Raw genomic sequence first — 115,343 nt, 5'->3', positions numbered from 1 at the left:
TTAGGTGTATGCGCCATTGCTACCGTACTACTGGGCATACTTTTCATGCCTATCCTTAACTTAGCATTGTCGGCTACCTAAGAAGGGCACTTAACAAAGAACCCGGAGAGGTTCCGAATCCCTCCGGGTTCTTTGTTAATTACCTATTTGTCTTACATCATGGTATGCTCCTCGGGATTATCCCAGTACCAAGCCTCAGGATCGTATACAGCTGGGGTGGGATGTATCCAAGGATCAGTAAAACCTCCCTGTCCCCAAGCTTTGAGGTCCTCATGTGTGGGGACATTCATCAAACCATCTTTTACTAGCACAGCTCTTGGGAAGTTGGCAACCGTGCCCTGAACAAATGGGCCATTGTCTACGTGTACCTTAATCATGTCCCAAACCAGCTGAGTTCTTTTCATGAAATCGGGTTCTGTCTTGCTTTGATCAAGCAGCTTCCACAGCTGCTTGATCGCAGGTTCACACTCCTTGTCGAAAGGACCTATTCTTGGCGGAGTCCTCTGCCAGGGGTTAACATTCTTCTGCTGATTCTCCTTAGGTGTACCTCTGAGGTCGTACCATTGTCCATGCAATGGTGCCCACCGAGAGTACTCCATAGGTACGAGCCACTGTGGATATACCAGGTGGTTCGGACCGTCACCTATACCCCAGTCGGCATTAGACATAAGCTTACCGGCTTTCCAGCGATCGTCACGACCGGTAGGCGGTACCGGATTCAAGCGAGCATTGATGCCGATTGCTTTCCAATCTCGGACTAGAAGCTCATCGTTTCTTACAGCTTCACCATCTTGAGGCTGATCCGCACCATAGTCAAGCGTAAGTAGCAGCTTCTTACCATTAGGCATCTCTCTGAACCCATCGCCGTCCTTGTCGACGACGCCTATCTCGTCCAGTAGCTGCTTGGCCTTGTCTGGGTTGTACTCCACGGCGCTGTCTCGCCAGGACTTGTACACCTGCTTGCCCTGATCATTGATCACGTACTCGATAGCCTTCGGGCTGAATGTGCCCGTGGTCAGCTCTCCCTGGTTTAGGTAAAGCAAGGCCTGTACTTGTTTTCTGTTAGCAGCATGCGACAGGGCTTTTCTGAACTTGGGATTACGGATAAGCTCTCGCAAGTCATCCTCTATGAAATCTTGACTAAAGAATATCGCTGCTCCGGATCCCGATCCTGAGTCCCACAACCTAACTCTAAATTTACTTCTTGGCTCTGCCTCTTTGAATATGGATATTTGCGAAAGTGGTACGGGTATGAAGTGCGGAGCCCAATCAGCCTCACCCTGGGTGTACTTTAGTTTCAGTACTTCCTTGTCCTGTATGTATTGTGAGGTCATAGTGTCGATGTAGGGTAGCTGGTTGCCCCATTTGTCCACACACCAGTAGTATGGGTTGCGCTCCCAAACACAGTTCTGTCCCTTCTTATAGGACTTAAGTTTCCATCCTGTGAGGGTGGGACACTCTGGATTGGTCGCAAAGTCCACAGCCTTGCCTTCGGGATAGTTGAAGTCGTTAGCCCAATCCTTCTTGACGTTGGGGTTGTACTTCTTGTGGAACTGCTTGGCATAATGCTTGGGGACTGCCCAGCTGGGTCCTATACCTCTGTTGACCCACATCGCCATTCTGTCTGCAGTCAGGGGCGATGGAGCATCAAAGATCATCTGGAAGGTGTAGTCGTCCACCTTCTTGAACTTGGCCAAAGTCCCCTTGCCAGACCTGGCCTCATCAGGCGGCCCCTCAGCAACCTCCTCATTCAGACACATATCCTCCCACCAGAAGAGGACGTCATCCACGGTGAATGGCTCTCCATCGGACCACTTGATGCCCTCCCTGATGTGGAAGGTCCAGGTGGAAAGATCCTCGTTGGCTTCCCAGGCCTCCACCCAGCCTCCACTGATCGCCAACCCGTCCTTGTGCCACCTCAAAGGCGAGTTGCCGTACATCGACTCCTGAATGAAATGGGACATTCCCCACTCATCCCAATAAAGGTGCCGCAAGTTTCCGCCGTACTTGCCCTCTTTGAGCCAGGGGTGAGGGACCACGTAGGGGTTCTTGGGCAACCTCTCCTGCACAGGTGGCAACTTGCCTGCCTTGACCATCTCAGCCAGCATCGGCGCCTCCTTCAAGGTGGATGGCGCAGCAGGGGGCTTGATGAGCTGTAGACCAGTCGTCCCCTCAGCTTGACCAGTAGCGGGTGTGACCGTGGCACCAGCCGCTGGCGTGGTCATCCCAGGAGATGGACTGGCTGCTGATGGCGATGGACTGGCTGCTGAGGGTGAAGGACTGGCAGCCGATGGGGATGGACTGGCGGCTGATGGGGATGGTGAGGCTCCCGTGGGAGCTGTGGGGGTGGTACCGGTAGTGCCTCCTCCACAGGCCACTAGAATAGCGCTCCCAGCCGCTACCGCCGAGAACCTTAGAAATCTCCTCCTACTTATTCTGTTAGACATTACACACTCCTCCTGCCTTTTTGGGGCCTCCCCGCGTTTTTGAGACCTCTGCAAGATTTATAAATCGATTTCAGAAACGTGTCAATAGTCGACATGAGATAATCTCACAAATTTGATTCTGATAATGTTTACCCGCTGATTGCTTCTAAGCTTGTTAGATAAATTGCCCCGCAGCTATTTGGTCTGGTTGGTTTGATCCACAGTTACACATTATTCAAGGTGTGTTAAGATATGGGATCAGATGACATTTTCTAACCTCGCGTGAAGGAGACACGTTTTGTGAGCACCATATCAATTGATATTCCTCCATCTCCTACCCGGGATCCTGACAAACTGCGCGAGATAGCCCGCAAGATAAGAGCTCTGGTACTCAAAAGTGTTTATCATGCTGGTGCTGGACATATAGGTGGGCCACTATCGGCAGCAGATATACTTGCTACTTTATATTTTGCTGTGCTGAACGTCGATCCCTCAAATCCTGAATGGGAAGATCGTGATAGGTTTATCCTTTCTAAGGGGCATTCAGCTATAGGCTACTATGCAGCTTTAGCCCTGCGTGGTTATTTCCCCGTGGAGGAACTGCAAACTTTTGATGCTATCAACTCCAGGTTACAAGGGCATCCAGATATGACTGTCACTCCGGGAGTAGACATGTCCACTGGTAGCTTGGGACAGGGGCTGTCTGTAGGGTTAGGTATGGCTCTTGGTGCTAAGGTTCTTGGTAAGTCCTTTCATGTATGGGTACTTGTTGGCGATGGGGAAATGCAAGAAGGCCAGATATGGGAAGCTATACAGACCGCACCCAGGTTCCACCTGGATAACTTGGTCGCCATTGTTGATTACAACGGTCTTTCACAGTATGGTTGGACCAGTTCACCCTCTGGGTATAGTGGCACTAGGAGAGAACCTCCAATATTAAATCCTGGCGATAAGGTTCGGGCTTTTGGATGGAATGTCATCGAAATTGATGGTCATGATCCTCAGCAGATATTGCACGCTTGTGATTTGGCCAAGCTTCATAAGGATGAGCCGACATTTATTGTTGCTCATACGGTGAAAGGTAAGGGGGTATCCTTCATGGAAGGGCAATACCCTTGGCATTCTAAACCACTTACATTAGAAGACCTGAACAAAGCATTGCGAGAGCTGGGCGAAGCGGAGGTAGCTGAGTGAAGATCGAAACTTTACGCTTTGGAAAAGCCATGCGGGATGTTTGGGGTGATACCTTATGTGAGATCATGGCCAATGACCAAAAGGTAGTGGTACTGGATGGCGATCTGGCGAATTCTACAAAGGCTGATAAGGTCGCTGAGCGGTTTCCCGATAGGTTCTTTCAGATGGGCATCGCTGAACAAAATATGGCTGGTGCGGCAGCTGGCTTAGCTTCTGTTGGGCTTATCCCATGGCTCAGCTCTTTTGCTGTCTTCCTTACAAAGAGGGACTTAGATCAGGTGCGTATGACGATAGCTCAGACCAAACTGCCAGTAAAACTTGGTGCTGGTTATAGCGGTATACTTACTGGCTTTACTGGCAAAACGCACCAGTCTGTGGAGGATATAGCAATATATCGTGCCATGCCAAACATGACGGTAATAGCTCCAGCAGATGAGGTGGAGTGCAGGCAGGCTATATATGCTGCTACCTATCATCCAGGCCCGGTCTACTTTAGACTCACTAGAGATCCAGGTCCGGTGATTTTCGATGATACTTATAAATTTGAGCTTGGAAAGGGTATAGTCCTTCGTCAAGGCAGGGACGTGGCAATTATATCCACAGGTGTTCAAACTACTCGTGCCTTAGAAGCAGCATATATCCTTGAGTCCCAAGGTATATCTGTTTACCTGCTACATCTGCCGACTATCAAGCCGTTGGATACAGAGGCTATTCTTGCTACTGCCGAAGCCACAAACCGAGTTGTTACGGCTGAAGAACACTCGATACTGGGCGGCCTGGGGGGCGCAGTTGCCGAGGTATTAGGTGAGAAGAGGCCAACCCGGATAGTTCGTGTCGGCCTAAGAGACGTGTTTGGGGAATCAGGGCCCAACGACGCACTCCTGGAAAAATATGGTCTTACGCCGCAACACATAGTTGCTGCTGCTACGGGGCTACTGGAGGGTCGAGATGCCTAAGCTAAGGGTGGCTTTACTAGGTGCTGGTAGGATAGGCAGTTTTCATGCCCGAACTATTGCCTACAGTGTGCCAAATGCACGGTTAGCTTTTATAGCCGATGTAGCTGGCTCACTAGCGGAATCTTTAGCTAAGGAACTCGAGGTTGAACGTTGGAGTGATGACCCATTAGAAGCCATCGAACGTCCTGACATTGATGCTGTAGTGATCGCTACACCCGGTAACACTCATGCAGCACTTATTCAGGCTGCGGCCTCTGCTGGAAAGCATATTTTTTGTGAGAAGCCCATAGCTCTGGAGTTACCAGAGATAGATAATGCTCTTGAAGTGGTTGAAAGGCATGGCGTCAAGCTACAGATAGGTTTCCAGAGGCGTTTCGACTCCGGGTTCCTGAAGGCTCGAGATATGATCCGGAAAGGCGAGATAGGTAAGCTATACATGTTAAGATCCGTGACAAGAGATCCTCAACTACCTGATGAGAATTACATGAAGACCTGTGGTGGTTTGTTCAGGGACACTATGGTACATGACTTCGATATCATTCGATTCTTATCTGGGTTAGAAGTTGAGGAGATCTACGCATCCGGATCGGCTCTCGTGGACCCAATGGTTGAGCGTTACCAAGATGTAGATAATGCAGTTGTGGTCATGAAGCTACAAGGGGGGGTAATCGCTACTATAGAAAACAGTCGGCAGGCAGTATACGGATACGATGTGCGTGCTGAAGTGCTTGGTTCGGAAGGTGCTATAAGGATAGAACATTCTCATGAAACCCCTGTAACTCATTATAGCCGTACGGGGGTATGTGAAGACCACGTTTACTGGTTCATAGAGAGGTTTGCCTCTGCCTATCGAGCAGAAATACTTTCTTTCATCCGGAGCGTGATTGAAGATACCGAACCCGCTGTGACTGGAATAGACGGTAGGAAGGCTACCGTATTAGGCCTAGCTGCTGATCGATCCCTAAGAACAGGTAAACCAGTGAGAGTAGAAACTTTATGAGAGTTTGGAATTTATAGGAGGAAGACTATGAGTGTCAATGCAAAGGGTAGGTTGATCAAGAGGACATCGACTACTCCTTCAGCTGATGGTACAGTACTCGAGGTTACCCAGGAAGAAGCAGGTTGGCAATATGTTAGCTTCAAGGTGTGGAGACTCCATCAGGGGCAATCTATAGAGGATGGTACACGTAATGAGGAAGTAGGTTTGGTTGTATTGAGTGGCAAAGTGACGGTGGAGACCCCATCAGCAACTTGGGAAGATATAGGTGAGCGCAGTAATGTCTTCGATGGTAAGCCTTATGTAGTATACCTTCCTCCTGGAATGCCGTTTGTTATATCGGCAGTAAGTGACTGTGAGATAGCACGTTGTGGCTCAAAAGCCGAGAAGGGTGCATCGCCAAGGTTAGTAACTCCTGAAGAGATATCCGAAGAGATCAGAGGTGAAGGCAATGCTCAACGACTCATCAGACATCTCTATGAGGCAGATCGTCCAGCTCAGCATATATTTCTGGTCGAGGCTATAACACCTAGCGGAAATTGGTCTAGCTATCCACCACATAAACATGATAAGAACGATCCTCCAAATGAGACCTATCTAGAGGAGACTTATTATCACCGCTTCAGGCCAGAGCAGGGGTTTGGCTATCAGAGAGTTTATACAGATGATAGAGATCTGGATGAAGTTCTACTCATACAGGATGGTGACTTGGTAATGGTTCCGAGAGGGTATCATCCTGTCGTGACTGCCCCAGGGTATGATCTCTATTATCTGAACGTTATGGCTGGACCAATTAGGGAGTGGAGATTCAAAGATGATCCAGCGCATGCCTGGGTAGCCTCTTCATGGAAGCCTTATGGGGGATGAAGAGATGACAACCTTTAAACTTACTACAGCACAAGCGATAGTTAGGTTTCTAAGTGCTCAATACACTGAGAGAGATGGTATCGAGCACAAAATGTTTCGTGGGATATTTGGGATATTTGGGCATGGCAACGTGACGGGACTGGGGCAAGCATTGGAGGAAATGGGGCAAGAGCTACCTTACTATAGGCCGCAAAATGAGCAGGCAATGGTGCATACTTCTGCTGCCTATGCCAAGATGAAGAACAGGCTGGAGATGTTTGCCTGTACCTCTTCGGTTGGACCTGGTGCTACTAACATGGTGACTGGAGCTGCTACGGCTACAGTCAATAGGCTACCTGTTCTGCTGCTTCCCGGTGATACCTTTGCCTCAAGACTTCCTCACCCTGTTCTCCAGCAGCTTGAGCATCCTCTAATGAGGGAAACTACGGTCAACGATGCTTTCAGGCCGGTATCGAGATTTTGGGATAGGATCACGAGGCCAGAACAGATACTGGATAGTTTGCCTGAAGCTATGAGGATTCTCACGGATCAGGCAGAAACTGGGGCAGTTACTATTTGTCTTCCTGAAGATGTACAGACGGAAGCTTATGATTATCCGGAGAATTTCTTTGAGAAGCGCGTTCATAGAATTGTACGAACCGTGCCTCCGGAATCACAGATAGTTGCAGCTGCACAGATGATAAGGGACTCTAAGAGACCGTTGATAGTTTCGGGAGGAGGGGCTGTATATTCTGAGGCTTCTGGGGTCCTCGATAAATTCACAAGTACTTTTGGAATTCCTCTTAGTGAGACTCAAGCGGGCAAGGGTATATTGCCTTGGAATCATGAGTGGAATGTGGGCCCTATAGGGTCCAACGGAGGGTTAGCTGCTAATAGGCTTGCACGCGATGCTGACCTAGTAGTATGCGTAGGCACTAGGCTTCAGGACTTTACTACCGCTTCCAAAACTGCTTTTCAGAATCCAGAGGTGCGGTTCATAGGAATCAATGTTGCCCCTATGGACGCACATAAGCTAGGGGCTTTGCCGTTGGTAGGTGATGCCCGTAACACGCTTGAGGCTTTGTATGGGGCTTTGATTGGGTGGGAATTCAGTACTTCAGAAGATTACAGGCATGAGGTGGCTAACCTCAAGAAGATCTGGGACGCTGCCGTGGATGAAGAAAGATCTCGTACCGTAAATGGGAGGCTTACAGAAGCTAATGTTATCAAGATAGTCAACGAGTTCAGCAGACCTCAAGATGTAGTGGTATGTGCTGCTGGTGGACTACCAGGGGATTTGCTTAAGCTCTGGAGAGCTTGCGACCCAAAGGGCTATCATCTTGAGTACGGGTACTCCTGTATGGGTTATGAGATAGCTGGCGGCTTAGGAGTCAAGATGGCAGACCCATCAAGAGAAGTTTATGTAATGGTTGGGGATGGCAGCTACCTTATGCTTCATACGGAGATCGTGACCTCGCTGCAGGAAGGTTACAAACTGACAATAGTCGTGGTGGATAATTCTGGCTTTCAGTGTATACGGGGCCTACAGATGAGCTCAGGATCACCTTCGTTTGGTAACGAGCTAAGATACAGGGATAAAAACACTAACAGGCTTGAAGGCCCATATATGCAGATAGACTTCGCCAAAAATGCTGAAAGCCTCGGGGCAGTAGGTATATTTGCCGATAACGCGGCAGATCTAAGATCTGCTTTGGAGCGCGCCTCTAAGGCAGATAGGACAGTGGTTATACATGTGCCTGTAGATCCTGATGCTAAAGTGTCCTCCTTTGAAAGCTGGTGGGATGTTCCCGTGGCAGAGGTATCTTCAGAGGAATCAGTAATCAGAGCTAGAAAGGAGTATGAATCTGCGAGAGAGAAGCAACGCTTCTACTACTAGCCCTCCAATAGGTGTAGGCATCATCGGCCTGGGCAGGATAGGAGCCTTGCATGCTGATCACCTTATGAACGCTATCCGGGGGGCAAGGTTGGTTAGAGCTGCAGTTGATCCTGCTCATAAGAAGAAGCTTGAGGCTGAGGGTTATCCCATACCTCTTACTGATGACCCTGGTGCTCTGATAAATGATCCTGAAGTGGAGGCGGTAGTTATAGCTTCGCCCTCCACCTTTCATTATGAGCACATAGTCCTAGTCACTGAGGCCCGCAAGCCACTATTTTGTGAGAAACCATTGGCTGATAATGTCCCAGATGCTATGAAGGCAGCTGACAAGATAAGAACATCTGGTATCCCCTTTCAGATTGGTTTTCAACGAAGGTTTGACCCTGGATACAGGAGAGCTCGTCAGCTGATAGAGCAAGGATGTATAGGAGTACCGGAGCTATTTAAGGGCGTAACTTGTGATCGCATTCCGTCAGTGGACTATCTGAAGACCAGCGGAGGCTTATTCTGGGATCTGGGTGTGCATGATTTCGATGCGGCACGTTTCTTGACTGGGTTGGAAATAGAGTCTGTGTATGCTCATGGGGCTGTACTTGTGGATAAGCAACTAGAAGAAATCGATGATGTAGACTACGGACTTGTCATTCTAAGGTTTTCTAGCGGAGCTATGGGGGTTGTACATAATGCTTGGAGGGCTCCATGGGGTTATGAAATTCGCGCTGAAGTTTATGGTTCGAAAGGCAAGGTAGTAACCGAGCTAGATGAGAAGTTTCCTACCCGGTTATACGATCAAAGAGGGATAGTAATAGACAGGCATACACTGTTTACAGAAAGATTCCGCGACGCATATAGAGACGAGATACAAGCTTTTGTTGATGCAATACTAGCTGGAAAGATCCCTTCTCCAGGGGTAGATGATGCTGTTAAAGCTCTTTTGGTAGCTGACGCAGCAACCAGAAGCAGAAAAAGCCGCGATTGGGTTCAAATTCCTTTATGAATCTAGGGGTAAGGGGATGAGCAGTTACGTACTTTTACGTAAGGTAAAACTCCGTACTGAGCAGATACCGGCATGGATGGGAGGTGGAGATGCAGTTAGCCACCTAGAGATTATTCGATATAAGGGGGATGTAGGGTGTTACCTCTTTTACCTAAGCAAGGACGGCCGCCCGCAGGCAGATATTTACTACGACACCGAAGAAGATGCCATGCTTCAAGCATGTAGGGAGTTTGGTATTGAGCCCGATGAATGGGAGATAGTTACACAAGAAGAAATATAACGATAGAGGGTTAGTAAATATGTCTCTTAATGTCAGTGTAGGCACGGCTCCTATAAATTGGAACAACGTTGACGTACCAGGCTACAGGCCTCCCACGCCTTATGAACAGATGCTTGATGAGATGGCACAAGCTGGTTACGAAGGTACAGAGATAGGTCGGGACTTCCCCACAGATCCCAATAAACTGTTAGATGACTTAGCTAGAAGGGGGCTTAGGCCGGCTTCTCAATATTGTCCTACTAACCTCAGAGTCAGGGGCAATCACGCAGCTGACATTGAACTGGTTACTCGCACAGCTAAGTTTCTTAACTCCATTGGAGTTGATGTGGTAGTTGTGGCAGATTCGGGTTCTCCTGAACGTTGGGCCATGGCAGGACACGTACCAGACGATGCTGAGATGGGTGAAGATGAATGGCTATCGATGGCTGAGGGACTACATAAGATTGCAGATGCCTGTGCCCAATTAGGAGTTAGAGTTGCTTTTCATAACCATGCAGGCACGTACGTAGAGACAGAAAGGGAGTTAGACGAGCTAATGAGTTTGACCGATCCTTATAAGATCGGTCTGTGCCTGGATGTGGGGCACCTCCTATATGGTGGTGGTGATGTCCTAGATGTATGTAAGAAGTATGGTGATCGCATCATATACGTGCATCTAAAAGATGTAGATATGGGTGTGCTTGATAAGTGTAAACAAGAAAACTTGGGATTTAGAGAAGCCCTCTATATGGGTATTTTTACTGAATTTGGGAAAGGCGGTCTGGACTTCAGAGGCTTTTTCAACGCCTTGGATGAGCACAATTATTCTGGATGGATCATTGTCGAACAGGATACAACTAAGCTATCGCCGCTTGAGTCCGCAAGACACAATCGTCAGTTTCTTAGGGAAAACTTTGGCATATAGGTCGGATTAGCATTTATTCATAAGAAGGGGTAGGATGATAGTCTACCTTACTCCGCTGGGTACGGTGTGTTATACTGGTGAGTGTATAAAAAACGCACGTTCCCGGATGGCTAGGTCCTGCCAGATGTATATTCTGGTCCCTGGTTGAAGAAGGGAGCGGAGGATTAATAAAAAGGAGGTTGTCATTTGGCAAACGTAATCAATATGAAAGCTTTGTTAGAAGCAGGCGTTCACTTTGGGCATCAGGCAAAGCGATGGAACCCAAAGATGAAGCCTTATATATTCACCGAGCGCAATGGTATCCACATAATCGATCTGGCTCAGACTGTACGTGCGCTCAACGAAGCTTACGACTTTGTTGCCGATACTGTAGCTAATGGTGGCACAGTCCTTTTCGTTGGTACTAAGAAGCAGGCCCAGGATGCCATAGCAGAAGAAGCAACCCGTGCTGGACAGTTCTACGTTAACCAGCGCTGGATGGGCGGTATGCTCACCAACTTTGTTACTATCAAGTCCAGGCTCCGTACTATGGAAGAGCTAGAGCGCAGAAAGCTTGAGGGCGACTTTGACCGCCTACCTAAAAAAGAAGCCCTGAAGCTCGAGAGGGAGCTTGAGAGGCTCAATAAGATGCTGGGCGGTCTAAGAGGCATGGATAGTTTGCCTTCGATTGTTTACGTGGTTGATCCCAGAAAGGAGTACATAGCAGTATCGGAAGCCAATAGATTGGGCATTCCAGTAGTAGCTATGGTGGATACTAACTGCGACCCGGATGTAATAGACTGGGTAATACCAGCGAATGATGATGCCATTAGAGCGGTTAGGTTGATAACCAGCAAAATAGCCGATGCTGCTCTTGAAGGTAGAATGCGTAGAGAGAGCCTAGCTGCTGAAGAGGGTGAAGAGGTCTTTGTCGAAGGGCCAGAGGTGATAGAAGAGCTGCAGACGGTCTTTGAGCCTGAGGAATCTGCACCTACCGCAGCACAGGGTAGTAGCGAGGCAAATGCTGAGAGCTCGGATGAGGAATCCGAGAGCGAGTCAGATCTAGCTACCGTGTAGGTTCAGCTCTAAATATAGGGTACAAGTCGGAGGGTAGGGGCGGTGCTCCGACCCTCTTTTTTGTGTAAAAACAAACATAGTATTTATTAGGAGGAAAGCCAAGGTGACTATATCTAAGGAAGCGATTATAGAACTAAGAGAAAGAACAGGTGCTGGCATAATGGATGCCCGTAGAGCTCTCGAAGAGGCTGGTGGTGATATCGAGCGAGCAGCTGAGATCCTGCGCGAGAAGGGGCTATCAGTAGTAGCAAAGAAGGCCGGCAGAGAGGCCAAGCAGGGACTTATAGAGTCCTATGTACATGCTGGTAGGCTTGGAGCTCTCATAGAGCTCAATTGTGAGACCGACTTCGTGGCGCGCACTGACGATTTCAAGAATCTCGCCAGAGAAATAGCAATGCAGGCTGCAGCTAATGGGGCGGGCTCTGTAGAGGAACTCCTTTCTCAAGCCTACAACCGTGATTCTAGCAAGACTATTCAGGATCTGATTAACGATACTATTGCTCGGGTTGGTGAAAACATAGTTCTTCGTAGAGTTTGCAGGTTTGCACTCGGTGAAGAATAGTTTCCGCTAGAAGGGGGCGCAAAAAGCGCCCCCTTTTGTATATTATCGTATTGGCTCTATTATGTAAGCCTTCTAAGCAGGAATAGGGGGTGATGTCCTGTGGCCAAATACAATCGCGTTCTTCTCAAGTTAAGCGGTGAGGCCTTGATGGGCAAGATGGGGTATGGGATAGATCCTGAAGTAGTGAGAGATATAGCAGGGCAGATAAAGCGCGTGGCATCTCAGGGAGTACAAGTTGCTGTTGTGCTGGGCGGAGGCAATATATGGCGAGGACTAAGCGCAGCATCACACGGTATGGATAGGGCAGTAGCTGACTACATGGGTATGCTTGCTACAGTTCTTAATTCCCTGGCTTTACAAGATGCCCTTGAAAAGATGGATTGTGAAACCAGGGTTATGACTGCCATAGAGATGCCACAAGTTGCTGAGCCATATATTAGAAGGCGTGCGATAAGACACATGGAGAAAGGTCGAGTAGTGATACTCGCAGCTGGCACAGGCAATCCGTACTTCAGTACGGATACTGCTGCTGCACTCCGTGCGCTTGAGCTGCATGCGGAAGTTATTCTGTTTGCTAAAAATAATGTTGATGGTGTTTATTCCTCTGATCCTAATGTCTATCCTGATGCTGTAAAGTATGATGAAATTACCTTTAAGGAGGCCATCCAACTTGGCCTTAAGGTTATAGATGGCCCAGCGCTTGCTCTCTGTCAGGAAAACTCTCTACCTGTGTTGGTATTTGGGATCCAAGAACCAGACAGTATAGTAAGAGTCATATCGGGCGATAAGCTTGGAACTGTAGTAAGCTAAACTACGGTCAAAAATATTGATTGTTGGGAGGAGTTCGAGATGATAGACGACTTGTTGGCAGATGCCGAAAAGCGTATGCGTCATAGCATCGATGTTCTCAAGAAAGATCTAGCTAACATAAGATCAGGTAGAGCAACTCCAGGGCTTGTAGAGCATATAGAGGTCGAGTACTACGGGGTACCAACACCTCTGATTCAACTTGCCAGCATATCTGTGCCTGAGCCAAGAATGATAGCTATTACTCCTTGGGATCCTAATTCTATAGGACCTATTGAAAAAGCTATACAGAAATCCGAGCTTGGGCTTAATCCCTCGAACGATGGCAAGATTATACGCATACTTGTTCCGCCTCTAACAGAGGAACGAAGGCGAAGTTTGGTCAAAATGGTCCGCCAGCGGGTTGAAGAGGATAGGGTAGCTATCAGAAACATTCGTCGTGATGTTATGAACGATATCAAACAGATGCAGCATGAGAAGATGATCAGTGAGGACGAGGCTCGTAGAGCTCAGGAGAAGCTGCAGCAGCTGACCGATAAATATATTAAGGAAGCCGATAGCCTTGGTGAGCAAAAGGAGCAGGAGATACTGACAGTTTGAGTAACGGTATACCCAATCACATTGGTATCATTATGGACGGTAATGGTCGGTGGGCCGTTAGTCACGGTTTGCCGAGGTACGAGGGCCATCGGGCAGGTGTGCGTAACATACGCAATGTGGTAGAGGCATGTGTAGAATTGGGCATCAAGTACCTTACTGTCTATGCGTTCTCCACTGAGAACTGGTCTCGCCCGCCAGAGGAAGTATCAATGCTTCTCTCCATACTGGAGAATGTCCTCAAAACCGAGACGCCTGAGCTTCACAAGAACGGTGTTCAGATACGTCACCTTGGTAGCCTGGATGAACTTCCCGAGCATCTGCAGCACGAGATAAGGAAAGCTCTCGAGCTTACAAAATACAATGACAGACTAGTTCTAAGTGTTGCATATAATTATGGAGGTAGAGCTGAAATTGTTCATGCTGTCAAGAGGATTATATTAGAGGGTGTTCCACCAGACAAGATAGACGAGCACCTATTTAGTCAATATCTTTACACTGCAGGACTACCCGACCCTGATCTTATCATTCGAACGGCAGGAGAGATGAGGCTTTCCAATTTTCTCATTTGGCAAGCAGCCTATGCAGAGTATTGGTCCACACCAGTATTCTGGCCAGACTTCACCAAGGAACATCTGAAGCAGGCGGTTGAAGACTACGGTCGTCGGCAGCGCAAATTTGGGGGACTTCTTGAAGAGGATTAAGCCTTGCCTTCGGGGTTTCTAATCAGGTCTATTAGCAGCATCCTAGTTGTAATTGTTGCAGCAGCGGTTGTCTATAGCCCCAGACCCATATTGATTCTATTACTAATAGCGCTTGCCTTTATTGGGGCGCTTGAGCTGTACAGGATGGTCTCCCCTCTTTATCCAGGCATGTCTCTTGGGTTGTTGCTTCTACTTACGATCTCTCTTGTGATAAGCGGCGCTTTGGCTAACATGACTGGTAAGTTGTCTTGGGTGTTATTTGCATGCTGTGCCAGCGTGTTATCACCTGCGGCGTTTTCTGTGCTACGTCTCAGCCCCAAGGAGGGTATGATTCCTTGGTTATTTACGACAGGCTCCAGCCTGTACGTAGGTTTACCCATGGCTCATATAGAGCTTATTAGGGGGTTGGAGTCAGGGCGTGAATGGCTTATCTTGGCCATAATCTCTACATGGGTTACAGATACTAGTGCTTATATAGCTGGTAGTATGTTTGGAAGAAGGAAGCTAGCGCCCAAAATCAGCCCAGGGAAGACTGTCGAAGGGGCCGTAGCTTCAACAGTTTTCACTATCCTGTTAGTTACAATTCTTGTACCCTTGTTTCGACTGCCTATAAGCCTTACCTGGGGCCCTATAGTAGGGCTAGCGCTTGCCTTTGCCTGTCAGATGGGCGATCTCGCAGAATCGTTCGTAAAGAGAGCTGTTGGGGTGAAAGATTCTGGCAACATAATCCCTGGGCACGGCGGTTTGCTAGATCGTATAGATGGTCTTTTATGGGTCGTATTGATAACTTACTATATAGCCAACTTGGCGCTTACGTGATCTCCTTAGTTGAAAAGCCTTCTATAGCATAGGCAATCTTGCCTTTGCATATTGTGGCTACAAGTTGTAAGTTTTGATTCATCAGCACCAGGTCAGCGTCATACCCAGACTCGATCAGTCCCTTTCTAGATTCGGCTGATGCTGATATTGCCGGGTTTAAAGTAAGCATTCTTACAGCATCAGGTAATTCTACTTCTACTTTTTCTACCATGTTTCTCAATGCTTGATCCATAGTGAGAACGCTTCCGGTTAACCTGCCATCTTCAAGGCGGGCTGCCCCATCTATTACCCTAGCTTTTTGTCCTCCGAAAGTAAATTCCATACTTGGGCATCCAGCGGCAGATAAAGCATCTGTAATTACGATCGTCCTATCAGATCCTAGCGCTTTGACGAGTATTTTAACGACCGCTGGATGAACATGTACGCCATCTGCTATAACCTCTCCCATCACTTGTGGTGACTCAGCAATTGCTCCCAACGTACCTGGCTCTCTATGGTGTAGTGGAGGCATGGCATTGAAGCAATGAGTCGCATGGGTTATCCCCCATCCGATAGCTTCAAGAGCTTGCTCATATGTTGAGTTAGTATGCCCTATACTTACCCTAACGCCGTTATCTATAAGTAAACTTATCATATTACGTGCATTTGGTAGTTCTGGCGCTATGGTGACCAGCCGTAGATGACCTTTGGAAGCTTGAAGTATGGAGTTTGTTTCATCAATGTCGGGTGTCCGAAGCCATGAGGTGTCATGTGCGCCTCGCTTTTCAGGGCTGATATATGGGCCCTCCAAATGAATCCCTAGAGGCTCTGCTCCTTCCTGATATCTTTCTATAGCATTTACTGCGGCTTGTATTTGCGCTATCGGTATACCATTTGGTATACCAACTACTCCAATGAGAAACGAAGTTACCCCAGTTGAGGGTGCCCATTTGCAGTATGAAAGTATTTCTTGTGGGTTGGTAGTATGCAGATCAAACCCTCCGCCTCCATGTGTATGCACGTCGATAAAACCTGGAAAGATATAGAAGTCTGATGCATCGATGACTTTGAAGCCATCTTGAAGATTGTTATCTTGATAGCTGATTAGGCCACCTGAGAGCTTCAAGCCTGGGTTTTGCCTTATCCCGCGAGCATCTACTATATTTCCACCACGAATAAATATCTCCATCTAGACAACCTCAAATCGTTCCTAGAGTTTCATGCTATTATGCTAACATACTTGTTGTTTTTTCATTTTGTATCCTGGTACCCACTTAGTTTATGAGAAGACGAATCACTACAGGATTAGAAAAACTTTTGTCGCAGGGAAGTGAGGCAGTGGAAGGGCGCCCTATTGCTCTTCTGACTAATCATACCGGCGTGGATAGGAATATGCGCCATATCGTTGATTTACTTGCTTCCGATGACCGTTTTGACCTAGTGGCGCTACTTGCACCAGAACATGGTATAAGAGGTGAGGTACAGGCAGGCGAGAAAGTATCCAGCTATGTTGATCCTAGAACTGGGATTCCAGTATATAGTCTTTACGGGGAATCCTACGAACCAGAGGATCAACTCCTAAGAGATATAGATGCAATAGTTGTTGATTTGCAGGACGTAGGTGTGCGCTATGCTACTTATACATCTACGCTGTTGAGGGTAATGACTAAGGCTTCACTCTTCGATGTAGATGTAATAATTCTTGATAGACCTAACCCTCTCTCACCAAAGGGAATTCAAGGTCCCTTACTACAGAAGGAGTACACTTCTTTTGTTGGATTTCATAATGTGCCTGTCTTGCATGGAATGACGTTGGGTGAGGCTGCATGTCTACTGGCCCATGAATTGGGACTAAGAGAACCTATAGTAATAAAGATGGAAGGTTGGGAAAGGAACTTATGGTATGATGATACCGACTTGGTATGGGTACAACCTTCTCCCAATCTACCAACTATGGATTCCTTGCTGTTATATCCCGGTACTTGTCTTATAGAGGGAACTAATATATCTGAAGGCAGGGGTACAACTCGACCCTTCGAATATATAGGAGCACCCTGGATAGATCCTTATGCATTACTGGAGACACTAAAGATATTTGAGTTTCCTGGGGTGCTGTTTCGAGCTACATATTTTACGCCTATGTTCTCAAAACATTCTGGCCGTTCATGTGGAGGCGTACAGGTACATATATTGGATCGATACGCATTGAGGCAGGTGGAATTGGGGGCGTATCTGCTGAGAGCCTTTTATTTGCAGGATGAAGGAAAATTCGAATGGATACAAAACAGTGAAGGTAAGTTCTTTGTGGACCTGCTGATAGGTAGTGACAAGCTGCGTAAAGCTGTTACCTCAAATACTAATAGTGAATTCCTGGATTTGGTAACAGTTTGGAGAGAAGATGCACTATCTTTTATAGATAGGTTTCGGGAAGTACAGCTCTATCAGTAATTTTGTAAGGAAGTGGTTATGATAGAGGATCTTGAACAGGTACTTAAGTCTTTGGAGACTGAGAAGATCAATCCAGCAACTACTAATATAGACAAGATGTCTCCATTAGAGATAGTTCAGGTAATGAATTCTGAGGATGCTAAGGTAATTTTGGCTATTCAGAAAGAACTGCCAAAGATAGCACATGCTATAGAGGAGATAGCTGCAAGACTACGTAAAGGCGGCAGGCTTATATACATGGGAGCTGGTACCTCTGGAAGATTAGGCGTTTTAGATGCTTCAGAGTGCCCGCCTACTTTTAGTACTCCAGAAGGTATGGTGATAGGTTGGGTGGCAGGCGGACCGGAAGCTTTGGTTAAGTCTATAGAAGAGATAGAAGACAGCGCGGAAGCAGGGCGTGCTGATGCTCAAAAGTTGGGTGTAAGTAATATGGATGCACTAGTAGGTATTGCTGCCAGTGGTAGAACGCCATATGTGCTTGGTGCTGTCGCTTATGCGAAGGAAAAGGGAGCGCTGACTATAGGGTTAGCTTGTAATCCTAAGACTCCATTAGAAAGGATAGTGGATATCATGATAGCCCCTGTGGTTGGTCCTGAAGTTATCGTAGGCTCCACCCGACTAAAAGCAGGTACTGCTGAGAAGATGGTGCTCAACATGCTAAGTACAGGTAGCATGATACTTCTTGGGAAAACATACGGTAACTTGATGGTAGATCTCCAACCTAGAAGCTCCAAGCTAAGGAGAAGAGCTGTATCGATACTTCAGGCAGCTACAGGCGTGAGTGAGCAAGAAGCTGAGAACCTCCTCAAAAGATCTAACTACAATCTTAAAGTAGCGATAATAATGGCAAAGACAGGACTCGACTTTGATGATGCTAGAAGAAGGCTTCAGGCGGCTAATGGTGTTGTAAGAAACGTTCTGGAGGAGTTGGGCTTTGAGTGAGGTTTTTGTAGGTGTTGATTCTGGGGGTAGTAAAACTCTTGCTGTTGTAGTCGATGCTGCCGGTAATGAACTAAGTAGAAAATCTGGTGCAGGCGCCAATTATGCTGTTTCAGGTCTGGACTGGGTAGTGCACACTATAACCTCAGTTGTATCAGAAGCTCTGTCATTAGCAGGCGTTACTGATAAGCCCAAGGCTGCATGGCTAGGCGTCGCAGGTACTGATAGACCCGAAGATTACGATGCGCTGTATCCGGCGCTCTCCTCGGTTGCCGATAAAATAAAGATCACCAACGATGGTGATCTAGGTTTGTGCGCCCTTAGGGATAACGTTGGTGTAGCTGTTATAGCTGGCACAGGCGCCATAGCAGTTGGTGTTGATGTGAATGGTAAGAGGGACAGGACTGGTGGTTGGGGACATATCATTGGTGATGAAGGCAGCGGCTACGATATAGGTAGGAGAGGCTTACAGGCTGCAGTTAGGATGGCAGATGGTAGGGGAGTTAACACTTCCTTGCTGGATAAGATACTGCATAAATGGTCTTTACATGATCCCTCAGAGATAATTCCAAAAGTGTATCACAACTACGATAAGGCTTTGGTGGCTTCTGTGGCTGAGATTGTTTTCGAGGCAGCCGCAGAGGGGGATCAAGTATCAAAGCAGATAATAGTTGATTCTATTCATGAGATAGCTTTGCTGGCTCTGCCTCTTGCACGCCGGCTGGAGTTCCCGGACGGCGTGGTACCGTTGGCGCTGTGTGGTGGGCTATTAGTTGGTAACACCAGTTTTCGGGAAGGAGTATTAGATATACTCTCTCAACATTGTAATTTGGGTCAAGTTGAGGTAGTGCAAGAGCCTGCGTTGGCGGCAGCTCTGGCTGCTAGAAATATCTAGTCAGTTAGGCAGCACTGGATTTAGACTGCAGCTTCTTTAGATTTATGAGGGTTTCCTTGAGGGCTGCTCTTTCCTTGTTATAGGTCTCTTGATCTAGCTTTCCTTCTGATAACTGATTGTCAAGAGATGCTAGCTCTGCTAGTAATTTGTTGTATAAAGTCTGCTCCGAGACCTGCTTGCTTTGTCTACTGATGAGAGCTAGTGTTGAGGCCAGCATCAGGATTATTAGTCCCGCTGTAGCTATCCAGATCTGTGGGTTGTTGGGCCTTATAGTCCATATATTTACTGGTAATCCGCTAAACGTGATATCCAGGGTAGTTCTATTTTGAAATGGACCGCCGACAAGCAGATTATATCTACTGCCCCAAAGGGATACAGGATCGCCAGCTCTTAGTTGGGAAGAACTTATGCTTGGGCCGCCCTCTTTCCCTAGCAGCCTGAACTCCTTTGTAGGATAGGGTAAAGTAAGTTGAAAGTTGTAATTGCTCTGATCTACGCTATACGGGATGCTATAAGTAAAAGTTACCTCATTAGGTCCGGGATATATGGGTAAGTTTGTGCCGAATCCTCTATCGGTCTGAATCATCTGATAGTTGGCCAATCTACCCAGACCTGTTAGTTGATCTGCCCCTGATGGTAGCGAAAATCTCAATAGACCCATAGGACCTTTGGGCCCATTGGTGGTAGGTAGAAAAGTCTTATTTGTAGGATTCTGGATCATGAAAGTCTCTAGGACGAAAGCTCTCTGTGTGGTTTTATCTGTATCTAGTAGCACTAAAGAAGCGGATTCAACACGAAGTATAGAATCATCAAATGTAGTCTCATAAACTTTGAGATCATACTTGCGGCTGGGGGTTTTGTCAGTTAGCTGTATGTTTTGAGAGGTATACTCTACATTTTTGTATTTTGCGTAAACTACATAGTTGTAGTTATCACCTATAGGCAGACTATTAAACTCGAAATAGCCATTGGCATCTGTCTTCGTAGATTTGTTGGGCTGTTCTGTTTGTCCGTCAGTCCAATAGAGGTTAACCGAGTACCCACTAAGTGGGCGAGATGTTGTTCCATTTATAAGCCTGCCGCTTATCTTCCCGTTTGCTGCAGCATTTACGTTCGAGCTAATTGCACTACTAACTAGCAGGAACGCAAGGAAGGTTGCGATGACAGCTAATATTCGAAGTCCGTGTATTCTCATTTCCCTGACCAAGAAACCCCTTTGTCGTGGCTGACGTATATGTTGCCAGCGGAGTCTACAGCATACATGACATCGTCCCCAATAGCTAAGGCCCTTAGATCCTTTGATAATCCGATCTTCACCCAGCTTGTACCGTAATCGGTAGACTTGAAGAGCCCCATATCTGTTGCAGCATACAGCGTTCCTTGTATGTTTCCTCCGTTCGGTAGAGTACCCCTTTCACCACTGGATCTATCATAGGCTACGTATCGCACGTTTTTTGTCGGTAATGCTCCGTTTACAGTTCCGTTGGCACTACCCCAGGCTCCTTGTGTCCCAACAAAGACACCTGCGGGACTAGATCCAAAGATTACTAGAGGATCAACGGATGCAATAGTTGCTGAAGAGATTCCTGCTTGTTCAGGACCGGTTGTCTTATCCCAGGTGGTACCATTGTTCGAGCCTATATATAAGTTGCCCTCTGCATCAAATCCATATATCTTTGAGCTTTCACTATCAGTAGTAATAGCTACTAGCTTTGGAGCGCTTGATATTCTACTCCATGAGTCGCCTTGATCTGCTGATGTCCATACCTGGAAGTTGACTACAGCAAATAAACGATTATCGATAGCACCTATGGATGTTACGTTACCTTGTATACCGGAAAGGGATTCCCAAGTCTTGCCACCATCAGTACTCTTCCAGATAGTAGTACCGTCTCCCGCAAACACTAGATCACCAGGACCGTAAGTAGCTATAGTCTGCACATTGTTCGATGGAATGGTACCTACTGCTCTTGCGCTGGCGTTTCTAGCTGTCTGTTGGAGGTAAATGCCTGCGGTCGCCAGAGCAAATAATAAGCAAGCTATAACTATGGATATTAGGGCTTTTCTTTTCCTGTCTAGGGAGGGTAATCTAACCCGCTTTGTAGCATGGGGGTGAGGTTGCAAATCGGGTGTCGTCTCAATTGATGTCGTCCGGAGTTTGGCTCCGCATTTGGAGCAGAACAGATCATCCTTATCTACCTTGGCTGAACACCTTGGACATACCAACTCTTGCACTTCAGTTACGGGTTGATTGGCCTTGATCATTGAAAGGTCATGCTCTATCTGCCTATCGATGTAGGCTAAATCACTCTCTGCGGAATCTGTGCTATATCCTGCCGTAGCGCTAACAAGCTCTCTATATTGAATGCGTAGTTGCCTGTAGTCCTCTTCGCTTAGTTTGCCTAACCTGTAATCAGTTTCTATATCTGCGAGAGCTTCCAATGCCATATCATGAACATTGGAGTCTTCAGGGTTGCCCAAGGAGCCCTGCAGATATGCGTAGGAGGGCTTACGTGTAAATAATGGCTGTAGCACGAAGATTATTACAGCCAGAAATATAACTGACGCAACGAGAGCTATTACCACAGTTCAGAAACCCTTCGATCCTTGATCTCCTGTAGAATCTCAGCGTCCTCTATCTCGGTATCTGATACATGATTTGAGCTCTCTATTATAGAGACAGATTTTCTTCTGACCCACTTATTCATGGCAAAGAATAGGGCTATTCCACAAATGATTATGGCCAATATAGGCCAGGACCAAACAAGGAGTCCAAAACCCTCCTTTGGAGGTGTCAGCAATATTTGCTCGCCATATTGCTGCACAAAGTAAGCTTTTATCTGTTCCGGAGTCTCGCCAGCAAGTAGTTTCTCTTTAATTGTCTCTCTCATATCTGCAGCTAGAGGGGAAGGGGAGTCAGCCACGGACTCGTTTTCGCACACTAAACACTTTAGGTCTTTTGCTATTTGTCTTACCTGATCATCTATGTTAGCAGGCTGTGATTCAGCATATACCTTGGTAGCGATTACAAATGTGGGAGCTAATAGTAGTACCAAAGTTATGATGTTAACCATCAATAGATTCGCTAATCTAAGCCTGGACATTCGCGCCCACCCGATTAACTAATGCCTCTGCAGCTGTACTCCTTTGTCTGACCACGCTTCTCCTTGCCTGTGGCCATGCACATATTAGGGTGCCAATTACAAATAGTACACCACCCCACCATATAAGAGCCACCATGGGATTTATAAATACCCTAATAGTTGCGTTGCCGTTTTGGTCTATATCACTTATTAGCACGTATATATCATCTAGGTTGGGAAATAGAGTCTTGATAGCTATTCCGGTGACAGGCTGGTCTTCCCAATTCTTATAAATCCTTTTCTCAGGGCGTATGTTACCCAAGTACTCTTGCCCATGCCTGAGACTCAGATCTGCATAGATTACCTGGACGCTTGGTCTTTGTATAACGTATAGGCCATTGCTTGTGATGGTATAGCCATCCACGCTCATAGACTGGCCCTTCTGTAGTGTACGCGTGGATTCATATTGATAGAAGCTAGAGGCTGTTATACCTACTGCCAGTAGCAACATAGCTAAGTGGACTATATATCCACCATATCTTCGTCTATTTCTTCTAACTATATTTACCAGAGCGATCGCAAATGGCTCTGAGGTATTCCTGCTTCTAGCAGCTGCGGCCTTATAGAATTCTATGCAGGTGGCTACGAAAACAAACACTATAGCAGAGAAAGATAGTAATGCAGGGAACTTTCGTACGCCCAGTAGGAATAGAAGTGATCCTACTATTATTCCAGATACTGCTGGGAGTGCCAAATTACGTATGAACTTGTGGCCTGAGCTGCGCCGCCATGCTAACAACGTTCCGAAGCCGATTAGGAGTATCAGCAGCAGGAACAAAGGACCATTCACTTGCTTGAAGAATGGTGGACCTACCGATACCTTTGCTCCCCTAACTACCTCTGATATGAGCGGGAATATAGTACCCCAGAAGGTGGCGAAAGTAATTCCAAGTATCAGTAGGTTGTTCATTAGGAAGCTGGCCTCTTTGGACAATAGGGAATCAAACCTTCCCTCCGTCTTCAGCTTGGGCAACCTGAAGAATATCAGCCCCAACGAGAATATAGTAGCTATACCTAGGAATGTGAAGAAGAATGGTCCCAGACTAGAAAGTGCGAAAGCATGTACAGAGGAGATTACACCGCTACGTACAATGAAAGTACCGAATATGGCTAGAAGGAAGGTCAAAACCACGAGTCCCAGATTCCATACCTTGAGCATTCCGCGACGCTCTTGGACCATGGTTGAGTGAATAAATGCTGTCGCGGTTAACCAAGGCATTAGAGCTGCATTTTCCACTGGGTCCCAACCCCAATAGCCTCCCCAACCAAGAACGTGGTAGGCCCACCACGCACCTATAAGCAGTCCTATACCTTGTATTAGCCATCCGACGAGCATCCACCTTCGGATAGCCAGCAACCATTCCTTGCCGAGTCTTCCGGTTAGGAGAGCTGCTATAGCATAGGCAAAGGGTATGGAGAAACTCATATAACCAGTAAGTAGGAATGGAGGATGAAATCTCATCCCAGGGTCCATGAGGAGCGGATTGAGTCCTTGCCCGTCAACTGCTTCGACCGCTAGCCTCTCAAATGGATTGGAGACGAAGCTTAGAAGCAATAAGAAGAATACTTCTATGCCAAGAAGTACCGAACCTACATAAGGAGCTAGTTCTGGATAGTTCTTTCTAGCATGCCAAACTGCGATGGCTGAGAAGATGGTCAGCATCCAGGCCCAGAACAAAAGAGATCCTGCTTGCCCGCCCCAGAAACTTGTGAATAGATAACTGGGACTCATATCTCTACTAGATGTCTGGGCTACGTATGCAATTCTGAAGTCATGAGTAAACAATGCCCAGAACAGGAACCCGCTTGCCAGAGTAACCAGAAAGGCATTTGCGAATACTGCATGCTGAGAGCTTCTAACAAGTAGATTACCCCTCAGCTTATTGTACAACCTGTTTTCGCTGTTAGCCAGCAGCCAGGAACCGTATGCTCCTGTCGCTAAACCATATACAGCTAGTACAAAAGCTATTACTAGTGCCAGGAAAGCTATATCAGAAGGAATCACTGGGCATATCCTTGGGATGGTTTGGACTGGAACTTGGAGGGGCACTTGGCAAGTAGGGTGTGGGCATGGAACACCTGCCCATCATAGGTGCCCTCCACCACCACATCAGCATTGTCCTTGAAGATGTCCGGCACCACACCCTGATACTCCACCCTCATCCTGCCAGAACCATCATAGGCTGTGAAGCTGAGCTTGTCTCCTTGCCTGGAGATGGAGCCAGGCAACACCTTGCCTGACACCCTGACCTGTCCCCCATGATAGGAGGACTGCAGCTCGGAGACCTTCAGGTAGTAGACGGTGTTGGCCGAGAAGTTGGAGACCACCAGGTAGAGGATGGCGGCAGCTGCCACCAGTCCCACAACTAGCAGTCCCAGGTTTCTTCTCCTCGTGGTGTCTACCGCTACAGCTTGTGCCATTCCCTTGGCAGTATACCACATGGAATTCACTCTTCAAATTTCAGCATTCATCCCTATCTCGTCTACTAACTATTTAATGCGGTATCTACATTAGGTTTCAGCTTGATGATAACCATGAAGCTAAAATGTGTCGGCTTAGAGTTAATTGACCCTTTGGAGATAGAAATTTTGCAGTTTACTGGGTGCTCGATATTAGCAGCTGTTATCATAGAACGAGATCTGTTTACTAGTTTGTGTTTGTAGGCACAAAGTGAGACAATAGATTCAGATAAACAGGGAAAGTATTCTTTAATTTTTCCTTATGATATTCTTGCGTATTTATAACCATGCTGTAAGGGGCTATACAAGATATGAGCGTTCTGAGCACCTTATTCGCCAATAGGGCTAATAGTGATGGCACTACCCCAAACTGGTACCAACGCATAACAGCACTCAACGCTTTCGCAGTATGGATGCTTATAGTCCTTGGGGGTATAGTCCGGGTTACCGAGTCTGGCACCGGCTGTGGGGCTTCTTGGCCTAAGTGTAATGGTCGGTGGGTTCCTCCACTCGAGTTTCATCCTATGGTGGAATGGAACCATAGGCTGTTTGCTGTGCTCGTTGGTTTCTTGATGCTTTTCACAGTGCTCTCAACGCTACTATGGTTCCGAAAGCCCCGTAGGTTGTTGGTCTTTGCTCTCCTTGCCGCGGTGTCTTATATAGCACAGGCTATATTGGGTGCTCTGACCGTTATCTTTGAGGTCGGTCATGGATGGGTAGCAGCCCATATGGGCAACTCCATGATACTCATGGGCTCGACTATTCTCTTGGCTTTGTTTGCTAGGATAGGCGCTGTGCCTATCAGCGAGAAGAGTGGATGGTTAAAATGGTTTGCTATTGCAACTCTGATATGGACGTATATAGCTCTCTTCTCTGGGTCGGCTGTTATTGGAGAGGGTGCAGATATAGCTTGTCCTGCATGGCCCCATTGTAGCGATGCTAACATACTTCCCCAAAACTACTTGCAATGGGTGAACTTTGGTCATCGTCTGGCTGTTGGTGTGGCTGACATTTTAATGTTGTTACTTGCTATAGGGGTTTGGAGAAAAAGGCGAGGCGACCGTTTGGTAATGTCGGCCACACATGTACTGGCCATATTTTATGTTTCTCAGGTATTCATAGGAGCGTTCACTATCTGGACTAAGGCTTCGCCAGCAATGAAGGGGTTGCATTTGGCCGTAGCTGCAGCCACTTGGGCAGCACTTGTAGTTCTTGTAACCCTGATTTGGGTAGGGGAGCCTCAGGCGAGCAAGATTAAGAAGGGTTCTAAGGGGTTGTCAAGGCGAGTATTCTCTAGGGTGCCAGAACCTGTGAGAGCTTACTTTGCGTTGATGAAGCCTAGGATAATCCCTCTGCTGCTTGTGCCCACAATAGCTGCGATGCTGATAGCTGCTGTTCAGCATCCACCTCAAGGCTCTCTGCTGGGATTGATGTTCTGGACCGTTCTTGGGGGTATTTTGGCCACAGGTGGAGCACACTCCATCAACAACTTCCTGGACCGGGATATAGATGCCAAGATGAGGCGCACCAGGAACCGCCCTGTGGTTACCGGCAGGGTTAGTCCTGAACGAGCTCTTTGGTTTGGTATTTTTCTTAGCATCCTAGCCCTGGTTGAGATGTGGGTATTTGTGAATCCTGTGGCGGCGGTACTGGCTATACTAGGAAACTTATTCTACGTATTTGTCTACACAGCTTGGCTCAAGAGAACCACTACGCAGAATATAGTTATAGGTGGAGCCGCTGGTGCAGTTCCGCCGTTAGTTGGTTGGGCGGCAGTCACAGGTGACGTTGGTCTGCCGGCCATATTGTTCTTTGCGATTATCTTCTTCTGGACCCCGGCTCATTTCTGGTCATTGGCTCTGGTTCGACAGGAGGACTATAAAGCAGCTGGTATTCCGATGTTGCCCGTGGTAAAAGGACAGGAAGCTACCATGAACGGCATACTGAAGTATGCTGTGCTGCTGCTTCTTAGCACGATCTTACCTTTCCTAACCCATTCCCTCGGTTATATTTACCTTGTTGTGGCTATATCCTTGGGACTGCTACTTGTCATCAGGGCTATTCAGCTCAAGCTGCATCCTGAGATAGCTTTGGCTTGGAGAGTATTCAAGTATTCGAACATCTATCTGGCGATGCTCTATGCTGCCATGGTTATCGATAGGTTGATTGCCCTAAGATAACAATCCTTTCTGGAGGTAGAAGTTGAAACTTCTTTGGGTCTTAAGGATTTGTCTGTATGTACAGCTTCTGCTTGGTATAGTTCGTTTCTTTGGTCCTAGAGTATCAGACTTCGTGCTTAACCAACATATATGGGAGTTACATAGAGGACTGGCTTTTGTTATAGCGATACTTGCCATTATCGCTCTCAGGCCCAAGCCAGGTGTCGAGAACAATGGCATAAGGATTACAGCCAGATTTTTCCCTCTACTACCTCTGCTTTTAGGTTTGGGATTTATGCTGGGTATAGCTTATAGCGAATCCCTGGTAATCCTGCATATGGTGTTGGGCATAATCTCACTGGCCTTGGTAGAAATGGCTGCTGCTCGCGAGAGGAGATCTAGGTTAGCTAGCGCCTAGGATAACATAGATTTGGAGTATAGCTATTGCCTTCCTCGCACAGACCTCGCATAGTTTACATGGTGGGCAACGCTCATATAGATCCTGTCTGGCTTTGGAGGTGGAACGAGGGGTTTCAAGAGATCAAAGCCACTTTCAGGTCTGCTCTGGATAGGCTCAAAGAGTATCCGGATTTCATATTCACAGCTAGCTCTGCTGCTTTCTATGAGTGGATCGAGGGCAACGATCCAGATATGTTTGAGGAGATACAGAAGAGGGTAAAGGAGGGGAGGTGGCACATTTGCGGCGGCTGGTGGGTAGAGCCCGACTGTAACCTGCCATCTGGAGAATCCTTCGTCAGGCAAGGGCTATACGGCCAGAGATATTTCCTATCTAGGTTTGGCATCACTGCTAGCGTAGGCTACAACCCAGATAGCTTCGGGCATAACATTATGCTCCCGCAGATCTTGAGTAAGAGTGAAATGCAGTTTTACGTTTTCATGCGCCCTGGGCCGCATGAAAAGGAATTGCCCTCGAGGCTGTTTTGGTGGAAATCTCCTGATGGTAGTTCAGTGTTGGCTTATAGGATACCTTACCCATACTGTACCGACAGGGGAGATTTGCGAGAGCATTTATTGAATTGCATAGCAGACGAGGATCTTGATATCTCTATGTGCTTTTATGGAGTTGGTAACCATGGTGGAGGGCCTACTCGAAGGAACATAGAGAGCATAATCTCTATGGGATCCGAAGAAGATTTACCTGAGCTTGTATTTAGCTCTCCCAACATGTTCTTTAATGCTGTTTCGGACTTAGCTCAGGAGTCTCCTGTTATCGAGGATGAGCTTCAGCATCATGCCAGTGGTTGTTACTCTGTGCACTCCAGTATCAAGAAATTGAACAGATTGGCGGAGAATAGGCTGATAGTTGCCGAGAAGGTATCTTCTCTCGCCAATCTGTTGCTTCGACATCCTTATCCGGAGGACTTTGATCGGGCCTGGAAAAACGTGTTGTTCAATCAGTTTCACGATATTCTTGCAGGCACAAGCATAGAGCTTGCTTATGAGGATGCCCTCTATACTTACGGTGAGGCTATTAGCATCGCAGATAGAAACCTTAATGCAGCGCTTCAGTCCGTATCATGGAAGGTCAATATAGAGGGTGATACACATAGCCTGGAAGATTCCAAGGCCGTATTTGTTTTCAATCCTCATCCTTGGAAGATTTCAGAGATTGTTGAAGTAGAGTCAAGCCTTAGAAAGGACTTGCAGTACGAATTGGTGGATGCTTCTGGAGGTAGCCATCCTTTTCAATACATTAAACCCGATGCTACTACAATGTCGCATCGTAAGATATGCTTTGTTGCTGATGTCCCGGCCTTTGGGTGGCAGACCTATACACTCAAGCCAAGGTCTTCCAAATCACTTGAGGAAGATACTAATCCGGTAAACTGTATCGCTGATGACCTTCGGATTGAAACACCTAGCTTTGTCATGCAAGTCGACGATTCTTGTGGTGGGATAGCTAGGCTGTTCGATAAAAGACATAATGTTGAGGTCTTCAGGTCAACAGCCGCACTCCCACTGGTTATAGCCGACAACTCTGATACTTGGAGCCATGGAGTCTTCAAGTTTGATGACATATGTGGAAGATTTGAACTAGCCGGAAGCAAGCTGGTTGAACATGGAAGTGTTAAGTCCGTAATTAGGACTGAAAGTCATTATGGGAGTTCCCTATTAGTACAAGAATTTACTCTGTATCCTTGGAGAGATCAGATCGATGTGAATGTTGTGGTAGATTGGCGAGAAAAGCATAAGTTGCTCAAGCTTGCCTTCCCGGTGAATTGGAACGCTGATTATGTGACATATGAGATCCCTTATGGGCATATTACCCGTCCTCTTAATGGAGAGGAGGAACCAGGACAATCATGGGTAGATATATCTGGTGTGTTGGAGTCTGGACAAGAGTATGGTTTGAGCTTGATCAATGACTGTAAGTACAGCTACAGTGCGTTCGATAATGCATTCGCAATCACAGTCCTGAGAAGTCCTGTTTATGCTCACCATGTACCTGCTGAGCTAAATCCTGACGTTTCTTACTCCTACATAGATCAGGGGATGCAGAGATTTAGATACACACTACTACCTCATAGCGGTAGCTGGCGAGATGCCCGCACTCCTCTCGCTGCTGCATTACTCAATCAACCTCCTATCGCCATTTTTGAGTCCTTTCACCCTGGAGTCCTCCCACCCACCTATTCGGCTATGGAAGTTTCGCCGAGTAATGTGATCGTCAGCGTGCTTAAGAGGGCCGAGGATGGATATGGATATATCTTGAGGGCCTATGAGACTAATGGAGAAGTGGTTACTGCCAGAGTAAGACTTTTCATGTTAGATCTAGATATTGAATTACAGTTCGCACCTTATGAGATCAAGACCATTAAGATAGATCCTGAGAGCAAACAGTTTGAAGAGGTTAACTTGCTGGAGTTCGCCGAGGGGAATTCATGATTTTATTTCTTCCTCTGAGCGACTGAGACCTCGGATTCTCTCAACCTTCAGGAATACATTATTGCAAAGTAGATACATAGTGTAAGCTCCTACACTTGGAGTTATTAGTACGCTGAGAGGTAGAAGCCAGGCTAGGTAGACAATGCATGTTGCTATCAAAATGTTGACAAAAGTCATATGTGGATAGCTGAGAGCATAGAGCAAAGAGTTGCGTATGATGTGCAAGGATTTGAGTCTATAAGTCACTGCTACCGGGAAAATGTATACAGATGCCGCTAGATACAACAAGCAAATTATGCTGGTAAATGGTATTAGGAGTAGTTTGATTATTCCTGTCATATGATATATTGCGTATATGTCCAGGAGCAGTATTAATCCTAGTGGGATCCAAAAAGCACCTATAAACAAGCTCTGTAAGAACTCTTTTCTTAGGTGTCTCAGAAAAGGAAAGAAGAAACCATTGTCTTTGCCAGTAATCCAGTCCTTTACCACTCCAAACAAAGCGGTAGTTGCAGGAAAGATAGTGAAAATTGGGGCAGCAACAAATAGCCAAAGCACATTTAGAAACAGGAAGTTAGCTAATACTTCAAGGGCTTTATAGATTCGATTTTCGGTGACGTTCATAGTGTTCATAATCTTACAATAAATAACGATATTTTGCTTGTGTAGGAGGATTTGAATGGATAGCCCTTATGAGACACAGCTTGCTCGCATAGCTCGGAGGCTGGAAGAAATACGATTATGGCGTCATGCTATGGAGTGTCCAGTAAGAGATTGGACATTTATATCGAGCAAGCAGGAATACAGTCTGAAATTGGGGGATTTTTGGCCTGTAGTTGAGACTCCGGTAAGGATGAAAGCTACTGCAGTAGTCCCTGCTGAATGGAAAGGCAAGGCGGTGAACCTAGAACTCTGGCTTGGAGGGGAAGGATTCGTAAGCCTTTCCAATGGGGTAAAGGGTGGACTGGATCCCTTCCATAGGACCTACAAGATAGCAGATGTAGCCGAAGGGGGCGAGTCTATAAATATAAATGCTGAGGTTGTTCCCAAGGGCATGTTCGGCCAGCATGTTAGGGAACCTAGGATTGAGTGGGCACAGCTGATAGTTCCTCAGCAAGAAGTAATTGACCTGGATAGAGACCTCACGATGATTCTTGAGGCTTCGCAGCAGCTTGGAAATCATGAGGTAGTTCCCTACTTAATAGGTGCCGCTGAGGAGGCATTAGCTATTATCTCGCGTGCCTGGCCCTCTAACACCGAGGTTACTGTGAGGCGTTTGCAAGAGGGTTACGAGAATCCCATAGGCAATGGTGTTACTATGGTGCCTCTTACCTATCTACGAGAGGCTATAGATATAAATCCCTTCGATAGAGTTATATGGAACTTCCCTTGGTCTGATAAGCCCGCACCACCTCTACCTTCAGAGGCTGTTGAAGCTATCAATGAAGCTCGGAAGACGCTTAGGTCTCGCTTAGAAGAGATAAAAGAAAAATTTCCACCGCATGGTGCTATTGCCCTCACTGGACATGCGCATATTGACTTGGCATGGTTGTGGCCTTTGGCAGAGACTCATAGAAAGGTTAGGCGTACCTGGTGGTCTGTAGTCAACCTGATGAAGACATACGAAGATTTCACTTTTAACCAATCATCTGCTCAGGCTTATGAGTGGATGGAACACGAGGACCCTGAGCTATTTGGGGAGATTCAGAAGCTCGTCAAGGAAGGGAGATGGGAGCCAGTTGGCGGCTCATGGTGTGAGTCCGATTGCCAAATTACTGGTGGTGAATCCTTCGTCCGGCAGCTGTTTTATGGTCAACGCTACTTCCAGGAGAAGTTTGGAGTAAGGAACGAAGTAGCTTGGCTTCCAGACGTATTTGGGTTCTCAGGGGGGATACCACAGCTACTACGTGGTGCTGGAATCAAGAACTTCTTTACTATCAAGCTTACATGGAATGATACTAATCAATTCCCCTATCACCTGTTCTGGTGGGAGGGGATCGATGGTTCGAAGGTAAAGGCTCATATATTTTACAATCCAGGACAAGGCTATAACGGACATATAGCACCTCTAGATATACTTGGCACTTGGCGCAATTACAAAGCCAAGACTTTACATCCTGAGACGTTGCTGGCATTTGGTTGGGGAGACGGTGGTGGAGGACCTTCGGCGCGCATGCTCGATAACTACCAGCGTCTCAAAGATTTCCCGGCTATGCCAAGGTTGAGGATGGCGCACGTGGAGGATTACTTTGCATCATTGCCAGATGCTCTTCCAAAGTGGTCTGGTGAGCTCTACCTGGAATTCCATAGAGGAGTGTATACGTCTCAGGCTAAGCAGAAAGAACTGAACAGAGCCTCTGAACATAGACTTCTCGAAGCCGAGATGTTTGCTGCCATCGCTAGCCGTTACGGATACACTTATCCGAAGGAACAGTTTGATGCTGCTTGGAAGGACTTATTGCTCTGTCAGTTTCACGACATACTGCCAGGATCTAGCATTCATGAGGTCTATCAAGACTCACACAGAATGTTGGAGAATGTAATATCCACTGCTGAAGCGATAAGGGATGAGGCCCTGGCTTTTATTGCTAATGTAGACTCTAAGGGTAACGAAGCACATAGCGTTCTCATAGCTAATGCCTCTCTCAAGGAAAGACCTCTGACGCTGATAGTAAGAGACTTACCATCTGGAGCTACTCTGGTTGATCAGAATGGCAATACTCTACCATATCAGCAGGTAGATGAAGGTGTCCTAATACATGCACTGAAGAGTAGAATCCCTGCATGTGGATGGCAGGTGTTCCAAACGTCCAGCGAGCTATCTGGCGAACTAGAGGTGGAGGATCAAGTATCCGTAAAACAGGCTGGTGAGAAAATAACTATTGAGAACGAATATTTATTCGTAGAGATAGACGCTGATGGTACTTTATCCAGAGTTTACGATAAAGAAGTAGACAGAGAGGTTCTACAAGGCAAGGGTAACCAAATTTGGGCATATGTTGACAAGCCTCGTATGTGGGACGCCTGGGAGCTTGAAGCTAACTACACTGCAGAGGGTGCACCCATAGATCAAGTCGATAGTATAGAAGTATTAGAGGCAGGCCCACTGAGGGTAGCAGTAAAAGTGGATAGAAGCTGGCGAAGCTCTAAGGTAACTCAAATTTATAGATTGCTCTCATCCTCCCGCAGGCTGGATATAGAGACTCACATCGACTGGCACGAACGTAATGTCATTCTTAAGGCTCATTTCCCACTAATGGTGCATACAAGAACTGCAACCTATGAGACTATGTATGGTGTGCATCAGCGTCCCACACACAGAAATACTTCTTGGGATGCAGCGAAGTTCGAGGTTGTAGCTCATCGTTTTGTGGATCTATCTGAGACTGATTATGGAGTTGCCATACTCAACAACGCTAAGTATGGCTACGGTGTTTTGGATAGTGAAGTTTCTGTGACGCTTCTGAAGAGTGCTGTATACCCGGATGTAATTGCTGACGAGGGTGAGCATAAATTTATCTACAGCCTCTACCCACATATTGGGGATTGGACAGAGGCTAACGTGGTTGAAGAGGCCTTTTGGCTTAACAGTCCATTGGTATCTGTTACCACGTCTGGGCAGGGGTCCAACACTAGTCGTTTCTCACTAATAACTAGTGAGGGTTTGCCTCTAGCAGTTGGTGCTGTAAAGGTATCAGAAGACGGAAGTGGTTTAATAGTCCGGTTGTATGAACATAGAGGTGCAAGGGGAACTGCAATACTAAGTTGCGGATTGTCACCAATCTCGGTTCAAAGGGTCAACCTTCTGGAAGAGCCAGATACAGAATCTGCTCAACCCAAGCTTGAGGATGGGAAGATAGTCCTGAGTGTCAGGCCCTTCGAGGTTATATCTCTTAGGCTGGAGTTCTAGCTCGATATATAGCTACCCCAAGAATGCTACCATTCTTGGGGTAGCTCTTGTTCTGTTTTATTTGGCGAAGCATAAGCGCGAAGTAAGCAGCTACTTGTTATTGTCTGCTTGGATTGTCTCTCTGTCTAGATTGTGGATGGGTAAAGAGAAGCTAAAAGTACTGCCCTTAGAGGGTTCGCTTTCTACCCATATATGGCCACCATGTGCTTCTACTATCAACCTGCTGATGTACAATCCGAGACCTAAGCCTTCATTCCTTCCCCTGTTTGTTCTGTAGTATTTCTGAAAGAGTTTGGGCACATCTTCTGGTTTGATACCTGGCCCTTGGTCCTTCACAGATATTATTAGATTATTAGATGATACTTTTGCTCTGACTATTACATCTGTCTCAGGTGCAGAATATTTCAGGGCGTTTGTCACAAGATTGCCCAGTACTCTCTCGATTCGATCTACATCTACGTCTAACGTACATCCACGCTCTATTACCAGGTGTACGCGGGAGCGGTTTGCAGGCACAGTTACCCTTTCTATCGCATCTGGAAGCCAGCTTTCTAAGTCCACTCTTTGAAGCTTCAGCTTGACAGCGCCTGCCTCCAGACTTGCTCTATCTAGTAGATTCTCTACCATGCGGGTAAGTTGTCTTCCCCCACCTATAATGGCATCTACATTACGCTCTTCTCTTTCAAGTCCCTTTTCCCTGAGTAAGGTCTTGAGTATTTGTGAGTGACCTATAACCACGGACAGTGGGGTCCTAAGGTCATGAGATATCAGGGATAAGTATTCTTCTCTAGCCTGCTCTAGCCTACGGAACTCTGTCATATCCCTAAAAGCTACTATGACTCCTATTATTCGACCATCTAGCGTGATGGGAGAGGATGTGCAGGCAACCTGTATAGTTCCACCGTCTAGAGTACGGAAGGTACAATCATCGTTACGATAGATCTTCCCCTCTAATGGGACATTTACCAGGAGAGAATTGTCATGCCCTTCGACTGATACAAGTTCTACAAAGCTCTTGTTGCGAACTTTATCGAGGGTACACCTGAGCATCTGGCAAGCTGCTGGATTCATAAAGGTGATGTATCCTTCTTTATCCAGTGCACATATGCCCTCTGCCAAGCTTGTAACCATGACGTCGGTCATGGTTCGTTGCTGATCCAGCGCTCGTTGTGTTATCTGTCTTGCTTCTACGTGGTGGGCGAGAGCACGATAGACAGCGATAGCGGGCAGCAACAGCAGAGGCAATGCCCACTTGTTGGAGTAAGCAACTACTACTATCAGTGCTCCTATTGCCAGCTGAGATATATATTCTAAGATTCCAAATCTGGCTCGTTCAGTCCAAATCCTGACTAAGCTCTTGCCTGTTTGGAGAGCAACTACCATTGATACCGCTAGAGTGTTGATTAGGAAGATAGCTATTGCTGCCAGTACTAAAGGTGTCCAAGAGTATAAAGTCCCCAGATCTGGCCTTAGATAGTCCCATCCTAGAACCATCAGCAATAGAGCTCCGCAGCCAGCTTGTAACATTCTTTGCGATGCATTAAAGATGGTCTGGATGAAGGGGCGCCTAGTCATGAGTTGAGCTATAACAGAGCCAGCACCTGCTATTATCATCGCTACATAAGGTTGAAACATAAGAGCGGAGGCGAAGATGACACTGGTATCAAGGGTAGCTCTCGTGCCAGCCGCGAACTCGAGGGGGAAGAGGCAGGCAGCTATCATGAAGACTATAAAGGTTAGTATTAGTATAAATCTCTCATAGCTAATACTATTTGTATGTGTAAGGGAGATTAAAAAAAGACAGCATACTAAAGCTGCAAGAATAAATACATATATCCTTACAGCTCTAGAGCTGTCTTTCATACGTATATTTCCAAGGGTGAACCAGTAATTCTAGCCCTGCTAGGCGCCTTGGTTGTGCTTAATAACGACGGCTGCCGAATGGTTATGGGTATTAACTTTGCCCCATTCCCATCCAGAGCTACCTTGACGGTAAGTCCCCCATTCCCAACCTGTGGCTGCCGCTAGGGCCGCTATTAAAGCCAGAACTACTAATACTTTTCTTATGCGCGTGCTTATCTTCATTTTTTGCCCACCTTGTACCTAATCGCCCTTAGAAAGAGTATAAAACATATTTTACTGAAGTACTAGTACCTGTAGATAGCAATTCTTGTTCCTGCAAGTTTACAAGTCTTTTACAAATGATTGCGATTTGTTACCGCCACTTTAATTCGTTCATTTCTATACTCCTAACACCTGGTGAGCTTAATTCTGGAAGGAGTGTGAATCAAGGTGGGAAAGTACCCATGCCTGGATGAGAACAGGCGATATAGATCCTTTCCTTGTTCAGAGTGTTGGGCAGAGACCTGCATATTTGGGAAGAAGCCAGCCAAGAAGCCCAAGATTACCTTAGCACCTGGTCAGAAGGCGTGTGAGATATGCGGTACACCTTATCAAGCATACGGAAAGAGCAAGTACTGCTCGGATGAGTGCAGGCGTAAAGCTATATCTCAGCAACGTAAGAGAAGACGTACCAAAGTATCTGACATGATTTACTAGCTACGGAGGATGAAGGCTATGGCAATCAAAATAATTAAGAGTAGAACTAGGTTTGAAAGGGTAGCAGCCTTAGAGCAACTCAGTAACGATTGGTGGCAGCTACACAAAGCAGCTCAAGCTAGAAGGTACGATTCAGTTATATGGCATCTGCATAAGATGAAGGTTTTCTCGAAGATGCACAAGATGTCTCTTCCCGAGATGTTAGTGGCAAGTGGCTCGATCAAATAGGGGTTAATTTCGTATAATATGATCTGGGCCGTTCGGGGGTCGTCTAATGGTAGGACAACAGACTTTGGATCTGTGAGTCGGGGTTCGAGTCCCTGCCCCCGAGCCAAGGGCTGAGGTATAGTGCCTCCTCAGCCCTTATTTTATGAACCTTCTTTTCCCAGCTTATTGGGAACTATTGGGTGCCAAAGCAATATCGAGTATGCGTATTAGTCCTATTTGTGGTCTTTTATGACTTCGGGGCTTATTCTTCCCGTACGTACTCTCTGTATTCTTGTGGGGTTAGAAGATTGTCCAACTCACTCTCATCCCTGGGTCTTACTTTGATCATCCATCCTTTGCCATAGGGATCAGTGTTTACCAGAGCGGGATCATCAGCTAGAGCGGAGTTAATTTCCACGACCTCTCCCGATATAGGACTATATAGGTCGCTTGCTGTCTTCACAGAGTCTATGCTCCCAAAAATTTCCCCTTGTTGAACAGTGCTACCCACTGCTGGGAGGTCAACAAAGACAACATCTCCTAACTCCCTTTGGGCATAGTCTGTTATCCCCACCACAGCCAAATCATCTTCCATTCTAAGCCATTCGTGTTCTCTAGTATACTTCAGATCTTCCGGAATCAACTTTCCCCTCCTCTTTTTCTACTGTAGAACGGTAGTTGTACTATCTCAGCTTTTACTGGCTTGTTCCTAATTACTATGTCGATTAGAGTACCTGTTCTTGCAAATAGGCTTGGTACATACCCCATACCTATCGGTTTCTTGAGAGTGGGCGAAAATGTACCACTTGTGACAAAACCTATCTGTCTACCCTGTTTTTGTATAGGCTGTTCTGCTCTAGGTACTCCCATTTCAAGTAGAGTAAATCCTACCAACTTCCTAGCTGGACCCAGCTGTTTCTCTCTCTCAAGCGCTTCTCTGCCTACAAAGTCTCCTTTGTCCAGTTTCACTGCCCAGTCGAGACCTGCCTCATACGGATTGACCTGTTCGCTTAATTCATGTCCGTAGAGCGGCATACCAGCCTCGATGCGTAATGTATCTCTCGAGCCCAATCCTGCAGGTTTTAATCCTGAGTCTTTCCCTGCATCAAGCAGGGATCTCCATACAACTGTAGCTTTATCCCAAGGCAGGAAGATCTCGAATCCATCTTCGCCTGTATATCCTGTGCGGGCTATAAGTGCATCGATGCCTGTTACTTCTCCCTTGGTGATGTGGTAGTACTTCAGATTTCGAAGATCGACTGACGTCAATTTTTGTAGAATCCCCTCGGATTTAGGCCCCTGTATCGCTATAAGAGCGGTCCTATCCGATATATCTTCGAGGTTCACCTTCTCGAAGCCCAGCTTTTGATGAGATAACCACTCTAAATCCTTCTGTGTATTGGCAGCATTGACAACCAATAAGTATTTGTCTTCGTCCAGCCTATATAGTATGGCATCATCTGCTACTGAGCCGTCAGTGTAAGGAATAAGTGTGTACTGAGCTTGTCCAATCTTTAGCTTGGCAGCGTTATTGGTTAGGCAATAATTCAAGAAATGTACAGCATTTTCCCCTGTTATCTCGAACTCACCCATGTGGCTTAGGTCAAAAATCCCTGCATTTGTTCTTACTGCTTGGTGCTCAGTTATTACTCCTTCATACTGTAATGGCATTTCCCATCCAGCGAAGTCGGTCATCTTCGCGCCCAGCTTGAGATGCTCATGGTATAGAGGTGTTTGCCTGGTGTTTTTACTCAACCTAGAAGCCTCCTATTAGTCAAACCGCGGCGTATTCTAGAATCACGAACATAGAAAGTCAACTTATAAGAAAATTTTTACACATAACGTGATAGTATTGCCCCTAAACCCTTTCTAGGTATAAACAAGGTTCACAGGCAAAATGGGCTGACCAAATCCTCAGTATGTGATAGAGTATTTGTCTGTAAGGGACTGCCAGGATGCTTAGCTGGCACAAGCATACGGCCACGGGAACGGAGAGGGGAATGGCAGTAAGAGAACAACGTCACCTTGCTATAGCTGACTCAGACTTCGCATGGCTTCGTTTGGCAATAGTTTTAGTTACTGGTATGGCGTTGTTGGTGGGTATGATTAGGGTTGGCAGCCCTATGGTATGGCTAATTATCGGGATAGCAGCAGTCTATGCTGTTGCCAACAGCTTCCTGGACCTTCATAGAAGATTTAGAAGCATATTCACGTACAGGACTTATGCTTTTCTGGATTTATTACTGATTACCCTGCTTGTCTACTTCACAGGCGGCCAGAATAGTCCTCTATTTCTGCTTTATGGCATACCTCTCTCTATTGCTGTTCTGAGATATGGTGCAGATGCTGGTGCTGCCTACTGCCTGGTGACTACTGCTCTCTATTCTTCGGCTGTCCTCTTCCATGGTCTCAATGGGCCCTTCCATTGGTTGGCTCAGATTGGACTTCTATGGGCCTTGTATTTGGTTATGGCGTACGTCTACTACTCTGACGATACTCGTCAGGATAAAGCACGGCGGAGAGATGAGCTCGGAGCTCTACATAGGGCGGCAGCTGCGCCTATACATACAGGAGATATACCTACCGTCATAGGGAATATACTTAGCGGAGCCTTAAGTGCTACCAATTGCTGTTGGGCTGCAGTATATCTTTACGAAGAAAAGGATGACCGTTTTACTGATTGTTACTCCCTTTCTTGTAGCGATCTCGATAGCGATGTAAAGCATGAAACCCCCTGGGTAGCACCTTCAGATATCCTGTATACGGTAATCTACACTAACTCTCCAAGAAACACTCAGGATTTATTATCAGACAAGCGTTTCCAAAATTCTGTACTGAACAATGGCATCATTAGATCGGCAGTTATAATGCCGATGTTTGCTCCCGGTGCAAAGAGAGTGGGAGTTTTTGTGTTAGGGAGAGAAGAACCTCATAGGGTCTCACAGCATGAACTGCGATTTGCCTCTACATTGGCTGTTCAAGCAGCAGTCAGCATCCATACGGCATTCTTATTTGAAGAGGCGAAGACTATTGAGGCTGCAAAAGAGGCTGATAAGCTTAGATCCCAACTCCTCGGAACTGTAAGTCATGAATTAAGAACTCCCATAGCTGCTATTCAAGGCTTCGCATCTTCTTTGAAATGCGCAGATGAGGTTGAGATACCTAAGGAGATGCAGCAAGACTGGATCAATGAGATAGAACAAAATGCTGAGAGGTTAAGAAGATTAGTTACAGACCTTCTGGATTTATCCAGACTCGAGTCAGGTGCGCTCAGGATGCAGATGGAATGGCAGGATATGAACGATGTGCTTGATGAACTAGCACCTGACCTCCAAATGATAGCTGAAGGTCGTAATCTTGTAGTGCAGGTCTCGGATACGCTTCCGCTTATCAAGTGCGATGCCGAGAGGATAGGGCAAGTCCTGCGCAATTTGGTCGAGAACGCTAGGAAGTTTTCTCCTCCCGGCAGTAACATCGTCGTGGGAGCTGAGAGATATGAGAATGGTATAAGGGTGGGTGTTCTAGACGAGGGAGAGGGTATACCTCCCGAATATCACGACAAGATATTCGAGCGATTCTTCCAGATAGAAGGGGCATCATTCAGACCTCAAAAGGGTACAGGTTTGGGACTTGCTATCTGCAGGAATATAGTAGAGGCGCATGGTGGACGTATATGGGTGGAGAGTAGCCCTGGCAAGGGCTCCATATTCTACTTCACCCTTCCAGTTACTGGGAGTTGACATGGCTAGGATACTTGTGGTTGAAGATGAACCTAGCATACTCAAGCTTATAAGCCAGAACCTAACTCTTCGAGGCTTCGATATAGAGATTGCCACGGATGGTGAAACTGGCCTTACTCGGGCTAGAGAGGGTAAATACGATCTCATACTGTTAGATCTTATGTTGCCAGTAATATCTGGCTGGGAGGTTCTGAGGGAATTAGGAAATCAAGGCATACTCGATCGTGTGCCAGTAATAGTTGTTACCGCTGCAGCACGTGAAGAAGACGAGAAGAGAGCTCGCTCCCTTGGCGCTAGAGACTACTTAGTAAAGCCTTTCTACATAAAGGAGCTTCTGCAGTGCGTTTCAACGGCACTGTCCAGCCATAATCAGGCAGGTAGGAATAAACAGGAGAAGCCGAGCAGGAGGTCATCATGAAGAAGGAAACAATAGTAGTAGTAGATGATGAAAAAAGTATCCTAAAGTATATCTCTCAGCAATTGAAAGCCAAGGGTTATAACGTATATCCAGGTATGAATGGTGAGGAAGCTATTAGTCTCGTAGAGCAGCACGATCCTGATCTGCTGTTACTAGATCTAAAGATGCCTGTGATGAACGGCCTGGAAGTATGTAAGCGCCTAAGGGAATGGTCCAAGGTACCGATCATAGTTATTAGCGCTTACGATGACGTTGAGTACGTTGTGGAGGCCCTAAACTCAGGAGCTGATGATTACGTGCGCAAGCCATTCCATCAGGAGGAGTTGTTCGCTAGGGTAAAGACTCAACTTAGAAGGGCTGAAGAAAGGCCTTCACAGCAGGTACAGTCGGTCTTCAGATGTGGGCCTTTGACTATTAACTTCTCTAGACGGCAAGTCACTCTCAATGATGAGGAGGTCAAGCTCACGCCCACTGAGTACTCTATACTAGAGCAACTTGTTCAGAATGCTGGCAAAGTAATGACTCATCAAATGCTCCTAAACAGAGTTTGGGGACCTGAGTATACCGAAGAAAACGAGTACCTTAGAGTCTACATAGGTAGATTGAGAAGAAAGCTTGACCCAGGTCCTAATGGCCCCAAGTTTATAGTTACCGAGCAAGGAGTTGGCTATAGGTTTGTGGATGCCTGCTCACAATAGCTACCCGGAGGATATTTTCTGTTATTAGAAGTAAATATGAATACGTTGAGGATTGCTCACAAAGCATTTATCTGTGAAGGTGAAGCAATCCTCAACGTCTAATAATCTAGACCAAAAGATTTATCTCTGGATTTTACTTAGTTCCTCCTCCATTGCCTTGGCATCAAGCGATCCCATATGTACGTCTACTACTTTCCCGTCGGGTGTTATAAACACGTGCACAGGTAAGGTATAGATTCCAAGTGCATTCGCTATCTTGCCATCCGAATCCATAGCTACAGGCAGTCCTTGCAAACCTGTTGTTTCTAAGTAAGACCTGATAGTACCTTCTGATTCGCCTACGTTGATAGCTATCAGCTTCCCGCCTTTGGATTCAAACTTCTTCCCCACAATTGCCATGTCAGGCATCTCCGCTCTACATGGCCCACACCAGGATGCCCAGAAGTTCAACCACACGGGCGATCCCCTTAGATCTCTCATGTCTATGTGCTTCCCATCCATCATAGTAATCGTCCAGTTAGGTACTTGGTCACCTACTTTTATAGGTCTAGAGGGTAAACTTACACTGTTTCTTGAGCTGCTGAGAAACATCCATGCTAGCAGAGCAGCTAATATCGAAGCTAATATGATGAGCCCAACTAGTAGTCTTTGGTTGGACTTCTTGCTGTTTCTGATTTCTTCCTCGCTATTGTAAACCGCCATAGCTATGCAGACTCTCAAAAAAATAATTCCCAGTAAACGTCAACCCCGCCAGCAATAAACTAACTAGGATAAACAGGTCTCCTCTACTCTTTAGTTTACCCTGATCCCTCCTAGTATGCAGGTATGCCCCTATGGATAGCCAGGTTGCAAGTGTAGAGGTTTCTTTAGGATCCCAGTTCCAATAGTAACCCCAGGCAACGGATGCCCATATCGAGCCGAAAAGCAGTGTTGCCCCTAATGCTAGGAACGCTATGCCTGCAGTGTTATAGGAGATAGATTCTGTTCTGTCTATTAGTAACGAATACTGGTCTCTCCACAGGAATTTACAGAGATACTTCAGTAGCGTGCTCAATGCTGAGCACAATAGTGTACTATAGGCCACTAGAGCAGATGTCACATGTAGAAGGAGCATAGTGTTATTTTGCAATGCTGGAGGAGCTGGAGTAGGCAAGCTGTTTAAGAAACTTGAATACACGAGGACAATCAGGCTCAGTACCGATAGCGAGGCGTTAAGTAACTTGGGGTACACTTTTAGATACAGGAATAAGTTGACTAACAACAAGCAAAAAGCTAGAGATACAGAGAACTCATACTGGTTAGTAAAGGCAGGTTTACCTGTAATCAGGGATCTCAATGCGAAACATAAAGCCAATAATAGGATTGATGAAAGTGTGAATAGAGAGAATAACTTATAAGATATTGAATGACGTCTGTCAACATAACTAATACTAAGAGTACTGTACCTATAGTTTGTTAACAGCACGTCGGAGATGGCAGCGAAGACGGCGAACAGGTTCAAGATTGTTGCTGCGTAAACAGCATACACTAATTGTTGTCCCAACCAGTACATAGCTGTTTACCACCTAAGGACTTTAGAGCCCGTGAGAAGTCTATAAGCGGCATACAGTCTGCCTTAAGATCACAGAAGCAGTTGTCGTTATTGGCATACAAGTCAAATACTAACTTGCCTTTTCTCCTGATGAACATACCGGCAGAGCCGACTAGTAAAAGTCCCCCGCCTAACCACACCGCTGGTGAGAATGGTTGATAGCTGAATGATAAGCCGACGTATCTATCTTCCCTTAAGAGCATAACCCTCAGCCTGTCTATGGTTTGAGGGGCTGTCCGCGATACTATTTTTGTTCCCATATGGCTAGTGCCAGATTTATACAGATCTACTTTGACGGTACCGGCTGGGATATCTGGATCATAAGTATTCTCCGGTGGTACGCTGACTTTGAGGTCATAATTTTCAACTTGTACTACCCCATAGCTTCTCCCGATGTCATCTTTTGATGTTAGGGGAATGCCACCGTCGAACACTAATCTCCCACTTGTATCATAGACTCTCATTATCGCTGCTTGCCCAAAGGATCTCAGATGCAGACTGATGCCTTCGTAGGCTACGGGGTTATTAACTCTAAGGGGATAGTTGCTAACTACCTTCTTATCTCCTTCGTAGAGGTCTATCCTCGCGATGTAGTCTATAGGGGATGAGATTAGAGGATCCCACGAAGTACTTAGTCCGTTACTTACTACGCTTAGATCCGTCCTAGGTATATCTAACCTTTCCCTATTGGGTACTGGTATATCTGTTATCTGCCATCCGTATATAGAGTTTAGTATCACTCCTAATAAAAGTAATATAAAGCCTAGGTGGGCAATCCAAAGAAGCCAGGTGTTTTTCCAATGCTTAGTTGCATATATAGCCAGGCTGTTGTCCGATACTTGTAGGGTAATGCTGAAGCCCAATGAACTCAGATACGCCCTGATTCTGGAAGCTACGAATAAAGGTTCAGTTGAACCAAAGTCATATGTTTGATGTATGTATCTTCTCCTTGGGGAGGATATTACGTTGGATGGGAATCGTGTAATCAAGTAGGCAAAAACTGATAAAGCTATAGATAGCCAAAGTATTATGAACCACCAGGAGCTAGATACAGTGAATATCGATAGAGAAGATAGGAACGCGGTTATGCTAGCCTGCAGGTCAGTTCTATTTTCTAGCCATTCTAAGGCTTTTACAGGATCTCCTCGTGTTTGTAACGGCACTTGTGGTATAAGCGTTGCAGCCACCAGTACCAAGATTAGTATTGAGATTTCTAGGATTACTAATCTTATAGAGAGTAGAGCCCTCAGGTTGTTGACATAAGCCTTATCTTGTCTGACCTTAGAGGACATAATTACAAGTCCAAGTGAGTCTTTTGGTAATTATAATACTCCTTGCTCGGTTGCTAAGTTTCACGTTATCATACGACATGTCCAAGACTTTGTTTGACTACCATAACCATACTTATCTCTGTGGACACGCCACCGGCACTGCTGAAGAGTACGTAGTTGCGGCTATAAGACTCGGCCTCACAGAGATAGGTATATCTGATCACATCCCAATGTACTGGCTTCCAGTGGATAAGCGTGATCCTACTATTGCTATGTCGGAAGATAAGCTTGAATCCTATGTTGATACAGTCCTGTCGCTCAAGTCTGTATATCCTGAGATAACTATCAGGCTGGGAATAGAGGCCGATTATATCCCTGGATCGGAGGAAAAGCTAGAGAGATTACTTGAGCAGTATCCGTGGGATTACGTTTATGGCTCTGTGCATTTTATAGATGATTGGGGCTTTGATAATCCCGAATATGCTCATAGATACGAAGAATGGGATCTACTGGAGCTTTATGAGAAGTATTTTGAGATTATAGCTAGTGCTGCTAGGTCGCGACTATTTGACATAATAGGGCATATAGACGTGATAAAGAAGTGGGGACATGAACCACTAGAGAGCCCTATAGAGCTCTATAAGCATGTTGCTGACGTAATAGCTGAATCAGGTTTGGCTGTTGAACTCAATACAGCTGGTTATAGAAAGCCTGTTGGGAAGCTGTACCCTTCGGGGGACCTACTTAGGGAGTTAGTATCTAGAGAAGTAGATTTTGTGCTAGGATCCGATTCTCATCAGCCTTCCGAGGTTGGTTATAGGCTAGAGGATGCCCTACATGAGGCTCAGGCTTATGGAGCTATTCGCTTAGTTGGCTTCAGCCAACGACGAAAGTTTTCGATGGGACAAGTTGAGTAAACCTTGGTATGGACTCATACCTCATGCTAAAATATGGATGAGCCCGATTAGCTCAACGGATAGAGCACCTGGCTTCGGACCAGGGGGTTAGGGGTTCGAATCCTCTATCGGGCGCCAAGTATCTTGCCTATCTGCGGTAGGATTTCCACCTGTGTGTCTATCAAGTCCGTACCTGAAAGGGCGAGTCTGGAACAGTTATATAGAACCTCCTGTTAGCAAGAACGATAATTCCCCTAATGAGACTTACATCAGTTTTGATAGAGGAGTTCCTATCTCGCATATGTGGCCCTATTCTCGCTTAGGTTTGTTGCACGACTACAATAAGCCTTAAAGGCACTCGTGAATCATTAATAGCTGGAAAGATCTTACCAACAAATTATCTTCAGCAGATTCCCTTGCAATTCTAATAACGTTGTTTACGGACATACCTTGTCTATGTTCTAAGGGATCTAGAATTACCCACTTATGAAGCCGTAACGGATTGGGGATATACGAACTGATAACGCTGTTTGGCTTTTTACTTGACATTATGTTAGCTGCTATTAAAATCACTTTCTGTCGGCAAGGGGCGCGGGAGCAGAAGCCCAAGGAGGATTAGAGATGGCTACGTATGTAGTGCTCTTAAGGTTTACGGAAGAGGGTAGGAAAAATATCGGTGATGTAAGCGGCCTCGATGCGGCAAAGCAAGCTGCAGAACAGATGGGCTTGCAGTGGAGGCAGTGGTACATGACCCTTGGAAGATATGATGCTGTGGTTGTACTTGAGGCTCCGGATGACGATACATTTATGAAGTTTGCGCTTTCGCAGGCAAAAACTGGCACCACTGTTAGTGAAACCCTCAAGGCTTTTACTGAGGATGATTTCAGGCGGATAGTCGCCTCATTACCTTCCTAAAGCTAGCGTTTACTACCGAATGCCTAGTGGGGACATATCTTTAAGTTGTCCCCACTAGGCATAAATTTCCTGTATCAGGCTACTACTTCTGATGGAATACTGCTTATCTCTGTAAAGCCCGCAAGCTCTGTTGATGGGTTCATCATGTCGACAGCCTCAAGCAGCATAAGCCCAGATTCATTTATACTGTTTTGTCCCACGAATCCAGCAGCTCGGGCCAATTCGAGAGCATCTTCAAATGATTTGCGCGCTAGACCACTAGCCTTTATTGCATGATCTAAGTTTCTCGGAAGCATCCTTACCTTTTTCTCTTTCACATATAAGGTACCGACATGATATAGGGCTTGTAATACTCTTATTATGGTCGGATTAACTGGTTCTCCCAGCCCCTGTGGTCTACCGGATAATGCCACATCCATGTGTTCACCGGCTAGGGTTTCTACGATGTTACCGTCCGGTAGGATGTCAATAAGATGTCTGGCCTCTAATTTCTCCAATGCCCACCGAATTCGCTCTTTAGGTAGGTGGGTGAGCTCGGAGTATAGCTCATCTATCGTCATGCCCTTTGGGGGAATAGTCTGGAATACCTCCATCTCATACTCTGAGAGATAAGGCATGCGTATGGGTTGTTCTGCAAGCTTTGCGTAGAACCAGCCAGAATCAGAAGGCTCACTAGTACCGATAAGTCCTGATTCCTTAGCTTCTTGCCACCATTCCACATTGGGTGAAGAGAAGGTTTTGCGTGTCATAGTTATAGCCTTAACTGCTACCGAACTAATATCTCTCTGATTCTGTGTTTGCTCCTGTAGTACTCTCCTACCCCAATCAGTCAAGCTATATACTGCTTTGTTGTCATGCTCTTCCTCGCGGATGAGGCTAAAAGCTTCCAGCGCATACAGACCCTGTCGTAGATCGAAGTTGTCGTCATACCAAGCTGCCAGGTCCTTAGCCTCCTGAAATCTGCGAGCTATGAGCTGGTATTTTTCAGGCATCTCCTCAAGCTTGCGCCCATACCGCTCTAGGAGATCCTTGTACTGCCTGATCTTACGGTCTATCATCTCGCGCCGAATCCTATCGAATGTGGGTACGTCCTCAGGGTTGGATTTGGTTTTCTCCCATACATGATCTATAGCTTCCATTATCTCTACTTCTTCGGCCTCAAGCGCGAAACTCCACACGTCCTCACGAGGACCATCTTTCCACAGACGGTAGGCCTCGAGCAGCCATTCTCCGGAAAGTAGCAATTCGCCATTGTTACCTACGTAATTGAGGGTTTGAAGTAGAGAAAGCCCTGCAGGTGTGCCCTCGCCATCTACATGCTCGGCCAAAGCTATAAATATGTCCTCGCTAATAACAGTACCTTCGGCAAATCCTCCATCTTGGAGGGCCATTTTGATAGCTTGGCCTAGAGCAGTAAATGCATAAACATCTGAGTTTGGAACAGAATAGGCTATCAGCCTCATTGCTTCTAATAGGTGCTCTTCGTGGCTTCCAGTGGGCAGCAGGCTTGAATGCGCCGGCCCTAGGGGCACATCTCTTACGAAGCCCGCAAGTTTGTCATCTACTTCGATGCGAGGTGTTATTTCCCTATACAGGTTCAGGATTTTTTTACCTGCATTCGAAAGAGCTATATATTCTTTCTTCGTCTCATCGTTCCTCACTCTCTGAGCTAAGCCCCTCTCCATAAGTGCCTCTTGTGCAACTGGCCCTACCCTGCCAGCTTTGTGAGCAGCATCCAACATCGCTATGATCTCGCTACCTAAAAATCTCCAATCCTCGGTCCATTCTTGAGGAGGGGCTAGTCTTCCCTTTTCTAGGATGGTTATGTTTGCTTGCTCGTCATCGGCCTTTTGGTCTTTTCCTTGATAGAGGTCGTGTAGAGTATTTGCCAGCTCGCTGCCTGCATAGGTAAGGGTGATTCTTATAGGAGTCTCATATCTGATAAGCCCCATAGCCTCTAGCTCTTTGACCATCTCCTCCCCTTCAGGGACCTCTGTGAATGACTTACCATTAGACATATCGGTCAATATTTGCTCCAGCAAGAGGGCGTGCCGCTTAAGAATTACCATTGCCTACACCTCCTTGCATTGTCGTGTAGATGTGGGAAGAGCGACCTCTGGCGAATGGGGGATAATAGCCACCTTGATTACAGCAAGTTCTATGCAAAGGCATAGAGGAATCACAGCCAAAGGCTATTAACCCTCCAGCAGCCTGGCTGCAACTACACCTGCTTTCTTTATAGTTTCGGCTTCATCAAGCATAAGTAACTGACCATTCTCTACTACTTTGCTGCCATTAACCCACACATGCTTAACCATGTCCTTGTTAGCGGAATACACCAAGTGATGTACGTAGTCGGAGGCTGTGGTGGCTGGTAGAAATTCTGGCCTGTCTATATCTAATGCGATAACGTCTGCTTTCATGCCGTTAGCTATAACTCCGATATCACTCCTATGGATAGCCATTGCTCCTAACCTAGTTGCCATCCATAGGGCTTGTTCAGCTGATATTACAAGTGGGTTCTGAGATACAGCCTTGGCAATCAGAGGTGCAAACTTTAGCTCTTCCCAGAGGTTCAGGTTGTTGTTAGATGCTGCACTATCCGTCCCCAAACCTACATTGACTCCGGCCGAAAGCATTCTGTTTATGGGTGCTACCCCTACTCCCAACTTGGCGTTACTGATTGGACAATGAGCCACGCCGGCGTGGTGACGTGTATATATATGCTCATCTCCCTCTTCTATCCATACGCTATGTGCTGATATTACCTTGGCCTCAAAGAACCCAGCTTCTTCAAGAGCACCGACAGTAGATCCTAAACCTTTGGAGTTGAAGTTGTCCCGTTCTTCCTTGGTTTCTACTAGGTGTATATGAACTGGCAGATCATTGCGCTTAGCTTCGCTGCTTATCTCCTTGAGGGCTTCGAATGGCAAAGTATATGGAGCGTGTGGACCTAATCCTGTGTGGATCCTGCCTGTGTAGTTCTCCCAACGCCTGCAGAAGTCTATTACTGTGTTAGTTCGCTGATCCCAATGTCCCAAAGCTTTCACTAATCCTGGGACTTCGATTATTCCAGGAGTTATAACTGCTCTGATACCTGTATCTAGTGCTGCACGCACTAAACCTTCTTCAAAGAAGTACATATCTACGTAACAGGTAACTCCTGACTTGAGCATCTCGATGGCTGAGAGTAGAGAACCTACGTACGCATCTTCGTCTGTAAGCTTGGCCTCTAATGGCCAAACCCTTTCCTGAAGGAAAGTTCTTAAGTCGACATCATCGGCCTTGGACCTAAAGAGCGTCATGGAAGAGTGCGTATGAGCGTTTATGAGTCCAGGCATGAGAAGGTACCCTCCTAGGTGTACCTTCTGATCATAATCGCCCTCGTATTTGGGTCCTACAAACGCGATTCTGTCGTCTTCAATAAGGACATCTCCTGGCCTCAAGACATTATGCGACTCGTTGCAGGTAACTACCACTGCTCCAGAAAGCAACGTTTTCATGACGGTTATCTCCAGCTATGAAGGTAGTTGATCTGCTCCTTGGTAAGAGATCCCACTCCCATGCCAAGAGACTTAAGTTTTAGCCTTGCTATTTCTTCGTCCAATTCCTTAGGGAAATCGTGAACTCCAGGCCCCAGTTGATCGTAGTGCAGAGCAACGTGCCTCATTCCTAGTGCCTGTACTGCAAATGTCATGTCAATTATCTCGACTGGGTGTCCGTCTCCAGCGACTAGATTTACCAGGAAACCCTCAGCAAGTAGATGTATGCGTCTACCATCCGGAAGTACATACTCAGTAATGTATCTACGCGCTTCTCTCTTTTCTTTAGCGATGGCTTCCAGTCCTTTCACGTTAATTTCGTCATCCAGGCCCCCTGCATTGGCCAAAATGGCACCATCTTTCATCTGTTCGATATGCTGGGTGTCTATCGCATGCGGGGAACCCGTGGATGTAACAAATATATCTCCATAAGAAGCGCACTTCTCCAAGGGGTGTACCTCAAATCCATCTGCCCAGGCTTCTAGACCCTTCACCGGATCCACCTCTACGACAGTTACTCTCGCGCCTAGGCCTTTAGCCCTGCGTGCAAGCCCTTTACCACACCAGCCGTATCCTATGACTACTACTTCTCTCCCCGCTATGAATAGGTTGGTGGCTGACATTATCGCCGTCCATACGGACTGACCAGTACCGTATCTGTTATCAAAAAAGTGTTTGCACATAGCGTTATTGGCGGCTATTACCGGCAATCTCAGCACCCCTTGCTCCTGCATAGCCAGGAGCCTTGTTACACCTGATGTGGTTTGTTCGGATGCGCCTCTGACTTTTGATAATAGATGTTGGTAGTCTGTATGCAACATGCGAACGAATTCTGCTCTGTCATCTATGAGGACATCTGGCTGAAATTCCAGCACTTTCTCTAGGTATTTTCTAAACTCATCATCTGATACCCCTGATATCGCGTAAACCCTCAAACCTCTAGCGACTAGAGCAGCTGCTACATCATCCTGAACATAGGCTGGCCCTGTACCTGTAACCACTACCTCAGCTCCGGCATCTGCCAGCACTGTTGCTAGAAAACCGGTTTTAGCTTCTAGAGGTACTATGATTCCTATCTTAAGCCCGCCTATGGACTCCTTGTTCAGGTATTTCTCGCGCAGGGCATTCAATACAGGGGAGTGCTGATCAACCCACTGAATTTTTCTTTCACCACTAGGCGCTAGAGATGGGTCTTTGATTATGGATTCATTGGATATCATTATGATGTCCTCCAGGAATTGAGATATTGCTGCTGTTTCTGAGTCAGTCCCTCGAGCTTTATACCAAGGGTCTCTAGTTTGGTTTTGGCTATGTTCTTGTCGATCTCCTCTGGTAGGTTATATACTCCTGGTTGTAACTCATCTCTATGCTTGGCTACGTAATGGGCGGATAGTGCCTGTACTGCAAATGTCAAGTCTATGATCTCTACTGGGTGCCCATCGCCTGCAGCTAGATTCACAAGCTCGCCATCAGCTATTACGTGTATTCTACGCCCATCTTGCAACCTGTACTCCTTGATGTAAGGCCTGGCTTCTTGGACGCTCACACTTATGCTGCTTAGATCTTGAAGATTTATCTCATGCTCATAGTGTCCGGCGTTGGCAATTAGAGCACCATCTTGCATGACTTCAAAGTGCTCCTTGCGTATGGCATCGATGTTGCCTGTAGCTGTTATAAAGAACTCGCCTTCGCGAGCTGCTTCCTGCATGTTCATTACTCGGAAGCCATCAGCTATAGCTTCAAGAGCTTTTACTGGATCTACTTCCACGACAATGACCCTTGCTCCCATGCCATCTGCATAGCGTGCGAGCCCTCTCCCACACCACCCATATCCTATGATCACTACTTTTCTACCTGCCATGAGTAGATTAGTTGAGCTCAGAACCGCTCCTATGGCTGACTGTCCAGTGCCGTACCGGTTATCGAACATATGCTTACACATAGCATCATTGGCTGCAATTGCTGGCCATGGGAGTACTCCATCTTTTTCCATAGCCCTCAGTTTGATTACTCCCGTAGTTGTCTGTTCAGAAGATCCTATGACTTTACTTGCTAAGTGAGGTCTGTGCGTAATGAGCCTGCTTACGAGTTCTGCTCCATCGTCTATTATGATCTCAGGTTCAGTGTCGATAGTATTTAGCAGGTGTTCCTCCCATACCTCTCGAGGGCAATCCTGCTTGGCATAGACCGTAATGCCCCGACTTGCCAGAGCTGCGCATACATCATCTTTTGTTGAGTGAGGGTTAGATCCGGTAACGACTACTTGTGCACCACAGTCGGCTAGTATAGTCGCTAAATAAGCGGTCTTGGCCTCCAGATGTACGCACAATGCCAGGCGTTTGCCCTGGAAAGTCCCATCGTTCAGAATTGTATCCCTCAGGCGGTTAAGCACAGGAGAATGTTGGGCTACCCATTCAATTTTGCGTTCGCCTTCTTTTATCAAGTTGGCATCCGGAGAGATACTCATGCTTGCCTCCAGTATTATTGTTTTGATTGCCGCTATGGACTTAGTGTTCTAGCTCTTGCCCAACCTTTGTATATGCTCATCCAGTGTTCTTAGTCTTTCTTCCGCCGCCATGAGCTTGTCCCGTTCTCTTTGAACGACGTGCTCAGGGGCTCTGGACGTGAACTGCTCGTTTGAGAGCAGGTTGCGAACTCTCTCGATCTCTGCCAAGGTTTTGTCTCGCTCTTGGTTTAGCCTCTTTCGTTCCTCTTCTATGTCTATCAATCCTGTTAGAGGCAGGTAGACTCGAGTATTTCCTATAACTAGTGCTACTACATCTTCTGATGGCATGTCGCCCTCGGCCTCTATCCTAAGCTGAGATTGATCAACCCTTGCCAGCCTGCTGATGATAGGTGCCTGCTCCTGCAGGATATTTGTATCGTTACCTGCGATTATCATGGCGCTCACAAGTCGGTTAGTCGGCACATCTCTTTCAGCGCGAACGTTACGGATTGCTCTGATGATATCTGTCACGAGTTCATATTGCCGTTCTGCCTCGCTATCTGTATCTCCTCCCTCTGGCCAATTGGCTATCATTATGGATTCACCTTTATGTGGCAGGTAGTGCCACAACTCTTCCGTCACAAAGGGCATATATGGGTGAAGTAGTCTAAGTGCTCTTTCGAGGACGTATACTAATGTCTGTCTCGCGGCCCGTTTTGCAGGCTCATTATCTCCAGCAAGTACAACTTTTGTTGACTCTATGTACCAGTCACAGTACTCAGACCAGATGAAGTCGTAGAGTCTCCTCCCCGCTTCATGGAGCTGATAACGCTCCATCATGTTGGTAACGTCTCTTATGGTTCTATGCAAACGGCTGATGATCCACTTGTCAGCAAGTGTTGCATCCTCTGAGCTTGTTGGCAGTGGATCTCCATCAGGTCCCGTCTCTATCTGGCTATCTTCACAAGCTCGAATAACATAGCGGGTAGCATTCCAGATCTTGTTGGCGAAGTTGCGCATAGCCTCCACGCGCTGAATTCCCAGCTTCATGTCCGAACCAGCGGGAGCCGACGTTATGAGAGCAAACCTTAAGGCATCGCTTCCGTACTGCTCTGTGATCTCTGTAGGATCCAGCACATTTCCCTTTGTTTTGCTCATCCTCTGGCCTTTTTCATCTCGTACTGTGCCGTGGAAGTACACATCAAAGAATGGTACCTCGCCCATGAAGTGCAGGCCCATGAAGATCATGCGGTGCACCCACAGGAAGATGATGTCATATCCAGTTTCCATCACTGATGTGGGGTAGAAGTAACGCAGGTCATCTGTATCTTCGGGCCAGCCGAGCGTGCTCATCGGCCACAGAGCGGAGCTAAACCATGTGTCTAGAACATCTGGATCCTGTTCTATATGTGTGCTTCCGCACTTCTCACACCTTTCGAGCATTTCCTGATCAGTTGCCATAGTGTGCCCACAATCATGACAGTACCATATCGGTATCCTGTGTCCCCACCATAGCTGACGCGAGATGCACCAATCGTGCTCGTTCTCGACCCAGTTGATGTAAATCTGCTTGAAGCGATCGGGAATCATGCGCACGATCTCATTACGAACGACTTCGAGCGCAGGTTTGTTGAGTCTGTCCATTCGAAGGAACCATTGTTCGCTGATAATTGGCTCGATTACTGACTCGCATCGATCACACACTGCGACCGAATGGGTATAATCCTCTACTCTTACTAAGTATCCTTCTTCTTCAAGCCTGCGAACTACATTACGTCTGGCTTCCTGTATTGTTTGGCCCGCAAAGGGCCCTGCATTCTCATTAAGGGTCCCATTTAAATTCAGGATGTTGACTGCAGGTAGGTTATGCTTCTGCCCTATCTCGAAGTCGGTGGGATCGTGTGCCGGTGTGACCTTGACTGCGCCGCTGCCAAACTCGGGATCGACTAGCTCGTCCGCTACGATCTGTAGCTTACGTCCAATTATTGGTAATGTGGCCGTTCTGCCAACGATCCCTCTATATCGCTCGTCATCGGGATGAACAGCGACGGCTGTGTCTCCTAGCATGGTCTCAGGACGCGTCGTGGCAACCTCTATAAACTGGTCAGTACCATCTATTGGGTAGCGTAGAGTCCAAAGGTGAGACTTCACCTCTTCGTGATCAACTTCGAGGTCAGAGAGAGCTGTCATACATCGTGGGCACCAGTTGATCATGCGCTTTCCACGATAGATGAGTCCCTCGTCGTAGAGTCTCTTGAAAGCGGTGCGCACTGCTCTTGATGGTTCCGGATCCATTGTAAATTTAAAGCGGGACCAATCGCACGAGGCGCCAAGTATGCGGAGTTGCTCTCTGATCCGGCCTCGGTATCGATTCATCCAGTCCCAAGTGCGCTCCAAAAACTTCTCCCTGCCTAGATCGTGGCGTGTGAGCCCTTCGGCAGCAAGCTCCTTCTCTACTACCCACTGTCCTGCGATACCAGCGTGATCGGCGCCTGGCAACCACAGTGTTGGATATCCCTGCATCCTGCGCCAGCGCGTAAGTATATCCTCAACCGTGACGAAGAGTGCATGTCCCATGTGTAGCTCCCCAGTTACGTTGGGCGGAGGCATTATAATCGTGAAGGGCTTACGTGTGGGGTCTATCTTGGGCGTAAAGTAACCCTGTTTGTCCCACCAATCGTACCAACGTGCTTCCACTGCTCGCGGGTCGTAAGCCTTTGCCATCTCTTTCTCAGAGATCTGCATAATCCTCACCTCCATAGACAGTCCTTAAAACAAAACCGCCCACGCGTCCAGTGGACGGTGGGCGTACCGTGGTACCACCTCTGGTTCGGCATAGGAGCAAGCTCCTACACCCTCATTGCCGCTATAACGGGCTTGCCCGTCTGACCCTACTAACAGTCTAGTTGCTGTGTTCGAACCAGCGGCTCGCGAGCTACGTTCAGCGGATTGCTTTCCCACGACGAGCTCTCAGCCGGTGACTCGTCCTCTCTGTCTGGCGCTTGATCCGCTTACTCCTCTCGGTCAACGCCTTTGAATTTTTCGTGCTTCAATTCTACTTATGTCAGCAATGTATGTCAATGTATGGCTCATCCTGGGTTCTGAGTAGCTGGGTTGGCTTGTAGCCATAGAGCCAGTCGTCCGTTAGTACAATGTCATTTGCCTCTGATACGTGATTCTATCATGTTCCAACTCGGTGAGGGCGCCTGACCACTGGGTGACTTCCACAGGAGTGGCCTGCTGTCCAGGCATGATATTGTCCTGTTTCAGACTTACGTAGCTTTGCATATGTATGTAGATGTAGTTGCTATGTACTACGATTGCCTGAGCGATGCCAGTGTCTTCCTGGATGCGAGCGCCGATGCAGGACCACAGGGAGCAGCACGCGAGCATTGAGCTTCTATCTATCATGGACCCCTAACATGTGCCTGCCGAACGTGGCCTGTATCTGTGCCTGCATAAGCTTAAATTGGCTCCCTATGTTTGAGTCTGGAGACGGTCTGTCTTGATTGCAAGGCAAATTAGACATAACCAAACAGCATAATGATCATCTTCTGCGGGTCTCAGTACAACTACTATTTAGGTAGTTTTCCCCGAGCTTTCGGGTAGGGCCACGCCCAGTGTCGCTTAAAGCCAGAAGCAGTAGAGGGTTATTCTGACTAGGAACTGTTGCCTTTATATTCAGGTTTGTGTAGCTCGCATGCTACCACCTTGCCAGTGTATGAGCGAGCGCTGGTTAGGTTGGGCATCCTTGATCCATATTAAGCCATCACGCTCGATTGTCAGTGCTTGCATGGCTGCACGTAGTCGTTTTTCCAAAGGATTTCCTTGTCCTATAAATAATCTACGTCTAAGCTCTGCGAACGCCTCATCGGGGTTACCAATCGGTTGTGGTGGTTGGGGTGGCAGTTCGAGTATCTCTGGTTTAACTCCTAGTTCTATCAGGACATCTAATAACTCATCACGACATGGCAGTCGTAACCTTGGTTCCCCATAGATATATTCCCAAAATGGTGCTAGGGCGTTCTGTGGGGGATCAGTAAACACCACGACAGCAGCTCGTCTTGCGGCTTTCTGGTCCATCTTTCTCAGAAACGGCTCTATATCCTGCACTCCATAAGTGACGTGTGAAGCCAAGACTACCTCAGCTGGATCAACCTCAGCATTTTCCCAGCTTGTAGGTATGATCCTTATGTTGCGAATTCCACGATGGGAGATTTCAGCCTGGAGTACGGATTGCATAGCCTCAGAAGGTTCAACTGCGATCACCTCGCTAATTCTATACGAAAGCGGTATAGCTATTCTGCCACCGCCAGCTCCTACATCTATTACCTTTCCATATGGCCCAGCTAAGTCTGCTACTAGATCTATGACTAGATCATGCTCATCTTGCTTGGGGCGGAATTGATGTGCCCTGTGTTTCCAAATGTCTGCCGATCCACCCCCGTCTGTGCGCACTCTCTCTGCTTGTAGCCTTTCTTCCTTCACCATCCTGTTGTGTCTCTCAATAGCTGATTCCAAGGTATACCAACCTCCTATTTTTTGAGGTAATAGCTCCAGTTATTTCTCATCAGGGCCAACGGCTATCCCTAAGGGTTCAGTAGGTTTTATGGAGCTTGGCAGGTGGATTTGCCGCCAAGATAGGCCGGTGTCTTCGGACATATACAGTTCCTTGTTGCTTAGTGCATAGAAGGTACCTGCTCTAGATACATCTGCCACCAGCCTCCATACTATCGTGCCTATTATTGGTGGTAGACCCTGTGTAACCTTTTGCCATGGAGAATCTTTCTCACGCCTATATATGAAAGATTCTGCTACCCCTATGTTATGAGCTTTCCATGGAGTGCTCGCACCAGACACCACTACGATGTCGGGGTTACCTGAGTCCACAGCAAGTCCCCATAAGTAGTGGTGTTCTAATCCTTCGTTGGGTCTCTGCCATGTTAGACCGGCGTCCATGCTTTCGTTGTATCCCCTCCCAGGATTAGATACTCCATCTCCTGCTGCCGAGTACAGTTTATGAGGAGCTAACGGATGAGTTGCCAGGGTGTGCGAATCATAGGGTGAATCTGGCAGCCTGTCCTCCCAAGTATGACCTCCGTCTATGGTGCGAACCAGAGCTCCTGCTTCTACTGCAACGAAAACCCTTCCATATACAATTGGATCAGGTTCTATCCATTTGATATGGCTTGTAGATGGTTCGGGAGGAAAGCTCCATGTCGGAGCCGAAGGCAGGTCTCGAAAGCTAGTTAGCTCCACCCAGGATCTGCCGAAGTTTTCTGATTTGAACATGGCACTTGGATCTGTTCCAGCATATATTACTTCCCTCTCTAGAGGACTGACAGCTAGTGCAGAGATATAACGAATTGGTTTCTCTCCGGAGTATACAGATGTAAGGCTACCTATCCATTGCCAGGATCTTCCACCGTCTGAAGTAATCCAAAAACCTGAGCCTTTCACTGCACAGAAGGCTCTTCCCGGGATCAAGGGATCAGAGCAGATAGCTGTTGCTACATCCGGCAGATGGTATTGGCTAGCATGCCATTCTTGAGAACTTTTTCTTAAGAGAGTTATTACTGTATTTCCCGTTGTTAGATAGATCATTAGTCATTCTATGCCACGAATGTAGAGGTTTCTCTAGTCACTATTGAGTATAGTGCCTGATTTGGGAAACACAAAAATATTGAAAGGCGATTTTCTAACATATAAAAGATATGATCGTCAAAATGTTCTGTGACTGGAGGGCACCATGAAAGATATTAGTAACAGTAAAGCTGCGCTAGCACTTAGGATCATATTAGCTGTATTGTTGGGATTGACTTTTTCAAGTCCTGTAGTCGCAGCATCTAACGGTGATGCAAGGGGACAAGACCAATTTGGTCTAAGAGACTATGCAGTACGTCATGTTCTTAGAATAGGCACGGCGGTAGATGTAAATGCATTACAGAATGAGGAGCAGTACAGGCAGGTATTGGCTAGAGAATTCAATAGTGTTACTCCAGAAAATGTCATGAAATGGGACACCATTGAACCCGTACGTGGCCAGCTGAATTTTGAGCCTGCGGATCAACTTGTAGATTTTGCTCGGCGGCATGGGCAGATGGTGAGAGGGCACACACTCGTCTGGCATAGCCAACTGCCCAGCTGGTTGACAAATGGCAACTTTACCAACCAGGAGCTGGAGGAGATACTCCGACAGCACATCTATGATGTTGTAAGGCATTTCAAGGGCAAGGTGTACTCTTGGGACGTAGTGAACGAGCCGCTGAATGAAGATGGCACCCTAAGGGATACCATATGGCTTAGGGCTCTTGGCCCGGACTACATAGCCAAAGCTTTCCGGTGGGCGCACGAGGCTGATCCTCATGCCAAACTCTACATCAACGACTACAACATCGAGTGGATCGGGCCTAAGAGCAATGGGATGTATGAGCTGGTGAAGAGCCTCAAGGAAGCGGGTGTGCCTATCGATGGCGTGGGCTTCCAGGGACATCTCGGCATACAGTACGGATTTCCTGGGGATATTCAACAGAATATGCAGAGATTTGCTGATCTAGGATTGGATGTAGCTCTGTCTGAAGTGGATGTGCGCATGATTCTACCTGTTACCCAAGAGAAACTTACCACGCAGGCTGAGTATTACCGTCGGCTTATGGATGCTTGCCTAAATGTGCGCCGCTGCGTATCTTTCACAGTATGGGGATTCACGGACGCGCATTCATGGGTACCCGGATTCTTCCAGGGACAAGGTGCGGCCACTATATTTGATGAGAATTATCAGCCAAAACCTGCTTACTTTGCTTTGAAGGATGAACTTACTGAACGTTCAGGTCGACCTCAGGGCAAGCACTATAGGACCGAATAATCATAGTTATCTTCTTTGTTCTCTCCCCTAGGTGCAGGTGATCACCTGCACCTAGGGTTTTTTGTTTACGGTTTACGGTTGGAATGGATTAGAGCGGTTGGCTGCAATGCAGTACCAAGATGTAGCTCCAATATGTAGGGATGCGTAGTAACTATAGCCAAATCCTGTCTGGAGACCATCGCTACTAGCTGCTACTATGCCTTTGCCATCGGTGTTCATAGCTTTTTCTTGTGCTAGTCGTATGTATTGGATTAGTAATTCCGATTGCTCCAGATCCCGTGCGGCTCCACGACGATTGAGCGCTAATGCCAAGTGAGCCGTACCTTCGAACCAAACTTTACTAGTATCTGCATTGCTAAAGCTCACGCCGCGAAATATCGAATCCTGAGCTGCTAGGTTTTCTGCTGCCCAGTCTATGGATCGCTGGAGGTGAGGGTCTTGGATAGCTAGATAGCTCCACGTTTGCACATCCTCAGGTATAGGGTAAGTATTAGTGGTGGTACCATCGGTCCCGGTGCCAGTCCAGAAAAAGCCACCTTCCCCATTCCACATGGATATGATGAAGTCATAGGCATGGTCTGCGGCATTCTTCCAGTTGATATTGCCTAACATGTTATATAGTGACCTGAAGAGTGAGTATGCATCTATATTGTGCTCCGTAGATTTCCATGTAAGTACGTTGTTGGCTGCATCAACACCTCCCATGTATCCACCAGCGCCTCTTGTGTCATAGGTGTTCTCTAATATCCATGTTCCAATACTCTCAGCACCTTGGAGAAACCTATGGTGCTTAGTAGTTAAGTACAACCATAAGAAGGCTAACCCAGTCCAGGCCTGATTGCCGGTGGCGCTACCTCCTTGCCCCCAGCGGTAAGCAATGTTAGGTGTACCGTCCTCCAGAAGTAGTTGGGATGGTTCATAAGCATCACGTACCCTGCCATCTGCGGCAGGATCGTTTTCTTGCACATATAGCAGAGAATCACCTAAGACAGTCGCTCGCTTCTTATCTTTGCCTAGTCCTCTTGATAAATAGGCAATTATGGCTAATGCATTGTCATAAGTGAAAGCCGGGTCAAAACCTATACTACCTAGGTATCCTCCTTTATAGCTTTGTATAAGCCTAAGGTGGTCACCACGATCGTAAAGATCCATCATTGAATCAATAAAGCTGTAGGCTTTATTAAGGGAACTCTGCATGCTCCAACTCGCTGAAGCTTTACCCCAGGATGTAAGAGTTAGCGAGGCGGCGGTAGCTACGGACAGTTTAATGAATTGTCTTCTATGCATCATCTATCTCCATTTAGTTGCAGCAATAATAAACAAAGGATGCATAGATGTTAACCTAGCTGACGGATTTCAACAAGGGATGTTGCCTGGGACTGTGGTGTACAACTATACTCTCCATCAACGATGTTAGGAGAATATTGTTGACCGATGAAGCCTTTTACTTTCTTATTGGTCTTGGCCCTCCTTATCAGGGTGGTGCTGAGGCAGCTGATAGCACCGCTAAATCAGGATTTGGCATTCGGGATCTATATAGCGTCCTCTTACTTTATATTGCCAATTATGGTTTTCAGTGCTAGGGATAGATTGGAAAGCTTCTTCTTGCAGTCAGGGGACTTACGTGGAGCCTTGGTCGAGGGCTGCTTACTCTTACTGCTGGCTCTAGCCGAAGGAGTAGGTGAAGCCTACTTACTGCTAGGAGGCGTATCCTTTTTGCCTCTAGAGGCGGTACCAGTTGTGTTATTAAATAGCTTCTTTACAGCTGCACTCATAGAAGAAGTTCTCTTTAGAGGGTTTCTCTTGGGTTATTTATGTGAGATCGGTATTGATAGCAACTGGGCAATAGTACTACAAGCGGCCATTTTTGCTGGCGGACACCTAAGATACCTCTTAGGGGGTAGGTGGTGGATGCTCATAATAGTGCTGACTTGGGGACTTATTTTTGGATGGCAGGTGCTGCGCCACAAAACAATAGCAGGTACTTTGCTGGTACACACATTGAGTAATACCATAACCTTCTTACTTATAGGCGGGACTGTCCACAGCCTGTAATAATCGTTTATCTATGACTTCTAATAGCATCTATATGTTGAGGTATTGGAGCGGAGAGAATCTTATCCGCCACCTCTCTAGCCGGTATCAGAGATCTTATCTCCGCGGCCAAAGATGTATCTGGACAGGAAAGCCCGAGTCTGTTGAACCAGACACCTCTTATACCTACTCTTGTGGCACCGATGATATCCGTTTCCCATACATCTCCCACCATAACAGCCTGGTGTGCTTTGCATCCGGCTACGTCAAGTGCTGCGTGGAATATTTCAGGTTCGGGTTTCGGAACCCCAACTTCTTCCGAAGTCACCATGAAGTCTATGAGATGATTCAGCCCACAGCACAGAAGCTTGTCACGCTGCTCCTGAACGAAGTTGTTCGTTACTATCCCAATCTTGACACTCTGACGTAGATGGGATAGAAGTTCAGAAGCTCCTTCCACCGGAGTTCTCAGATCTAGATAGAGTTGTCGGTATTCTGTTGCGAATTGTTCAGCTTCTTCTCTATCTATTTTGTTTCCGCACCACTCTACGAGTAGTTGGAAACGAATTATACGTGACTCTTCCACGGACATTTTGCCACGAAGCACATCTATCCAAATCTCCTCCAGGAGCTCGGAGTATCTGGCCTCAAGCTCCTGGAGGGTCCTGGTCCGTAGTTCCTTATGCTTTTTCCTTAGCACTTCAAGTGTTCTTAGAGTAGTGCCCCTATGATCAAATAGAGTATCGTCGAGGTCAAACAGCACTACTTTTGTATCTGATCGATTATTGCTCAACCTGCAATATCACTCCTTCATTAGCCCTTAAATTGACTTCTCTGCTAACTTTCTCTCCATGCCTGTCCATGTGCGTTGATAGCACCACTTGGCAGGGTATGTCACCCAGCTCTGTGTATGTCTGTTGTTGATTCCCTAGGTTAAGTAATACAATAAAGCGCTGTTGACCATATGCTCGCTCGTATGCTATCAGATCGCCATTGCGAGGTAGAGATTTGTAACTTCCCACATGTAATGCAGGCTCAGATCTTCTTAGCCCTATAAGTGCTCGATATAGCGATAGGAACGATTTAGGATTGTTTCTCTCTACCTCTACGTTATATTCTTTGTAGTCGTCGGCAATAGGCAACCATGGGGTACCGGTTGTGAAACCCGCATTGGGGCCACTGTCCCATTGCATCGGCGTTCTCTCGGGATCTCGGCCAAGTCCAAGTCCCGGGAATCTCTTTGCTGGAGGGTCTTGAACCATGTCTGGTGGGATAGGAACATCTTTCATTCCTATCTCATCACCATAGTACATGGTGGGAGTGCCTCTAAGTGTAAGAAGCAGCATTGCAGCCACCCTGGCTTGATCTCTGCCAACTCGACTGGCAATTCGATGGTTGTCATGGTTGCCTAGTACCCAGTTAGGCCAAGCGTTTTCTGGTAAAGCTTTCTCATAGGCATCTATTGCGTGGAAGATCTCATCTGCATTCCAAGGAAGGAGAATGAGCTGGAAGTTGAACGGCATGTGGGCACCATCGCCGTGCTCTCCGTAGTATTTCACCAAACGCTCGACTGGCAAGTAAATCTCGCCAATGATGACCCTTTCTGGATACTCATCTGCCACTTGTCTAATCTTTCTTACAATATCGTGTACCTCAGGGCGATCAGTATTGTAGACCGGTAGGTATTTCATCTGAGCTTCGGCCATCTCTATGATCTCCTGAGGAAGCTGAACTCCCTCAGGCAAGTTCTTCAGGTAAGCTCCTGGCTTGTAGTCAGGGTTGATGGGGTTATCCCGAAATTGATCGTCTTTTATGAGATGCCACATCACGTCTACTCGGAAGCCATCTACCCCGCGGTCAAACCAAAACCTCAAAGTATTTAGCATGGCCTCCTGTACTTCTGGATTTCTCCAGTTAAGGTCTGGTTGTTTTGCTAGAAATGCGTGGTAGTAGTATTGCCCTGTGCGCTCGTCATATTCCCATGCACTTCCCCCAAACACACTCTGCCAGTTGTTCGGTGGACCTCCGTCTGGAGCAGGATCTCGCCATATGTACCAATCGCGCTTGGGGTTATCCCTCGAGGACCTTGACTCAATAAACCAGGGATGCTCGTCAGATGTATGATTTGGTACCCAGTCTAGAATAACTTTGAGCCCTTTTGAGTGAGCTTCTTCCAACAACCTGTCGAAATCATCCAGCGTCCCGAATATTGGGTGAATGTCGGTATAATCAGCGACATCATAACCAAAATCTGCCATAGGAGAGGGGTAGATTGGCGATATCCAGATGGCATCCACCCCTAGCCATTCTAGATAGCTTAGTTTGCTAGTTATGCCTGGTAGATCACCTATACCGTCACCATTACTATCCATGAATGACCTGGGATAGATCTGGTAGATAATACCCTTTTGCCACCAAAGATATCTCTTCTCTTCGCTGCTCATTACGGTTCTCCTACCTATCTTTCAGGCTTCAAGATTGAGCCATTTCACTTCTTCTGGGGTAAGCTCGATTTCCAGAGCCTTTAAGGAAGAATGGGTTTCAGATAGTGCCCTTGGTCCTATTAGCGCAAATGTGGGAAAGGGTTGAGATAGTACGTAGGCGAGAGCGATATTTATTGGTTCTACTCCCTTTTCCCTGGCTAATTGGTTCACACGCTCCAGACGACGGAAGTTGTCCTCGCTATACCAGCAACGTACTAATTCAGGATCTGAGAAGTCATCTGGACGAGCCCGGCCTGTAAAGAAACCACGAGCCTGACTCGACCACGAGAACAGTGGCATCTGATTCCGCTCGAACCATGCTCGGGATTCTGGGTCAGATGACGAGATGCATCCTGCCCAGGGTGGCTCTATCATCCTGGCAAGGCTGAAGTTGTTGCTCACTGCTGCAAATCCTGTCAATCCATGCTCTCTCGCGTACTTGTTTGCCTCTTCTACCCTCTGTATAGTCCAGTTTGAACCTCCAAAAGCTCTTATCCTACCTGCTCGAAGGTGCTCGTTAAGTACCTCTACAAATTCGCCTACAGGTATTTCGGGGTTGTCTCGGTGCATAAAGTACAGATCTATATAGTCTGTCTGCAGCCTATCAAGACTTTCCAGCAGCTGTTTTGTTAGGTTTTCCGGATCACAATAAGGAGTATGAGCTCCCTTTCCTACGATAACTACCTGCTCTCTAATGCCCCTGTTCTTCACCCACTGTCCAAGCAGCTTTTCAGATAGACCTCCCATGTATATGTAAGCCGTATCGAAGCAAGTCCCACCTCTTTCAAAGAAATCATCCAGCATAACTGCTAGGTGGGGCATGGTGCGTTGATTGTCCACACCCATTACTAGCCTCGATATAGGCTTATCTATACCTTGAACGTGCCCATATTTCATCTTGTTATCGGGGCGGACCCTCAGGGGGCGTCCGTGGACTGGGAGCGTATTTGCTTCGGGTCTCTCGCTGTCGTAAATCATGCCTATTTGTTCTCTCCACATATCGAGCGTACGCATATTCCCAAGAGAATCTTCCCAGGTCATAGCTGGAGAAGGAGCCTGCCTGTCTTCTATGTGAGAAGCGACCGTATCTGCCTCGATGGCATAAAGCGGGCTACCAGGATCAACTACGATCTCTTCTGGAGTGCTCTGACCCTTCTTATATAGGAATATGCTTGTGGGTTCGCCGTTTGGTCCCGGAATCCATGGCTCAGGTATATGTATCCATCCATCTGAGCCGTAGATTCTGACTCCGTCCTCCTGCTTAACCCGTACTCCCGTGGCGAGCTGAGCTATGATTTCTCCGGGAAACTTCAGCACTGCGGCTGTATACTCGTCAACTCTGGATTCTTCGCCGATATGCCCTACGGCCTTGAGCTCTATTGGGTCCGCAAAATCTTTCCCCAGGGCTACACCGGCTATAAGTCGTGCCATTGATGTGCAGTAGCATCCAACATCTAGGATACCCCCACCGCCAAGATCTTGCCTCAGTAGCCTGCTTCCTGGATTGCTTCCTGCATCGAAGCTGAAAGTAGCCTGTATCGTTCGAACATTGCCAATGGCACCATCTCTGATCATATCAACTACTCGAGCAGTCTGAGGATGGCATCTGTACATAAATGCTTCCATCAGAAAGACATCATGTTCCTTAGCTGCTTCTACTATTGCCATAGCTTCAGCGTGGTTCAATGCAAGAGGCTTCTCACAGAGTATGTGTTTGCCGGCTTCAGCTGCTCTAATAGCCCATTGGGCATGCATAGGGTGTGGTGTGGCTATATAAACTGCTTCTACCTCTGGATCAGCGAGTAGCTCTTCATAGGATGCGTAAGCCTTGGGAATGTTAAACTCTTTGGCAAACCTACTTGCGGATTCTTCTGACCTGCTGCCGACAGCAACAAGCTTACCCGAGACCGAGTCCTGCACGCCCCGTGCGAATATCCCAGCTATACGTCCAGTGCCTAATATTCCCCATCTGAGTATCCTGCTCAAGATCTACCTCCTCTGACTTAGTAAAGGGACCGCAATCGTCGGAACTAAGCAATACTATAACGTATGCTCCAAGTACAAGGTAACTGATATTGGGTTCAGACTTTACAGCTGATGGATTGTGATTTCGAGATTTGCAAAGGAGTCCTAGGAGCTTCTTTTTTGTTTACTTAAAAGGTTGAATCCGGTGTGGTATCTGTTAGTATCTTGTATAAGATGTCTAGGATGATTGTGGATGGATACAACGTCATAAGATGCGATCCCTATTTGAGATCTATAGAGAGAGATGGAGCTGACAAGGCTCGACTACAACTAGTACAGCTACTTGGCAAAGCGTCCAAACTAGCCGCATATCAAATAGTAGTTGTTTTTGATGGTCCTCCATCTAGAGGGTTTAAACCCAATAATAAGGTGAAGGTAATATACTCCGGCCGAGATTCGGCAGATGATTTGATAGTTAACATGGCTAAGTCGGACGATTTAGTGGTCACCAATGACTCTCAGTTACGTGCTCGAACTTTGCAAAGAGGCCCGAAAGTCTGGTCAGTAGAGAAGTTACTAGACACTATTAGACCAAGATCCAGGGGGTCCAGAAAATATTCTCCTCAGTCGGATCCCAAGCCATCTAAAGCCGGGGTATCCAAACTTCGGTCCTTTTCCGTATGTAAACAGTGTATCTTCTTCACCCGCGATGATTGGATCATGTTATGTGTTGAAGACCTAGAAATAGGAACTCCTAAGAATTTTCGAGACCGGTGGTAATCTAAGAACTTGCGTGCTATAATCCCCATGTATCGCTCTAGGAGGGGACATATATGCCAAAGATTACCGCTTCTGAAGCTCGAAGTATTCTTACTCCTCAAAAGGTGGGAGCTCTTAGTGGTAGCTATTCCTATAGTCTGAACCCGTATCGTGGTTGTGCCTTTGGATGCTCTTATTGCTATGCTAAGGAATTTACCCATGACGACCAGCTTGAGGCTTCCTGGGGCAAGTGGGTGAGACCTAAGATAAATGCTCCTGAGCTAGTCTATAAGTCATCCCGAAAATTGGCTTTCGCTTCTGTGTTTATCTCTTCAGCGACTGATCCTTATCAACCAATTGAGAGGCAATATAGGCTGACTAGGTCCTGTCTTGAGGTTATGTTGTCTATGTTCCCAGGCCCTAGCAAGATACATATACACACTAGATCTCCTTTCGTTGTGGACGATATCGAATTGCTGCAAGCCTTTGGAGACAGGCTAGAGGTCTATATGAGCATAACTACTGATAACGACGAATTCAGGAAGATTTTTGAACCTCATGCCCCCTCGATTCATAAAAGACTAGAAGCGTTGCATGCGCTAAGGTCGGCAGGGATAATTACAGGCGCCTCCGTTTCCCCTCTGCTGCCCTGTAACCCATATAACCTGGCCATGTTGCTATCAGGCGTTGCAGAGCGTGTGTACATAGATACTATTCGTTTCCCCAAGGCAAAAGGATATGGCCTAGAGCTCTATAGGCAGCACTATTTTGATCGATTCCTCGATAGCTCGTACTTTAAGTCCGTAGTAGAAGCCTTCGTGGATACATTGGGGGCTGAAAGGGTGCACTGGCGTAGCCGCCTAGAGATAGATAAAGTTCGCTCGTAAGTATATACTTGCCCTCGATGGGAACTGTATACCTTGGGGATAATTTATCTTTTCTCAAGAAGCTGGCTAGCGGATCTGTTACTCTTGTTTATGCGGACCCTCCCTTTCGTACTAATAGGATCAGGGTTGATGAGAACGGAAAATACAATGATGTCTGGCAAGGCATAGACCACTATCTTGAGTGGCTAGCTCCGAGGTTGTGTGAGATACATAGGATCTTGTCTGAGGACGGTACATTTTATCTTCATCTAGATCGACGAAGTGTACACTACGTCCGTTTGTTAATGGACGACATTTTTGGAGCCAATAACTTTCAGAACGAGATTATATGGCACTATACAGGAGGTGGGAGAGGATCTCGCCATTTTCCCCATAAACATGACAATATTCTCGTGTATCACAAAACTAGAAAATATAAGTTCAATGTTGATGCGGTTCGCGAACCATATGCTAAAACCAGTGGATACGCGCGGTCAGGTATACGCGCCCGCTCTGGTAAGTTTTACTCTCCGCATCCGTTAGGAAAGGTCCTAGATGATGTTTGGTTCATCCCTATAGTTAATCCCCTCTCCCCTGAAAGAACTGGTTACCCGAGCCAGAAGCCGGAAGAACTGTTGCGCCGCATAATTGTCGCCTCGAGCGATAAGGGAGATATAGTACTGGACCCATTTTGTGGTTCCGGCACTACCTTAGTGGCTGCTCATAAGCTTGAGAGGCAATGGATAGGGATGGATTCGTCTCCGGAAGCTATTTCTATATGTATAGAAAGGCTGAAAGCTATCGGTGCTTCAGTTCAGTTAGAGACTAAGCCCTTCGAACCTCCATTAGAATATGAAAGAAGGGGGTAGATACTCTACCCCCTTCTGGCTGGTCTTTGGAACCTGATGTTGCTTTCGCCCCTAGGTCGTTGCCGGGGCACTCCTGGCGGACTGATAGTAAATTACCAGGAATATTACCGCCGTTACCAGATGCAATATATGATCCGGCATATTCATGGGAATAAGACCACCAAAATCTACACCTATAATTCCGAGTATGAAGAGGAGTGCATAGATGATTCCTACTACTAATGCATAAGTCCTGGAAGCGGAGAAGTTTCGGTAAACTCCTAGGCCTATCAGTCCTATCACTAGATGTGCGATGCTGTGGTAAAGATTGATTGCGAAGATACCAAGCAGATTACCTGATAGACTTTCAGGACCTAAGGCGTTAGCTGGAGGGTTACCCGTAATAAGGGCAGGAATGAACCCAGCTATGCCTACTATCGTATAGATGATTCCAAAGACCAATGCCAATGTTTGAACGGGAGCCATGATTTCACCTCCTTCCCGTTTTTTTGAGGGTTAAGACCCTCTAATGAAGGAGTAGCACTAATCGTGCCTAATAGCAATATCTTGCTCTAAATTGTTTGCTCCCATGGCCTTGTTAACTATGTATGCTGAAAGTAGGAGAGTAGAGCTTAGAAGGTGTAGTGCATCTTGAGATAGATCTAGAGGTAGATATCCACCTAGAGTCGGTATACGCTGATTTGCTTGTCCAAATATGAACAAAGCTGCGAGAAATAATCCACCATAGAGGCAAAAGTTTTGGGAAGTCTTATAACTCTTCGAGCTGGCTAGGGCTATTGTGCCGATTAGTAGGTGGAGTATCGCTAGATAGAGATTCGTAGCTAGTAATCCGAAAAGGTCTCCTGCAAGTGGCCCTTTTATGCCCCAGGGGCCTTGTTTTATCAGCGGTGGCATTAGTTGGAGAAGAGATAAAGTTATGTACCCTGCCCCTGAAAGCAAGCTAAGGATCCAGCATAAGATCACAGCCTATCTGTACCTCCTCATAAACTCCCTCAATGCCTGTCTATAATACGGATGGTATGGTGCATAGGCAAGGGCCGTACGTAGATCTCTCAAGGCTGCTTGGTTATTCCCGATCGCTTCGTACGCTATAGCACGACCATAGTAAAGCTCAGAAGAAGCAGGTATAGTTTGAAGAGCTTGATTTGCCAGCGATATCGCCTGCTCGTGTAAACCTAGCTCGTTGAGCAGGTAAACGGGCCAGGGCATATACCAGAGTGCTCTTCTTGGCAGTCCTAGTGATAGGGCTTTGTTCCACGCTGCGTACGAGTCTTTGTATCTTTCTGAGTAGTACAGTTCTCTACCAAGGTTCAGCCACACCCAGGGGTCCTGAGGTGCTTGCCTAACGGCTTTTTGAGCCATGTCCAGCTCTGATAATTGGAGTCTCTTTCTAGGCAAATCGTAGCTATTCCTTATCTGTTTTACGATCTTAGCCTTACTGGGTGGATAGATTGCTATATAGATTCTTCCTCTTTGTTTCCATAGGTTCAAGAAATAGTCGTAAGTCCAAATCAGGTCTTTGCCAAGGATGGAGTCTTGTATAACAAAGGTACGACTTGTCCTGTTGTATCCACTAACTACTCGAAAGTGGTTAATATCAGACCCTATCTTAAATGGCTGCAGGACTATCACCGGGATGTTGTTAGAGATAAGAGCCTCTATAGTTCTCAGCGATCCGCTATAACCTACATCTCCCTGGAGACCATACTCGATCTTTGAGAAGTTAACCATCTCCAGGCCAGAAACAGAAACATCATCTCTACGAGGGCGAAGCTTGTTGGCAGTGTATGCCTGGCTTAATCTAATTCCATAGAACCCAAGTACCATATTCGTGGTAACTGGCCCACAATTGTTTTCCCATTGCTTCTGATAGGGAATGCCACTAAGATACCACGAGTTTGGAATCCTTTGCAGGGGAAGTGTATTGAGATCTCTAGTCTTTGGCTTGCTGATATAGCTGTCAGGCATAACTAGTGCTCCACGCACTGTGGCAGGACTCACGACAGCTGTTGTTAGGGCGACTAGTAAGAGTATTGATATTTGAACCAGCTTATGTTGCACAATCTGAGTCATTATCCAAGCCCAAGCAGAAACCTGGGGACAAGTATTGCTGTTATAGACAGCTCTCCAAGGGAGAGCAAGACCGAAATCGAGATCTCAGGAAGTATATCTAATAGGTTTCGCGCTTTATTAAGTCTGTTAAAGATAGCTACTATGAATATCAGATTGATAGTGGTGAATAAAACAATAGTCGCCATAGTTGTTACTAGGGCGAGCGGCAAAGCAAAGAAGTCCAACTTCAGTGCTACTATTAGAAATAGTGGGACTTGCATGCATAATAGACCAGCTAGGCTACGGGTGTTATCCACGAAAGGTTTGTTGCTAGATTCCTTCCAAAGCATCCCATTCAAGACTGGTACTAAGAAGCATCCAGCAGCCGTTCCCATTAGCAGTCCTGTACCAAGCCTAGTGAGCGTTGTGGTCTTATAGGGTGTGGATATGCCTAGATCATGAGCTAAGGAGTTGAAGCCATCTACGGCCATTAGCACTACGAAAGACGCCAGGATTATAGAGATCCTCAAGCTGGGAAAACCGAACAACCTGGTTCTCGAGGAGAGTAAAGACCAGAAGTATACGGTCAAAGTGCCTACATAAATGCCTGTATTACGTGCACATACTACGCTCGGAAATCCTCCAAGCATTATTGAGTGGGAGTTATCTGGATGGTAATCTAGTCCCGAATGTAACCACCTGAGCACGTGAAATATCTTGGCTTGGTCCAGGAAGCTGGATCCCAGCAGGACTACAAGTAATAGTGCTGAAGCTATAGTACCCGCTAACAAGTAGCGGTTGGTCTTGACCAGTGTAATTGAGCTGAACATCTTTCTGGGAGAGTATATCAGGTATTTAGATCTTCCTGTTCATGTAGCTCTTGGCAAATTCTAGTTCTTCAGGAGTGTTCATGTTGAAGAATGACATGAAGTCTGAATCAAATCTTGCTATAGTTTCCTTAGGTATATACTTGACCTTCGCGCGGTCAAACCAACCTATTATCCTGTAGCTTCCAGATTCTATGCTCTGGGCTATCCAGGGTATGCATCTCTTCGAGTAAATCGCGTGCATGGGTTCTGGTTCATCTAGAACGGGTATAAGGACATCGTAGTCCCTGGGCAGGGATATCATGTATTTTAAGAGCTCCGTGTTTAAAAAGGGCATATCACATGCGACTACAAGAGCATAATCGGTGCGTGCCGATTTGAGTCCTGAGTATATACCACCTAGTGAACCTGTATTGGGAAATTCATCAGGAACCTGTGGCAGATTCAGGAATCTATAAGGTTCTAATTGTGAACCTACAAGAATTACTTCAGGGCATACATCTTTGAGTTTATCCGCTACAGTCTGTATAACCGTGGGTCCACTGGGAGTGAGTTCTATTAGGGCCTTATTAAAGCCCATTCTTCTGGATTTACCCCCTACAAGTATAAGGCCAGTGATATCTTTTGGGTTGCTCATAGCTGCTTACATTGATAGTGATTCTACAAAGACTTGAAGCCTCTGCATGGCCACACCGGATGCCCCTGCTTGCTGTAATGCTGCCACAGCCCGGCTTAGGTACTCATGGACTTTTTCTATACCTTCCTGCATGATACCCCTATTTTTGAGCGTTTCCTTTACCCAAAGAGCTTCTTCGTCTGTAATAGACTCGTTCTTGTAGATTTGCCTTAGTCGTTCAGCTTCGTTGCCTTCTAAGACCTCCATCGCTTTGACTATAGGGTAGCTCTTTTTTTTCCGAAATATATCTTCCAGCTCTCTCTTACCCGTGGATTCCGAGGATTCCCATATCCCGGCTATGTCGTCTCTAATTTGATAAGCAAGCCCTAGATTCTCACCGAAGTGCCTATATTGCTCTAGAACGCACTCATCCTTACCTGCTACTAATGCTCCAAGGTAGCATGATAATCCCATGAGAGCACCAGTCTTCCTGCTGATCATAGCAAGGTATTCCTGCAGTGATACCTCTTCCCGCGCCTCGAACATGAGGTCCATATGCTGGCCTTCACACACGCTGAGTGCTGCTTGGTCAAATTTGTCGATAGCAGCAAGGACAGTTTGCGCAGGTACTCCTAGCTCTAACATGGACTGAAGCACCATATGAGATATCACGAACATGCCGTCTCCAGCGTTGAGCGCAAGTGGTACCCCGATCAGCTTCCATAAGGATGGTCTATGGCGTCTACTAGGGCTATGATCTTCGATATCATCATGCACAAGCGTGAAGTTGTGGAGTATCTCGATTGCAGCCGCAGCTGGAATAGCCTTTCTTACTTCTCCACCAGCAGCCATACACGACAGTATACAAAGGCGTGGACGTAACATTTTTCCGCTTTGGCTATCGCCGGGTACCATCTGCTCGTCCACGAGCCCCACTGGGTATTGGATGGCGTTATAAAATTCTCTGGGTTCTCGACCGTTATCAGTTAGAAACTGCCTGATGTAGTTCCTTACATCCTGAAGGTATTTGTCTAGCTGTTCTATATCTTTATCTATCTCATTCATATTGTTTGATGATATCAAAAAACGGTTGCTGGAATTCTATAGAGCGGCTTCGGTAGTTGGCGATATGTCCTCTGATTTACTGCTTCCTGTTTGGAGCATAATAACCGCTAATAGTATTAGTGCTCCTCCTATTGATTGTATCAGGTTGAGTTTTTCCTCCATGAATGTAACGCTGATCAGTATAGCTATAAGTGGTTCAGCAGTGGCAACTATGCTTGCTAATGATCCCGGTATGTAATTTAGTGATGCTATATAGAGCACCATGGCAACTACAGTGGGGCCTACTCCCAAGTATAAGATTAATCCCCATGCTTCCAAGGAAGGGGTAGGTACTCCTGTAGTAATGTAGGAGTAAGCACCTAGTATTAGGGATCCTATACCTATAGGCCATACCACAGAGCTTAGTGGATCGTATTTTCGTAGGGTTATGCGTCCAAATAGGGTGTATCCAGCATAGGTTATTCCTGATAGGATACCTGCGATTATGCCTAAAAGATTAATCCTTAGCTGCGATGTGTCGTAAACCTCAGAGAGCAACGCACATCCCAAAAGAGCAGATATTAATGCCATCATTTGAAGTCTGCTTGGCCTTTCTCTGAATAAAATCCAGCTCAGGATCGTCACCCATGCTGGGGATGTATATAGCAATGTTACAGCTAAGGCTACGCCCAACAGGCTAACTGCCTCCACGTAGGCCAGGTAAAAACCCGCAATGCTTATGGAGCCAAACGCGAGGAATAAAGGCAGATCGCTAATGTCTATAGTAAGTGCCCTCGGTCTAAAAATTGCTAGCACAATCAGCAAGAAGAAGAACCCAGTCAGACAGCGTAGGAACGCCGCCTGAGCAGGCAGTACTTGTTGATTTCTGGTTATTAGCTTGTAGGCAGGGCCTATGGTGGCCCATATAGTCGCTGCTGAAAGAACAAGTAAATAACCAGTTGTGCTTGCTTTGACAGTTCTGTTGCGCATCACATTCGACTTATTGTACAAGGTGTCACGTCTATCATCATAGTTACCGTTTGTACCTCAAACTACGCTAATTAGCACGTAGCTCCTGTGGGAGGTAAATCTATGTCATATAGACGCTCAACTGAGTCGGCGGAACCTATACTAGATGCCTTGCAAATAGCTTCCGAGGCTATCAAACATGCAGAGCCTATACGGGGTGTGCCTAGCGGAGTCGAGGGCCTAGATGACTTATTCTATATAGCTGAATTTGAAAATGGTCGCCCGGTTAGGCGTAACCTAGGGGGGTATCCGCAGGGGGCAGTTGTAAACCTAACAGGTGTGCCGGATACCGGGAAGAGTCTAATGGGGGAGCAGTTTGCAGTCAAGCAGGCTTCATTAGGTAATCCGATCCTATTTGTGACTGTTGAAACCCCAGCACCTTTTGTAAGTCAGAGTCTCGAATTCAGGGCAAACGCCATGGGCCTTCCATGGAAGGAAATGCAGGATTCTATATACCTGCTGGATGCTGCACGCAGATCACAATTACGCGAGGATCTTCCTAGTTTGCTTACCACCATGGCTTATGCCTATAAGCAGCATCGAATCCGCCACACCGTTATCGATTCTGTGACCGGACTTTACGAGGCTCGTGAGATAATGGCTCGCGGGATCGTGAGGGAAGTCTATAACCTGATGAAGCAATGGCACCAGACCGCAATATTGATCACTCAGAAGCGCAGTGCACAGGAAGAAACCTCTGCTGAAGCTGCTGGAGGTTATGCAGTAGGACATATTGTGGACTGTACTATTGTGCTCTCCAAGCATCTCATTGAAAGAGCATACGAGGAGAAGATTTATAAGGCTGCTCTAGGGGAGGTAGTGCGTACTATTAGGATAGATGGTTGCAGGCTATCAGGGCACGATCAATCCACTCACATATTGGAGATAAGTGATCTAGGGCTGGTTAAGGTGGGTCCTCCTTTATCAACAATCTACTCCAGTGATACGAAGTAATTTCCGAGTGCAAGGAGGTGTCAAGATGCCAGGCGAGGTGCAACCAGTCGATGTAGATGTGGATGAGATAGTTCGTAAGGTTTATTTGAAAGCTATAGATGTGGTAGGCGGCCTCCGTAGGCTTGTTGAGTACAGGAACCTAACCTGGGTACCTTCGTTGATAGAGGCTTCTTATATAGTGGTTTTGCATGAACTTTATAACAAAACGGCAGACGAGATCGCTGAGTTTTTGGGTATAAGTAGCTCTACGGTCTACAACGTTCTTCGGGCAGATACTGAGAAAGTATTAGAAAAACTAGAAGAGGAAAGGCAGGAGAAAGACTTAAGAACACATGTGGCTGGTGGCATAGCCAAGCTTGCTTTTCATGAGTTGCTAAAATCTGGTGAGATAGAGAAGTTGTAGGATTGCCAGGATTTATAAGAGCTTAGAGCAGCCAGGGTGTAAGCCCTGGCTGGATTTTGTCTGCTGAGCTAATCTAATCTTGCCAGACTCAATTGGTGTGAATGCAATTGTATTCCACAACTAGTCAGTTTGATGTGTCGGTAGTTATCCCTGCTAGAAATGAATCTAAATATATATGCAGGGCGATTTCCTCCATTGCCAATCAGAAGTGGCCTTTGAACAGGGTAGAGGTAGTTGTTGTTGACAATGGCTCAACCGACGGTACCTCCGAAGTAGCTTCTGCATGTGCTAGCCGCTTTACAGGGCTTAATTTCTCTTTACTTGCTGAAAACCTGCGAGGTAGGGGAAGAGCAAAGAACCTTGGGGCGAAATTCGCTAAAGGCAGAATACTAATATTTATGGATGCTGACTCCTATGCTGCACCCAACCTTGTTAGCACTGTAATGCGCTATGTAGCTAAGGGCTACCCTGCAGGTAGCATTAGAGTAAAAGCCGATTCAGACCATTTTATTGACTGTTTATTCTTCGATATGATGGAATACGGCAAGAAGCATTTTGGTATACGAGCTCAGATGGGTTATTTTGACCAGGAGCTCTTCTGGAGGGTGGGAGGGTTCAACGAATCCTTAGAGATAGCTGAGGATAAGGATCTCTTCGACCGAATAATCAATCTGGGGGTGCCCACTTGCCACATAATGGAGACATGGATAGCAACCTCCCCGAGAAGGTTACATACTCTGCCTCTCCACCTAGCAGTGGTCACTACGTTTCTAAGGTGGGCGTTGGCACACATTGGTTTTGGAAGGCGCTGGGTGTATTAGGTAGTCTGTTTTGGGGTATCCTATGGCGGCTAGTTCGGCTGGGATGGGCCGGCGGGGGTAAGGCAGCCGGAGTCCTATCTGTGTGGCTCTGGTGGGAAAGATTCACTATATGGTGGTGGAAGCTTCGTCCATTATTCCCTGACTCTATACTCTCATATAAAGTCAATACCTATAAGGGAAGACCTTTATCTCTCCCTGATGGTGTCATCGTCATGCCCGGTGACGGGGTAATTGACCTTCATATGAATAATCCAATTTTAAGTCGTAAATTCCAAGAAGGAGCTTCCACATGGGAACTTATCAAAGAGGCACGTAAGGAGCTTCGAGTACTATCATCGCGCATAGCTTCGGGAGCTCTTCCGGACGTTGTAGCTGTTCGTGGTACTACATTACTTGTAGTACCATGCATCAGGCTTGGGTTTACGGCCTTCCCTTTGAGGAATAACTTATGGAATAGGTTCAGGTTCTTTTTCTTTGTAGGACTAAGGGCGATCTATCACCCGCACGGCTGGAAGGCTGCAGAGAGGCTAGTACTGCAGGGTTGGCCGCATGATGTCTGGATGAGTAAAGACCAACTAATTCATCGCTTCCCGCCTATGTGATAGTTTGACCCACAGCTCCCAGTTATTGCTTTTACTTATCAGCAGCCGATTCTATCCCACAGCTGTTATTTGCACAAGGTGTGAATAGCGCCTGCCCATATTTGTCTTTCCCAAAATTGCCAATCATCTTCTGAGTATCAGGACTCAGCAAGAAGTCGACAAATGCTTTTGCTCCCTCAGCATTTACCTTGGGGAATTTATCCGGGTTGACCTGGATCACATGATATATGTTGAGTAGCACTGGGTCACCCTCAAACAATATGGATAGATCGAGTTGGTCTCTGAGGGCTAAGTATGTACCTCTATCGGTAAGGGTGTAACCGCCCTTCTCGGAGGCTATCTGGAGGGTCTGCCCCATGCTGTTACCTGTCTCCTGATACCAGTCTCCTTGAGGGCTGATACCTGCCTGCTTCCAGATTTCCAGCTCCTTCTTGTTGGTGCCGGAGTCATCCCCCCTTGAGAAGAAGAGGGACTTGCTGGTGGCTATTCTCCTGAAAGCTTCCATGACATCTTTCGCTGACTTAATATTTGCAGGGTCGCTTTGAGGCCCTACGATTATAAAGTCGTTATACATCACAAGGTGCCTGTTTGTGCCTGCACCTGTCTTCATGAATTCCAGCTCAGAGGAGGGAGCATGCACCAGCAGGACATCGGCGTTACCTTGCTCTCCCATCTCAAGCGCTTCTCCAGTTCCTACTGCTACTGTTTTTACACGGTAGCCTGTTTGCTTTTCGAATTGAGGTATAAGTACATCAAGTAAGCCCGAGTCCTGAGTGCTGGTAGTGGTTGCGAGAATTAAGTCTCTCTTAGCAGATCCAGGGGGTGAACATCTATAGGCTGACAATAACCACAATACTGCCAAAGCAGCCATACCCAACCTGTATATGTTTCTGGACATATCTTCATCCTCAATGGGGTATAGGTCTTGAGCAAATCGCTAGCAAGTATAACATGATATTTATATTTTGTAATCCTAATTAATAAGCTTACTATCTATAACATGCAAACAATATATAAAATGCTTCTGTCTACTTAGTTGACGTTTTATCGACTTGCTTTGTATATTATTAGCTGCAGGATTCGGTCCACCGCTGGCGCTAGTGCCAGAGGAACTTCCCCACTCCCAGCCCCGGGTCCGGACCTGCGAGGGCAAGGACGCCTGGCGAAACAGCAAGCCAGGGCGGGTCATGGCGAGAGCCGTGACGACCACAACCCCAACAGAAAACTAACCCGCCGATGGGCCCGTCAGGGTCACAGGTAAGGGGTGAAACAGCGGCGGTAAGATCGCCGCAGCGTCGGCAGTAATGTCGGCGGCTAGGGGAGTGTGCGTCCGGGAGCAAGGCAGTAATTGCCGCAGTGGCGAGCCGCCTAGAGCGAGCAGCCACCACGTCGTAAGACGTGAGACAGATGGTGGACTAGAACAGAATGGGGGGTACGGAATCCTGCGAATGCCATGATGGACCACCTAACTGGTGGTCCATCATGTCTTTTAATCAGGCTACTAATCCACTCCTATGTTCCAGGCCTCCTCTAACTCTTGCTTTGAATAGACTTTGAACGCAAGCATAGTCTTTGTTCTCACTACTTCTGGCAGTGAAGCTATATGGTTCGTTACTACCTCGGAGAGCTGATCGTACTCCCTGAGCTTTAGAAGAGCTACAAGATCGTGATCACCTGTAACACTCCAGACCTCCGCTACTCCGTCTATATCTACCAGCTTCTGAGCCGCCTCGTTGATTCGTCCCCTTTCTACATCTATTTCTACAAGCGCTGTAATCACCTGGTCCTCCTGGAATTGTATGTCTTGCTGAGTATAGTACCGTCTATCTTAACTCATCATAACTCTAGTGAGTAACAAGGATATACCCCTGATAGACGGCTAGTGATCTATACTAGTGAATGATCGGCTCTTAGGAGGTTTCTGTAAATTGAATCAGCTAGATCTCAAAAGGATGGTAGCTTATAGAGCAGCTCAACTCGTGCCTGATGGTGCATTAATAGGTTTGGGATCTGGATCCACTGCTGAGTTATTTGTGCAATTCCTGGGAGAGAGGGTAAGAAACGAAGGACTAAGGGTTGTGGGGGTTCCCACTAGCGAGAGGACTGTAGCAGCCGCTAAAGCAGCAGGAGTCGAACTTACTACATTGGAAGAGCATCCTGAGTTAGATATGGCTTTTGATGGCGCAGATGAGGTCGACCCCGATCTCAACCTCGTGAAAGGACTAGGAGGAGCTTTAGCCAGAGAAAAGATAGTGGCTAAGGCTAGCAGAGTTTTCGTGGTACTAGTGGATGAGTCGAAGTTAGTGGATATCTTAGGCTCAAAATCCCCTGTGCCAGTAGAAGTGCTTCAATTTGGTTGGACTAGGACTTCACGAGAGCTCGAGTCTATGGGACTACAGCCGGTTCTGCGCACGAGAGATGGGTTGCCATATGTAACTGACAATGGTAATTATGTTCTTGACCTACACGTTGGCCCTATATCCAATCCCAGCGACCTCGATCTCAAGTTACACCTTGTAACAGGAGTTGTGGAGACGGGACTATTTATAGATATAGCTTCCCTAGTAATGGTAGGCACACAAGATGGTGTGATAGAGATGAGGAGACCTCAAGATTAGTTAGCTGTTTATGGAACTTGTTTCAGAGGATATAGGTCTCATTTACGTATTCTCCATCGTGATTCGAAAATAAATTCTCGGTTTGAGGTCGATAAGTGGACTACGCTTTTGAAAGATGGATCAACTCATCCGCAGGACATCATCCATTAATCGATGGTGTGATGGTGCATATAGTTGCGTGGGGTGAGTACGCATTTATAGTCGTGGTGGCCCTGTGGCTTTTGCAAGGTGTAATTACGGCTGATAGTTTAGAACTTCTTGGCGCTGTAACTGCTTTGTTAGCAGCCGTAGTGGCATTATCTGCCAATCAGGCTATAGCCCATATCTGGTATAGGCCCAGACCCTACGTCGCGCATCCTAATACAGTTCACTTGCTGCTCCATCACAGTCCAGATGCTTCTTTTCCGAGCGATCATGCTGCAGCATCCATGGCAATATCCTTTGTATTGATGAATTTCCACAGGTACTTGGGCATATTGTTGCTGCTGTTTGCGTTGCTTATGTGCTATTCCCGGGTCTACGTGGGAGATCACTATCCGGGTGATATCTTTGCTGGGCTAATTGTAGGCCTAGTTTCCGCTCTTCTGCTACTGTTTTGCTTCCAACGAGTTGCAAGGTATATAAGTGGTAGATTGGAAACTATGCTTATGAAGGCTCGTGCTGCGCTATTTTAGGAGATAAGACGCATCTGTATTGGAGGCGGTGGTGTCTGTCCTTTCTGTTTATAGATCTTCTTTATTTCCTCATAGGCAAGTTTGTCACACCTTTCGTTATCGGTGTTCCCTGCATGCCCTTTTACCCAATAACACTTAACTAGATGTCTAGACATAAGCTCATCTATTCTCTGCCAGAGGTCGGCGTTCTTGACGGAACCTTTTTGTAACCTACCCTTAGCCTTCCACATAGGTAGCCATTCCATCATGCCTTTGCAAAGATACTCGGAATCTGTGTAAAGCTCTACCTCATGGGGTTCATGAAGTGCCTCAAGGGCTTTTATTACTGCTGTCATCTCCATCCTGTTATTGGTGGTGTTTTCCTCACCCCCTGAGATCTCTTGGACCTCTGAGTTGTAGCGTATCACTGCTGCCCAGCCGCCTGGACCAGGATTGGGCTCACACCCACCGTCAGTATGTATGATTACTTTTTTCAACTTACCCCTTCCTAAATGACTCTCTATATTCAGGCGCCTTATATCCTACCATCTGGAGCGGATCTTTTGCCTACTGGCATATCTCCTGCTTACATCCTTGTAACAACAATTTAGGAGGTTGATGGTGGATCTTAGACTGGATGGGAAAGTTTCACTTGTTACAGGCGGAGGGTCTGGTATTGGTGAAGCAGCCGCTGTTCTTATGGCCGATAACGGAGCTAAGGTGGGCGTGCTTGACTTCAGGCAGGATGCTGCAGAAAAGGTATCTAAGCAAATTGTAAACAGAGGGGGAAGTGCTATACCTCTTGTGGCCGATGTATCTAATCCAGAGCAAATGAACAGTGCTATAGGGCAGCTGGTAAACGAGTGGGGGAGACTAGATATAGTGTTTGCTAATGCTGGGATAAATGGTGTGTGGGCTCCTCTAGAGGAATTAGATCCACAAGAATGGGATAGGACTCTGGCTATAAACCTTAAAGGCACTTTTCTTACAGTAAAGTATGCCATTCCGTATCTTAAAGAAAGAGGCGGATCAATAATCATAACTTCTTCTATAAATGGCACAAGAGTCTTCAGCAATACTGGGGCTACCGCTTATTCATGCTCGAAGGGTGCTCAGGTGGTGTTTACTCAGATGGCAGCGCTTGAGCTTGCCCAATATAAGATAAGAGTGAATGCCATATGTCCTGGTGCTATAGAGACCAATATAGATGAGCGCACCGAGAAACGTGATACAGAAGAGGTTGAGGTACCTGTTGAGTTCCCAGAAGGCTCCTTCCCTTTGGAAGGTGGCCCTGGGAGTCCTCAACAGGTGGCTAATCTCGTACTATTTTTGGCATCAGATGCTTCTAGCCATATAACAGGTACTCCTATCTGGATAGAAGGTGCAGAGTCCTTGCTTAGAGGTTAGACCCCACTGAAAGCTGAGAATCCGCCATCTACAGGTACGACTACGCCTGTTACAAAGCTAGAGGCTGGAGAACATAACCAGAGTAATGTCGTTATAAGTTCCTCTGGCCTGCCAAACCTACCTAGAGGAGTCCGGTTTATAATCAGCTTCCCTCGGGGAGTAGGGTTGCCATCGGAGTTAATGAGTACGGAGCGGTTTTGTTCTCCCAGGAAGAAACCTGGAGCTATAGCATTGACTCTTACACCCTCTCCAAATTTGTGAGCTAGCTCCACTGCTAACCACTGCGTGAAATTAGTTACTGCTGCCTTGGCAGCAGAGTATCCCATAGTGCGAGTTATGGCTCGTAGAGCTGCCATAGAAGAGATATTGACTATGCAACCAGATGGTTGCTGTACGTGTTCTCCCCTTACCATGGCTTCTCCGAACACCATGGTTGGTAGTATTGTGCCATAGAAGTTAAGGTCAACTACTCTTCGTGTTGCCTCGATAGGTACATCAAAGATCGAGCCTTGAGGAGGTACGAATGCATCAGGTACATTCCCTCCCGCAGCGTTTACCAGTATATCGATGCGTCCCCATTCTTGGAGTACTCGGTTGCGTATTTCTATTAGCTGATCCTGCCTGAGAACATCAGCAGGCAGCGCCATAGATGTGCCACCTTCTGCTTGTATGGAATCTGCTACTTCCTTGGCTTTGGCTTCCCTCCTGCCTATTATGCCGACTCTAGCCCCGGCTCTAGCTAACCCATGGGCCATGGCACCTCCCAAGACGCCGGTAGAACCCGTCACTAGCGCCACCTTACCTTCAAGATTGAACAACTCGTACAGATAATCCTTGCTTGCAACGGTCACAGCACCACTCCTCCAGAACCCTTACTTGAAGATGGATTATAAAGCCTTAAAGCTTATTAGTCGAGTTGCTTAGGTGTTACACTAAGGCTAAAATGCGCTTGCCGCTCACAAGAAAGGATTCGTTAGTATGCTAAGTGTAGAGGAAGCCGAGAAGAGGATCTTGGATTCCATTCATGTTCTCAACGATGTTGAGGTGTCATTGCTTGATGCCTTGGGACTCACCCTGACTGAGGACATAATTGCTAACTTCGATGTTCCTCCTCATTCTAATTCAGCCATGGATGGCTATGCTGTTAGAGCAGAGGATATTGTTGGAGCTTCAAAGGATAAGCCGGTACGTCTGCAAGTTATATCTAATGTTCCTGCTGGCTATTTGGCAGACCGAGCCGTGCAGCCAGGGACAGCTATTAGAATTATGACTGGTGCTCCTTTGCCAGAAGGAGCAGATACAGTTGTACAGGTGGAACTTACTGAGACTGAAGGGGACAAAGTATTGGTTAAGGCATCCCTGCCAAGGGGTAGGAATGTCAGGTTAGCAGGGGAGGATATAAAGTCTGGGCAGAAAGTCTTGAGTTCTGGAGAGATCATAAGTGCTGCCGATATTGGGGTATTAGCAAGCTTAGGACGAAAGACTGTCCGGTGTATTCGCCGACCTAAAGTAGCGATACTTGCTACTGGTGACGAGGTAGTTGAACCTGGAGAGGTTCTGCCTCCAGGCAAGATATATAACTCCAATAGCTATGCTGTTGCTGCTCAAGTGAAAGAGGCAGGTGGCATACCCGTGCTCCTGGGAATAGCTCGAGACACCAGAGAGAGCTTGGCGAACAAGTTACAGGAGGCGCTTGCGCTGCAGGTAGACTTGATAGTGTCTAGCGGCGGAGTATCTGTGGGTGATTTTGATTTGGTGAAGGATATGTTGACGGCTGAGGGGAGCATGGAGTTTTGGCAAGTAAACATGAAGCCTGGTAAGCCTCTGGCTTTCGGTCATGTTCGTGGAGTGCCTATGCTAGGGCTCCCTGGTAATCCTGTGTCCTCCATGATCTCTTTTGAGCTCTTTGGGAGACCATCAATCAAGAAGATGATGCAGCAGTACCCTGAAGAGCGGACAATGGTAACTGCTTTTATGGAAGAAGGTTACAAGAAGACAGATGACCGTCGTCATTTCGTGAGGGTAAAGCTTCATAGATCAAATGGCAAGTTTTTTGCGCGTTTGACAGGAGAGCAAGGATCAGGCATATTGACCTCGCTGATGCATGCGGATGGTATAGCTATCGTACCGGAAGATAAACCTGCACTGGAGCCAGGTGATGAGGTCAAAGTCATGCTGATTCGCTAACATAGCTTGGAGATTCAACAGTAAATAGGTAGGAGGGTAACAGTTGTCTGAGAATCAGGAGTTTGACATAGCCATAATAGGTGGAGGTCCAGCAGGCTATGTGGCCGGAATATATGCCCAACAGATGGGGGTAAGGGCCGTTGTAATAGAGAAGCAGTATTGGGGAGGCACTTGTCTCAATGTAGGTTGTATCCCAACAAAGGCTATGGTAAGCACCGTTGAAGTGCTTAAGTTGGCGCGCCAGGGAGCTGAGATGGGCCTCAAGGGAGATATCGAGCCCGATTTTGATGCGATAGTTGCCCGGCGTGACAAGGTGGTGAAGCAGCTTGTGTCTGGAGTGCAAGGACTCCTGAGGTCTAATGGAGCTACCCAGATATTTGGAGAAGCCACAATCAAGACTCCTAATGAGATTGAGGTACGTACCCAGGAGGGCACCCAAACAGTTAGAACACGCAACATACTTATAGCTACTGGATCTGTCCCAGCCAAACCTCCGGTAGAAGGGATGGATCTGCCAGGCGTAGTAGACAGTACAGGGTTGCTATCCCTTAAGGAACAGCCACAGGAGCTGGTCATTATAGGCGGAGGTTACATAGGGATAGAGTTTGCAAGCATCTTCGTGAACCTCGGTACCAAAGTAACTGTGATCGAGATGCTTCCACGAATCCTTGCTGGCTATGATGAGGAGCTCACCAAGCGACTGCAACAGCTTCTGCAGCGCGATGGGGTAGAGTTTCACCTAAACGCCCCCGTACAGGCAGTGGAACAGGGCGAAGGCAAGCTTTTGGTCAGATACAGCGAGAACGGACAGGAGAAGGTAGCCGAAGGGGATGTAGTACTTGTGGCTACCGGTAGGATTCCCTATACGGAAGGTCTTGGGCTGGACAACTTGGGTGTTGAGATGAATAAGAGAGCTGTTAAAGTAGATGACAGAATGCAAACCAATATCCCGAATGTATATGCTGCAGGTGACGTGGTAGCCAAGATGCCGCTGGCACATGTGGCTTGGACTGAGGCACAAGTAGCAGTCCGTAATATGCTAGGCAAGAGAACCAAGATGGAGTACTTTGCTGTACCTTCCTGTGTGTTCTCTGTCCCCGAGATGGCTAGCGTAGGGCTTACCGAGCAGGCTGCTTACGAGCAAGGATACGAGATTAAAGTAGGTAGGTTCCCCTTCTCAGCTAATGGAAGGGCTCTAGGTATGGGAGAGTCTCAAGGTCTAGTCAAGATCATATCTGAGGCGGATTCAGGTGAGATACTAGGGGCACATATTTTGGGTCCGCATGCTTCCGACCTCATTGCAGAGCTAACCCTTGCGATGGAGATGGGGGCAACTGCTGAGGATGTCGATCTCACTATTCATGCACATCCCACTCTGCCTGAGGCGATCCAGGAAGCAGCGTTGGCTACCACAGGACGCGCAATACACTACATAGTCAAATGATTTACCGATAATCGGAGGAAACACGTGCCCGGTAGAAATGGTCCCTATCTCAAGCCAGGATGGTTCGTAAAAAACCTGGTCAACCCTTTATTGATGAAGCTAGGATTAGTACCTGTGCTTGTGGTTCGTGGCAGAAAGACGGGTAAGATGCGAAGTGTGCCCGTTAATGTACTTGAGTACCAAGGTCAGAAATATCTTGTCGCACCTAGGGGCAATACCGACTGGGTGCTTAATCTGAGATCCGCGGGAGAAGGCATGATACGCTTCAAAGGAAAGACTGAACACTTTAGAGCTGTAGAGGTCCCAGACCAAGATAAGCCTCCTATTATTCAAGCTTACCTTCAAAAGTGGGGAGCTCAGGTAAAGAAGCAGTTTGAAGTTTTGCCTGAACCAGCTCATCATCCTATTTTCAGAATGGAGAGCTCTACAACGGAAATGGGCTAATAGTAGCTCTAATGAGATAGTTGCTCCTGCCGAGTCGGATATAAAATGCTTTCAGAGAATACTAGTAAGGAGCTGAATTGCTATGAAAGTTGAGCACTTTGAGGCGATCTTGAGAGCTCGGCAGGAGTTTCCATCCGTAACTGCACCAGGCGCTCCCGTGTTTTTCGATAACCCTGGGGGTACGCAGGTACCACATCAGGTCGTGGAGGCTATATCTTACTACTTGACACATAACAATGCCAACTCACATGGAGCCTTTGAGACTAGTAAAAGGACAGATACCTTAGTAGAAGATGCGCGTCAAGCTATGGCAGATTTTCTAGGAGCCGATTCTCCTGATGAGATAGTGTTCGGCCCAAACATGACTACTCTCACCTTTTCTATTAGTCGAGCTTTAGGTAGGATCCTACGACCTGGTGATGAGATCGTGGTTACAACTCTTGATCACGATGCCAATGTTGCGCCCTGGCTATTGTTAGCTGAGGATAAGGGGCTTACTATTCGGACAGTCGATATCAATCCAGAGGATTGCACGCTCAGTGTTGATTCCCTGCATGGAGCTATAAATCCTCGTACCCGTATTATAGCTGTAACCCATGCGTCCAACGCAGTTGGAACGATAGTCGACGTACAAGACATAACTAGGATAGGGCACGAAGTAGGAGCGCTTGTCTTTGTAGACGCTGTCCACTATGCCGCGCACGGACCAATCAATGTAACGGCTATCGGGTGTGATATGCTTGCTTGTTCAGCCTACAAGTTCTTTGGTCCACATGTAGGCGTGCTCTATATTCGGCGAGATCTCTCGGAAATGCTAAGACCGTATAAAGTCAGGCCAGCATATGATAGGCCACCCTATAAGTGGGAAACGGGGACTCCAAGCTACGAACTTTTGGCAGGAATTACCTCTGCTGTGGATCATATAGCCTCTCTAGGTAGCGGGAATACTAGGAGGGAAAGAATCCTATCCGCTATGCACACTATTCAAGAATATGAAGCCTATATAGGTAAGCCATTGTTGGAAGGATTGCTTTCTTTACCAGTGAAAGTCTACGGCATTAGAGATCTGAGTAGATGGCATGAGAGGGTTGCCACATTCGCCTTTAGGTGTGAAAGTATCCATCCCCGGGATATGGCTCAGATGATGGCTGAAAAGGGATTTAATGTATGGGATGGAAACTATTATGCTCTCTCGCTTATGCAGAGGCTGGGACTTGAAGGTAGTGGTGGTGCAGTGCGCGTAGGGTTAGCCCACTATAATACACGTGAAGAGGTTGATCGTTTCCTTAATACCCTAGAGGATATTGTAGTGGGTAGTGGTGTTTAGAAGTGAAGTATAGGATGATTGCCCTTGACCTTGACGGTACCTTGCTGGATTCTCATGGTCGTGTACGTCCCCGTGTAAAGGAGGCTGTTAGGAAGGCGATAGATCTTGGAGTTATAGTGACTATTGCTACTGGCAGGAGATTGCATTTTGCACAGAAGATAGCTGAGGAGATTGGTATAGATGTACCCTTGGTTTTACATGGGGGTACGTTGATTCAGGATTCAGCTACTGGCGAGGTAATTTATGAGGATGTAATGTCCCCAAGCTTGGTGCGAGAGGCTGTAGAACTTGTTGTAAATTATGGTCATCAGCCGGTGTTATTTGTGAGCCCTTCTGCAGGTGGTGGACTACTAGCGGGACCACCAGAGAAGGATAGCGTTCTAGCATCGCAGTATCTAAACAGTCAGCGTAATATAAAAAGGCTGCCTTACGAAGACCTCGCTAACGCTGAGCATGTGCTCAGCGTCTGGGTGATAGAAGATCATGACGTACTTGGACCTCTTTACGAAGCAATGGTCAAGAGGCCCTACTACAAGGTTCTGCTGTGGGAACCTGAGCCTGACAAGCCAGATACCGGCTACTTGCTAGATATACTCAACGTAGGTGCTTCTAAAGCCAAGGCGCTGAGACACTTAGCTGCTAGCTACGGTATCAGCATGGATGAGGTCATGGCTATAGGAGATCAGATAAACGACCTTGAAATGATGGAGGCAGCAGGTCTAGGTGTGGCCATGGGAAATGCCATATCACCTGTAAGAGAGCTGGCTAATGCTGTTGTAAGTTCGAACGATGAAGATGGTGTGGCAGAAGCTATTGAAAGGTTCGTCCTCTCTGAGGAGGCTGTAGGGGATGGGTCGCAGGTTCGAAGGTAGATCTGTGATAGTAACGGGTGGCACGAGCGGTATAGGTCTCCAGATAGCGACCTGTTTCCTGAAAGAAGGTGCAAGCGTTTTGATCACAGGCAGGGATAGAGAAAAGGGCAAGGATGCGGAGACTCGCCTCTCTTCTTTAGGTCCCTGCAGCTTCATATCAGCTGATGCCTCCAGTGCTGATGATGTCGCGTCCGTCATGGAGCAGGTGGTAGCTCTGTATGGTGGCCTCGACGTACTAGTAAACAACGCAGGTGTAGGGCTCGTAGCCCCTATATCTGAGACTAGCGAAGACGATTGGGACCGTATCATGGACGTAAATGTGAAGGGGTACTTCCTGCACGCACGTGCAGCCTTGCCGTTGCTTGCCGAACGGAAGGGGTGTATGGTGCATGTAGCTTCGGATGCTGGCGTAATCGGGGAGAGGATGGCTGGTGCCTACTCCGTGAGCAAGGCCGCCGTGATCATGCTCTCCAGGATGTTCGCGCTGGATGGAGGGCTGCTGGGGGTGCGGTCCAACTGCGTATGCCCTGGAGATACCATTCCCGGAATGAAGCACATGACCTTGCCGGGTGGGGAGATAAGGCCTGCTGATCACTGGCATGAATGGCCTCTACCGCCTATCGGCAGATATGGCACTGCAGAGGATGTAGCCTCCGCCGTAGCATTCCTTGCATCCGATGAAGCAGGATTCTGCAACGGTGCAGTACTCCTTGTGGATGGTGGCATGCGTGCAGGCTTCCCCGATAGATAGTGATAAGCTAAGGTCAGATTTATTTGATCCTGCTTTCAATAAAAGCAGGTGGTATCAGAATAGAATTATGCGCATTGATCTAGCTGACAAAACCTCTTTTCCTACATGAAACTGTTCTTGAAGTTCGAGCCAAACTGCATAGGGCTCATGAATATCTCCTACACAAACATCACATGCGTTGCTATAATTACTTTTGCATGGGCTCGTAGCTCAGCGGTTAGAGCAAGCGGCTCATAACCGCAAGGTCGCAGGTTCGAATCCTGCCGAGCCCACCGGCCGCGAAAGCGGCCTTTTGCTTTTTAAGCTAAACTTTGCATGCGCTAACCTCATGTGTGCCTTTTGTGGGATATACTTTCATCAGGAAGCTATCCTATAAATGGTAAAGTGGAATGTTCCCAAGTATTCGATCCTTTTTGGCATTTAGCTATACGGTCACAGTACTACTTATAGTCTCAGCTCTCAGTGTGGGAATAGAGCACATAGTAGAGCGCACCTTACATGATTCTATCGATGGATCTCTAAAAGAATATTCCCAGCAGGTATCCCAGTACTTGGTTTCAGATACTGATACTGATATAGCTGAACAGATCGAACGTTTGATAGCTGTAATAAACTTGGGCCGGCAGAGCGAGGAGAGCGTCCAACTCAGGTTATATGGTCCTGATGGATTACCCTTAGCTCCCACCATAAGTGATACTAACATCCCCGATGCTAATCCTGGTTTCCTCAAGAGAGTTAAGCGTCCCGTGCTGCAGACGGTGATGCTGGATGATGGTAGTAGGATGAGAGTGCTTACTAGGCCTGTCAAATATGGGACTGAGGTGCTTGGGTATCTCCAGGTGGGTAGGAGTCTTGAACCCGTCGACAGGATACTCGCTAGGTTAAAGACCATACTCATACTTGGTGGGGCGATAGCCTCGGTATCCGCAGGGGTATTGGCATATTTCCTAGCATGGCAGGCACTTAGGCCATTTTCCCGCATCGTCGAGGATACGCGTAAGATCGGTGTCGATGATCTTAGTAAGAGGTTGCCTGCAGATTATGGAGTACTTGAGGTCAATAGACTAGCTCGTACTTTCAACTCCCTGCTAAACAGGCTTGAGAAGGCTTTTGAAAGCCAAAAGAGGTTTGTAGCAGACGCTTCTCATGAGCTTCGCACTCCTTTGACAACCATCAGGGGGAATGCGGAAGTGATGCTTATGGATCCAAACCTACCCCCTGATGTCAGGGAAGGGTTAGAGAACATACGTGGTGAGGTGTCCAGGCTAAGCCGTCTGGTCTCTAATCTGTTGATGCTGGCGAGAGCAGACGCAGGACAGGTAAACCTAACATACAGACCAGTCAATCTGCATGATGTAGTTTTGGATACTCTCAAGCAGATGCACACCTCAATCGATGGTTTATCTGTGAGGCTTGAGCGTGAGGATCAGGTGATGGTATCCGGTGATGCTGACCAGCTCAAACAGGTGATGTTGAATCTATTGGATAATGCATTCAAATATACACCTAAAGGTGGCAGTGTTTATGTGTCGGTATATGCCGAGCCTCCCTGGGCTAAAGTTGAGATCAGGGATACGGGAATAGGTATAGCTCCATCTGAGCTCACTAGAATATTTGAGAGGTTTTACAGGTCTAGCAAAGCCCCCAAAGGGGCAGGTAGTGGCCTGGGGCTCTCTATAGCTCAATGGGTAGTAAGGGCCCACAACGGGCGTATAACCGTCAGCAGTAAGCAAGGTGAGGGAAGTACTTTTACTGTATGGTTACCTCTCTTTGAGGGTGACTCTACATATAATCGCGAAGAAGAAAGACACTCTAGTGCACAGACGCAAAGTTTAGCTCCCAATTTATAACCCTCTTCTAACCTTCAAGTAACTTGTCTGTAACGGGGTAAGTGTATCTTTGCCTTGAGACTTATTTTCTTCCGGCCATGACTAATGGCAAGGGGGGAAGAGAAGTGGATAGAAAGAGGGTCATCCTTATAGGCGATCGTTGGGAGACTCAGATGCTCGCGGCGTGCGCGCTTGAAGGTGCCGGATACGATGCTATCACCTTATTTGACAAGAGGAGAGCTGTTGAGGCCGTAAAAGATATCAAACCCGATCTTGTCCTTCTTGATATGGATCTGCCCAAGCTGAGGTCAGTTCAAATAGTTCGCTCTCTTCGTAGAGATGCAGCTACGCAGAATGTGCCTATAATAGGTATAGTATCCTCTGGGGAGGAACAGGCTGTGGCGGGGAGGTTTAATGGCTTAGCGGATGTCTTCCCACAGCCCTTCGACAAGAGAACTCTTCTACGTAAGGTTCGGAAAGTTCTGAGGGATGGTAGAACTGAGAGAAACGGACGCTGAGGAGCAGGAAAACTCCGATAAGCGCCAACCTCGCTTTACTTATGTTTCTATCATACTGTTGCTGATAGGAGCACTTGTATTCGGTGCCCTTGCAGGCGGCATGGCAGGCTTTGCCCTTTCCAGAAGGGGATATCCCACTACGACCTCAGGTCAGCCCCTCAGTCAGATGAACCCCGCTGATGTTGTAAAATCCTCAGAACCTTATATGGTCACCATTACAACTCCCACCAGTACGGAGCAGGGTAGAGGTCAAAGGACTCTGCTTGGTAATGGTGTAGTTATGAACCTCGATGGTTACATACTTACTACTAGCCAAGTCCTTCAAAGGTATGATCAAGTACAGGTAGTTTTCTATGATGGGCGTTCAGCAAGAGGGGTGTTAGTAGCGGCCCCTGACCAGGACACAGGATTAGCAGTAGTCAAGGTGAGCGTACCCGTTCCCAAAGAACCTGTTTTTGCAGATCCAAACTCGATAGAGACCGGTACCCAAGTTATTGCCCTTGGAATCTCGCGCAATGGGGCTGGGGTTACTGCTGATATGGGTATCATAGGCTCGATAGGATTTCAGAACAATATAGGTGGGGCCCAGATGGCAGATAACCTCATTTGGACGGATGCTAAGGCACCAGAGGTGGCTTTGGGAGGCCCCGTAGTCAATTTGGCTGGGGAAATCATAGGCATAACGGTGGCTGTGGATAACAGGGGATGGTCACTGGTATTACCTGCCAATACAGCACGCAATATCGCGCAGCGGTTACTTAAGACAGGCGCAGGTCCGAGGGCAAGCCTAGGTATATATTACGTCACAGTAACTCCGCAGCTTGCTCAGCTTAGGGGACTGGATCAGTCAGGAGCATTAATCACTGCTGTGTTGCCAGATTCTCCAGCAGATAGAGCTGGCCTAAAGCCTGGCGACTTGATAATCTCGCTCGATGGCAAGGTCGTCAATGAGAAGCAAACGCTCGAGTCTTTGCTGGCGGCTAAGCGTCCAGGTGAGACTGTCCACCTGCAGGTCATTCGCAAAGGCACAGTTAATAGGTATACTGTTCTACTTGCTCGTAAACCCGCGCCTGGCGCTACTCCTACAGTAGTAGCTACTCCCAGTCCCTAAATCTCAGAAAACTCTAGGCCGACGCACCTGAGTAGTGCCGTATGCCCTGATGCCAGAACCATCTCGAGAACCATAGAAGTGCTATAGATAGCAAGATGGCGCCTACTAGTAGCTGCCAAGTAATCTTGCCGGTAAGTGCTTGTGCAGGCACGGTCACAGCAAATGCTACTGGCACCAAAAAGGTGAGTGCTGCTCTCAGAGGTTGAGGATAGATAGTTACTGGCCATCTTCCAGCCTGATACATACTCTCAAAGATCACAAGCAGGTTTTCTACTCTTATAAACCAAAATGCCAGCGTTGCAAGAGAGAGAAGGAAACTATAGACGATCACGCTTCCTGAGAACAATACTATCCCAAAGCTTATAGCTTGGTATGTACCTACGCTGTCGCCTATCTGTACTAAGGCTATGATTATAACTACTATGCCTAATCCTACGTCGAACAGACGCCATATCTCTAATTGTCGAGTGCTGACGTAGACCTGGGAGTCTAAAGGTTTAGTTAGAGCAAAATCTAGAGTACCTTGTCGCACATCCTCCATGAATCTCTCTAAACTAGGTCTTACGATAAGCCCTACAATGCCACCTATAAGTATGTAAACGCCAAGCACCGCTAGGAGCTCCTCTGGCAACCACCCATCGAGGTTATCTGTTTGCCCGAAGACGATCGCCAAACCTCCCAACCCCGTCAAAAGCCCTACTAATGATTGGAATGCTTGAACAAAGAAATTGGCTCTATACTGGAGCTCGCTCATCAATCCTATACGGAAGAATGTGCCAAGCAACCTAGCATATCTCATGTCATGCTCCTACTGCTGAGTACCTACTTATTCCTAGTCTCCAGATGAACCTGAAGGCTATAAGACTTACTAACAACCATAAAGCTTGTATCGCGAAACCTAAGAGGACTTGCGTAGGGTTTAGCCTTCCTAGGACTAGCTCTGTGGGAAATGCTACTGCCCACTTAAAAGGCAGGATATTCGCCAGCATCTCCAATGGACGGGGTAAGAGCGAGAGCGGCGTCATCTGCCCAGAGAGGAATAGGAAAAGTGTGCTATAAATCTGATTGATAGCTGAGGTACGCGTGACCCAGAATCCTACCAATCCTATTGTCCATTCCATGACAAAGCGCATGAGAAACGCCGATATCAAGGACGGAAAGAATACAACTATGTGCCATACATGAGGGTGGAACTCCGCATGGAAAGCCCAGCCTATCAGAAGTGCTGATGGCAAAATCAGAGCAAACGTTATTGCCTTGTATGAGATATTCCATGCAACATCTTCATGTATTGGATGAATAGGGCGTAGGAGCTTGGGAGAAAGTTGTCCGCTACGTATGCGTTCGCCCATCTCCCATATCACCCAGGTGAAAGTTGTCTGTTCAACTATAAGCAGTGCAATAAAGTAGGCAGCAAAGTCACCCGAACTATAACTTCCGACCTGTCCACCTTGAGATTTTGCTACGGTTACCCATACAACGAGAGGTATCAGCACCCAGACCAATGATGAGAATGCCCATATTAGGAGGGATGCTCTGTATTGCAATTGCATAGCTATCACTATCTTCATGTAAGAGTAGTAGATGTCGAATAGCCTCTTCATGCTACCTCCTGCTGGGCGAATACCTGTCCTATGACTTCCTCGATAGGGGGGTCCTCTACGGTTAGATCTAGCACTGGCAAGTTGGCTAGTAGCTGTGATGTGATCCTGGGTGTGTCATCTTTAGATACCCTGAGGACTACCCTCGCACCATCTTGCTCTATAACTCGCCCGAAGTGAGAGAGATCAAAACTACCTTCTCTAAGCTCCACAACAATCGTCTTTTCAGGGGAGAACCTGTGTACTAGACCAAGAAGGTCACCATCATACAGGATAGTGCCGTGATGAATAACTATGACCCTTTTGCATAGAGCCTCTACGTCTGCCATGTAGTGGCTAGTAAGTAATACTGTTGATCCATACCTTTGGTTATACTCTTTGATAAATGCTCTGATTCGCGCCTGCATGGTTACATCCAGGCCTATGGTGGGTTCGTCCAAGAAGAGAATCCTGGGTCTGTGAAGCAGTGCAGCGGCGAACTCACACTTCATGCGTTCTCCGAGGCTAAGATTGCGTACTGGCTTGCGGAGCAAAGGCGCTAATTCCAGTAGTTCGGTAAGCTCATCCAGTGTGTGTCTGTACTGTTTATGAGGGATCTCGTATATAGCCCTATACATCTCAAACGAATCTATTACTGGGATATCCCACCAAAGTTGTGTACGTTGCCCCATAACAAGGGTGATCTGCTGCAGGAATTTTCTTTCTCGACGCCAGGGATGATGTCCTAGCACAAGTGCTTCTCCCGATGTGGGATACAACAGTCCCGAGAGCATCTTGAGGGTAGTAGTCTTTCCGGCTCCATTTGGTCCCAGAAAGCCTACTACCTCTCCCGGAGGCAAGTCAAAGTAGATGCTATCTACTGCTACTACCTCGCGAGTTTTGCGATTGAATAAACTTGCTACTGCTGATACAACGCCAGCTTCACGCTCAGGGACATGATAAACCTTTCTTAAGGCTCTAACCGTGACTATAGAGTCCAAGATTTGCTCTCCTGATGTTGCTTAATCGGTTTCTGATGGCAGGAACAATTATGGATGTTCAAGTATTATCGAAGTCAAGGATGATTTTTATATTGTTATCACTAATCTCTAGGGATATTTGTCGTTGCCTGATAGGTGCTTGCAAGCTGTATTTCTTCCTCCATCTCTACCCCTCGGCGTAGAGTGAGGTTAACAGGGCACCTAGTGGCAATATATCTAAGACGCTCTATCTGATCCTCCGTAAGGTCTCCTGTTACTTCGATTTTCTTGTGAATAACGTCTTTCTCCCCTGGAGACTTGTGGATGCTTAGCTCAACCCTTATATCCTCAAGATCCCATCCTTTTCGTTCTGCGTACATTCGCAGTGTCATCGAGGTACATGCTCCAAGAGCTGCTAGTAGAAGATCGTAGGGTTCAGGAGCTGTCTCATTACCTCCCTCGCTTATCGGAAGGTCTGACATAAAGGCGTGGCTTCCAGCCATGATCTCCTGTTGATATCCCTCACGAGAGTGGACAGTAACGGTTTTCACTACCATCCTCCAAAGCTAACTAGTAACACATGCATTCTACTCCAGGAAGGGGTATCAGGAAAAGCCAGTACTGGGGTATTGCATATGAGTATGGCTAAGCAATCACCTAGGTAATAACAGCTGAAGTGGAGATTTCAGTAGAAAAGCATATTGGAAGCTGTGGACGTACCGTTACCAGGTGGAACTGCTAGTCTTCTACAGTGCAAAATACCGTGAGTGGAGCCGACGGAGGGATTCGAACCCTCGGCCTACTGTTTACGAAACAGTTGCTCTACCGCTGAGCTACGTCGGCAATACTGATTGTTATTATGGGTCATTGCTCATTGGTTAGTCAAATTTTGCTTCAGCGAATATATCGTTTTCGGTTGCTTTCTTCTTCTAATGTCGCTATAGTAGTGGTTGACAACGACAAGGTGGAGAGGACGATGAGCATCAGCAACGTAACTGGTTCGCATAGTATCGGCAGGTTGCTAAGCTCTGTTCGTCTACGAGTGTGGCAACTGTATCCTCTCCGCCAGAAGCATCCCTTCGGCTGACATAGTTTTATCGCCCAATTAGATCAAACGATTAGGCCGTGGCGGAGAGTAAGGGCTCTGCTAGCGGCCTATTTGTTTGCCATTTTTCTGAAGGAGGAACAGCGTGGGTCTAAGTAGTAATTCTTCTCTTTCCACAGCCAACAAGTCATCTTTGATAGGAGTGTTGGACCAGGAGTATGCATTACTAGTAAGAGATGCTTACAAGACATTTGGAGGAAGGTCTTTCTTAGAAAAGTTCAGAGGAACTGCTGAGGTTGAGAAACCTCAACAGGTCGTGGCTGTGGACCATATATCGCTCAGCGTGAAGAGGAACGAAATCTATGGGATACTTGGGGCCAATGGCTCTGGTAAGAGCACTTTAATAAGGCTGATGTCTACCCTTCTGATACCAGATGGTGGGGAGATAAAGGTTTTCGGTTTCGATGTTGTGAAGCAGGAGAAGATGGTCAAAAGGCTTCTAAACAGGGTATCAGTGGAGGCCAGCTTTTTTAAGAAGCTGTCGCCAGTGGAGAACCTAATGTATGCTACTAGGCTCTATGGTGTCCCTCCCTCTAGGGCTAGAAGAGAAATTCCTGAAATTCTAAGCAGGCTAGGCATACCCCCTGATCGATTTTCTCGCCCCCTAGAGCAGATGTCGCGTGGGATGCAGCAGAAGGTGGCGATAGCTAGAGCCTTCCTGACTACTCCGGTGTTGTTACTGCTTGATGAACCAACAACTGGTCTTGATCCCAGATCTAAACTAGATGTGCAGCAACTAGTCAAGCAGCTTAGGGAAGAGCACGATGCCACTATACTCCTGACCACGCATGATATGGCGGAAGCTGACGCGCTCTGTGACAGGATAGCCATCATTGATAAGGGTAAGCTGATAGTTGAAGGGACACCACAGGAGCTGAAGAGTATGGTAGCGACTCCTGCAAATCCTGCACCTACTCTTGAGGATACTTTCATGTTCTTCACCGGTCGCAGCCTTGAAGAAGATGAGCAAGAAATAGAGGATTAATACGCGATTAGGAGTTTCAACAGTATGAGCACTTATAATCCACCCACGCTCCTTCGAGAGCTTCGTGCCAGCTATGCTTTTGTGGAGCGAAACCTTAACCTGGTCAAAAGATACTGGGGATGGGAGCTAGCTTTCTTTGTATATAGCCTTACTAGTTCTCTATCGGTTATTTATATAGGAAAGGCCCAAGGTACGGATGCTAGGCATCTAGTGCTTTATTTGGTCATAGGCACCCTCGTCTGGGCTTATCTGAGATCTGTGTTCGACTCAATAAGTGAAATGATAGCCTGGGAGAGGTGGGAAGGTACTATTGAGTATACCTTTATGGCGCCTATAAGCCGCACCACTCATATGCTGGGTACTGCGTTGTTCAGTGTAGTTTACGGCTTACTACGTACTGCTGTGCTCTTTTTAGCTATTGGCCTTTTTGTGGACTTGGATCTTGCAAGGGCCAACTACGTTGGTGCACTAGTAGTAGGTGTAATAGGTTCTCTGAGCTTTATTGGTGTCGGTATAATGGCTTCTATCTTGCCGCTCCTCTTTACAGAGAGGGGGGCGGAGATGACCTTCATGATAAGCGGCATACTGCTGCTGGTGTCAGGAGTCTACTATCCTATATCAGTCTTACCAGGTTGGATGCAGCCCCTAGCTAAGATATCGCCAGCTACCTACGTGCTAGAGGGTATGAGGCGTACGCTTATGGAGGGGAATGGAGTTGCTCAACTCGGTGATGTGTTAGTCCCACTAGTCATAACAGGTGTGGTAAGCATACCAATTGGTGTATGGATATTCCTGAAAGTTGAGCATTACGCTAAGCGCACGGGTAGACTGAAGAGGAGCGGATAATATCAATCTTGGCTGGGTACCGTCCGAACCTAGTACCAGTACCAGGGTTCGGACGGTATTATTCTTTGTCGATATTTTTGCTCACACTCTCACTTAGTGTTTGAGTGCGTAGGAAAGCTGCGTAAACAGCCTTAGAGAGTACTGTCCTAAGAGCTCCCTTCTCCATCTGGTATATGGCTTCAGCTGAAGTTCCTCCTGGGGATGTCACCATGTTGCGTAGCTCTGCTGGGTGTTTTCTGGTCTCCAGCGCAAACATTACCGACCCGAGCATCGTCTGCTCCACCAGCTCTGTAGCCACTCGTCTTGAAAATCCTAGGTGTACACCTGCATCTATAAGCGCTTCCATCACCATAAATACATAGGTAGGCCCAGTACCACTCAACGCTGTAGCCATATCTACCATCTGTTCGTCCTCGACCCAGATCTCCTTACCGAGTGCCCCAAGCAACTCTTTTACCTGAGCTTTCTGATCATGATGTACTTCATGGGTGGTGGTCCATACTGTCATTCCCTGGCCTATCTGTGCTGGGGTGTTGGGCATTGCTCTGGCTATGGCTGGATGCAGCAGCCCAGTTGCCAAGGCATGAATTGGAGCTCCAGCTATTATGCTCAGTACCAGTTGGTCTGCTCTCAAGTTGCCCCGCAATTCGGGGATTACCCTCTTGAGGATCTGAGGCTTGATGGTTAGTACTACTATATCGCCGGCTTGGGCTGCTTCCAGGTTCATATGATGCACGTTGATTCCGTATCTAGTTTGCAGTTCCTGACGTCTGTCAGCTCTAGGGTGGCTTGCGTGCACCTGCTCTGGCCTGATCAGCTGCCGGTTTAGTACACCAGCTATCATAGCCTCGGCCATGGCTCCTGCGCCTATGAAAGACACGGTAGCTGAGCCTAACGAACTCATAGTTATTGCTCCTGGGTTATAGACTTGCGCGTGTTAGATTACCTATACCAGGGACTTTCTGCCTGATTTCCTCACATACCTCATCTGGCACAGGCTCATCTAATGTGAGCACCAGCATAGTCTCACCTCGTGGGGCAAGTCTGCCGCTCATAGCGGCGCTGATGTTGATGTTGTGATTACCAAGTATAGTACCTATTGCACCGATCACACCTGGTCTATCAATGTGAGGGCAGAACAAGAAGTAGCCACTGGGGATAAAGTCCACGGGGAATTTGTCCAATCTTATTACTCTCTGTTCTTCGCCTATTACCGTACCCTCTAGCACGCCCTCTGCGCTCTGCAACCTCAAGCTGCTGGTATAGCCTTCTGGGGCCATTCCTGTGGCTTCAGTTACTCTCAAGCCTCTCTCCTGGGCCATAATCTCTGCGTTCACAAAGCTGATCCTCTCGCTGCTAATGGGCTCTAGCAACCCTCGCAAAACAGCGCTACGTATCAATCTATGGTCCTGACTTGCCAAGTCGCCGCAGTACACTATCTCTATGCCCGTATGGCTAAAGCCATGCACCTGTGTGTACAGCCTACCGAGTTTGTCTGCTAACTCTATGTAATGACCAAGCTCTCCAGCAAGTAGTTCTGGAGGTAGGGAGGGAGCATTGACTGCCCCTCTTGCCGGCCTGCCATTAAGTACATCAATGACTTGCTCAGCTACCTCGAGTGCAACCTTAACTTGCGCTTCCTTGGTCGATGCTCCCAGGTGCGGAGTTAGTACTGTATGCTCCAAATGTATAATGGGGCTGTCTGGTGGTAGAGGCTCTTTTTCATAAACGTCCAAGGCTGCTCCTGCAATCTTGCCTTCTTTCAGGGCCTCTACGAGTGCCTCTTCATTGACCACGCCCCCTCTTGCTACATTGACTAGCAATGCGTCAGGCTTCATGATGTCAAATTCACTACTGCTGATTAGATTACGCGTGCTTGGAAGTAGTGGTACATGGACAGTTACTATGTCGGAGTTTCTCAATAATTCATCTAGAGAAACCAACCGAGCTCCTAGACTTTCGGCAATGCTTGCTGATACATATGGGTCGTATGCCAATAGGTTCATATTGAAGGACCTTGCTCTCCGAGCCACCTCTGCGCCTACCTTGCCCAGCCCTACTATCCCTAGGGTTTTCCCGGCAAGCTCTACGCCCATGAACTTGCTTCTCTGCCACTCTCCTCGCCTAATTGACGCGTCTGCCTGAGGAATGTTTCTTGCCAAGGATAAAATTAGCGCTATGGCATGCTCAGCAGCGGCTACGGTATTACCTAGAGGTGCATTGACAACGAGTATGCCTCTTTTTGTGGCAGCATCCACATCTATGTTATCGACCCCGATTCCTGCTCTAGCAATCACTTGAAGCCTATCGCCTGCCTCGATGATCCGTGATGTGACCTTAGTTTCACTTCGCACCACGAGCGCATCGTATTGAGGTATGGCCTGTATGAGATCGGGCTCCGACAAACCAGTCTTGACATCTACCTGGGAGTATTTTTGAAGTAATTCGACACCTTCGGGGGCTATGGGATCAGCAACTAGGACCCTAAACTCCAACTTCGCCTCCAAAAAAGTATATTTACAAGCTTATTGTAATAGTTGGTAGGTTACTATATAAAGGCTAGGCATGATTAGGTATCTAGTGTGCTACTATTTATTTTTGCTATCGCTGGTATAATCTCGTAGAGATATGTCTAACCAGCAGGCAAGAATCTTAGTAATCGAGGACGAACATCAAATAGCTGACCTTCTGCGCAGAGGGCTAACGTTTAAGGGTTACCTGGTCGATACTGCAGCTTCAGGCGAAGAGGGGCTGGATAAGGCCAGGGATAATCCTCCCGATCTCGTAATCTTGGACCTAATGCTTCCTGAGATGAGTGGGGAAGAGGTATGCAGGCGGCTGCGAGAAGGACTAGATCCTGATTTGCCTATTATTATTCTTACTGCGAAGGACGCAACTGAAGACAAGATAGCAGGCCTTGATGCTGGTGCAGATGATTACATAACTAAGCCGTTCAATTTTGAGGAGCTTCTGGCGCGGATCAGAGCTTCATTGAGGAGGAGGCAGCCTCAGGAGAAGAGTATCATCAGAGTTGGTGATCTAACTCTCAACCTAGCTTCTAGAGAGGCTATGAGGGGTGAGCGTAAGCTTGATCTTACTACACGTGAGTTTGACTTGTTGGAATTCTTGGCTCGCAACGAGGGGCACGTTGTAAGTAAAGAGGCCATATTCGAACGTGTATGGGGTTATTCCTTTGACATAGACTCTGATGCCGTAAAAGTCTACATAAGCTACCTACGTTCCAAGCTAACGGCTGGCGGCGAGCCCGATATGATACACACCATACGGGGCATAGGATATATGCTAAGGGCTCCCCAGCCCGTTAAGTGAGCCAGTCTGGCTTGTTGCCAGCCCCCATGTTCTCCAGCTCATCCTTGGTAAATCTGAGTAGTACCTGCTGCTCACGAACTTCCTTTATAGCTGTCATAGGAATGTACAGGCTCTTTGAGAGTAGCCCGGCAATCTTTACTTGCATATAACCCCCTCCAGCGGTTTGTAGGGGTTCATTTGCTAGCTTCTCATCGAAGTCGGTGGTAGGTTGTAGACTAGGTTCTATAAGAGATTCTCTAGGGGCCATTCCGGCTCTTATGAAATCGCCCGTTGGGGGACCACTTGCGGGAGTAGGGGGATTGATACCTCTGCCTTCTGGTTGTTCCTCTGAACCTTCAATGATTCTCTCTTTTTCTTCCCATACTTTGGTTATCTCCCCTAATTTGTTTCCAGTAGCATCTATGACATCCATGCCTTCGCTTACTATATGGTTCATGCTCCTCTTCTCCTAAGGATCTTTGTAAAAATAGGATTAGCAATAACGGTGCCGAAAAACTAATACTTATGTGTTTCGTTATCATTATTAGAGGTAACTAAACAGTTTCGGCTACTAGGAGAAGTTTTCTGTATAAGATGAGGGTTATAAAGTTAGCATCTTTAGTAATAGTAATATTGCTTATTGCTACCGTGGTGTTTGGCATATTTGCCTACAATCGAGCGAATGCTTTCAGTATGGCAATTAGCCGCAAAAGCGCCTTGGAGTCAGATATTAACCAACTAGCTCGTAAAGAGGGGCACTTTAATCTATTAGTTATGGGTTATGGCGGTGGTAATCATGATGGAGCTTACTTGACGGATTCCTTGATGATATATAGCGTGCCCTTAAATGGAGGTCCTGCATCTCGTCTTAGCATTCCTAGAGACCTCTGGGTAGAATCACCTTACGGCTCTGGCTACTATCGTAAAATAAATGCCGCCTATGCTTATGCATTTGCGCAGACTCGTAATCACCGCAAAGCGGCTGCGGCTGCCGCAGAGGATATATCTCATGCACTAGGCATTCCCATTCAGGGCTGGATGACGGTCGACTTTAATGGCTTTAGAGATCTAGTAGATGCACTCGGGGGGGTCGATGTAAATGTCCCTAGGTCTTTTACCGCAAAGTATCCAGCTAATGATGATCCGAGAATAAACTATAAATGGATTACTATAAGGTTCAAAAAGGGTGTGCAACATATGGATGGCGAAGAAGCTATACGTTATGCCAGAGCTAGGTATACGAATGACCCCCGAGAGTCTAGTGACTTTGCGCGGGCTGCTAGACAGCAGTTAGTGGTATCTGCGATCAAGCGTAAGCTACTCTCGCCAACTGGCATTATAAGAGGGTTCAAGCTTGCTGATGCTGTGCAGGATGATATAAAGACCAATCTATCGGTCAGGGATCTTGCAAGCATATTTGGTAGAAAAATAGATGATAAGAGATCAGTGGTTTTAGGGCTCGATAATGCCCTCGATCAGGGTATGAGCAGCGATGGACAGTACATCCTGTATCCCAGAAATAACAACTGGAATTATCTGCATAGGTTCGTAAGGAACTCTCTTTACGGCTCTCAGAGTGCTGCCGAGAGGTAATACCCTTGAAACGCATATATAGTAGTTTGGTATACTAACACGCTGGAGGGGTCGCATAGTGGACTAGTGCACCCGCCTCGAAAGCGGGCAGGGCGATGAGCCCTCGTGGGTTCGAATCCCACCCCCTCCGCTCAGGGATTCCTGAGCGTGTATACGCGGAGAGGTCGCATAGTTGGTCTAGTGCGCGCGACTGGAAATCGCGTAGGCGGTAAATCCCGCCTCGTGGGTTCGAATCCCACCCTCTCCGCCTTTATTTTTTAAGCGACCCTCAAAAGTTAATAAGCTCTTCGTTATGGCTGCTATTAGAGAATTGCTTCTGAAAGCAAAGGCCAGGCTGAAAGCCGCCGATGTAGAAAATCCTTCTTTGGATTCAGAACTCCTTCTTGCTAGTGTTTTAGGGATTGATAGAACCAGTTTGTTAGCTAACCTGAATCAAGAGGTAAGCCTCCCGGATCAAGAGAAGTTTCTTGGTCTAGTCGAGCGTAGGTCCCGCCACGAACCTATTGCCTACATCCTAGGTTACAAGGAGTTCTATGGAAGGCTTTTTTGTGTCTCTAGGTCAGTACTTATCCCAAGACCGGAAACAGAGATGCTTGTTGATCTGGCAAAAAAGCTTGCTACAAAGGGAGCTGTGGTAGCTGATGTGGGTACTGGATCGGGGGCTATCGCTATATCTATTGCTATAGAACGTCCAGATGTGAAGGTTGTTGCTACTGATATTTCACACGATGCGCTGGATGTTGCTCGAAGGAACGTCCAGAAACATGGAGTGCAGGATAGAGTATTTCTCCTACAAGGTAATCTTCTGGACCCGGTGCATGAGATGGTAGATATGGTAGTTGCTAACCTCCCATATATACCTGAATCCGAGGCTGATTCACTTCAACCCGATGTGATTTTATGGGAGCCGCGAACTGCTCTCTTCGGTGGAGAGGATGGTTTGGAGTATATAAGAGAGCTCTTGGGTCAACTACCAAAACATTGTTCATATGGTGCTTACTGCTTGCTAGAAGTGGATCCAAGGCTAGTTGACAAGCTAAAGCACGAAATAAAACTCAGGTTTCCCGACGCCAGTATTGTCGTCCTTCAAGACTTGGCAGGACTTCCCAGAGTGGTCTCGATCAGTAATTTTACATCTTCTTGACGACAATTTCCTATTCTTTCACACCTACTTAACACCTGTGTAGGCATCTTAATAGTGGATGCTTAAGAAATCTCGAAGGAGAATCAAGTGCTCAGCTGCAGCTCCAGAAGGGATCATAAGTTTACAGTCCCGCCTGTCAAAAATGAGTTAGGAAGATGGTATCAATGCGCACTTTGCGGTTCTACCATACTTGTTCCAAATATTAGGTGGCGGCTCATACTGAAGCTTATTAGTCTCTATGGAGCTGTCAGGAAAATTGTTGCTCATCGTATTGCAGGTGGAAAGAGATGACAGAGATCAAAACAAAAGCCCAGCTGATTAGTTATCTAAGAGACCTTCAGACAGATTCTAGAAGACATAGATATATTTATTGGAATAGCCGTAGAATTACTTTGGGCAATGCGCTGAAGAAGGCTGAAGGACTGTCGGGTCTGGAGACTATAATCCAGTGGCATGACCATATATTAGTTCTCGACCCCTCAACCCTTAGGAGGCTGCGCGGCTACACTCTTGGCGGCTAAAACCAAAATGGCCCACAAGGTGATATAATTGCGCGCCGGGTATTTATAAGTAATACTATACTTATGCCCACTGATCTAAGTCAGTGACTAACAAGAAGACTATATGGGGGTTAGAGTCTTTGGTGAAGGTCGAATCTGAGAGACTTCCTGGTAGTGTAGTTAGACTTGAGATAGAGGTAGATAAAGAAACTGTTGATAAAGAGATAGACAGAGCCTATCGCAGGTTGGCTAATAGAGTAGTTATTCCTGGATTCCGAAAGGGGAAGGCTCCTAGGGTATTGATTGAGAGGTACCTAGGGGAGGAAGCTATTTTTGAAGAAGCCACCCGAGAGATAGTACCCAATGCTATCGAGCAGGCTGTTGAGCAGGAGAAGATAAACCCTATAGCCGAGCCTCAGGCTTTTAAGTTGCTTGAGCGTGAGCCTTTCAGGTTTGAAGTCACCCTTCCAGTTGAACCCACAGTAAAGCTAGGTGACTATAAATCTGTCCGGGTCGAGCGCCGTGAGGTAATTGTCACCGATGAGGATGTTGACAAGTATATAGAATCTCTTCGAGAGAGAGAGGGTGTGTGGGTTACTCCTGATCCTGCGCGCCCTGCCAAGAATGGTGATCAGCTTGTCGTAGATATAGAAGAACAGTACGAAGGCGAGGAGCCTCGTAAGAGAGAGGATCTTACTATAGTCCTCGGTAGAGGTTATCTACCTGAAGATGTTGAGAAGGCTTTAGAAGGTGCAGAAGAGGGCAAAGACTACGAGGTTGAGTCTAAGTTACCTGAGGACTATCCTGTAGAGGAGTACGCAGGTAAGCCTGTTAAGTATAAGGTTACCGTAAAGAGCATAAAGGAGCTTCAGCTTCCTGATCTGGATGATGACTTTGCTAAGCGCACTGGCCTAGGTGCTGAGAGCGTTGAAGATCTGAGGCAGAAAGTTAGGGAGAGGCTCCAGGCTGAAAGGGAAGCTGAGGAGCGTGACAGAGTGGCAAATGAAGTCATAGAGAAGATGGTAGAGACCTCTACGGTGGACATGCCTCAGGTGCTTATCGAACATGAGGTAGACCATCAGCTGGCTCATATTCGTGAAAACCTCAGTGCTCAAGGGATACCTCTCGAGCAGTACCTACGATTTACTCAGCAGACTATAGAGGATCTTAGAAACACTCTACGCCCTGACGCCGAGAAGAGGCTGACAAGGCGATTAGTTCTATCGGAGATAGCGAAGGCTGAAAATATAGAGGTCGATGAATCCGAAATCCAGCGAGAGATAGATAGGATTGCAGAGCGTATAGATGAATCTGAGCGCGCCGAGGCAAGAGCCTTGCTAGATACCCAGGAGTGGCGGGATCGTATAAGGGCTGACATTTACGATCGTCGGTTCCTCGACAGAATCGTGGAAATAGCCACTGGAGAGCCGCTTTATCCTAAGGAGGAACCGGCAAGTGAAGGCTCAGAGCAAACTCCTGACTCCTCAGCCTCACAGGTGGATGCTGAGAATTCGGCTATCCAATATGTCGAGGGTGGTACCAATGAAAGCGAGGTGACTGCTGAGGGTGAAACCTTAGTTCAGGCTTCTGAAGAGTCTCAAGGGTCTGATGCTGAGGGTAATGACGAGGCTCGTAAGGCGTAGAAGGACATGTAGTTGTTAGCAAAATAAGCGATACGCTTTAGATCCTTGCCTGCGTTGTTAAAATGGATAGTAGAGGTGTTATTTTCGGAGGATAGAGAAATGGTTACCGATCCCAGATCGCTTATTCCTATGGTAATAGAGACAACCAATAGAGGTGAGAGGGCTTTTGATATTTACTCTCGCCTTCTAAAAGATAGAATAATTATCCTTGGAACTCCCATTGATGATCAGATAGCAAATCTCATTATCGCTCAACTACTATTTCTGGACGCCGAAGATCCTGAGAGGGATATACAGTTTTACATAAATAGTCCTGGCGGTTCTATCACAGCTGGCCTTGCGATATACGACACTATGCAATTTGTCAGGCCTGATATCGTGACAATTTGTATGGGCTTGGCGGCCAGCATGGCTACACCGCTGCTTGCTGCGGGTACTAAGGGTAAGAGGTATGCCCTGCCCAACGCTACTATACATATGCATCCTGCGAGTGGTGGGGCACAAGGTGCTGCTGCTGATGTAGAGCAGCAAGCCAGGTTTCTAATCAGGATGCAGCGTAGGGTGCGTGAGCTACTGGCAATGCATACTGGCCAACCTTTGGAGAGAATAGAGGTCGACTTTGACAGGGAGAAGTTCATGACTCCCGAAGAGGCCAAAGAATACGGTATCATTGACGAAATAATGGCAAGTACAAAGCAGCTACCTGCAGGTAATGTGCAGAGTACTACTTAGTTACGGGAGAGGAAATGTCCAATTCTAGAAGTTCCAGATCAAGCTATAAATGCTCCTTCTGCGGCAAGCGCCAGGAAGACGTTCGAAGATTGATAGCTGGTCCAGGGGCAGTTTATATCTGCAATGAGTGTGTGGACCTGTGCCGAGAGATTATAGATGAGGAGGAGTCAGCTGGTCTCCGTCGAGAGCCGGCACCGTCTAGAATTCCGCCTCCTAAGAAGATTTATGAGCTCCTGGATAATTATGTGGTGGGGCAGGACAGGGCTAAGAAAACCCTTTCGGTGGCCGTTTACAACCACTACAAGCGCGTTGCCGCAGATATGCAGATCGATGATGTGGAACTTCAGAAGAGCAATATACTTATGATAGGTCCTACCGGCTCCGGTAAGACGCTCCTTGCTCAAACTTTGGCTAAGATTTTGGATGTGCCGTTCTCAATAGCTGATGCTACTGCTCTTACCGAGGCCGGTTACGTTGGTGAAGACGTCGAGAACATACTCCTACGGTTGATACAAGCTGCAGATCTGGATATCCAGAGGGCCGAGCGAGGAATCATATACATAGACGAGATAGATAAGATTGCCCGTAAAGGTGACAATCCCTCGATAACCAGGGATGTATCAGGTGAGGGCGTACAACAGGCGCTCCTGAAGATCATAGAGGGAACCGTCGCTAATGTACCTCCACAAAGCGGACGGAAACATCCTCATCAGGAATTTATACAGATCGATACGACTAACATACTGTTCATTTGTGGTGGTGCTTTTGAGGGCCTGGAAGACATAGTAGCCAAGAGAATAGGCGCAAAGAGATCTCTAGGTTTCGCACGGCAAGAATATGACTCTGGTCAGTCTGAGGGTTCGGTGCTTCAGCATGTTATCCCAGAGGATCTATTAAAGTTTGGGCTGATTCCAGAGTTCATTGGTAGATTACCTGTTGTGGTTACGTTGGATCCTCTGACTAAGGAGGATTTGATCCATATACTGACCAAGCCCAAGAACGCGATTATAAAGCAATATCAGAAGCTTATGGCTCTCGATAACGTAGAGCTACAGTTCACAAACGATGCTCTGGAAGCTGCGGCTGAGGAGGCTATAGCTCGCAAGACGGGTGCTAGAGGGCTAAGGTCCACGATAGAGGAAGTCTTGCTAGAGACCATGTACGAGATACCCTCTCTGACCGGTGTACGTAAGTGTATTGTCGATGGGGATACTATACGGAATAGATCTAAGCCTAAGCTTGTGACATGGGAAGATAGCAAGCAACTTGAGGAGAGCGCCTAAGTTGATTGCTATCTGCGGAGGTAGTAGGTGAGTGTACTCAGGCGCCTGGAGAGCGGGTTAGAGGCCTTATTTGAGGGGGCCTTTACCCGCATCTTTAGGCCCAGAGTACAGCCAGCTGAAATAGCTCATCGCCTAGAAAGGGAACTTGAGACCAACCAGGTTGTAGGCCTAGGTCAGATACTCGCTCCTAATTACTACCAAGTATCCTTGCATCCTAGAGATTATGAGCCATTTGAGCGTTTCAAGACGGCTCTAGAGCGTGATTTTTCCGCTTATATTCAGGACAGGGCAAGGGCTCATAATTTGACACTCGTTACTAAACCTAAAGTCGAGATAATTTCTGATCCAAATGTCAAGCCTGGATCAGTTCATGTAGAGTCTTATCTGCAAGATCTGGGACCTGGTGAGATCGATCCACAGCTTGAATTTACTCAACCTATAGAGGTTACTAGAGCGCGACCAAAGATCCCAGCATCTGCTTTCTTGACGGTAATAAGTGGTCCCCAAAATGGTCAAAGATTTCACTTATCTCCTTCTGGCCGTGCATCCATAGGCAGGGGACTGGATAATCAGATAATTCTGGAAGACCCAATGGTATCTAGGCATCATGCCGAGATATACCTTCGTGGTAGCGAGTGGTACATAAAAGATCTGAACAGTACTAATGGTACATACGTCAATGGCCACGCGATTAGGGAGAAGTCCTTGGAACATGGTGACAGGATAACCCTGGGTAGCGTAGACATTAGGTTCAGTCTAAGATAGAGGTTTGGGAAGGACCGCAGTGAGGATAAACTACGATCTACTTGTGTTCCTTCTCAATGTGGGATTCGTAGCCCTGCTATATATCTTCCTCTTTGAGGTGGTGAGAATAGCTCTAAGGGAGCTTAGAGCAGTTACTGCTACTACGTCTCAAAACAGCCGGTTTGGTCAACTTGTAGTCGTAGACCCAGGGCGTACTGGTCTAAGGCCAGGAACAGTTTTCCCTCTTGAGCCGACTACTGCTATTGGCAGGAAGATATCGAATGCTATAGTCTTGGATGATCCTACTGTTTCTGGAGAGCATGCTATTTTGTATCTTTGGGATGGCACTTGGTACATTCGAGATGCTGGTAGTACCAACGGTACATTAGTTAACGGCCAAGATGTCATTGAACCCTCTCCTGTGAATGTGGGTGACATACTAACTCTAGGAGCTGTAAAGCTTAGGCTGGCAAGATAGAATAAAGCATGCGTGATTACAAAAACTGGCGATTCCCGACTAATCCTCATAGTCATCATCCCTCAGCTCGTGAGACCCGCAGGGCTCAAATGGAAAAGATCCTCGCCAGGGAAATCGAGTCTTGGCGAGAAGAGGCATCTGAGCTCAGAAACTACCCCCACGGTAGATCATTTCTACTTAGGCTTATTCGGGCCGCTTTGCCAGTACTGGCGGTCTTTGTGGTGGTTTTGTTAGGCTCTGCTTTTCTCATCACAAGAGCTTACTCAGATAGGATATACCCTCAGGTTGTGGTTGGGAATATAGCTGTAGGCTCCCTTACTCAGGATGATGCTAAGGAAAAGCTGGAGTCCTCGCTAGAGGATTACCTGAATAATCCTGTCGTACTGACTTTTGGCCAACTTCAATGGCATCCCGCTGCTGAGGACATAGGACTTACGATAGACGTAGAAGCCACCGTCAACAGGGCTATGAGAGCTGGTAGAGAAGATCCAGTTATCTTAGTCATTGCTCGCACACTAGTTGGCCAGCAAAGTCCAGAGGTCGTGCCTATTGTCATGCGTATAGATGAAAGTAGGTTGTCAAGCTATTTGTCGGACATAGGCAGGCAAATCAATCGGGATCCTCTAAATCCTTCCATCCAAGTCTCTGAAGGCAACATTCAGATAGAGGGTGGTGGAGCCGGTTATACTTTCCTTCAGCCTGAGACAGAATCCAAGGTTTTGACCTCTCTAAGGAAGATGTCTAAGGGGCCTGTTAGCATCGCTGTGTACACTACTGCTGGTACTATCAGCAGTCAAGAAGTCAGTAAGGCAGAGTCACTGGCTAAGAGCATGATTTCATCGCCTATAACGTTAGTTGGTGACAATCAACAGAAATGGCAGATAACCACTGATAAGCTCCAAGATTGGCTTAGAAGTAAACCCGTAAAGGTAAAAGGTAACACTGAGCTAGATGTCTACTTAGATCCTGTTGAACTGGAGAACTACCTTGATTCAGTTGCTAAGGATATAAATTCAGAACCAGTAAATGCTCGATTAAGATGGGATAATGGGCATCTGTCGGTTCTTGCTCCAGGAAAACTGGGCAGGAGACTAGATATTGATCGAGCTATTGGCCTAATACAGGAAGCTGCTAAATCGAATTCTCGGCAGGTGCAACTCCCTATTTCTCGTATCAGCCCATCTGTATCAGAGAACAACATAGCTTCGCTTGGTATCAAGGAGCTTATAGCCTCAGGTGTATCGGGATTTAGAGGGTCGAGACCGGAACGTATAGATAACATCAAGAAGGCGGCCCAGGCTATCAATGGTTATGTAATACCTGCGGGCAGCGATTTCTCGTTCGCTGAGGCTATTGGTAAGATCTCAGAATCTGCAGGTTATAAGCCTGAACTTGTTGGGGATAATAGGCTTGAGCTACAAGGGTGGCCAGGCGGTATTAATCAGGTCGCCACAACTGTTTTCAGAGCCGCGCTCTATGCAGGATTGCCAATTCTAGAAAGGCATTCCATGCCTTACCGATTGGACTTCTATCAACAGGAGAATCAGCAACCTGGGACCGACGCTATGGTTCTCGTTCCGGGTACCGACCTGAGATTTACGAACAGCACGCCTGCTGCTATCCTGATTCAGGTCAGCGTGTCAGAACAGGACCAGACCGTACAGGTGAATCTTTATGGTACCGATCCAGGTTGGTCGGTTGATGTAAAACCACCCATCATAGAAAATGTCGTCCAGCCTATAGGCGATATCTATTGGACTGACCCTACATTAGAATCTGGCAAGACTGAGACTTATCTATACGCTTCTGCAGGTGCTGATGTGGTAATAGAGCGTACTGTACGTAAGGGAACGGAAGTCATCCTGGATGATAATATTACGAGCAGTTATGATCCGTTACCTACAGTATTCGCTGTAGGTAGTGCTAACTCAGACAATGGTTAGAAGATTTAAGGTTATTTGGTGAGACCTTGGCAGATTACTCACTAGTTTATTCTGTTAGTATGTAACAGGCTTCAGCAATTCTTTTTTCGATCTTTTCCCTAGTAGGTATACCGGTAGGTCCTACAGCTTCGATCGCAAAGGAAGCTGCCGCATTTGCAAAAGTGGCAGCGTGCTCTATACTGCCTGTACGGTATAGCTCTATAAGGAATGACGCGGCGAACACGTCACCGGCTCCAGTAGCATCCACTACATTGCAACGAAATGCAGGGAATGACCTCTCCTGTCCTTGGTGAAATACTGTTGCTCCTCTATCGCTTCTTGTAACTACGACTGTGGGAACAGTATTGAGGTACATGTCTAAATCGGACTCATCCACTAGATCGTCCTCGCTGAGAATAGCGACCTGCACGTGCTTTAGAAGCCTATCAGCTTCCTTCCAGTGGATTGGGAATACCTTATGGTCTTCTCCCCATCCGCGCATCATTCCCTGAGGGGTTATACCTACCAGGGCATGAGGAAAAGCATCGAATAAGTCGCTTTCCAGCTCTCTAGCGACAGGTCCAAGTAGTATCACTGGAGCTCGTCTCCAATTGGACGGAACATCATCAATCGATATTGGAAGTGCCCTGGCTAGTAGCCTCTGTTGTCTCTTATTTCCCACGTAAATATTTTCGAATGTAGTGGAGTATTGGCTAGGTATAACCTTGACCTCAGCTCCAGACAGAGCTCCATTTACATCAATATCATTGTCGCAGCTAGTTACTACAGCGGTACGAACACCTAACTTTATACCAACAATTCCCGCATAGGTAGCTGTACCACCTATAACATAGCCCTCTTCTAGTATGTCCTTGGTTACGTGTCCAAGTATTAGGAAATCAGGCCTTTCTTCTGTTGCCGGCATTAGGTCTCCTAGGATTGGGATAAACAACTACGTGCCTCGCGTCCCCTTCTCCGGAGCTTTCAGATCTCACTCTATTATCTCGGGAAAGAGTTAGGTGAATAATTCTTCTCTCTCTAGGGGGCATAGGTTCGAAGCTGTAAGGTTGCCTTGTTCTGACGACGCGTGCAGCTGCCCTCTTGGCCATTTCTCTGAGGACTGCTTCTCTTCTCTTTCTGTATCCTGCTACATCAAGTAGTAAGTTTGGCCAGTAACCTACCTTCTTCTGGACTATGTGATTCAGCACAAACTGGACATCATCTAGGTTATCTCCCTTTCTACCAATGAGTATCCCTAGATCCTCTCCCTCTACTTCGAGAACTACTGGAGACTCGGCTTGGTCTGGCCTTAAACTCCTTTGGTTGATTTTGCAACTTGCAATCAGATTTAGGTGATGCAGAATGTCGCTCATGACTTCCTGCCCGAGATTGGCAACAGTCTCTCTTTCATCAGGTGTAAGCAGGTGTTTAATCTTCTCAGCTTCTTGATCTTCTGGCAGCTCGGAAGTGCTGCTCTTGACGCTAACTGATACGAGAGCTTCGTCCGTTATAAAGCCGTGCTCGTCAGGTTCGTTTGGATATCTTAGGACTTTTATATCTACTTCATCTCTTGACTTGCCTAGCTGTTCCAAGGCAAGCTGTATTGCATCCTCCACAGAAGTAGCCGAGATCTCGACTTTCTCAGGCCTCTCCAATTTTCCAGATTACCTCCACACCCTTATTTATCTTCTCTTTTTTTTCTTCGATTCAAGCTTTTTGGCTTTATTTGACTGTTGTGGCTTAGAAGGTGCATCTAGTGCAGCCAGAGCACTACTGCCTGAAGTACCAGGTGCCCCAGGCAGCCCCCAAGCATCATCAGTGAATCTTATCCCACTGTGAAATTCGGCTTCCTGAATGATCTCTTCGTTGGCACTGCGATTAGTGCTACCGCTAGAGGCATTTGAAGCCGCTGCTGTTTGAGCCTGTAACTTTTGCTGCTGTTGCTGCATCTCGAGAGCTTTTTCCTGCATTCTTTGCATGAAACTTTTTCTAGCTGGTTGCCCCTCCTTAGGCTTGATAGGTTCCAGAGGAGGGAACTTCTTTCTAGGCAGGAAGGGGAACATATCCACTAGTGAGCCCCAACCGGTTACGAAGTACTGTTGTACAGCACTGAACAAGCTTGATACGAACCAGTAGAGTACAGCACCTGCTGCTATGTTCCACCCTATGAATATAACCATTAGAGGCATTATCTGCATCATGGAGTTCATGCTGCGCTGTTGAGGATCTATTATTTGATCTTTGGGCTGCATAGCCATCCTGGTTTGCAGCCACTGTGCCAGCGCAGCAAGGAAAGGTAAGACATGATCAGGCCTAGCCAGGTTATCTATCCAAAGCAGTCCTCCAACGTTACTACCAGTGCTGAGGTGTATTATTGCTCTCCACAGGGCAAGGAATATTGGGAATTGTATTAGCAGAGGCAAGCACCCACTCATAGGGTTGATGCCATACTGTTGATACAAAGCCATAGTCTCTGCACTTATAGCAGCCCTATCCTTGCCATGCTTCTTGTAAATTTGCTTGATTAGCGGAGCAATCTGCTGTTGCTTTCTGGAGTTTCTGAGTGATGGTAGGGATAGGGGTAGGAGTATAAGCTTGATGAGAATAGTGAACAGAATTATGGCTAGAGCGGTGCTTCCAGTAAGTCCTTGGAAGAACAATAATCCATCAGTTATCAGCTGTATTAGTGCATTCCAACCAGGTATATGCAAAACTAACTACTCCTTCTAAATAGCTGTTCTAAGGAGAAATTCCTCTTATAAATTATAGTCATAGGTGTAAATCACGATCATGGAACGGGATCGAACCCACCTTTTGACCAAGGGTGACATCTCAAGACCCTTCTGATGGTCAACCATCCTCCCTTGAAGATACCATATTTTTCGATAGCTTCATACCCATATTGTGAGCAGCTGGGGTAGAAACGGCATGACGGAGGGAGGGCTTTTGATATAGTAAGTTGATAGAATCTTATAGCACCTAACGCGGTGAACTTAAGAATTTCTCCTACGAGATAGGCAGCCCTAGATCCGAAAGCTGCTGGGCTAATTTGCTTTTTAGTTCTTGGAAATCCATAGTTAGACATTCTGGTCCCGCTATAGCTATAACTAGGCAGGGCTTGCTACCAAATTTATATGTCTGCCTGAACGCTTCCCTGAGCCTGCGTTTCGCTCTATTCCTTTTTGCTACCGACCCTATAGATTTGGCAGCTGCAAACCCAAACTTCTCTGACTCGCCTTCAAATAGCACGCAAATAGTAGCAAAACTACTACGGCTGCATCGACCTCTAGTTCTAACCTCTTTCCAGTCTTTTGATGAGGTAAGCCGATGCAGCCTATCCAAGGTGGATCTTATTTCCAGGTCTTGCTATCGCTTGCTGTAAGGCGCCAGCGACCCTTCCTGCGGCGAGCAGCTATCACTGCCCTCCCCCCGAGAGTCTTCATCCTGGCCCTGAATCCGTGCTCTCTTAAGCGAACTCTCTTCTTAGGTTGATAGGTTCTTTTGGGCACAGTCAAATACCCCTTCAATCAATAGTGATCTTACTAGGACGGGGAATTATACACTATAGGAGGTTTTTTGTTCAATTGTTGTCTGTAGATGGTCTCTAAAGCATTGACATTCGTCTTTAGATATGGGCATAATTATGCCCGCAAAAACTAAATAAAGGCAGTGAGGTGACAGGGGAAGTCCGGTTAGAGACCGGCGCTGTGCCGCAACGGTAAGCAGTCTAACTGCTGAGCCCGAATACCTGCCCTCACGGTGTCAGCAGGCAACCCTTCGAGCAAAGGGCGCCGCTGGGAGATTTGTAATCTAACAGATTGTGCGCCTTGCTGCCAAATAGGGAGCAAGGCTTTTTTGTTAGTTTTACGCCAGCTAGGCGCCCAAACTTTGAATAAATAAAAATTTTCTGGAGGTAGAAGTGGTTAGGCGTCTAGCATTTCTGATTACGATCCTTACTTCTTTAGCCTTGCTGGTAGTCTCCTGTGGACAACAGAACGTTTCCTCAACTCCAACTCCTTTGGCTTCTGCTGCACCAACCTCTCCTGTACCTTCCGTTGCTGAAACTCCACAAAGTCCTCAGGAGGTTACTCCGGTTACATCTCCTTCTCCGACAGTTACACCTCAAAATACGGTCACGGCTTCTCCCACACCAGCAGCTACGGAAGTACCTGTCAGTGGTTCCTCAGAGAACGGGTATCCTGTCACCTATACAGATGCTACTGGCCACAAAGTAACTCTGAAATCTCAGCCTCGTAGAATAGTTTCGCTATTTCCCTCAAATAATGAGACGGTCTTTGCTATCGGTGCAGGTGATCAGGTTATAGCTGTGGATCAGTTTACTAATTACCCCAAGGAGGCTGCCGAGAAGCCTAAGATAAAAGGCACATACCAGAAATTCAATATAGAACAGATAGTTTCTCTAAAACCTGATCTAGTGCTAAGTAGCCTAGGAGCTGAGCAGATAATAGATAAGCCCCTAAGGGATGCTGGTATAACGGTAATCAATACTGGGTATCCCGGTACCATAGACCAGGTGGTAAAGCACATCCGAGGTTTAGGGAGGATTACAGGTCACACTGAGGAGGCGGATAAACTTGCCTCTCAGCTGGAAAGTACTGTCAAACAGGTGGAATCTAAGACTAGCAAACTGCCAAAAGTTAGGGTCTATTTTGAATCAGACGTGAGTACTCCAGGTAAGCCCTATACCTATGGTGCTGGATCTTTGGTTGACCAAATGATAACCATCGCTGGAGGGCGAAACATATTTGGTAACGTTAAGAATCCCTTCCCACAGGTGAGTTATGAGTCTATAGTGAGACGTAATCCTCAGGTAATAATCCTAGGGGATGTCAAGGGCTTTGTAGGTCCTGACTTCCTCAACCCGACCACAGTTGAAGAGGTGAAGAGCAGGGAAGGATTCAGCACTATCGAAGCCGTAAAGAAAAATAGAGTGGTGCCTGTTAACCCTGATCTTTATACAACA

General features: G+C 47.0%; 113 protein-coding genes, 6 tRNA genes, 1 riboswitch and 1 other annotated feature (2 of these 121 running past the window's edge). Of the genes, 67 read left to right on the top strand and 52 right to left on the bottom strand.

What is annotated here, in order from left to right; all coding sequences use genetic code 11:
- A protein-coding gene (locus TTER_RS07785; protein ID WP_012875471.1) for an NADH-quinone oxidoreductase subunit N crosses the window boundary here: on the top strand, positions 1–81 show its 3' end. Its footprint begins 1,368 nt before the window's first position; 81 of the gene's 1,449 nt are visible here — the last part of the coding sequence; its start codon lies off the left edge, out of view; its stop codon occupies positions 79–81.
- 71 nt (positions 82–152) lie between these two features.
- Here the strand turns inward: TTER_RS07785 and TTER_RS07780 are convergent, their stop codons facing one another.
- Positions 153–2,447, bottom strand: coding sequence for an ABC transporter substrate-binding protein (locus tag TTER_RS07780; RefSeq protein ID WP_041424421.1), 2,295 nt, complete (start codon positions 2,445–2,447; stop codon positions 153–155).
- A gap of 279 nt (positions 2,448–2,726) precedes the next feature.
- Between TTER_RS07780 and TTER_RS07775 the strand changes: the two genes are divergently transcribed.
- The 14 genes from TTER_RS07775 (at position 2,727) to TTER_RS14775 (ending at position 15,042) form a co-directional block, all read left to right on the top strand.
- The gene (locus TTER_RS07775; RefSeq protein ID WP_012875468.1) at positions 2,727–3,620 is read left to right on the top strand and encodes a transketolase; all 894 of its coding nucleotides are present in this window, start codon (positions 2,727–2,729) and stop codon (positions 3,618–3,620) included.
- Positions 3,617–4,576: a transketolase family protein gene (locus TTER_RS07770; protein ID WP_012875467.1), complete on the top strand. Its 960-nt coding sequence runs from the start codon at positions 3,617–3,619 to the stop codon at positions 4,574–4,576. Before TTER_RS07775 ends, TTER_RS07770 begins: the two co-directional genes overlap by 4 nt.
- Entirely contained in the window at positions 4,569–5,576 is a 1,008-nt protein-coding gene (iolG, locus tag TTER_RS07765) for an inositol 2-dehydrogenase (RefSeq protein ID WP_012875466.1), read from the top strand. The genes TTER_RS07770 and iolG (TTER_RS07765) overlap by 8 nt, the downstream gene beginning before the upstream one ends.
- 27 nt (positions 5,577–5,603) lie before the next feature.
- The gene (gene iolB / locus TTER_RS07760) at positions 5,604–6,440 is read left to right on the top strand and encodes a 5-deoxy-glucuronate isomerase (RefSeq protein WP_012875465.1); all 837 of its coding nucleotides are present in this window, start codon (positions 5,604–5,606) and stop codon (positions 6,438–6,440) included.
- A 4-nt stretch (positions 6,441–6,444) separates the two neighbouring features.
- A complete protein-coding gene (gene iolD, locus TTER_RS07755; protein WP_012875464.1) occupies positions 6,445–8,316 on the top strand; it encodes a 3D-(3,5/4)-trihydroxycyclohexane-1,2-dione acylhydrolase (decyclizing) in 1,872 nt (623 codons plus the stop codon).
- The gene (iolG, locus tag TTER_RS07750) at positions 8,279–9,313 is read left to right on the top strand and encodes an inositol 2-dehydrogenase (RefSeq protein ID WP_012875463.1); all 1,035 of its coding nucleotides are present in this window, start codon (positions 8,279–8,281) and stop codon (positions 9,311–9,313) included. The genes iolD and iolG (TTER_RS07750) overlap by 38 nt, the downstream gene beginning before the upstream one ends.
- 16 nt (positions 9,314–9,329) lie before the next feature.
- Positions 9,330–9,593: a hypothetical protein gene (locus tag TTER_RS07745; RefSeq protein ID WP_012875462.1), complete on the top strand. Its 264-nt coding sequence runs from the start codon at positions 9,330–9,332 to the stop codon at positions 9,591–9,593.
- Positions 9,594–9,612: 19 nt separating this feature from the next.
- Positions 9,613–10,497 (top strand): sugar phosphate isomerase/epimerase family protein, encoded by an 885-nt coding sequence (locus TTER_RS07740; RefSeq protein ID WP_012875461.1) that lies wholly within the window; start codon positions 9,613–9,615, stop codon positions 10,495–10,497.
- 204 nt (positions 10,498–10,701) lie between these two features.
- Positions 10,702–11,553, top strand: a complete 852-nt coding sequence (rpsB, locus tag TTER_RS07735; protein WP_049823038.1) for a 30S ribosomal protein S2 — start codon at positions 10,702–10,704, stop codon at positions 11,551–11,553.
- Positions 11,554–11,656: 103 nt separating this feature from the next.
- Positions 11,657–12,115: a translation elongation factor Ts gene (gene tsf, locus TTER_RS07730; RefSeq protein WP_012875459.1), complete on the top strand. Its 459-nt coding sequence runs from the start codon at positions 11,657–11,659 to the stop codon at positions 12,113–12,115.
- A gap of 99 nt (positions 12,116–12,214) precedes the next feature.
- A complete protein-coding gene (pyrH, locus tag TTER_RS07725; RefSeq protein ID WP_012875458.1) occupies positions 12,215–12,925 on the top strand; it encodes a UMP kinase in 711 nt (236 codons plus the stop codon).
- A 39-nt stretch (positions 12,926–12,964) separates the two neighbouring features.
- Positions 12,965–13,522, top strand: coding sequence for a ribosome recycling factor (gene frr / locus TTER_RS07720; RefSeq protein ID WP_012875457.1), 558 nt, complete (start codon positions 12,965–12,967; stop codon positions 13,520–13,522).
- On the top strand, positions 13,519–14,223 hold the full coding sequence (locus TTER_RS07715; RefSeq protein WP_012875456.1) for an isoprenyl transferase: 705 nt from the start codon (positions 13,519–13,521) through the stop codon (positions 14,221–14,223). The genes frr and TTER_RS07715 overlap by 4 nt, the downstream gene beginning before the upstream one ends.
- A 3-nt stretch (positions 14,224–14,226) precedes the next feature.
- Positions 14,227–15,042, top strand: a complete 816-nt coding sequence (locus TTER_RS14775; protein WP_012875455.1) for a phosphatidate cytidylyltransferase — start codon at positions 14,227–14,229, stop codon at positions 15,040–15,042.
- Here TTER_RS14775 and nagA read toward each other — a convergent pair.
- A complete protein-coding gene (nagA, locus tag TTER_RS07705; protein WP_012875454.1) occupies positions 15,035–16,210 on the bottom strand; it encodes an N-acetylglucosamine-6-phosphate deacetylase in 1,176 nt (391 codons plus the stop codon). The genes TTER_RS14775 and nagA overlap by 8 nt on opposite strands.
- Positions 16,211–16,302: 92 nt before the next feature.
- On the opposite strand from nagA, the gene TTER_RS07700 reads away from it, so the two are divergent.
- The 3 genes from TTER_RS07700 to TTER_RS07690 are packed head-to-tail and all read left to right on the top strand — an operon-like array spanning position 16,303 to position 19,303.
- Positions 16,303–17,469 (top strand): exo-beta-N-acetylmuramidase NamZ family protein, encoded by a 1,167-nt coding sequence (locus TTER_RS07700; protein ID WP_012875453.1) that lies wholly within the window; start codon positions 16,303–16,305, stop codon positions 17,467–17,469.
- Positions 17,470–17,487: 18 nt separating this feature from the next.
- Entirely contained in the window at positions 17,488–18,411 is a 924-nt protein-coding gene (gene murQ, locus TTER_RS07695) for an N-acetylmuramic acid 6-phosphate etherase (protein WP_012875452.1), read from the top strand.
- Positions 18,404–19,303: an N-acetylglucosamine kinase gene (locus TTER_RS07690; RefSeq protein WP_012875451.1), complete on the top strand. Its 900-nt coding sequence runs from the start codon at positions 18,404–18,406 to the stop codon at positions 19,301–19,303. The genes murQ and TTER_RS07690 overlap by 8 nt, the downstream gene beginning before the upstream one ends.
- Positions 19,304–19,307: 4 nt before the next feature.
- Here TTER_RS07690 and TTER_RS07685 read toward each other — a convergent pair whose 3' ends face one another.
- Genes TTER_RS07685 through TTER_RS07665 form a run of 5 tightly spaced genes read right to left on the bottom strand, consistent with a single transcriptional unit; the run spans position 19,308 to position 24,888 of the window.
- Positions 19,308–20,510 carry a carboxypeptidase-like regulatory domain-containing protein gene (locus tag TTER_RS07685; protein ID WP_148211920.1) on the bottom strand — a complete coding sequence of 401 codons (1,203 nt, stop codon included), beginning with the start codon at positions 20,508–20,510 and terminating at the stop codon, positions 19,308–19,310.
- Entirely contained in the window at positions 20,495–21,889 is a 1,395-nt protein-coding gene (locus TTER_RS07680) for a zinc-ribbon domain-containing protein (protein ID WP_012875449.1), read from the bottom strand. Before TTER_RS07680 ends, TTER_RS07685 begins: the two co-directional genes overlap by 16 nt.
- Positions 21,883–22,407 carry a cytochrome c-type biogenesis protein gene (locus TTER_RS14770; protein ID WP_012875448.1) on the bottom strand — a complete coding sequence of 175 codons (525 nt, stop codon included), beginning with the start codon at positions 22,405–22,407 and terminating at the stop codon, positions 21,883–21,885. Before TTER_RS14770 ends, TTER_RS07680 begins: the two co-directional genes overlap by 7 nt.
- Positions 22,394–24,451, bottom strand: a complete 2,058-nt coding sequence (locus TTER_RS07670) for a heme lyase CcmF/NrfE family subunit (RefSeq protein WP_012875447.1) — start codon at positions 24,449–24,451, stop codon at positions 22,394–22,396. Before TTER_RS07670 ends, TTER_RS14770 begins: the two co-directional genes overlap by 14 nt.
- Positions 24,448–24,888, bottom strand: a complete 441-nt coding sequence (locus tag TTER_RS07665; protein ID WP_012874192.1) for a cytochrome c maturation protein CcmE — start codon at positions 24,886–24,888, stop codon at positions 24,448–24,450. Before TTER_RS07665 ends, TTER_RS07670 begins: the two co-directional genes overlap by 4 nt.
- Before the next feature lie 329 nt (positions 24,889–25,217).
- On the opposite strand from TTER_RS07665, the gene TTER_RS07660 reads away from it, so the two are divergent.
- The 3 genes from TTER_RS07660 to TTER_RS07650 are packed head-to-tail and all read left to right on the top strand — an operon-like array spanning position 25,218 to position 29,972.
- Positions 25,218–27,086 carry a heme o synthase gene (locus TTER_RS07660; protein WP_012875446.1) on the top strand — a complete coding sequence of 623 codons (1,869 nt, stop codon included), beginning with the start codon at positions 25,218–25,220 and terminating at the stop codon, positions 27,084–27,086.
- A gap of 22 nt (positions 27,087–27,108) precedes the next feature.
- On the top strand, positions 27,109–27,483 hold the full coding sequence (locus TTER_RS07655; protein WP_012875445.1) for a hypothetical protein: 375 nt from the start codon (positions 27,109–27,111) through the stop codon (positions 27,481–27,483).
- A 26-nt stretch (positions 27,484–27,509) separates the two neighbouring features.
- On the top strand, positions 27,510–29,972 hold the full coding sequence (locus TTER_RS07650) for an alpha-mannosidase (RefSeq protein WP_012875444.1): 2,463 nt from the start codon (positions 27,510–27,512) through the stop codon (positions 29,970–29,972).
- Here the strand turns inward: TTER_RS07650 and TTER_RS16385 are convergent.
- Positions 29,967–30,596, bottom strand: coding sequence for a YesL family protein (locus TTER_RS16385; RefSeq protein ID WP_169302649.1), 630 nt, complete (start codon positions 30,594–30,596; stop codon positions 29,967–29,969). The two genes, TTER_RS07650 and TTER_RS16385, sit on opposite strands and share 6 nt — an antisense overlap.
- Before the next feature lie 55 nt (positions 30,597–30,651).
- On the opposite strand from TTER_RS16385, the gene TTER_RS07640 reads away from it, so the two are divergent.
- Positions 30,652–33,882, top strand: a complete 3,231-nt coding sequence (locus tag TTER_RS07640; RefSeq protein WP_012875442.1) for an alpha-mannosidase — start codon at positions 30,652–30,654, stop codon at positions 33,880–33,882.
- 90 nt (positions 33,883–33,972) lie between these two features.
- Here TTER_RS07640 and TTER_RS14765 read toward each other — a convergent pair whose 3' ends face one another.
- Together TTER_RS14765 and TTER_RS15610 are read right to left on the bottom strand one after the other, a co-directional pair.
- On the bottom strand, positions 33,973–35,745 hold the full coding sequence (locus tag TTER_RS14765) for a sensor histidine kinase (RefSeq protein WP_012875441.1): 1,773 nt from the start codon (positions 35,743–35,745) through the stop codon (positions 33,973–33,975).
- Positions 35,746–35,784: 39 nt separating this feature from the next.
- Positions 35,785–35,967 (bottom strand): hypothetical protein, encoded by a 183-nt coding sequence (locus tag TTER_RS15610; protein ID WP_012875440.1) that lies wholly within the window; start codon positions 35,965–35,967, stop codon positions 35,785–35,787.
- 492 nt (positions 35,968–36,459) lie between these two features.
- Here TTER_RS15610 and TTER_RS07630 point away from each other — a divergent pair, with 492 nt between their 5' ends.
- Together TTER_RS07630 and TTER_RS07625 are read left to right on the top strand one after the other, a co-directional pair.
- Positions 36,460–36,669, top strand: a complete 210-nt coding sequence (locus TTER_RS07630; protein WP_012875439.1) for a hypothetical protein — start codon at positions 36,460–36,462, stop codon at positions 36,667–36,669.
- Between the two features lie 32 nt (positions 36,670–36,701).
- Positions 36,702–36,775, top strand: a tRNA-Gln gene (locus tag TTER_RS07625).
- 135 nt (positions 36,776–36,910) lie between these two features.
- Here TTER_RS07625 and gcvH read toward each other — a convergent pair.
- Together gcvH and gcvT are read right to left on the bottom strand one after the other, a co-directional pair.
- Positions 36,911–37,291 carry a glycine cleavage system protein GcvH gene (gene gcvH, locus TTER_RS07620; protein WP_012875438.1) on the bottom strand — a complete coding sequence of 127 codons (381 nt, stop codon included), beginning with the start codon at positions 37,289–37,291 and terminating at the stop codon, positions 36,911–36,913.
- Positions 37,288–38,403: a glycine cleavage system aminomethyltransferase GcvT gene (gene gcvT / locus TTER_RS07615; protein ID WP_012875437.1), complete on the bottom strand. Its 1,116-nt coding sequence runs from the start codon at positions 38,401–38,403 to the stop codon at positions 37,288–37,290. The genes gcvH and gcvT overlap by 4 nt, the downstream gene beginning before the upstream one ends.
- A 245-nt stretch (positions 38,404–38,648) precedes the next feature.
- Here gcvT and TTER_RS14760 point away from each other — a divergent pair, with 245 nt between their 5' ends.
- Genes TTER_RS14760 through TTER_RS07600 form a run of 3 tightly spaced genes read left to right on the top strand, consistent with a single transcriptional unit; the run spans position 38,649 to position 41,504 of the window.
- Positions 38,649–40,388, top strand: coding sequence for a GAF domain-containing sensor histidine kinase (locus TTER_RS14760; protein WP_012875436.1), 1,740 nt, complete (start codon positions 38,649–38,651; stop codon positions 40,386–40,388).
- 1 nt (position 40,389) lies between these two features.
- Positions 40,390–40,806: a response regulator transcription factor gene (locus TTER_RS07605; RefSeq protein WP_012875435.1), complete on the top strand. Its 417-nt coding sequence runs from the start codon at positions 40,390–40,392 to the stop codon at positions 40,804–40,806.
- Positions 40,803–41,504, top strand: coding sequence for a response regulator transcription factor (locus TTER_RS07600; RefSeq protein WP_012875434.1), 702 nt, complete (start codon positions 40,803–40,805; stop codon positions 41,502–41,504). Before TTER_RS07605 ends, TTER_RS07600 begins: the two co-directional genes overlap by 4 nt.
- 120 nt (positions 41,505–41,624) lie before the next feature.
- Here the strand turns inward: TTER_RS07600 and TTER_RS07595 are convergent, their stop codons facing one another.
- The 3 genes from TTER_RS07595 to TTER_RS07585 are packed head-to-tail and all read right to left on the bottom strand — an operon-like array spanning position 41,625 to position 44,387.
- Positions 41,625–42,206, bottom strand: a complete 582-nt coding sequence (locus TTER_RS07595; protein ID WP_012875433.1) for a TlpA family protein disulfide reductase — start codon at positions 42,204–42,206, stop codon at positions 41,625–41,627.
- Positions 42,190–43,056: a cytochrome c biogenesis protein CcsA gene (gene ccsA, locus TTER_RS16380; RefSeq protein ID WP_012875432.1), complete on the bottom strand. Its 867-nt coding sequence runs from the start codon at positions 43,054–43,056 to the stop codon at positions 42,190–42,192. The genes TTER_RS07595 and ccsA overlap by 17 nt, the downstream gene beginning before the upstream one ends.
- The gene (locus tag TTER_RS07585) at positions 43,032–44,387 is read right to left on the bottom strand and encodes a cytochrome c biogenesis ResB family protein (RefSeq protein WP_012875431.1); all 1,356 of its coding nucleotides are present in this window, start codon (positions 44,385–44,387) and stop codon (positions 43,032–43,034) included. The genes ccsA and TTER_RS07585 overlap by 25 nt, the downstream gene beginning before the upstream one ends.
- Positions 44,388–44,410: 23 nt before the next feature.
- Here TTER_RS07585 and TTER_RS07580 point away from each other — a divergent pair, with 23 nt between their 5' ends.
- From TTER_RS07580 to TTER_RS07570, 3 genes are all read left to right on the top strand, one after another.
- Positions 44,411–45,283: a histidinol-phosphatase gene (locus TTER_RS07580; RefSeq protein WP_148211919.1), complete on the top strand. Its 873-nt coding sequence runs from the start codon at positions 44,411–44,413 to the stop codon at positions 45,281–45,283.
- A 41-nt stretch (positions 45,284–45,324) separates the two neighbouring features.
- Positions 45,325–45,400: transfer RNA gene (locus TTER_RS07575), tRNA-Arg, on the top strand.
- A 483-nt stretch (positions 45,401–45,883) separates the two neighbouring features.
- Complete coding sequence (locus TTER_RS07570; RefSeq protein ID WP_012875429.1) at positions 45,884–46,177, top strand: GYD domain-containing protein; 294 nt, start codon at positions 45,884–45,886, stop codon at positions 46,175–46,177.
- A 74-nt stretch (positions 46,178–46,251) separates the two neighbouring features.
- On the opposite strand, the gene TTER_RS07565 is transcribed toward TTER_RS07570, so the two are convergent.
- From TTER_RS07565 to TTER_RS07530, 8 genes are all read right to left on the bottom strand, one after another.
- On the bottom strand, positions 46,252–48,246 hold the full coding sequence (locus TTER_RS07565) for a DUF505 domain-containing protein (RefSeq protein ID WP_012875428.1): 1,995 nt from the start codon (positions 48,244–48,246) through the stop codon (positions 46,252–46,254).
- A 126-nt stretch (positions 48,247–48,372) separates the two neighbouring features.
- Entirely contained in the window at positions 48,373–49,680 is a 1,308-nt protein-coding gene (locus tag TTER_RS07560; RefSeq protein ID WP_012875427.1) for an amidohydrolase family protein, read from the bottom strand.
- Positions 49,681–49,685: 5 nt separating this feature from the next.
- Positions 49,686–50,939 (bottom strand): adenosylhomocysteinase, encoded by a 1,254-nt coding sequence (locus tag TTER_RS07555; protein ID WP_012875426.1) that lies wholly within the window; start codon positions 50,937–50,939, stop codon positions 49,686–49,688.
- Entirely contained in the window at positions 50,939–52,186 is a 1,248-nt protein-coding gene (locus TTER_RS07550; RefSeq protein ID WP_012875425.1) for an adenosylhomocysteinase, read from the bottom strand. Before TTER_RS07550 ends, TTER_RS07555 begins: the two co-directional genes overlap by 1 nt.
- A gap of 48 nt (positions 52,187–52,234) precedes the next feature.
- A complete protein-coding gene (locus TTER_RS07545) occupies positions 52,235–54,910 on the bottom strand; it encodes a valine--tRNA ligase (protein ID WP_012875424.1) in 2,676 nt (891 codons plus the stop codon).
- 47 nt (positions 54,911–54,957) lie between these two features.
- Positions 54,958–55,202: a binding site (T-box leader), on the bottom strand.
- 107 nt (positions 55,203–55,309) lie between these two features.
- Complete coding sequence (locus tag TTER_RS07540) at positions 55,310–55,576, bottom strand: hypothetical protein (RefSeq protein WP_012875423.1); 267 nt, start codon at positions 55,574–55,576, stop codon at positions 55,310–55,312.
- A gap of 270 nt (positions 55,577–55,846) precedes the next feature.
- Positions 55,847–56,686, bottom strand: coding sequence for a class I SAM-dependent methyltransferase (locus TTER_RS07535; protein ID WP_012875422.1), 840 nt, complete (start codon positions 56,684–56,686; stop codon positions 55,847–55,849).
- A 39-nt stretch (positions 56,687–56,725) separates the two neighbouring features.
- Positions 56,726–57,625, bottom strand: a complete 900-nt coding sequence (locus TTER_RS07530; RefSeq protein ID WP_148211918.1) for a WD40/YVTN/BNR-like repeat-containing protein — start codon at positions 57,623–57,625, stop codon at positions 56,726–56,728.
- Positions 57,626–57,914: 289 nt separating this feature from the next.
- Here TTER_RS07530 and TTER_RS07525 point away from each other — a divergent pair, with 289 nt between their 5' ends.
- Positions 57,915–59,030: an endo-1,4-beta-xylanase gene (locus TTER_RS07525; protein ID WP_012875420.1), complete on the top strand. Its 1,116-nt coding sequence runs from the start codon at positions 57,915–57,917 to the stop codon at positions 59,028–59,030.
- A 72-nt stretch (positions 59,031–59,102) separates the two neighbouring features.
- On the opposite strand, the gene TTER_RS07520 is transcribed toward TTER_RS07525, so the two are convergent.
- The gene (locus TTER_RS07520) at positions 59,103–60,320 is read right to left on the bottom strand and encodes a hypothetical protein (protein ID WP_148211917.1); all 1,218 of its coding nucleotides are present in this window, start codon (positions 60,318–60,320) and stop codon (positions 59,103–59,105) included.
- A gap of 144 nt (positions 60,321–60,464) precedes the next feature.
- Here TTER_RS07520 and TTER_RS07515 point away from each other — a divergent pair, with 144 nt between their 5' ends.
- Positions 60,465–61,085 (top strand): CPBP family intramembrane glutamic endopeptidase, encoded by a 621-nt coding sequence (locus TTER_RS07515; protein WP_012875418.1) that lies wholly within the window; start codon positions 60,465–60,467, stop codon positions 61,083–61,085.
- Positions 61,086–61,092: 7 nt separating this feature from the next.
- Here the strand turns inward: TTER_RS07515 and TTER_RS14755 are convergent, their stop codons facing one another.
- From TTER_RS14755 to TTER_RS07500, 3 genes are read right to left on the bottom strand one after another with little or no spacing between them, the layout of a single operon-like run.
- Positions 61,093–61,857 carry an HAD family hydrolase gene (locus TTER_RS14755; protein WP_012875417.1) on the bottom strand — a complete coding sequence of 255 codons (765 nt, stop codon included), beginning with the start codon at positions 61,855–61,857 and terminating at the stop codon, positions 61,093–61,095.
- Complete coding sequence (locus TTER_RS07505) at positions 61,847–63,508, bottom strand: alpha-amylase family glycosyl hydrolase (protein ID WP_012875416.1); 1,662 nt, start codon at positions 63,506–63,508, stop codon at positions 61,847–61,849. Before TTER_RS07505 ends, TTER_RS14755 begins: the two co-directional genes overlap by 11 nt.
- Before the next feature lie 21 nt (positions 63,509–63,529).
- Positions 63,530–65,533: an aldo/keto reductase gene (locus TTER_RS07500; protein ID WP_012875415.1), complete on the bottom strand. Its 2,004-nt coding sequence runs from the start codon at positions 65,531–65,533 to the stop codon at positions 63,530–63,532.
- A 222-nt stretch (positions 65,534–65,755) separates the two neighbouring features.
- On the opposite strand from TTER_RS07500, the gene TTER_RS15365 reads away from it, so the two are divergent.
- Genes TTER_RS15365 through TTER_RS07490 form a run of 3 tightly spaced genes read left to right on the top strand, consistent with a single transcriptional unit; the run spans position 65,756 to position 68,006 of the window.
- Positions 65,756–66,292: an NYN domain-containing protein gene (locus tag TTER_RS15365; RefSeq protein ID WP_169302648.1), complete on the top strand. Its 537-nt coding sequence runs from the start codon at positions 65,756–65,758 to the stop codon at positions 66,290–66,292.
- Between the two features lie 53 nt (positions 66,293–66,345).
- Complete coding sequence (locus tag TTER_RS07495) at positions 66,346–67,158, top strand: SPL family radical SAM protein (protein WP_012875413.1); 813 nt, start codon at positions 66,346–66,348, stop codon at positions 67,156–67,158.
- Between the two features lie 17 nt (positions 67,159–67,175).
- The gene (locus TTER_RS07490; RefSeq protein WP_012875412.1) at positions 67,176–68,006 is read left to right on the top strand and encodes a DNA-methyltransferase; all 831 of its coding nucleotides are present in this window, start codon (positions 67,176–67,178) and stop codon (positions 68,004–68,006) included.
- A 51-nt stretch (positions 68,007–68,057) separates the two neighbouring features.
- Here TTER_RS07490 and TTER_RS07485 read toward each other — a convergent pair whose 3' ends face one another.
- The 7 genes from TTER_RS07485 to TTER_RS07455 all read right to left on the bottom strand — a co-directional run bounded on the left by TTER_RS07485 (position 68,058) and on the right by TTER_RS07455 (position 73,535).
- Complete coding sequence (locus TTER_RS07485; RefSeq protein ID WP_012875411.1) at positions 68,058–68,471, bottom strand: DUF4383 domain-containing protein; 414 nt, start codon at positions 68,469–68,471, stop codon at positions 68,058–68,060.
- Between the two features lie 57 nt (positions 68,472–68,528).
- Complete coding sequence (locus tag TTER_RS07480) at positions 68,529–68,945, bottom strand: DUF4383 domain-containing protein (RefSeq protein WP_169302647.1); 417 nt, start codon at positions 68,943–68,945, stop codon at positions 68,529–68,531.
- Between the two features lie 27 nt (positions 68,946–68,972).
- Positions 68,973–69,974 (bottom strand): C39 family peptidase, encoded by a 1,002-nt coding sequence (locus tag TTER_RS07475; protein WP_041424418.1) that lies wholly within the window; start codon positions 69,972–69,974, stop codon positions 68,973–68,975.
- 104 nt (positions 69,975–70,078) lie between these two features.
- On the bottom strand, positions 70,079–70,888 hold the full coding sequence (locus TTER_RS14750; protein ID WP_012875408.1) for a DUF2085 domain-containing protein: 810 nt from the start codon (positions 70,886–70,888) through the stop codon (positions 70,079–70,081).
- 25 nt (positions 70,889–70,913) lie between these two features.
- Positions 70,914–71,522, bottom strand: a complete 609-nt coding sequence (gene mobA / locus TTER_RS07465) for a molybdenum cofactor guanylyltransferase (RefSeq protein ID WP_012875407.1) — start codon at positions 71,520–71,522, stop codon at positions 70,914–70,916.
- A 6-nt stretch (positions 71,523–71,528) separates the two neighbouring features.
- On the bottom strand, positions 71,529–72,566 hold the full coding sequence (locus TTER_RS07460; protein ID WP_012875406.1) for a polyprenyl synthetase family protein: 1,038 nt from the start codon (positions 72,564–72,566) through the stop codon (positions 71,529–71,531).
- Positions 72,567–72,602: 36 nt separating this feature from the next.
- Complete coding sequence (locus tag TTER_RS07455; protein ID WP_012875405.1) at positions 72,603–73,535, bottom strand: DMT family transporter; 933 nt, start codon at positions 73,533–73,535, stop codon at positions 72,603–72,605.
- A 102-nt stretch (positions 73,536–73,637) separates the two neighbouring features.
- Between TTER_RS07455 and TTER_RS07450 the strand changes: the two genes are divergently transcribed.
- The 4 genes from TTER_RS07450 to TTER_RS07435 all read left to right on the top strand — a co-directional run bounded on the left by TTER_RS07450 (position 73,638) and on the right by TTER_RS07435 (position 76,354).
- Positions 73,638–74,528, top strand: a complete 891-nt coding sequence (locus tag TTER_RS07450; protein WP_012875404.1) for a KaiC domain-containing protein — start codon at positions 73,638–73,640, stop codon at positions 74,526–74,528.
- A 25-nt stretch (positions 74,529–74,553) separates the two neighbouring features.
- Positions 74,554–74,931: a hypothetical protein gene (locus TTER_RS07445; protein ID WP_012875403.1), complete on the top strand. Its 378-nt coding sequence runs from the start codon at positions 74,554–74,556 to the stop codon at positions 74,929–74,931.
- A 101-nt stretch (positions 74,932–75,032) separates the two neighbouring features.
- On the top strand, positions 75,033–75,752 hold the full coding sequence (locus TTER_RS07440; RefSeq protein WP_012875402.1) for a glycosyltransferase: 720 nt from the start codon (positions 75,033–75,035) through the stop codon (positions 75,750–75,752).
- Positions 75,753–75,832: 80 nt separating this feature from the next.
- Positions 75,833–76,354, top strand: coding sequence for a YkoP family protein (locus tag TTER_RS07435; protein WP_012875401.1), 522 nt, complete (start codon positions 75,833–75,835; stop codon positions 76,352–76,354).
- Positions 76,355–76,385: 31 nt separating this feature from the next.
- Here the strand turns inward: TTER_RS07435 and TTER_RS07430 are convergent, their stop codons facing one another.
- Both TTER_RS07430 and TTER_RS07425 read right to left on the bottom strand, forming a co-directional pair.
- On the bottom strand, positions 76,386–77,252 hold the full coding sequence (locus TTER_RS07430) for an ABC transporter substrate-binding protein (RefSeq protein ID WP_012875400.1): 867 nt from the start codon (positions 77,250–77,252) through the stop codon (positions 76,386–76,388).
- Between the two features lie 603 nt (positions 77,253–77,855).
- Entirely contained in the window at positions 77,856–78,134 is a 279-nt protein-coding gene (locus TTER_RS07425; RefSeq protein ID WP_012875399.1) for an Lrp/AsnC family transcriptional regulator, read from the bottom strand.
- Between the two features lie 148 nt (positions 78,135–78,282).
- Between TTER_RS07425 and rpiA the strand changes: the two genes are divergently transcribed.
- Both rpiA and TTER_RS07415 read left to right on the top strand, forming a co-directional pair.
- Complete coding sequence (gene rpiA / locus TTER_RS07420) at positions 78,283–78,972, top strand: ribose-5-phosphate isomerase RpiA (protein WP_012875398.1); 690 nt, start codon at positions 78,283–78,285, stop codon at positions 78,970–78,972.
- Between the two features lie 95 nt (positions 78,973–79,067).
- The gene (locus tag TTER_RS07415) at positions 79,068–79,646 is read left to right on the top strand and encodes a phosphatase PAP2 family protein (RefSeq protein ID WP_012875397.1); all 579 of its coding nucleotides are present in this window, start codon (positions 79,068–79,070) and stop codon (positions 79,644–79,646) included.
- Here the strand turns inward: TTER_RS07415 and rnhA are convergent.
- On the bottom strand, positions 79,643–80,122 hold the full coding sequence (gene rnhA / locus TTER_RS07410) for a ribonuclease HI (RefSeq protein ID WP_012875396.1): 480 nt from the start codon (positions 80,120–80,122) through the stop codon (positions 79,643–79,645). The genes TTER_RS07415 and rnhA overlap by 4 nt on opposite strands.
- 121 nt (positions 80,123–80,243) lie before the next feature.
- Here rnhA and TTER_RS07405 point away from each other — a divergent pair, with 121 nt between their 5' ends.
- The gene (locus TTER_RS07405) at positions 80,244–81,032 is read left to right on the top strand and encodes an SDR family oxidoreductase (RefSeq protein ID WP_012875395.1); all 789 of its coding nucleotides are present in this window, start codon (positions 80,244–80,246) and stop codon (positions 81,030–81,032) included.
- Here the strand turns inward: TTER_RS07405 and TTER_RS07400 are convergent.
- Positions 81,029–81,883 carry an SDR family oxidoreductase gene (locus TTER_RS07400; RefSeq protein WP_012875394.1) on the bottom strand — a complete coding sequence of 285 codons (855 nt, stop codon included), beginning with the start codon at positions 81,881–81,883 and terminating at the stop codon, positions 81,029–81,031. The two genes, TTER_RS07405 and TTER_RS07400, sit on opposite strands and share 4 nt — an antisense overlap.
- A 127-nt stretch (positions 81,884–82,010) precedes the next feature.
- Here TTER_RS07400 and TTER_RS07395 point away from each other — a divergent pair, with 127 nt between their 5' ends.
- From TTER_RS07395 to TTER_RS07350, 10 genes are all read left to right on the top strand, one after another.
- Positions 82,011–83,219, top strand: a complete 1,209-nt coding sequence (locus tag TTER_RS07395; protein ID WP_012875393.1) for a molybdopterin molybdotransferase MoeA — start codon at positions 82,011–82,013, stop codon at positions 83,217–83,219.
- Between the two features lie 43 nt (positions 83,220–83,262).
- Positions 83,263–84,663 (top strand): dihydrolipoyl dehydrogenase, encoded by a 1,401-nt coding sequence (gene lpdA, locus TTER_RS07390; protein WP_012875392.1) that lies wholly within the window; start codon positions 83,263–83,265, stop codon positions 84,661–84,663.
- Between the two features lie 24 nt (positions 84,664–84,687).
- Entirely contained in the window at positions 84,688–85,107 is a 420-nt protein-coding gene (locus TTER_RS07385; RefSeq protein WP_012875391.1) for a nitroreductase family deazaflavin-dependent oxidoreductase, read from the top strand.
- Positions 85,108–85,189: 82 nt separating this feature from the next.
- Positions 85,190–86,434 (top strand): cysteine desulfurase-like protein, encoded by a 1,245-nt coding sequence (locus TTER_RS07380; RefSeq protein ID WP_012875390.1) that lies wholly within the window; start codon positions 85,190–85,192, stop codon positions 86,432–86,434.
- Positions 86,435–86,436: 2 nt separating this feature from the next.
- Entirely contained in the window at positions 86,437–87,306 is an 870-nt protein-coding gene (locus TTER_RS07375; protein WP_049822985.1) for a Cof-type HAD-IIB family hydrolase, read from the top strand.
- A complete protein-coding gene (locus TTER_RS07370; protein WP_012875388.1) occupies positions 87,284–88,057 on the top strand; it encodes an SDR family NAD(P)-dependent oxidoreductase in 774 nt (257 codons plus the stop codon). Before TTER_RS07375 ends, TTER_RS07370 begins: the two co-directional genes overlap by 23 nt.
- Before the next feature lie 199 nt (positions 88,058–88,256).
- A tRNA-Ile gene (locus tag TTER_RS07365) sits at positions 88,257–88,329 on the top strand.
- A 141-nt stretch (positions 88,330–88,470) separates the two neighbouring features.
- Positions 88,471–89,907, top strand: a complete 1,437-nt coding sequence (locus TTER_RS07360) for a sensor histidine kinase (protein WP_169302646.1) — start codon at positions 88,471–88,473, stop codon at positions 89,905–89,907.
- Positions 89,908–90,011: 104 nt separating this feature from the next.
- A complete protein-coding gene (locus TTER_RS14745) occupies positions 90,012–90,404 on the top strand; it encodes a response regulator (protein ID WP_049822984.1) in 393 nt (130 codons plus the stop codon).
- Entirely contained in the window at positions 90,376–91,515 is a 1,140-nt protein-coding gene (locus TTER_RS07350; RefSeq protein WP_012875385.1) for a S1C family serine protease, read from the top strand. The genes TTER_RS14745 and TTER_RS07350 overlap by 29 nt, the downstream gene beginning before the upstream one ends.
- A gap of 13 nt (positions 91,516–91,528) precedes the next feature.
- Here the strand turns inward: TTER_RS07350 and TTER_RS07345 are convergent, their stop codons facing one another.
- From TTER_RS07345 to TTER_RS07325, 5 genes are all read right to left on the bottom strand, one after another.
- Positions 91,529–92,314, bottom strand: a complete 786-nt coding sequence (locus TTER_RS07345; RefSeq protein WP_012875384.1) for an ABC transporter permease — start codon at positions 92,312–92,314, stop codon at positions 91,529–91,531.
- Position 92,315: 1 nt separating this feature from the next.
- Positions 92,316–93,119, bottom strand: a complete 804-nt coding sequence (locus TTER_RS07340) for an ABC transporter permease (protein ID WP_012875383.1) — start codon at positions 93,117–93,119, stop codon at positions 92,316–92,318.
- On the bottom strand, positions 93,116–94,096 hold the full coding sequence (locus tag TTER_RS07335) for an ABC transporter ATP-binding protein (protein ID WP_012875382.1): 981 nt from the start codon (positions 94,094–94,096) through the stop codon (positions 93,116–93,118). Before TTER_RS07335 ends, TTER_RS07340 begins: the two co-directional genes overlap by 4 nt.
- Positions 94,097–94,197: 101 nt before the next feature.
- Positions 94,198–94,626, bottom strand: coding sequence for an OsmC family protein (locus TTER_RS07330; RefSeq protein ID WP_012875381.1), 429 nt, complete (start codon positions 94,624–94,626; stop codon positions 94,198–94,200).
- A gap of 217 nt (positions 94,627–94,843) precedes the next feature.
- A tRNA-Thr gene (locus TTER_RS07325) sits at positions 94,844–94,918 on the bottom strand.
- A gap of 347 nt (positions 94,919–95,265) precedes the next feature.
- Between TTER_RS07325 and TTER_RS07320 the strand changes: the two genes are divergently transcribed.
- Positions 95,266–96,165 carry an ABC transporter ATP-binding protein gene (locus TTER_RS07320; protein ID WP_012875380.1) on the top strand — a complete coding sequence of 300 codons (900 nt, stop codon included), beginning with the start codon at positions 95,266–95,268 and terminating at the stop codon, positions 96,163–96,165.
- Between the two features lie 24 nt (positions 96,166–96,189).
- A complete protein-coding gene (locus TTER_RS07315) occupies positions 96,190–97,011 on the top strand; it encodes an ABC transporter permease (protein WP_012875379.1) in 822 nt (273 codons plus the stop codon).
- Positions 97,012–97,069: 58 nt separating this feature from the next.
- On the opposite strand, the gene proC is transcribed toward TTER_RS07315, so the two are convergent.
- Together proC and serA are read right to left on the bottom strand one after the other, a co-directional pair.
- Positions 97,070–97,915 carry a pyrroline-5-carboxylate reductase gene (gene proC, locus TTER_RS07310; RefSeq protein ID WP_012875378.1) on the bottom strand — a complete coding sequence of 282 codons (846 nt, stop codon included), beginning with the start codon at positions 97,913–97,915 and terminating at the stop codon, positions 97,070–97,072.
- Between the two features lie 16 nt (positions 97,916–97,931).
- Entirely contained in the window at positions 97,932–99,506 is a 1,575-nt protein-coding gene (gene serA, locus TTER_RS07305) for a phosphoglycerate dehydrogenase (RefSeq protein WP_012875377.1), read from the bottom strand.
- A gap of 133 nt (positions 99,507–99,639) precedes the next feature.
- On the opposite strand from serA, the gene TTER_RS07300 reads away from it, so the two are divergent.
- The gene (locus TTER_RS07300; RefSeq protein ID WP_012875376.1) at positions 99,640–100,341 is read left to right on the top strand and encodes a response regulator transcription factor; all 702 of its coding nucleotides are present in this window, start codon (positions 99,640–99,642) and stop codon (positions 100,339–100,341) included.
- Here the strand turns inward: TTER_RS07300 and TTER_RS07295 are convergent.
- Positions 100,334–100,777 (bottom strand): hypothetical protein, encoded by a 444-nt coding sequence (locus TTER_RS07295; RefSeq protein WP_012875375.1) that lies wholly within the window; start codon positions 100,775–100,777, stop codon positions 100,334–100,336. The two genes, TTER_RS07300 and TTER_RS07295, sit on opposite strands and share 8 nt — an antisense overlap.
- Before the next feature lie 137 nt (positions 100,778–100,914).
- Here TTER_RS07295 and TTER_RS07290 point away from each other — a divergent pair, with 137 nt between their 5' ends.
- The 11 genes from TTER_RS07290 (at position 100,915) to TTER_RS07240 (ending at position 110,380) form a co-directional block, all read left to right on the top strand.
- Positions 100,915–101,913, top strand: a complete 999-nt coding sequence (locus tag TTER_RS07290; protein ID WP_012875374.1) for an LCP family protein — start codon at positions 100,915–100,917, stop codon at positions 101,911–101,913.
- A gap of 44 nt (positions 101,914–101,957) precedes the next feature.
- Positions 101,958–102,043: transfer RNA gene (locus tag TTER_RS07285), tRNA-Ser, on the top strand.
- A gap of 27 nt (positions 102,044–102,070) precedes the next feature.
- A tRNA-Ser gene (locus TTER_RS07280) sits at positions 102,071–102,160 on the top strand.
- A gap of 45 nt (positions 102,161–102,205) precedes the next feature.
- A complete protein-coding gene (gene prmC, locus TTER_RS15360) occupies positions 102,206–103,057 on the top strand; it encodes a peptide chain release factor N(5)-glutamine methyltransferase (protein WP_012875373.1) in 852 nt (283 codons plus the stop codon).
- Between the two features lie 287 nt (positions 103,058–103,344).
- Positions 103,345–103,578: a hypothetical protein gene (locus TTER_RS07270; RefSeq protein ID WP_012875372.1), complete on the top strand. Its 234-nt coding sequence runs from the start codon at positions 103,345–103,347 to the stop codon at positions 103,576–103,578.
- A 122-nt stretch (positions 103,579–103,700) separates the two neighbouring features.
- Positions 103,701–105,200: a trigger factor gene (gene tig / locus TTER_RS07265; RefSeq protein WP_169302645.1), complete on the top strand. Its 1,500-nt coding sequence runs from the start codon at positions 103,701–103,703 to the stop codon at positions 105,198–105,200.
- A 99-nt stretch (positions 105,201–105,299) separates the two neighbouring features.
- Positions 105,300–105,932 (top strand): ATP-dependent Clp protease proteolytic subunit, encoded by a 633-nt coding sequence (locus tag TTER_RS07260; protein WP_012875370.1) that lies wholly within the window; start codon positions 105,300–105,302, stop codon positions 105,930–105,932.
- A 14-nt stretch (positions 105,933–105,946) separates the two neighbouring features.
- On the top strand, positions 105,947–107,215 hold the full coding sequence (clpX, locus tag TTER_RS07255; RefSeq protein WP_012875369.1) for an ATP-dependent Clp protease ATP-binding subunit ClpX: 1,269 nt from the start codon (positions 105,947–105,949) through the stop codon (positions 107,213–107,215).
- A gap of 27 nt (positions 107,216–107,242) precedes the next feature.
- Positions 107,243–107,980: an FhaA domain-containing protein gene (locus TTER_RS07250; RefSeq protein ID WP_012875368.1), complete on the top strand. Its 738-nt coding sequence runs from the start codon at positions 107,243–107,245 to the stop codon at positions 107,978–107,980.
- Between the two features lie 19 nt (positions 107,981–107,999).
- Positions 108,000–108,437 (top strand): FHA domain-containing protein, encoded by a 438-nt coding sequence (locus TTER_RS07245; protein WP_012875367.1) that lies wholly within the window; start codon positions 108,000–108,002, stop codon positions 108,435–108,437.
- A gap of 89 nt (positions 108,438–108,526) precedes the next feature.
- Positions 108,527–110,380, top strand: a complete 1,854-nt coding sequence (locus TTER_RS07240) for a VanW family protein (RefSeq protein ID WP_012875366.1) — start codon at positions 108,527–108,529, stop codon at positions 110,378–110,380.
- A gap of 46 nt (positions 110,381–110,426) precedes the next feature.
- Here the strand turns inward: TTER_RS07240 and TTER_RS07235 are convergent, their stop codons facing one another.
- From TTER_RS07235 to rpmH, 6 genes are all read right to left on the bottom strand, one after another.
- Positions 110,427–111,284, bottom strand: a complete 858-nt coding sequence (locus TTER_RS07235) for a PfkB family carbohydrate kinase (RefSeq protein ID WP_012875365.1) — start codon at positions 111,282–111,284, stop codon at positions 110,427–110,429.
- Positions 111,259–112,014 (bottom strand): RNA-binding cell elongation regulator Jag/EloR, encoded by a 756-nt coding sequence (gene jag, locus TTER_RS07230; RefSeq protein WP_012875364.1) that lies wholly within the window; start codon positions 112,012–112,014, stop codon positions 111,259–111,261. The genes TTER_RS07235 and jag overlap by 26 nt, the downstream gene beginning before the upstream one ends.
- A 27-nt stretch (positions 112,015–112,041) precedes the next feature.
- Complete coding sequence (locus tag TTER_RS14740) at positions 112,042–113,070, bottom strand: YidC/Oxa1 family membrane protein insertase (RefSeq protein WP_012875363.1); 1,029 nt, start codon at positions 113,068–113,070, stop codon at positions 112,042–112,044.
- 77 nt (positions 113,071–113,147) lie between these two features.
- A complete protein-coding gene (gene yidD / locus TTER_RS15355; protein ID WP_174259464.1) occupies positions 113,148–113,360 on the bottom strand; it encodes a membrane protein insertion efficiency factor YidD in 213 nt (70 codons plus the stop codon).
- A gap of 5 nt (positions 113,361–113,365) precedes the next feature.
- The gene (gene rnpA, locus TTER_RS16375) at positions 113,366–113,701 is read right to left on the bottom strand and encodes a ribonuclease P protein component (RefSeq protein ID WP_169302644.1); all 336 of its coding nucleotides are present in this window, start codon (positions 113,699–113,701) and stop codon (positions 113,366–113,368) included.
- Between the two features lie 8 nt (positions 113,702–113,709).
- Entirely contained in the window at positions 113,710–113,868 is a 159-nt protein-coding gene (rpmH, locus tag TTER_RS15350) for a 50S ribosomal protein L34 (protein ID WP_083768837.1), read from the bottom strand.
- 138 nt (positions 113,869–114,006) lie between these two features.
- A riboswitch (cobalamin riboswitch) is annotated at positions 114,007–114,129 on the top strand.
- Between the two features lie 149 nt (positions 114,130–114,278).
- Between rpmH and TTER_RS07215 the strand changes: the two genes are divergently transcribed.
- Positions 114,279–115,343: the 5' portion of a helical backbone metal receptor gene (locus TTER_RS07215; RefSeq protein WP_012875362.1), read on the top strand. 75 nt of this gene lie beyond the right edge of the window; 1,065 of the gene's 1,140 nt are visible here — the first part of the coding sequence; its start codon is at positions 114,279–114,281; its stop codon lies beyond the right edge, outside the window.

This window comes from Thermobaculum terrenum ATCC BAA-798 (assembly GCF_000025005.1).
In the GTDB taxonomy this organism is placed as follows: Bacteria; Chloroflexota; Chloroflexia; order Thermobaculales; family Thermobaculaceae; genus Thermobaculum; species Thermobaculum terrenum.
The sequence above is the reverse complement of the archived record's forward strand: the minus strand, read 5'-3'. Positions and strand labels throughout refer to the sequence as shown.

Coding starts and splice junctions, on each gene's coding strand:
- TTER_RS07315 (WP_012875379.1), top strand. CDS start 96,190: ATGAGCACTTATAATCCACCCACGCTCCTTCGAGAGCTTCGTGCCAGC.
- TTER_RS07445 (WP_012875403.1), top strand. CDS start 74,554: ATGCCAGGCGAGGTGCAACCAGTCGATGTAGATGTGGATGAGATAGTT.
- prmC (WP_012875373.1), top strand. CDS start 102,206: ATGGCTGCTATTAGAGAATTGCTTCTGAAAGCAAAGGCCAGGCTGAAA.
- TTER_RS07455 (WP_012875405.1), bottom strand. CDS start 73,535: ATGCGCAACAGAACTGTCAAAGCAAGCACAACTGGTTATTTACTTGTT.
- TTER_RS07740 (WP_012875461.1), top strand. CDS start 9,613: ATGTCTCTTAATGTCAGTGTAGGCACGGCTCCTATAAATTGGAACAAC.
- TTER_RS07525 (WP_012875420.1), top strand. CDS start 57,915: ATGAAAGATATTAGTAACAGTAAAGCTGCGCTAGCACTTAGGATCATA.
- iolD (WP_012875464.1), top strand. CDS start 6,445: ATGACAACCTTTAAACTTACTACAGCACAAGCGATAGTTAGGTTTCTA.
- iolG (WP_012875466.1), top strand. CDS start 4,569: ATGCCTAAGCTAAGGGTGGCTTTACTAGGTGCTGGTAGGATAGGCAGT.
- nagA (WP_012875454.1), bottom strand. CDS start 16,210: ATGGAGATATTTATTCGTGGTGGAAATATAGTAGATGCTCGCGGGATA.
- TTER_RS07345 (WP_012875384.1), bottom strand. CDS start 92,314: ATGAGATATGCTAGGTTGCTTGGCACATTCTTCCGTATAGGATTGATG.
- TTER_RS07495 (WP_012875413.1), top strand. CDS start 66,346: ATGCCAAAGATTACCGCTTCTGAAGCTCGAAGTATTCTTACTCCTCAA.
- TTER_RS07300 (WP_012875376.1), top strand. CDS start 99,640: ATGTCTAACCAGCAGGCAAGAATCTTAGTAATCGAGGACGAACATCAA.
- TTER_RS07545 (WP_012875424.1), bottom strand. CDS start 54,910: ATGCAGATCTCTGAGAAAGAGATGGCAAAGGCTTACGACCCGCGAGCA.
- TTER_RS07515 (WP_012875418.1), top strand. CDS start 60,465: ATGAAGCCTTTTACTTTCTTATTGGTCTTGGCCCTCCTTATCAGGGTG.
- TTER_RS07555 (WP_012875426.1), bottom strand. CDS start 50,939: ATGATATCCAATGAATCCATAATCAAAGACCCATCTCTAGCGCCTAGT.
- TTER_RS07540 (WP_012875423.1), bottom strand. CDS start 55,576: ATGATAGATAGAAGCTCAATGCTCGCGTGCTGCTCCCTGTGGTCCTGC.
- TTER_RS07240 (WP_012875366.1), top strand. CDS start 108,527: ATGGAAAAGATCCTCGCCAGGGAAATCGAGTCTTGGCGAGAAGAGGCA.
- TTER_RS07505 (WP_012875416.1), bottom strand. CDS start 63,508: ATGAGCAGCGAAGAGAAGAGATATCTTTGGTGGCAAAAGGGTATTATC.
- TTER_RS07350 (WP_012875385.1), top strand. CDS start 90,376: ATGGTAGAACTGAGAGAAACGGACGCTGAGGAGCAGGAAAACTCCGAT.
- TTER_RS15365 (WP_169302648.1), top strand. CDS start 65,756: ATGATTGTGGATGGATACAACGTCATAAGATGCGATCCCTATTTGAGA.
- TTER_RS07430 (WP_012875400.1), bottom strand. CDS start 77,252: ATGTCCAGAAACATATACAGGTTGGGTATGGCTGCTTTGGCAGTATTG.
- TTER_RS07295 (WP_012875375.1), bottom strand. CDS start 100,777: ATGAACCATATAGTAAGCGAAGGCATGGATGTCATAGATGCTACTGGA.
- frr (WP_012875457.1), top strand. CDS start 12,965: ATGATAGACGACTTGTTGGCAGATGCCGAAAAGCGTATGCGTCATAGC.
- TTER_RS07340 (WP_012875383.1), bottom strand. CDS start 93,119: ATGAAGAGGCTATTCGACATCTACTACTCTTACATGAAGATAGTGATA.
- TTER_RS07490 (WP_012875412.1), top strand. CDS start 67,176: ATGGGAACTGTATACCTTGGGGATAATTTATCTTTTCTCAAGAAGCTG.
- TTER_RS07745 (WP_012875462.1), top strand. CDS start 9,330: ATGAGCAGTTACGTACTTTTACGTAAGGTAAAACTCCGTACTGAGCAG.
- TTER_RS07550 (WP_012875425.1), bottom strand. CDS start 52,186: ATGAGTATCTCTCCGGATGCCAACTTGATAAAAGAAGGCGAACGCAAA.
- TTER_RS07520 (WP_148211917.1), bottom strand. CDS start 60,320: ATGATGCATAGAAGACAATTCATTAAACTGTCCGTAGCTACCGCCGCC.
- TTER_RS07370 (WP_012875388.1), top strand. CDS start 87,284: ATGGGTCGCAGGTTCGAAGGTAGATCTGTGATAGTAACGGGTGGCACG.
- TTER_RS07485 (WP_012875411.1), bottom strand. CDS start 68,471: ATGGCTCCCGTTCAAACATTGGCATTGGTCTTTGGAATCATCTATACG.
- TTER_RS07395 (WP_012875393.1), top strand. CDS start 82,011: ATGCTAAGTGTAGAGGAAGCCGAGAAGAGGATCTTGGATTCCATTCAT.
- mobA (WP_012875407.1), bottom strand. CDS start 71,522: ATGAGCAACCCAAAAGATATCACTGGCCTTATACTTGTAGGGGGTAAA.
- iolB (WP_012875465.1), top strand. CDS start 5,604: ATGAGTGTCAATGCAAAGGGTAGGTTGATCAAGAGGACATCGACTACT.
- TTER_RS07565 (WP_012875428.1), bottom strand. CDS start 48,246: ATGGTAATTCTTAAGCGGCACGCCCTCTTGCTGGAGCAAATATTGACC.
- TTER_RS14760 (WP_012875436.1), top strand. CDS start 38,649: ATGGCAGTAAGAGAACAACGTCACCTTGCTATAGCTGACTCAGACTTC.
- iolG (WP_012875463.1), top strand. CDS start 8,279: ATGAATCTGCGAGAGAGAAGCAACGCTTCTACTACTAGCCCTCCAATA.
- rpsB (WP_049823038.1), top strand. CDS start 10,702: ATGAAAGCTTTGTTAGAAGCAGGCGTTCACTTTGGGCATCAGGCAAAG.
- TTER_RS07405 (WP_012875395.1), top strand. CDS start 80,244: ATGGTGGATCTTAGACTGGATGGGAAAGTTTCACTTGTTACAGGCGGA.
- TTER_RS07630 (WP_012875439.1), top strand. CDS start 36,460: ATGGCAATCAAAATAATTAAGAGTAGAACTAGGTTTGAAAGGGTAGCA.
- TTER_RS07290 (WP_012875374.1), top strand. CDS start 100,915: ATGAGGGTTATAAAGTTAGCATCTTTAGTAATAGTAATATTGCTTATT.
- TTER_RS07450 (WP_012875404.1), top strand. CDS start 73,638: ATGTCATATAGACGCTCAACTGAGTCGGCGGAACCTATACTAGATGCC.
- TTER_RS07380 (WP_012875390.1), top strand. CDS start 85,190: ATGAAAGTTGAGCACTTTGAGGCGATCTTGAGAGCTCGGCAGGAGTTT.
- TTER_RS07560 (WP_012875427.1), bottom strand. CDS start 49,680: ATGAAAACGTTGCTTTCTGGAGCAGTGGTAGTTACCTGCAACGAGTCG.
- TTER_RS07260 (WP_012875370.1), top strand. CDS start 105,300: ATGGTTACCGATCCCAGATCGCTTATTCCTATGGTAATAGAGACAACC.
- TTER_RS07700 (WP_012875453.1), top strand. CDS start 16,303: ATGAGAAGACGAATCACTACAGGATTAGAAAAACTTTTGTCGCAGGGA.
- TTER_RS07605 (WP_012875435.1), top strand. CDS start 40,390: ATGGCTAGGATACTTGTGGTTGAAGATGAACCTAGCATACTCAAGCTT.
- TTER_RS07640 (WP_012875442.1), top strand. CDS start 30,652: ATGGATAGCCCTTATGAGACACAGCTTGCTCGCATAGCTCGGAGGCTG.
- TTER_RS07585 (WP_012875431.1), bottom strand. CDS start 44,387: ATGTCCTCTAAGGTCAGACAAGATAAGGCTTATGTCAACAACCTGAGG.
- TTER_RS07780 (WP_041424421.1), bottom strand. CDS start 2,447: ATGTCTAACAGAATAAGTAGGAGGAGATTTCTAAGGTTCTCGGCGGTA.
- TTER_RS15610 (WP_012875440.1), bottom strand. CDS start 35,967: ATGAAGATAAGCACGCGCATAAGAAAAGTATTAGTAGTTCTGGCTTTA.
- ccsA (WP_012875432.1), bottom strand. CDS start 43,056: ATGTACTGGTTGGGACAACAATTAGTGTATGCTGTTTACGCAGCAACA.
- TTER_RS07595 (WP_012875433.1), bottom strand. CDS start 42,206: ATGGCGGTTTACAATAGCGAGGAAGAAATCAGAAACAGCAAGAAGTCC.
- TTER_RS07665 (WP_012874192.1), bottom strand. CDS start 24,888: ATGTGGTATACTGCCAAGGGAATGGCACAAGCTGTAGCGGTAGACACC.
- TTER_RS07660 (WP_012875446.1), top strand. CDS start 25,218: ATGAGCGTTCTGAGCACCTTATTCGCCAATAGGGCTAATAGTGATGGC.
- TTER_RS07570 (WP_012875429.1), top strand. CDS start 45,884: ATGGCTACGTATGTAGTGCTCTTAAGGTTTACGGAAGAGGGTAGGAAA.
- TTER_RS07235 (WP_012875365.1), bottom strand. CDS start 111,284: ATGCCGGCAACAGAAGAAAGGCCTGATTTCCTAATACTTGGACACGTA.
- TTER_RS07440 (WP_012875402.1), top strand. CDS start 75,033: ATGCAATTGTATTCCACAACTAGTCAGTTTGATGTGTCGGTAGTTATC.
- TTER_RS07475 (WP_041424418.1), bottom strand. CDS start 69,974: ATGCCTGACAGCTATATCAGCAAGCCAAAGACTAGAGATCTCAATACA.
- TTER_RS14765 (WP_012875441.1), bottom strand. CDS start 35,745: ATGAAAGACAGCTCTAGAGCTGTAAGGATATATGTATTTATTCTTGCA.
- TTER_RS07600 (WP_012875434.1), top strand. CDS start 40,803: ATGAAGAAGGAAACAATAGTAGTAGTAGATGATGAAAAAAGTATCCTA.
- TTER_RS14770 (WP_012875448.1), bottom strand. CDS start 22,407: ATGTCCAGGCTTAGATTAGCGAATCTATTGATGGTTAACATCATAACT.
- proC (WP_012875378.1), bottom strand. CDS start 97,915: ATGAGTTCGTTAGGCTCAGCTACCGTGTCTTTCATAGGCGCAGGAGCC.
- murQ (WP_012875452.1), top strand. CDS start 17,488: ATGATAGAGGATCTTGAACAGGTACTTAAGTCTTTGGAGACTGAGAAG.
- TTER_RS14750 (WP_012875408.1), bottom strand. CDS start 70,888: ATGTTCAGCTCAATTACACTGGTCAAGACCAACCGCTACTTGTTAGCG.
- TTER_RS07270 (WP_012875372.1), top strand. CDS start 103,345: ATGACAGAGATCAAAACAAAAGCCCAGCTGATTAGTTATCTAAGAGAC.
- TTER_RS07460 (WP_012875406.1), bottom strand. CDS start 72,566: ATGAATGAGATAGATAAAGATATAGAACAGCTAGACAAATACCTTCAG.
- TTER_RS16385 (WP_169302649.1), bottom strand. CDS start 30,596: ATGAACGTCACCGAAAATCGAATCTATAAAGCCCTTGAAGTATTAGCT.
- clpX (WP_012875369.1), top strand. CDS start 105,947: ATGTCCAATTCTAGAAGTTCCAGATCAAGCTATAAATGCTCCTTCTGC.